This window comes from Microcoleus sp. bin38.metabat.b11b12b14.051, assembly GCF_013299165.1.
In the GTDB taxonomy this organism is placed as follows: Bacteria; Cyanobacteriota; Cyanobacteriia; order Cyanobacteriales; family Microcoleaceae; genus Microcoleus.
In genome coordinates, this window is record NZ_JAAFKD010000002.1 from 115,344 (window position 1) to 230,686 (window position 115,343).

Here is a 115,343-nt window from a genome sequence, read left to right on the forward strand (position 1 = left end):
CGGCTCCCCAGATGGTGATGAATGCCCAACACAAAAGTGCGATCGCCAAACTCGGCCACCAAGGAACTCCCAACCAAGTCATCGGGTGTATTCCCATAATCCAAGATAAGGCTAATCCGTGATAGCCAATTCCCCAAAGAGCAGGAATCAGGAATAATGAATAAGGAATAAAGAGACACTTTTTTTGTTTTCCTTCTATTTCTGACCGTTGATAACTGACAACCAAAACCCAGAGGGGAGCTAAGGCTACCCATGCTAACGGCCAAGCATTGAATGGTGCTGTTGTCAATGCCATCAAAATACCGCTGAAAAATCCGTGAAGCGGAGCTATCCCGTAGGGAATCGCCCCGCTTAATATTTGAGATTTCCCAACCGCGAGTTTTTCAAGTTTAAGTCTTTTAAATATCGCCACTTTGATGATTGCCAAATATAATAATTGTTAATCAATATATCATGTCGGGTCAATCAACTGTTTGTAGTGAGGACTTTAGTCAAGCGTCATGGATGCGGACTAAAGTCCTCACTACGAACCTGTCATGGATGCGGACTAAAGTCCTCACTACGAACCTGTCATGGATGCGGACTAAAGTCCTCACTACGAACCTGATAAAAATATATTTTCCCAAACAAAAAGCGCCCCTATTTCTAGGAGCGCTTTTTGTCAATCAAAAGCTAAATTTAGCCGTTGATGGCAGGAGCAACCATTGCTACTGGGGTGACTTCACCGGCGGCTAAGTCGAGGGGGAAGTTGTGAGCGTTGCGCTCGTGCATTACTTCCATACCTAGATTAGCGCGGTTGATGACATCTGCCCAAGTGTTGATGACGCGACCTTGTGAGTCGATAATCGATTGGTTGAAGTTGAAACCGTTGAGGTTAAACGCCATTGTGGAAATACCCAAAGCGGTAAACCAGATGCCAACTACTGGCCATGCGCCTAACAAGAAGTGCAAAGAACGACTGTTGTTAAAGCTGGCGTATTGGAAAATTAAACGACCGAAGTAGCCGTGGGCTGCAACGATGTTGTAGGTTTCTTCTTCTTGACCGAATTTATAACCGTAGTTTTGCGATTCGCTTTCGGTTGTTTCGCGTACCAAAGAAGATGTAACGAGAGAACCGTGCATGGCGGAGAACAAGCTACCACCGAAGACACCAGCAACTCCCAACATATGGAAGGGGTGCATCAGGATGTTGTGCTCGGCTTGAAACACGATCATGAAGTTGAATGTGCCGCTGATACCCAAGGGCATACCGTCAGAAAAGCTGCCTTGTCCGATCGGATAAATCAAGAATACTGCGGTAGCAGATGCCACAGGTGCGGAGTAAGCCACGCAGATCCAAGGACGCATTCCTAAGCGGTAGCTCAGTTCCCACTGACGACCCATGTAGCAAAAAATGCCGATGAGGAAGTGGAAAATGACGAGCTGGTAAGGGCCGCCGTTGTACAGCCATTCGTCTAAAGAAGCTGCTTCCCAGATTGGATAGAAGTGAAGCCCGATCGCATTCGATGAAGGAACAACAGCACCGCTGATCAGGTTGTTGCCGAACATCAAGGAACCAGCAACTGGCTCGCGGATGCCGTCAATATCCACAGGAGGAGCTGCCACAAAGGCGATGATGTAGGAGATGGTGGCGGTCAGCAGAGTTGGGATCATCAAAGTCCCAAACCAACCAACATAAATCCGGTTATCGGTGCTAGTTACCCACTCGCAGAACCGTTCCCAAACGTTGCCGCTTTCGCGACGCTGTACGGTTGTTGTCATTTGTTTTATGATTGCTTAATTGAATTTTCAATGTTCGTTGTGGGAATGCCCCACGCTTATATTAGTAACATTATTCACTAAAGTTTGCCAAGGGGTTAGTGCTGACAATTCAAACTTTTTACAAAGGTTTACACTACTTGATTCTTAGTGAATTTTTGCAGTTATTGGTAAAGTAATATTACAAATACAATTCGCTTAAATACAGCGGACGGAAGAGCTGAATCTATTGTCTGTAGCTGCGTTCAGCAGTTGAATTAAATTATTATTGTTCAGGTCGATATCTAGTCGAGTTAAATATCTCTTAATTAGGACTTGAACAGACTATTTTTAATATTTGTTTACATATCGTCGGTGGATTCGGAGCGAGTAAATTTTGATGGAGAGAATATTAGCAAGCTGGTTGATGGTGCGATCGGGCTACATTACGCTTGAACTGCACAAGTCCTTTTAATTAAATTTTGGGACGCTGCTCAGAGCAACGTCCCACAAGAAAAAAAATTGTGGGACGTTGCTCTGAGCAGCGTCCAATTTATTTTTGCCAGACGTTTATTCTCAACAATTCCCCATCAACCGGATTTATTAGACAAGATTGCATAAATCTTTGATTAATACAGTCACCGCAGATTTCAAGCAGATAAACACAGATAAACGCAGATAGTTTCAAGATAAGAGAGTGAATGAATGCAAGAGGTCTATTGACAAAAAAACCCGGTTGATAAGGCGCTTTGCAATAGCCATCAACCGGGTTTCTGAGCATGAGTCCGTAAGTTCTCCGTAAAAATAAGCCTCTAGCCTGGGGGCCAATTCATGTGTCGTCCGCCGAGAATATGAAGGTGCAGGTGATCTACTGTTTGGCCGCCGTCATTGCCGGTATTAATCACGACGCGATAGCCGTTGCTGAGTCCGAGTTGTTCTGCTACCCGTTTGACAGTCAGCAGCAGGTGTCCCATCAGGGCGTGGTCTCCCGACTCGGCATCGGCTAACTTGGGAATAGGTTTTTTGGGAATGACTAGGATGTGGATGGGCGCTTGGGGATTGATATCTCTGAAGGCGAGGGCTAAGTCGTCCTCATAAACGATGTCTGCGGGAATCTCTTTGCGGATGATTTTGCTGAAAAGCGTTTCTTGGGTTGTCATGGGTGTTAAGGAACAGTTGACAGTTGACAGTTGGCAGTTGGCAGTTGAAAGAAGATCCCGCCCGCTTTGGCTACGCGGTAGCCGAAGTTCAGTTTCCTGGGAGTCGAAGTTCAGCTACCGCGCAGTGGTTGGGTTTACAGTTGACAGAAGGAAGGAAGAGGGAAGCAGGAAGCGGGGAGTTGGGAGGGTGAAGGGGAAGAACGAAGGGGGAGAGCGAAGGCAGAAGACTCAGAAGGAGAAAAGGAAGAGGCGACGAAAAGTTTTTCTTGCCTCTTCCGATATTCATTAGTCATTGTTAATCATAATAGATGATGGATCGAAGACCGGCAAATTGAGGATCGAGAAAAATGCTTGCTAGGGTTTGGAGTGCATCGATCGTAGGAATTGACGCGGTAAAGGTGGGTGTCGAGGCTGATGTATCGGGCGGGCTGCCGAAAATTGTGGTTGTGGGGTTGCCCGATTCGGCGGTGCAAGAGGCTAAAGAAAGGGTTAAGGCTACGTTAAAAAATTCGGGATATGGTTTTCCGATGCGGAGTATTGTGATTAATTTGACTCCGGCGGATTTGCGTAAGGAAGGCCCGAGTTTTGATTTGCCGATCGCCATTGGCATTTTAGCAGCATCGGAACAGGTCAGCCCTGACCTTTTGGGAGATCATTTATTTTTGGGGGAACTCTCTTTGGACGGGAGTTTGCGGCCGGTGGCGGGGGTTTTGCCGATCGCCGCTGCTGCTCAAAAAATGGGTATTTCGGGATTGATTGTACCAGCGGCCAATGCCACGGAAGCAGCTTTAGTAAAGGGAATATCTGTTTACGGTTTTGAAAATATTTTTGCAGTTACTGATTTTTTGAACAATCCTCAAGTCTATTCGCCCGTAGAAGTAAACGGCATACAAGAATTAGGAAAAACCCGGTTTCCTGGTCTAGATTTAAAAGATGTAAAAGGGCAAATTCACGCCAGACGGGCTTTGGAAATTGCGGCAGCGGGGGGGCACAATTTAATTTTTGTGGGGCCGCCAGGGAGCGGTAAGACTATGCTGGCGAGACGTTTGCCGGGTATTTTGCCCCCGCTGACGTTTGATGAAGCTTTAGATGTGACTCAAATTCATTCGGTGGCAGGTTTGTTGAAGGATAAGGGTATGCTGGTGAGCGATCGACCTTTTCGCAGTCCTCACCATTCAGCATCCGGGCCTTCTCTGGTTGGCGGGGGCAGTTTTCCGCGTCCGGGTGAAATTTCCCTAGCACATCGTGGCGTACTTTTCTTGGATGAATTGACCGAATTTAAACGAGATGTTTTGGAGTTTTTGCGGCAGCCATTGGAAGATGGTTATGTGACGATTTCTCGAACCAGACAATCGGTAATGTTTCCGGCACAATTTACATTAGTTGCAAGTACAAATCCTTGCGCTTGCGGTTACTACGGCGATTCTATCCAACAGTGTACTTGTTCGCCGCAAAAAAGAGAGCAGTATTGGGCAAAACTTTCCGGGCCTTTGATGGATCGGATTGATTTGCAAGTGGCGGTTAATCGTTTGAAACCCGAGGAAATTACCAGACAGGCGACGGGGGAGGAGTCGGAACCGGTGCGGGTGAGGGTGCAGCGGGCGCGAGAGATGGCGACTCACCGTTTTGAGTCGGAATCTGGCTTGCGGTGTAACGCGCAGATGCTAAGTGGCCACATTAACCAATGGTGTCAGTTGGATGATGCTTCGCGGAATTTGTTGGAGATGGCGATTCGGAAATTGGGGCTTTCGGCGCGGGCGAGCGATCGAATTTTGAAGGTTGCGAGGACTATTGCTGATTTGTCGGGGGATGAAAGCCTGAAGACTAATCATGTGGGGGAGGCTGTGCAGTATCGGACGATCGATCGGATGCAGTAAGGGGGATTTGTGCGATCGTCTTTCAAGTCGTAAGTTGATATATTGCAGGTCTATATTTTGGTTCGGGAATCGGTTTTCCCGTAGCTTTTGCAGCTTCCAGCCATGCTGTTTTAGCAATCTGTACTTCCTGCAAAGCTGATTCTGGGGTTTCGCCAAAAGCGGAACAGTATTTTAAATCAGGAATATCGGCAATATAGCCTTCATCTTCGTTGCTGTAAAAAATATTGATGTGATAGTCTTTCATGGTTCATCATCCTCTATTGTGAGAGCGTATTCCTCGATTATCGCTAAGAATTGACGGACTTGATAGGGTGTCACCTCACCTTTTTTATTTTGAATGTTAACGATTTCTGGCACTTCAGGATGATTGAATATGTGATGACTCCCGCTGACTCTCGCCAGACTAAAGCCAAAGGCTTCTATCAGTGTCACCATTTCATTAAACTTGATGTTTTTTGATCCAGATAGCACCTTTTCTAAAATTTTACGCTTTTTCATTGCTTTAAAAAGTGCATTAATCCTATTCCTCGTATAAACCAGCTTCTTCAGTCATCTCGATTAGCTGATCTAACAGTTTACGGCGCTTGCTGTCGCGATGTTCTTTATAAATGATTAAATCTTTAAATCGAATCCGCCGATGGGAACCTACTTTGATATAAGGGATTGCTCCTTCATCTAGCAACTTGACAAGAAATGGTCGCGATACATTCAGAATATCAGCAGCTTGCTGCGTCGTCAGTTCGCGATTGTGAAGGACGATCGAAACAGCCCGATCTGATGCCATTGCTTGCACAGCTTGACGCAGGATATTGCAGACTGATTCTGGAATTAGAATCTCTTCTCCGTTACTTGTGACTAATTTGGACTGTGCAGATTCTCGGCTGAGTATCTGTGCTAATTGTGCTATTGATTCTTGTTCTTTTTCTTGCAGCAGAACTGACTCTGGCGATGCTTTTTGCTTCAACATAGCAAGATATATTTTTGGGTTGTTGTCTTAACGGTAACACTTTTAGTGCATAAACGCAATATTCGCAACAAACGAAATATTCAAAATTGTATAGGAATTACACAGGTCGAGGACAGAAACCGGGTTTCTTTGTAAATCTCTACTTAAGAAAGCAAGGATTTGATAAAGTTCAATCAATGTTTATAACTATTCTTGTCAGTGTTTGGCGGTTTTCTCGTAAGTATGTCCGTGAGTGTAAGGCTGCATAATATCAGTAAATTTACGCAAGCAGACAACAAAAACTCGCTCTTCTTTTGACCATTGAACGATCGGACTATAATGGCTATTCATGGGTTATAATACTTGAAATTACCAAGCACAGTTAAATTATATGAAATATAAAAATGGATTATTTAAAATGGAATAATTCAATCGCAGCTCATTTTTTCAAAAATGAAATGGCACGGCGCAGCGTTCACCTGTATGTCACAGAGAAACTAATAAGACATATTGCTCAAGAAAGCGGTACTAATTTCTCAGATTTTATTGCAGCTATCAAAACAGGGCCTCCTGGGGTGACAAGGCAGGGTTTGTGCGTGAAAGCCTTACAAAGCCGGGATAATTGGCAGCAGCGAGAATTGGACTATCCGCCTTATATCGCTTATTTAGCGCTATTTGTGTTAGCCGCCGGTATTAAAGGAACTTTTGCCGCGCATTCTTACTATCCGGGCTTGCGAACATTACTTGGTGAAGAACCTACCACAGGCCAGTATCCTTCATTTAACCGGATGTCGGAACTCTGGGAAGATTTAGAAAAGTGGTCTGATCAAGATATATCTGGCAAATGGGGTATTTTTAAGAGCCACAGCATTGGCAAGAGAAAGCACATTGGACTGCCGATCGCCCAAACTCTTTTGACTGAAAAAGAGCGCCGTGCACTCCCTGCTATTTTTGCCGCTGCTGACTTAGATCCTATTTCATATCCCGCTGAGGGGGCGATCGCACTTTTATTAGCCAAACACGGCCGCGGACAACTGCGAAAACGGACGGTGGACTTATTAAAAGAAACCAGCGACAGTGACGAACTTCGCCAAGCATTGCTCGAATGGATTATTGATGAATTGCGCGATTGGAATGGAACTGCTGAAGATTCAGGTAAAGAGCAGATTTACGGACTATTGAGATTGTGCTGCAAACTCGATACAATTGCTAAACGCGCCACCCTCAGCTTGCGTTGCAGTACCAAACACGAATTTCCTGAAGACGATTTATTGTTATTTTTAGATGGTAATTGTCAGCCTTTCTCTTGTTACGAAGATAGTGGGGGTTGGTCTTCACCTCTAATATGTGAGTCAGACGGAAAACCACTGGTTGCCTCTGAATTTGATTGGTTGAAAGGTTTGCAAGTGCGATCGGCTGACTCTAAATGGTGTTTTAAGCAGCCAGCATCGCCCATTCGAGTATTCGTTGATGGAGATACTGAGGGATTGCCGGGGTTCGTCGAAGTGCGCCAGTTGCCCACTCAAAAGCCATTTTATTTAGCTGCACACGAACAGTGTTTAGAATTGCTGACAATATGGGGAGAATTGAGCTGTCAAGGCTTTGAAAAGTTGCAAATAATAGATGGTTTGCCCAGTGGGTGGCACTTGTTCAAAGCGCAGGCTGCTTGCAGTGACGAACTCATTAAACAAGAATACCCAATCTTAGCTTTCCCGACTAATGTACGGCTAGAGTTAGTTGGGGGAATCCGTCTCGAAAGAGGCAATAAGTTCTTTAAGTTTGCCCCGCCAAAATTATTTTTACAAGGTGGTAGCGAATCAATAAAAGTATATTGCAATAATCAGCTATTAGATAGCAGAAACTCCGCAGGTAATTATGAACTGCCAGCCGATACTCCAGCGAAAACGAAGTTGCTAATTGAAGCACGCAGTGGGGAGGATATTATCAGGCGCTCTTCTCTGTTATTAGTAGAAAACTATTCTTTGCCATCCCAAAGCAACGCGCAACAGTTCGATCGCTTCGGGCATCGCCTGACTCACGCAGATAATGAAAGCGCGGGCGTTGCAGGTGCATTGGTGCAGAACGTTGTTGGTTTCCCTCCCTTTGACTTCAACACTTGTTTGCCAATACAAGGAAAGCAGCGGATCTTATTTGTAGGCAAACAAGCAGGTCAAATAGTAACTTTGCCTGGGGAATCGCTGCCGACAGATTGGGAGCCTGTTTGGGCTATTTCCAAAGGTCGCCATCGCGGTCAAGTAATGTTTTGTGGCACTAATTTATCCGACTCAGAACCTGCAATATGCAAGTGCAGCAACCGCAAAAAAATGCGGGAGTGGAAAGAAATATTGTGGTACGATCGCAAGATAATTTCCCCGCCCGATCGACAAGAGTTAAGAGTATTGTGGAAAAAATTTCAAAAGGAGGCAGAACGTGTCTGAAACTAGCGAAAAACTGCTCTACGTTATTTCAGCAAAAAAGGAACTTGCTTGGCTATCCTTTAAGGAAACCTTTGATTATTTGTATAATCTTGAGACGGGTGTGAGGGAGGAAAATATAGACAAAGACGGAATTAAGAATAAAAGATTGCAAGCAATTCGCGCCCTCGATTCACTTGGTCATTGTGATTTTAATTTTAGCGATGATAGCAGCAAGAATAAGGTTTATGCAGCACCCCCTGTATTGGTGCGATTGCCTTGTACTGGCTTTCCTCAAGCCATTTTAGCAGGAGCGCGATCGCCTGCTACGATCGCACAATTATCAAATACTTGTCAGTCTGTGGGAAATCACATCAACCTTGAAATCAAAGAACAAGCCAGTGAATCAGTGCTGATACCGAAGCGAGTGGCTGTACAAGCAGAGGATGTGAGGGAATTAGAGGCGATATGCAATTCCCTTAAAATACCATTCATAGAAACCCCTTCTGCTTGGTCAGTGCTGCATTTTTCCGCCAGTATTGACGATTACTTAGCTACCATCCAATGGTCTAAAGAACCAGAATTAAACTGGCAAAACAAAACCTTTAACCCGATTTATTTACAATTTGAATCCATCAAAGAAACCGATTACCCCATTCGCCTTACTGGATACAGTCACCCATCGCGAAATACCAAATCGTACTATCTTTGGCAAGACGAAAGGTGTACCGAAATAGACCTCGATTGGGGAAGGTATGCCGTTCTCAAAGCACTGCGGCGGAGTGTTCTTATCTACGACAAGTGCAGATTTACTATGGCAGTACCAGCCAGCGCCAATCTGCCACGAATCCTAGAAAGAGCCTTAACCCTTTGTTCCGGTTATGCAGCAAAATATGAAAAAATGCCGCGTGTTCTGCCGCCAATTCAGGGATTCAATTTATTCACCGCTGTTCCCCCTCAAATAGCAGAAATGACCGCCGCTAAATTAGGGCAGACACTATTGCAGCAATCTTTAAGTATAACATAGTGAGGTAATTTATGCACGACCCAATTAACGCCTTTAACACAATCCGCGACAACTTTCTACTTTACATAAAAACCGCTTTCGGAACTCAATTCCCCGAAATTGAACGAGAACGGGAAAGACTGCTGCGCCAACCCGGTGCATTCCATCAAGAACCCTGGATAGAACCGATGCCGAGCTATCAAAAATCAGGTAAAACCATCCATGATTTAGATATTTCAAATGTACCGGGATTGGATGAAACTGCCCTTCAAGACTTTAAACAACTTGCCTTTTGCGGACTTGTAGGCAATTACGAACTGTACAGCCACCAAATCCAAATGCTGCGACAGGCGTTAGAGGGTCAAAATGCTGTAGTAACGGCTGGTACTGGCTCAGGTAAAACCGAATCTTTCCTGTTGCCTTTGTTTGCTTATCTTGCCAAAGAATCAAGAACGTGGAATGCTCCAAATCCAGATTTACCTCATCTTAATGACTGGTGGAAAAATCAGGATTGGCAAGACGAATGTAACCCACGGCTAACAAAAAATCGCAGTTTTAAAAGGTCTTATCGCGTTCCTCAGAGGAGTCACGAAAAGCGGGATGCTGCCGTTCGCGCCCTGATTTTATATCCCATGAATGCCTTAGTTGAAGACCAGCTAACTCGACTTCGCCGGGCCCTCGATTCCGATGAAGCTAGAGAGTGGTTTCAAAATAATAGAAATGGAAATAGACTTTACTTTGGGAGATACAATGGCGTTACTCCCGTACCGGGGCATGAATACAAAGAAAATCGTAAACCTAATGGCAAAAAAATAGAAGAGCTGCTGGAAGCAATACAGCAGATGCAGTTATCAGCCGATCGCGCTAGCGAACACGCCGATCGCACTGGCGAGCGAGATGTGAGGTTCTTTTTCCCGCGTTTAGATGGGGCAGAAATGCGCTGTCGCTGGGATATGAAAGATGCCCCGCCAGATATCTTAATCACCAACTATTCTATGCTGAGTATCATGCTGATGCGCGATATCGAGCAAGATATTTTTGAAAAAACAAAGGAATGGTTAAACAAAGATGGTAGCGTCTTTCATTTAATTGTTGACGAATTGCACTTGTATCGCGGCACTTCGGGGACAGAAGTAGCTTATTTGTTGCGACTTTTGCTGCAACGTTTAGGGCTGCATCCCGGTCATCCAAAATTGCGGATTCTTGCCTCTAGTGCATCTTTGGAACCAGACGATACAAAAAGCTTAGAATTTCTGAATCAATTCTTTGGTGCCGAATGGAATTCTGAGCAAATTATACCGGGTCATTTAGAACAAATTCCACCAATCGAAGGTCAAAAATTTCTGGATAGCGAACCGTTTATCGCTTTGGCAGAAACACCAGAAATTAACAATACAGAAACTTTGAATAAAACTGCTGCATACAATGATTGCAGCCAAATTGTGGAATCTGAAACCGCGCAGGTTGGGGCTAGAATGGTCGAGGGTTGTAACGTTGATGGCAAAATTCGCGCCGTATCGATCGCGAATTTTGCTAAAAATATTTTCGGCGATGACTTACCAGATGAAAACCTCAAACTCGCAGTAAAAGGACTTCTAGCCACTCGCGGTTTATCTAACGAAAAATCTTTGCCATCTTTCCGGCTGCACTGGTTTTTCAGGAATATTGAAGGGCTTTGGGCTTGCACTAAACCGAATCACGGGTGTGAGGAAAGTGAAATTAGTAAAAATCGACCAGTTGGCAAACTATTTGTAGAAAATCCTCCCATACTTTACGACGAGTACCGAGTTTTAAAACTCCTTTATTGCGAACAGTGCAGAACTGTGTTTTTTGGGGGAAACAGGCTGACAAGGCAGAATAGTGACGGATGGGAACTTTTGCCTACAGAACCAGATATTGAGGGAATTCCTGACAGGAAATCTGGACAATTTATTGAGCAGATGACTTACAAAGAATTTGCTATATTTTGGCCGTCCAGAAAAATCGATGAATATTCAGAGGGTTGGGGACAGTCTAAGAAAGCAGAGTCAGGCCGATGGCACAAGGCATCGCTAGATACTCGCAGCGGTATAGTTCGTTTGGGAAACCCTGATTCATCTGATGACTTGACAGTAAAAGGTTATATTTTTTATCGACCGAACCTGCTACCAGAAAATGAGGAAAAAGTTAAAGCTTTGCCTTCAGTTTGTGCTTGCTGCGGTGCTGACTATAGTAAAAAACTATATCTAAAATCTTCCATTCGCGACTTCAGAACAGGTTTTTCTAAAGTAAGTCAACTTCTGTCTAAAGAACTTTTTTATCAGCTACCAGAAGACCCGGAATCCCGCAAATTAGTAGTGTTTTCTGACAGTCGCGAGGATGCCGCTTCAATATCAAATGGAATTGAAAGGACGCACTATAGTGACTTAGTGCGCGAGGCGATTTTTGATGAATTGAAACAAGAGGCGATCGCCCGTTCTCTTCTACTTCAAAATCTCCAAGATCACGACCTGCCTACCTGTAGCGAAGCTATTGAATTTGCCCAGCATCACCCAAACGCTGTTGACCAGATACAAAAAGCAATTAAAGATGCTAATAGGCTATTGCCACAAGGTCTCGATCCTGAAGATTTAGAACCGTTACAAAATCGAATAAATACTGCCCAGAAGCTACTCAGTGAAATTCAAAAAATAGGCAATACCCGCACAGTTCCTCTCAGAGCGCTATTTGAAGGCATTGAGAATTCCGAAGACCCCGGACTCCTGATCGAGCGATTGATAAAGTTAGGCGTTAACCCTGCCGGTAATGATGTTATTTACCAAGACTTTTCTTATGAGGGAAAGTACCACCATTGGACAAAATTATTTGACTTTGCAACCGCCGGGTGGAAACTAGACTTGTGCGCTGAAGCACGAACAAGGCGAGACACGACACTTCGAGAAAAAGTAAAATCTGAGGTCTGCGACACGCTGTTTAGTCGTCTATATTTTGGGATTGAAGCATCTGGACTGGGCTATATTCGTCTAAATTCACCCCCGAATCAATTAGAACAACTAGCTATTCAATGCGGGCTTTCAACCTCAGTATTTGAGAGCATTGGCGATGGCTGCTTGCGAATTTTAGGTGAATTGTATAGATATCCAAGACAACCTCAAGAGTATCCGCTAAATGACTGGAAAGACTGGGGTGATGCGCGAGCAAACTTGCGAAATTATATTAAAAAGTGTGCCGAAAATTGCGGGATTTCAGAACAGGAATTGAAGCCCGCATTGAAATCTGCCATTTGCAAATACGGTCAGCATCACCACTTTAAACTTAATCCTCGACATTTATCTGTACGAGTTGCTGTGTCCGATGACCCCGTGTGGCAATGTGAATCTTGTCAGCGCCATCACCTGCACCGCGCCGGAGGTATTTGTACTAATTGTTTGGCACCTTTACCGGCTGAACCTAATAGAATTTGTGCGGATTTGTACGATCGCAATTATTTCGCCACCCAAGCTGTAAATAAGCGTCAACCGTTGCGGTTACACTGCGAAGAGTTGACCGGGCAAACCGACGATCAGGCCGAAAGACAGCGACATTTCCGCAACATCATCGTGAATTTTGGCGAACAAGACAGAGATTTTATCCCAGAGGTAGATACGATCGATATTTTGAGCGTCACAACCACAATGGAGGTGGGAATTGATATTGGCAGTTTAATGGCTGTTGTGATGGCAAATATGCCTCCCATGCGCTTTAATTACCAGCAGCGTGCGGGTCGCGGGGGGCGTCGCGGCCAACCTTTCGCTATTGTACTTACTCTCTGTCGCGGTCGATCGCACGATGAGTTTTATTACCGACATCCTGAAAAAATTACGGGCGATCCGCCGCCGGTACCTTTTCTTGCTATGTCACAGGTTGAGATAACCCAGCGCCTCCTAACCAAAGAATGTTTGAGACGAGCATTTATTGCTGCTGGTGTCAACTGCTGGGATGTGGAAAAAAAGCCTGACAGTCATGGTGAATTTGGCACAGTTAAAAATTGGCAGAATACTGAACAACGGCGCGATCAAATTTGTAATTGGTTGAAAAATTCTGCCGAAGTAACTGAGGTAATAAATTCTCTGCTAGTCGGCGTTGCAGGTATCGATCGCGATAACTTAGAAATCTATGCACGTCAGCACTTGTTTGATAAAATTAATGAGTGCGCCAATAACTTAGAATTGACTGGAGATGGATTAGCAGAACGCCTAGCGGAGGGCGGGATTATGCCGATGTACGGGATGCCTTCAAGAGTGCGCGACTTGTACCATCACGAACCGTCTAGAAAACAGAAAGTTTCTACTATCAATCGAGATTTAGATTTAGCTGTCTCTGAATTTGCCCCCGGTTCCGAAAAAACTAAAGACAAGCGAATTTATACTGCGATCGGGTTTACAGCACCGTTAATTTCAGACGGTAAACATGGGTTAGTTCCTGCTGGCAAACCTCTGAGCGATCGCAAGTGGATGTTGAGGTGTCAGCGCTGCCAACATACGGCAACCTCTAAGACAAAGTTTGAAGATACAATCTGTCCGAAATGTGATGCCACTGAGGAACAGGGATTTCGAGTTTTTCAGTGGGCTGTTCCTTTAGCTTTCCGTACCAGCATAAATCCTGGATCTGACGCGAAAGATGAATACGATTTGTTAATTACAGGTGCAGGTAGCGTCGCTGAGGCACAACCTCAAGATTTTAACTTAGTAGATAACACGAATACTCAGATAGCTTTCTCTAAGTCGGGCCGCGTTTTCCGCGTCAATGACAATCGAGGACAGCTATTTAAGGGAGCAATCGGAAATGCCACATTTGGACGCGGTGACAAACTCTTATCCGATCAGTGGATTGATGAGCGATTTCATAAGAAAGATGATAAGTGGAAGTTCCAAAAGCAGGGAGAATTAGAGGCGATCGCCATAATTGCCCCAAAAACCACTGGCGTACTGCGAATTAAGCCCGTTTCTGTACCAGATGGATGGTGCCTCGATCCTATTGCATCCGGTTCCGCTGTCAAAGCTGCTTTCTACTCAGCCGCTTTCATGGTTCGTGCTGTAGCGGCACAGGAATTAGATATCGATCCAGAAGAATTAGACATCAGCGGTTTGCGACAGGTTGAATTAGAGGATAAAAAAGTAGGGGAAATTGTAATTAGCGATCGGCTTGCCAATGGCTCTGGATTCACTTATTGGCTAGCTCAGCACTGGGAAGACATTCTGACAAACAAAATTCTGAATTCTCAAAATAGCTTTGCTGAGGCAATTATGTCTCCTGAACACCGCAGCAAATGCGACTCTTCTTGTTACGATTGTTTGCAACAGTATCGCAATATGAACTATCACGGTTTGCTGGATTGGCGTTTGGGGCTTTCCTTGCTGAGGGGATTGGCTAGCAGTGATTTTCAATGCGGATTAGATGGGAATTTTTCTACTCCAGACTTAGAAAATTGGGTACAGACAGCAACTAAACTGCGCGATACATTTTGTGCTTCGTTTAGTTGTTCTGGGGAACAGTTCGGCGCTTTACCTGGTTTTGTTGTGGACGATAAAAGGGTGATTATTGTTCATCCTTTGTGGAACAAAGAGAACTCTCAAGGCTTATTGAATGAAGCGATTGCTACAGTAGAGCAGTCCGCTCAAGTTCGATACCTGGATACATTCAATCTCCTGCGCCGTCCAAGTTGGTGCTATCAAACGCTAGATGATTAGATGGAGGCTTCAAACATTTATAAGTTCTGAAATGTCATTATCTAACGATTGGTGCGATCGCTCAGTTAAAATGAAATAGTAGGCGATCCGATGACCGATCGCTTGGGTAGTTTTTTAAGGAGGAAATAATGCTAGATGAAGCAATTCTCGAACGTCGCTTAGCAATCATCGAGCAAGAAATTGCTAACCTTAAACGCAAATCAGAAAGCAACTCCCTCTCTGGCAACTGGCTAGATCAACTTATTGGCTCAATCTCCGATCGATCGGCTTTTCTGGAAGCTCTAGAATATGGACGTGCGTTTCGTCAGGCTGACAAACCTAATGATGAAGGTTACGAACAAGCATGAAATATCTGCTTGACACTGACCACATCAGTTTTCTACAGCGTGGTTCCGGTTCAGAGTTTAGCCGATTAACTTTTCGGATGGCTCAACATCCAGTTGCAGATTTTGCTTTGTGGATCGATCGTTCTTGGTATTAATAACTTTACGCAATCTGCAATCGTTTTCCCAAAGTCTGAGGTTCTGGTAGAGGTTTGCCATCTTCTTGATATAGCTCAATCAAGGTTTCTAGCAATTCTTGTCCGTGTTTTGCTGCTTCCTCGTAAGTGTGTCCGTGAGTGCAAGGCTGCATGACATCGGTAAACTCAGGCAAGCTGACAACAAAAAGTCGATCTTCTTCTGACCACTCGATGATGAGACTGTAATGGCTATTCATTCTTCTATCTCCTTCAGCTTCTGCAAATCGGATATTACTCTTTTTTCATGATAATTTGGTGCATCATCGCCATCATTACCTGACAGTGTAATTTTTTCAGGTAATAAAGGGTGTTCCCATACAGTGTGACTGCCCTTTCCCTGTCGGTAAGTAAACCCTGCTTTTAGTAATAGGCTTTTTAATTCTCTGATCTTTTTAGGCATGAGTGAATTGTAGCGTAGATTGAAATAATCGTTCTAGTTTCTTAGTTGCTGGTAATGGTTTACCTTCAGCTTGACAACTCTCGATTAGTAACTCTATTACCTCTCGCGCATTGTAGATAGCTTCTTCATAAGAATCTCCGTGAGTTACTGGCTGCATTACCTCCTCAAATTCTGGCAAAAATACGACAAAGCATTTATCTTCTTCTGACCATTGGATAACAACTGTATATTTCATGGTTCTGAAGTTTTGAGTGGAAATTATAGTCTTGGATACACTCGCCGACAAAGAAACCGGGTTTTTAACAAAGATTGAGGATTTTCAGCAAATATTGTGGTTAAAAACCCGGTTTCTGGCCACCCGTGCGATCGCGAACTTAATTATTGTATCCGATCGCCCTTACCAACCAGACCTATCCCCAGTGCCACATAGCAGTACAATGGTGAGATCGCATTCCCCAACTCCAAACCGTGATAGAGCGCTACACCTTGCCCGAAATGGGCAACATCTGGACTGAAACCGCCAAACTCAAAAGCTGGCTGCAAGTAGAAATCGCTGTCTGCGAAGCTCAAGCCGAACTCGGCTACATCCCCGCCGCCGCAGTCGAAGAAATCAAAGCTAAGGCTAATTTTGACCCGAAACGAGTCCTCGAAATAGAAGCCGAAGTCCGCCATGACATGATCGCTTTCTTGACAAATGTCAACGAATATGTAGGCGATGCCGGACGCTATATCCACCTCGGTTTAACAAGTTCCGATGTGCTCGATACCGCTTTGGCGCTGCAATTAGTCGCTAGTGTCGATATCTTGTTACAACGTGTCGAAGATTTGAGTCAAGCTATTCGCTATCAGGCTCAACAGCATCGCAATACTGTGATGGTTGGTCGATCGCACGGAATTCACGCCGAACCGATCACCTTTGGCTTTAAACTAGCTGGATGGTTGGCGGAAGTCTTTCGCAGCCGTGAAAGATTGGTGAATTTGCGATCGTCCATTGCAGTCGGCAAAATCTCCGGTGCAGTCGGAACCTATGCTAATATCGATCCGCGAATAGAGGCGATCGCCTGCCAAAATCTCGGACTCGAACCCGATTGTGCGTCCACTCAAGTCATTTCGCGCGATCGACACGCCGAATACGTCCAAACCCTAGCACTGTTAGCCGCATCGATCGAGCGTTTCGCCGTAGAAATCCGCAACCTCCAACGCACCGACGTGCTCGAAGTCGAAGAATTCTTCTCCAAAGGGCAAAAAGGCTCATCCGCCATGCCCCACAAACGCAACCCGATTCGCTCCGAAAGACTCACAGGAATGGCGAGAATTGTCCGCGCCAACGCCGTCGCAGCCCTAGAAAACGTTGCGCTTTGGCACGAAAGAGACATCTCTCACAGTTCGGTAGAACGGATGATTTTGCCCGACAGTTCTACTGTTACCCACTTCATGTTAGTAGAAACCACAGACTTAGTAAAACACCTGCTAGTCTATCCCGAAAACATGAAACGAAACATGAACCTTTACGGCGGAGTTATCTTCAGCCAGCGGGTGATGCTAGCCTTAGTAGAAAAAGGCATGAACCGCGAAGAAGCCTACAAAGTTGTTCAATCTTGCGCTCACCAAGCTTGGAACAAAACGGGTGGCAATTTCTACGATTTAATTTCCAAAGATGTGAGCGTTACTGCTCGCATGACAACCAAAGAAATTGATGATTGTTTCGATCCGCAATACCAATTAAGGCATTTAGATTTAATCTATCAGCGCTTGGGAATTTAAGGATAATTAACAGCAATTAAAAATCAGTTCGATAAGTGATTTTTTGATAAGTAATTTATCGTTCTTGCGTTCTTCAGTTCTCGCAGTTGTCCCAGAGTCCGCCGGGGGTTTAAACCCCCGTCTCATAGCTAAAGTCGGTTGAAACCGACTGAAAGATTCATAAGATTAATCGAAATCTCAGATCAATCTAGAGAAATATTTTAGTCCTCTTTTAGAGGACTTTCGCTATGAGACAGGGGTTTAAACCCCTGTCGGACTGTCGGAAAAACGCGAAAATCTCCCAAAAAAAACATGAAATACCAAAAAACTTATAAAATCTTAAATTAAAACAACCATGAAAATAAGTAAATTTGCAAAATATTTTATTTTGTTTATATTGGTATTAGTATCTGCAACCAGCCTATATTATCCAACATCTGTTAGCGCAAAGGAGCCGCCGAAAGTGCAAATCTTCCAAGCAGAAACAGAGCCATTAGTACCTGAAATTGTGAGCCTGAGTCAACTTCCCAGTTGGGCGCGACTTGTTGACATTCGCACGGTAAATCCCAACATTCGCCTCGATATCCGCTACGCTACTGCTAACAATTTCTTGAAACGAAAGCTTTACAAAGTCGCAAAATGTGCTTTGAGAGCTTCTGTTGCTCAAAAGTTAGCGCTAGTTCAAACAGATTTGGAAAAAATCGGCTTGGGTTTGAAAGTTTACGATTGCTACAGGCCTTTTTCGGTGACTAAGCAAATGTGGGAATTTTTGCCAGATCCGAACTACGTTGCTAATCCTGCTAGGGGTTCGCGGCACAATCGCGGTGCGGCTGTAGATTTAACTTTAGTCGATCGCACTGGCAAAGAATTAGAGATGCCAACGCCTTATGACGATTTTACCAAAAAAGCTCACAGAGATTACAGCGGTGGCAGTGCCCAATCTCGGAAAAATCGTCAAACCCTTGAGGATGCGATGAAAAAACAGGGATTTATTGGGATAAGTACAGAATGGTGGCACTTTGATTCGGAAGATTGGCAGAAGTTTGCGATTTTAGATGTGTCGCTTTCGGAAATTCCTTGATTAGCTAAGTGCAAACAGGTTCGTAGTGAGGACTTTAGTCCGCCAAAAATCAAGGTTCGTAATGAGGACTTTAGTCCGCCAAAAATCAAGGTTCGTAATGAGGACTTTAGTCCGCCAAAAATCAAGGTTCGTAATGAGGACTTTAGTCCGCCAAAAATCAAGGTTCGTAGTGAGGACTTTAGTCCGCCAAAAATCAAGGTTCGTAGTGAGGACTTTAGTCCGCCAAAAATCAAGGTTCGTAGTGAGGACTTTAGTCCGCCAAAAATCAAGGTTCGTAGTGAGAACTTTAGTCCGCCAAAAATCAAGGTTCGTAGTGAGAACTTTAGTCCGCCAAAATTGTTAAATCAGGACTGAAGTCCTTACTACAAACCAGAAGAAGGACTGAAGTCCTCACTACGAACTTTTAAGAAGGACTGAAGTCCTCACTACGAACTTTTAAGAAGGACTGAAGTCCTTACTACGAACTTTTAAGAAGGACTGAAGTCCTCACTACGAACTTTACTACGAACTTTTAAGAAGGACTGAAGTCCTCACTACGAACTTTACTACGAACTTTTAAGAAGGACTGAAGTCCTCACTACAAACTTTTAAGAAGGACTGAAGTCCTCACTACAAACCTCAGTATTTATCGGACTCGCACATAAAATTCGTATTCATAGCCGCGGAAATTTGAGTCGAGTTGAAATGTGTAATTTCCAGTTACTGGTATTTTCCCAGTCCACTCAGTTTCATTTCCTTGATAAGAATTTCCTAAAAGTTTGCCACTAGGAGTCAGCATGAGTGGGAAAACATCTTTTCGATTCTTAACAGTCATTGTTTGATTTTTAGCAGCATGAATCTTATAAGAGTGGCTACCACCGCCGATAATTCGACCTTTGACTATTGCTTCATTTCCGCCCGGTAAAAAATCAATCTTCTGGTTGACTTTAGAACAACTGCTTTCAGTGCGATTTTTGGCAATCCAACCGGGCGGTTCGGTAATTCGCAGCCAACCGTTTTGCTCTTCAATGACGGAAACAAAGCGATTATTTGGGAGTTTTCCTACTATTTTGCTGTCGGTGACGATCGGCTGCGATCGCACATTCAGCGGTGGATTCGGATCGCTAACTACAGCCATATTGATTTTACAGCCAGAATTGGGCGGTGTGACCACCACTGGATCAACTTTTTGCGGGGTGACTCCGGCGATTAGCGCAGGTAGAAGTGTGGCGCTTTTGACTGGCTGAGGTTGAGATTTCGGAGATTCCACAGCCTCGGGTTCTACTTGCAGGGGTTCTGCTGGTTCAGATTCGGGGTTGTTCGCCGGAAGGGGTGAAATCTCGTTGCTGGCTGCTGCTGGGGACTCTACAACCGGGGGATCGGATTGTTTCATCGCACCCGACTGTATCGTTGCAGTAGCAACTCCCACGGCTGTTGCTAGACCTGCTAAGGTGACTATGAGGATTTGAGTTGAAGTAAATGACATAAAAACCCCCTCTGTATTTATACTGATATTTTTGTTTTCCAGTTGGCGCGATGCCAGTCAAGTTAAAGGAAAAATACGTAATTAGGCGGATTTATCAAGATTTTACTCGAAAACTCCGGGCGATCGCCCTTCCCTCTCTAGTGAAAATACTTAATCAGGGTTGAGGTTTCCGCATGAGTTCCTAAAATTTAACCTGGATAATTGTCACAATCATTTCACTCCATCTATACTTGACAACTGTATAGATCGTAATCTTCTCGCTCGCCAGTTGCGCGGGGCATCTGGCAAGATAAGCGTCCAGCGCGAGGTGCAGTTTAGTAGCTAAAATGTCAAGATTCATTTCTCTGAGATCACAACCGCCTCGCGATCGACTGCTTTCGGAGGTGAAGCAGGAAGCCCAAGCAGCCCGATCGCAATCCTTGCACGCTGCTGTACTGGCTAACCTCAGCCAAGACTCCCAGCCTGTCGGTGTTAGCCGCTGTTGGGATGTAGAAGTGAAAGCAGGAAACCGTCCGAGTTTTCGGCTTCCTGCCAAAGCTAGCATTTCTCAAGTGTTCGATCGCACCAACGGCAAATTAGTCATTTTGGGAGCAACGGGTGCAGGCAAAACCACGACGCTGCTAGAATTAGCTCTGGTGTTAGTTTCCCGCGCCGAACAAGATCCTAATTTACCAATACCAGTGCTGTTTGAACTCGGATCGTGGAAAGCAGAATCTGGGGCGATCGCAGATTGGTTAATTGCTCAACTTCAGTTCAAATACGGCATCTCGACTGCTGTCGGCAAAAAAATGCTCGCCGCACAAAAATTGCTGCCTCTCCTCGACGGTTTGGACGAAGTAGAAACCCACCGCCAAGATAGCTGCATTCAAGCAATCAATCAGTTTTTTCAAAGCGAATTTCAACCAAAACATTTAGTAGCTTGCAGTAGTTTTGAAGCTTACAAAAACTGCCAAACGAGATTTAAACTGCAAGCAGCAGTTTTACTAAAACCTCTGACAGAAACTCAGATTCAAAATTATTTGCTAGAAGCCAGAAGCCGCGAACTTTGGTACAGCATAGAGAAGGAGCCGGACTTGCTAAAATTGGCAAAAACTCCATTGTTATTGAGCATGATGGCTTTGGCTTACGATGACATTTTAATCGAATCTTGGAAGCGCATAACTTCCCCAGAAGAACAGCGCAAATATCTATTAACTGCCTACATTCGCCATCAAATGACTGGGGAAGTCAAGCAGTATCCCAGAAATAAGGAACTGCGCCCCGAACAAATTCGCCACTGGCTGGGATGGTTGGCGAGAAGGATGGAACAGCAAGGAATTCAAGAGTTTTATCTCGATCGCATTCCGTCTAGCTGGCTGCAAACAGGCGAGCAGCAGCGGAAATATCAGTTTGGAGTTAAGCTAGTTGGCGGGCTGATTTGGGTGATTTTGGGAGGAATTGTCACCTTAGTCTCCGGGTCGGTTTTGGGGTTGATTGCGGGTGCTATAGCGGCGGTAATTAGTGCTGTGTTACCTCCAATTCCGGCGATTGACAGTTTGATATTGCGCCTCGTGCTGTGGTCTAGCGGCTATATTCCTTGGGATTACAAGCGTTTTCTGGATGCTGCGGGCGATCGGCTGTTGCTGCAACAAACGGGCGATCGGCGTTATCGATTTATCCACGATTTGTTGCAAAAACATTTTGCTGAAATCTAAATGCAGAAGCTTGACAAAATTTACTATTCATGATAAATAGCCGGGCGGTTGAAACCGCGGCTACACAAACAAAACCCGCCTCCGCGGGTTGAAGAGTACCTCATAAAAATGCGTTACTTTCTTCATTCGGCGTCCGGCGGAATTCGTTTGTGTAGACGCGGTTTCAACCGCCGTCCGATCTTCATTCGGCGTCCGGCGGAATTCGTTTGTGTAGACGCGGTTTCAACCGCCGTCTTTGGTGGTATTTTTGCCATGAGAAAGACCTGTTCCGCACTGAATTATAATCCAGGAAAAAGTGGATCTTTTAATAAAGTATCTCCCAGATAAGTCTGCGGTGCTGCATCGGGATAAAAAACTGTAATACTTCTAGCCTTGCTATCTACTATCCAAACCCGCAATACCTTAGCATCTAAATAATTTCTCGCTTTGGCCGCTAACTGACCGAAAGTCGCCATTATTAATCTCTAAATTCTATCGACAATCTCATGGCGACGCACCTGATACTGATAAGTAGAAGGAAGTAATCGAGCGGGTGCGTCGCCATTATTGATCTCTAAATTCTATCGACAATCTCATGGCGACGCACCTGATACCAATTTGAAAAAGTCTTGCAACAATTATTGATTCTATAGAACCCATTTGACATCTTTGAGTTTTTGGGTTGGGTGACGAGAAATACCGAGATTAACCCGGTTTCTGAGATTTACGCCCGGGGCAAGAAACCGGGTTTCTACGAGTTTTTGGGTTGGATGACGAGAAATACTCCTAGAAACCCGGTTTCTGAGATTTACGCAGAATATATCTCAAATGGGTTCTATATAGGTTTGTTTCCACGAGTGTTGTAAGCACAGGTGCGTCGCTGTTAAATTGTCGATTTTTCTTGAGGGATTGTCGATCGCGACGCACCCTACAGCTAAGGTTGCATAACTTAAATATTGATTGACATAATACAAATATTATGATATGTGTTGGCAAAATCTCCAGTCTTAAGTGTCAAATGTTCGATCGCATCCTCACCGACACCCCCAAAAGGTTAAGATTCTAATCTGACCTCCTGCAATCATTGCTTCACCTCCTATGGCAGAAACCCTATTGTTCAACGCCCTTCGCGAGGCGTTAGATGAAGAAATGGCCCGCGACTCAGCCGTATTCGTACTCGGCGAAGACGTAGGTCAATACGGTGGTTCCTATAAAGTCACCAAAGACCTCTACGAAAAATATGGCGAGCTCCGAGTGCTCGATACCCCGATCGCCGAAAATAGCTTTACAGGTATGGCAGTCGGCGCAGCAATGACGGGATTGCGGCCGATCATCGAAGGCATGAACATGGGCTTTTTGCTGTTGGCCTTCAACCAAATCTCCAACAACGCCGGAATGCTGCGCTACACCTCCGGTGGCAACTTCAAAATGCCGATGGTAATTCGCGGCCCCGGCGGCGTGGGCCGGCAACTCGGCGCCGAACACTCTCAGCGGTTAGAAGCATATTTCCAAGCAGTACCGGGCTTGAAAATAGTCGCCTGTTCGACTCCCTACAACGCCAAAGGACTCTTAAAATCAGCCATCCGTGACGATAACCCGGTACTGTTTTTCGAGCACGTTCTGCTGTACAACCTTAAGGAAAATTTGCCAGAAACAGAATATTTAGTGCCGTTAGATAAAGCGGAAATTGTGCGATCGGGCAAAGATGTCACCATCTTGACATATTCGCGGATGCGGCACCACGTCCTGCAAGCCGTGCCCGCACTGGTAAAAGAAGGTTTCGATCCCGAAGTAATCGACCTGATTTCTCTCAAACCCCTCGACATGGACACCATCGGCGAATCAATTCGCAAAACTCACAAAGTAATTATTGTCGAGGAGTGCATGAAAACCGGAGGCATCGGTGCCGAATTAATTGCCTCAATCTGCGATCGATTTTTTGACGAGCTCGACGCACCAGTTTTGCGCCTGTCTTCACAAGATATTCCCACACCATACAACGGCAATTTGGAAAGACTGACAATTGTCCAGCCCAATCAAATAGTCGAAGCTGTCCAAAAAATGGTAGCTTTGCGAGTATAAAGAGTCAGTTGTTAGTGGTTAGTGGTTAGTTGTTAGTGGTTAGTTGTTAGTGGTTAGTTGTTAGTTGTTAGAAAGCCGAAAAAAAGATCGGGACGAACTAATAACTGGGTGCATCTCAGTTTTGCTGTATACAGTGCGAGCGTCCCCGCTCGCTTGCTGTATATAGCACGCGAGCGGGGACGCTCGCACTGTAAAGAAACATCCTTTTGCAAAACTGAGATGCACCCTAATAACTAATAATTAATCACCAATTACCAATCACCAATCACCAATCACAAATTACCAATTACCAATTACCAATTACCAATTACCAATAATTAAGTATGCAAAAACAACGTTCAATATTAGCCCTAATTTTTGTTTTAGTCATCGCCGCGATTACTGTGATAGTAACAATTCCGACGCGGCTGGGATTAGACTTGCAAGGAGGGTCACAACTCACGATTCAGGTCAAAACTACCAAAGATATCCCGAAAATTGAAGAGCGGGATCTAGAAGCAGTGCGGCGAATTATCGAAAACCGAGTTAATGGTTTGGGAGTCTCTGAAGCACTTGTACAAACGGTAGGGAACGATCAAATTTTGGTTCAGTTGCCAGGGGTAAGCGATCCGCAACAAGCGGAACGGGTGCTCGGCGGTACCGCACAGCTAGATTTTCGGCGCGAAATACCGCAAGAAAGAGCTTTTTTGAACGTCAGACAGGAGGAACTTGCTGGACTACTACGCAAGCAGCAAGACTTGCAGGTAAAAGCAGATGCTAAAGCCATCGCCGAGAACCAAACTGCGATCGACAAAAAGAATCAGGAAATTAAACAACTCACCGCTAACCTTTACCAACGTACCGAAATTACCGGCAAAAACCTCAAAGATGCTTTTGCCACATCCAATTCCTTAGGAAACACCTATGCTGTAGCCCTACGCTTCGATACCGAGGGCGCCCAAAAATTTGCCGATCTGACTAAAACCATTGCTGGTACGCAGCTCACTCTAGGTATTTTTGTAGATAACGAATTGATCAGCGCTGCGACTGTGAGCGATCAGTACAAAGCCACTGGTATCACAGGCGGTAATGTCGAAATTTCGGGCAACTTTACAGCACAAAAAGCTAATGACTTGGCTGTACAATTGCGCGGTGGTGCTTTACCAGTGCCGGTAGAAATTGTTGAAAACCGCACTGTCGGCGCTAGTTTGGGTAGAGACAGCATTCAAAGCAGTATCTATGCAGGTATCGGCGGCTTGGTTTTAGTCTTGATTTTCATGGTGGCGTACTATCGACTCCCCGGCGTAATTGCCAATATTGCTCTGTTAATTTATGCTCTGTTAACTTGGGCCGCTTTCGTGCTGTTGGGAGTAACTTTAACCCTGCCGGGAATTGCTGGTTTTGTCCTCAGCATCGGTATGGCTGTGGATGCTAACGTGCTGATTTTTGAGCGCACGCGGGAAGAGTTGCGGGCAGGGAAGACGCTTTATCGATCGGTCGAATCGGGTTTTTACCGCGCTTTTTCCAGCATTTTAGACGGCAACGTAACTACGCTAATTGCTTGTGCAGCTTTGTTCTGGTTGGGTGCTGGTTTAGTCAAAGGCTTCGCTGTAACCCTAGCCTTGGGCGTCGCAGTCAGTATGTTTACGGCGATTACTTGCAGCCGCACTCTTCTTTTGGTAGTGTTGGGCTTTCCCGGATTGCGTAAACCCGCGTGGTTTTGTCCCGGTTTGTCGAAAACTGCCAATAGCTAATAGGTAATTGGTAATTGGTAATAGGTAATTGGTAATTGGTAATTGGTAATTGGTAATTGGTAATGGTTGTAAAGTACCAATAGCTAAAAATTATTTGTAAATTAATGCCCAATTTTCAATGCCCAATGCCCAATGCCCAATTCTCAATGCCCAATTCCCAATTCCCAATGCCCAATGCCCAATGCCCAATTCTCAATTCCCAATTCCCAATTCCCAATTCCCAATTCCCGCGAAATTATGCAATTCAGTGTTATCAAACAGCGATCGATCTGGTGGAGTATTTCCGCCGCTATCATCCTTGCAGGTATAGTGTCGATGGCGATTTCTTGGACTCGTCCCGACATCCGCGCACCGCTGCGCCCCAGTTTGGACTTTATCGGCGGCACTCGCTTGCAATTTGAACTCGACTGCACGAAACCGGAAAATTGTAAACCCATCGATATTTCCACTGTCCGCCAAATTCTCGATACCCAAGGTTTGGCTGGTAGCAGCATTCAAGTTATCGGCAAAGAACAGCGCGGTTTGTCGCTCCGCACGAAAACTTTGGATGTGGAACAGCGGACTAAGTTGCAAACAGCTTTGAGCGAAAAAATAGGTGCTTTTGCTCCTCAATCTATTCAAATTGATACGGTTGGGCCGACCCTCGGCAAACAGTTGTTTACTTCTGGTTTGCTGGCTTTGTTCCTGTCTTTTGCTGGTATTACTATTTATCTGACCTTCCGGTTTCAGTTAGATTATGCCTTTTTTGCTTTTGTTGCTCTGTTTCACGATGTCTTAATTACGCTGGGCATTTTCTCAATGTTGGGTTTAGTTATAGGAGTGGAAGTTGACAGTTTATTTGTGGTGGCGCTCTTGACAATTATCGGTTTTTCTGTTAACGATACAGTGGTAATTTACGATCGCGTGCGAGAAGTAATCAAGCTAAATCCCGGACAGTCGATCGATCAAATTGTCGATGATGCTGTCATGCAGACGCTGGGAAGGTCAATTAACACAACTTTTACCACGTTGCTGACCTTGTTTTCCATCTTTTTGTTTGGCGGCGAAACCCTCAAGTATTTTGCTTTAGCATTGATTGTCGGCTTTATTGCCGGTGCGTATTCAAGTATTTTTATTGCTAGCACTCTGCTAGCTTGGTGGCGCAGTCGCACGGGCAACTCCATCGCCATCCCCACAGAAGGAATCAACCCATCAGAAGAAGTTTAATTGTCATTGTCATCAGTCATTAGTTGTCAAGCTGCTGACTGGTGTTAATTGTTAACTGACTCAGGACTCAGGCAAAAAAATGGTTTGACGTGCTACTGATAGCGGCAAGGTGCGCCATAAGCACCCTACATACCAATGACTAATGACTCATGACTAATGAAAGCGACCGAAATTTTCAAATTGAAGTCCAAAGGCTTCACAAACTAACAGTTTACGGCCGCTGGTTAACTGTGATATTGCTGTGGATTAGCGTCGGTTCTTTGAGCATTTGGAGTTTGCGTCGCGAAATCGATTTGTGGTTAGAAAATTTCACTTTGGCGGCGGTACGCTACGGTTTGTATTTTCACCGCTGGCCGAGTCTTGGTTTGGTTTTGTGCTTGGGGATGACTTTAGCCGTCCTAACTTGGCACCGTCGCAATAATATTGTCCGAGGATTGCCACAGGGGCAAAAACAGCGTTTGGAAAAACAAGTGCGCCGCATTCGCCAACAGGGGCCGAGTCATCCTTTGTGGAAGTGGGTTTGCAAAAATTCGCAGTAGCCGACGAGTTTTATTATTCAGCCTTGGATGCACTCCAACCTAAGAAACCGGGTTTTTTCGCGAATCTGCGGGATGCAATCAAATATCAGGGTGAAAAAACCCGGTTTCTGGCCACCGATGCTTAAGTCATAATTTTTTAAATCCGTTAAATCCGTTAATTAATCCGTTGCCGAACTTCCTGCGGATTCGCTCAAGCAAACCAAGGCAAAAGCTGTGCTGGGGAAGACTGTTGAAGGGGAATCTCGATCGCAAATTCTGTTCCTTGTCCCGGTGCAGAAAAGCACTTCAATTCGCCGCGGTGTTGGTTGACCACAATTTCATAGCTGATGGACAGTCCCAAACCCGTTCCTTGGCCGACAGGCTTAGTAGTAAAAAAAGGGTCAAACAAGCGCTTCCGAACATCTTCTGTCATCCCCGGGCCGTTATCAAAAATCCTAATTATTACTTTTTTTCCCTCGATTAACTCGGTGCGAATGCGAATAGCAGGAGTCAGATGGGTAGAGTTAGAAATAGAGGACTCAGTATTTGTAGGGGAATGCTTTGGCTCGCCTGATTGCGACTTTTTCAGGCTTTTTTCATCTAGATTATGATTTTTGTTCCACTCGACAAGAGCGTAAATGGCATTAACTAAAATATTCATAAACACTTGATTTAGCTGTCCGGGATAGCACTGCACCAGCGGCAAGTCGCTGTATTCTTTGTGAATTGCGATCGCCTCCTGCCCCGGTTTTCCTTTAAGCTGGCTTTGCAAAAGCATAATCGTGTTGTTGATACCGTCGTGAATGTTGACCTGCTTCATTTGGGCTTCGTCTAACCTGCAAAAGTTCCGCAGCGATAAAACGATGTCGCGCACCCTTTCTGCACCTTGCTCCATGGAATGTAACACTTTTGGCAAATCTTCCAGCAAATAATCGAGTTCGATTTTTTCTGATTCAGCTTCAATTGCTGGGATAGATGCGGGACTGTGCTGCTGGTAAAGAGAAAGCATCCGCATTAAACCTTCCGTATAGGCTTTAGCGTGGTGTAAATTGCTGTAGATAAAGCCGATCGGATTGTTTATTTCGTGAGCTACGCCTGCTACTAACTGCCCCAAAGAAGACATTTTCTCTGTTTGAATGAGTTGGGTTTGAGTGCGCTGAAGTTCCAGCAGGGCAAGTTCTAGTTCTTGGGCTTGATGCCTCAATTGTGCTTGGGATTCCCGCATCGCCACGGTTGCTAACTCGTGAATCTGCAACTGAGAAAGCAGCAGTTGGTGAACGTCTAAAAGTTGGTAATTCTCCGGCTCGATTTCTACCACAATTGGTTCGTGGATTAGTTCTGGCGATCGCTCCAGAGACTGCCGCACTGCCGTCATAATTGAGGTTTTGCGATCGAGAACTAATATATCAGTTTGAGTAAAGCGGTAGAGTACCAACAAAGGCTGTTGAGAAAATAACTCCAAGCTGTAGGGACGGCTCATGTATTCAAAAAAACGCCGCCGCGAAATCATCCCAATAAACTTTCCTTTCTCGGTAATGATGATGCCGGGAAGTAAAGGATGAGTCTGGAAAATTTTAGAAACTTCGCCACCCAGACAGTCTGACTCTAGGAGAAAGTTGTACAGGGTTAATTCCTCTAGAGTCGATCGCAAACCAAGCGGCGATGTCAGGGGACTCAACCCATCAGTTTCATACACTGCTCCCTCCTTTGGTAATTGGCAGTTGCGGTTGGTTGCTGGAGTCTTGCATACTCTTTTGCCAGCAGTTTTGACTTTTTTATAGCTTAGCTATCAACTCCGCTTTGCTCTAGCTAATGCCGTTAATTAAGCAGTTGTTTTTCCTTGAATAGTGCTGGAATCGCCCGCAATTATCTTGCAGGTTAGATTGATTTAACAGCAGACACCTCTGGGAAATCTGAGTATTTGGTAAATTTTATGTATCCAAAATTCTACTAATCTGAATATAGCAGTCATGAATACCTTTCATGTTTGATAACATTAATTTTGTTCAGATTCATAGAAATCTGGGTTCTGCGCCAGTACATTTGCTATTACCCCTTACGTAAAATTATAAGACAATCAGACAAGAGTAGCGACAAATCTGGAGCCGATCGCCCGGTTTGAGAATTCAAGCAAAATCGGTGTCGGGGACTTGGCAAAAAATGTCAATTGTCAGTGGTTTGGCACAAATGCCGATCGCTCTCAACACGCGGATTGTATTGCAGGTAGTCTCCGAGCCAGCGACAGCCGGCCGCGACCAATTTGTCAAGTTCGGCAGATTCTACTTTAGCAGGATCGAGACTCCAAAGCTTCACCGACGCATCTTTGCCGGCAGATGCTAAAGTTGTGCGATCGGGACTAAAACTCACGCTCCACACATCGGCTTGATGTCCCTTTAAAGTTTGCAGCAAAGTACCGTCAGCCCGCCACAACCTCACCTTGCCATCCGTGCTGCCCCCTGCCAGCATCTTGCTGTTGGCACTCCAACTAACACTGCCCACACCTGCTGTAGAATCGTCGAGAGTTTTGAGCAACTTGCCGCCACGGCTCCAAAGTTTCACCGTCCAATCGTGACTCGCTGAGGCAATCATCTCGCCATCTGGCGAAAAATTGCAGCCCCAGACTTCATCTCGGTGTCCCAAAAGAGTTTTCTCAAGTCGAAACTGTGCTTGGACAGTGCGTTTCCAAAGTTTCACAGTTCGATCTTGACTCGTAGAAGCCAACAGATTGCCGTCAGGACTGAACCTGACTGATGTCACTGGTCTAGTATGTCCTGTTAAAGTTTGCAGCAAAACACCGCCTGCACTCCAAATCTTAATAGTTTTATCCGAACTGCCCGTAGCAATTAATTGAGAACCAGGGCTAAAACTCGCGCTCCAAACTAAATCTCGATGTCCTTGTAATATTTTATGTAAAGTTCCGTCGCGGTGCCAAATTATGACAGTGTTGTCAAAACTTGTAGAAGCAATTAACTGACTGTCCGGACTAAAAACAACCTCTGTAACTGATTTGCTGTGTCCCGGCAAACTCAAGACTAATTTACCGTTAGGTTGAAAAACTTTAACAATAAATTTGTCGTCAGCAGTCACAATTAACTTGCCGTCCGGGCTGAAGTTAGCCGTATGCACGTTAGCGAAACGATTGCGTTCTCGTACTGAATTCAGTGTTTGGTGCAATATATTTACTGTCTGTGCTTTTAGGGCTGGGGAAATATCTATTTCTTGTAATTTTTTTGTGGCGCTGATGGCTGCGATTAACGCTCCTAGCTCGTCGTAGCTTAAGGAAATAGTGGCAGTGGAATTTAGGGCTTCAATTTGAGTAATTATTGCTTGTTTTTTTTGATTTTGAGCGCGGGTGGTAGCTCGCTCTGCGTGGATAGCGACGCTGGCAGAAATTGCAGAAATTGCAGCGAGCCCGAACAAACTCCATTGAACTGTTCGCTTGGCTTTATGCTGAGCTTTAGTCAAGACTAAATTTGCTTCGGTTAATATTTGTGAAGCTGCTTTTTCTAGTTCCAAAGCTCTTTGAACTTCCCGATTTTCTAGTTCTTGGCTGGCCCAGAGGAATTGATAATCGCGATCGCTCAAACTTTTGTCTGCCGCCCAGCTTAACGCTTCTGCGAGAGCTCTGCCTTGCAGCAAGCGGGAACTGTCGGTGTGGTTGGAGGCGAACCAAGCGCAGATCGACTCGGAGTAAGGCTGGAGCTTTGCTAACTCTTGCTGTATCCATTCTCGGTTAAAAACCGCTGCATAAATTTGGTTGTAAACTCTGAGTCGCCCTCCATCTGTGACAATTAAACCTGAGAGCAAAAGTTCCATTTTTTCGGAACTCTGTTTAGATAAATCATTGTCAATTTTCAACTCTGCTGCTGGTTGTTCGTTGTCGTTGGTTAGAGTAAACTCGGCTAAAATTTGTTGGTAGATTCCGAGCAAACGGCCTGTGCGCTGGGGATTTCTCAGGAGGCGATCGCGAATTGTCTTGAGATGTTCCGGTTCGTCTTGAAATTCCCAGTTTTCGACTGTGCTTGACTGCACTAATTCGGCAATAAATAATTGACAGTTGACCGAGCTGTTACCCTCGCTGCTGGTTTGTGCTTCTAACTTCTGAGCAGTTAATTGACAAAGCTTTTGAGTTAGAAATGGCTGTCCTCCCGTCCATGCTAAGATTTGTTTGAGCATTTCTTGGGAATTGTCTATTTTTTCTGACCATCCTCTGACTAAAGGCGTGGCTTCAGTTAGATCGAATCCTTTGAGTTCAATGGCGCGGCCGATATTAAACGGAGTTCTGGTTTTGTCAGAAATCAAATCTTGAGGAGTTGCGACGCCAAATAAGGCAAAAGTCAGGCGGTTGTACTCGGGATTTTCGACGCGTTTGTTGTAGCAGCCACGTACCCAGGCAAAAAAGTCGTCGCTGGAGAAGTTGAGCGAGAGAATGCTGTCAATTTCGTCGATAAAAATCACGATATGCCGATCGCTCCCCGGCAGCAATACTTGTTCGACAAATTCATTTAATCTGACGACTGGTGGCAAGTGTTCTCGCTCGCGCCACCAAGTCTTGAAATTTATTTTAATTTTAAAGCTGTTGGCGAGAGTCGCTGTAAAGCCCGCATACCACTGCACCGGAGTTATTTGGGCCGTACCAATTCCCGTGATGTCAACAATCCCGCAGGCAATGTTTTCTGCTTGCAAGCGGCGCGCTGTTTGCACCCGCAGACTAGATTTTCCCATTTGTCGGGATGTGAGCACGTAGCAAAATTCTCCTGCTTTTAATGAGTCGTAAAGTTGGCTGTCTGCTGCTCTGGTGACGTAGGTAGGAGCATTGGGTTCCAAACTGCCGCCGACTTGATATTCAAATTCTGTCGCTGTCAAATCGCACACTGATAATAAAGGGGCAGAAGAAAATAACTCTATTTTATCGGACTTGTTGCCAGCTTCAACTTCTCTTTGAGGAAGTTGCTTTGGATCTGATAATATTTTAATCATAATTACTTCTCCTGCCCCTTTATTTTAGGCAATTCTCATTAAAAACTCTAAGATGTTGGTGGGAGGAACCTCAGGCGGCCGGGTTTTGTTGGGCGATCGCACTGAGCTAAATTGAAATGACATTGGAGAGAAGCAAGCGACGGTTTCCATGTGCGGTTTGCCGAACTATATGTGTTAACTCTATAAACGGCAGGGCGATCGTACTTTCAGTACAATGTCAGTATTTCAACCTGTACATCTGCTGAGCCTGAATATCCAAAGCTGTGAAAGTACCTCTAATCCTGTGGCTGTATCGATCGAAGATTTTTTCGTGGGGCGGCGGCGGGAGGCTCAGAGGTAGACAGTTAGCGTATTGGCACAAGGAGAGGGGAGTATCTCTTTTTTGTCATTGGTCATTGGTCATTGGTCATTGGTCATTGGTCATTGGTCATTTGTCATCTCGCGAAGCCGAAGGGTGGTCAACTGTCAACTGTTAACTGTCAACTGTCAACTGTCAACTGTCAACTGTCAACTGTCAACTGTTAACTGTCAACTGTTAACTGTCAACTGTCAACTGTCATTGGTAATTAGTCGTGCCGTCAGGAGCATCAAGGTGAGCATCTGAACTCCCAAAAAGTATCTTTTACAACTTTTGAGCGTCCTCGAAGAGCGAGCTGCTATGTAAGACTTGCGAACTCTTGAAGTGCTCGCAAAGCGAAAAATAATGCTTTTTACAGAAAAGATATGCTCCCAGAGAGAAAATCACGACAGCAGTAGGAGCAATATCACCCAAAAGTATGATTGATAGATAAAAAATTGCGTGTTATCTTTTTAAAGAATTCTATACAAAAATACTTTTACGGAAAAGGAGAACAAAAAATGGACACACCTACAGAGCGCCTGCAAGAACCAGTCGGGACAAGAGAACTCGAATCAATACCTGTAGCTGCCAAAGTTTCTGCTCAAAAAGTTACTGAAGTTAAATTTGATGCGACTCCTTTAGAAACCCCTGTGTATACTCAGGACAAAGTTAGCGTCGAAGAGTTGAAGATTAACGGCGACGATTTAGTTGCTAAAGTTAAAGAGCTGATTCACGAAAGCAATATCCGCCGCCTGATTATCAAAAATGAAGAGGGACGGATTTTGGTAGAAGTTCCTCTGACGGTGGGAGTAGTCGGCGGAGTCATTAGTGCGGCTTTGTTTCCAGTGATTGCAGCAGTAGGAGCGATCGGTGCATTAGTCGCTCACATGACGATTATTATTGAAAGAAAAGAGTAAAATATTGGTCTTACCAGTAGTGCTGGTGTTGGGTTAATTTCCGGCACTCGACCTTGTTTGTAGTGAGGACTTTAGTCCTCTTTTTATGAATCAGGACTTACGCAAAAATAGTTTTTAAGCGGGGATTATAGCGCTAAGGTGCACAGCAGGAGCGCACCTACAAAACTAGGCTTTGCGTAACTCGTTATTTGGCAAACATATGCTAAGACACAGTTTGGTGAGCTAACTTAACTGTGCCTAAAGCCGTCTTCCTGCTGTCAAACAGTTTCATCACCCCGGAGGAAATGGTCTCAATGACATCGGGAGCGCAGTAAGACAGAAACTCTTCCGACGAAATGTGACCTGCAAAAAACTCTTGAGCTTTCTTCAAAAAGTTTTCGGTTTCCGCAAAGCCGATAGATTTGATAATAAATGTAGCGACGGGGGAGTTTTTAATATCATAGGGGGATTCTTGATTGCGTCCTATTGCCAACAAGTCTAAAACCTCTTTTTCTAACTGACTTTCTAAGGGGTAAGCGATTTGTCTGTTGGGCAAGTAATCTTCCAAAACCGATGTTTTAAATCCTGGGGTGCGTAATTCTCCCATCATGGTTGACAGCGGAATATCGCGCCCTAAACGGTAGGAAAGAGCTTCTAAAATGGCGATGGTAATTAGTTTGATACCCAAATATAGTTTAGCAACTGCGATATTTTTCCTGGTTTGGGCAATCATGTGAGCGTAGGTTTCATCGTCCGGCTCTTGCATGAATTGCTGAAAAACCAGTTCGGGTTTGAGGAAGTTTAAAAATCCTTCCATTTTTTGCAGAGATTTGCGATATCCGCCCACGGTATAGGAATTGACATTGCTCAATTCGTGGTTGGTTTCTGGCATCAAGTTCCAGGTATTGTCTAAGAAATTAGAGGAATTGGGAGAGGCAAAATTCTCTACATCCCGATTTGCTAACCTGACAGAACGCTTGACAATTTCTGCGGTTTGGGCGTCAGTCCATCCGAAATCAAAATCGCGATTTACAGCTACCAAGCGCTGGTGCAAAAGTTCGATCGCACTTAAACCGCTGGCCGAAGGGGGGCGAAAAGGAATCGTAGCTTCGATGCAAGCGGCAATTTCGGCTATTTTACTGGCTGGCAAAAAAGGCTCCAAACATTTGCCAGCAATCACGGCACTCAAAAATTCGTTTTGGCCGGCAAACGGAGAGAGAATCTTGCCGGGAACAAACCCAAAGACACAGGCCACCAGGTGATACATGGCATCGTCGGGCAGTTCGCTTTCATCTCTAATCACTAACTGCGATCGCACTTCTTTGACAAAAGGACAAAGGGCGCTACTAATATTGAAACTCACACCCTGATCGACTTGGACGTACACGAGGTCGTGAAACATCGCAGCCAGCACCTCGATCGGATCGACTGACCCGCCAACCTCAAAAATGTGTTCCGACGTGTGAAAGTAGCGCCAAGGCCCTCTCATCGTTTGAATGATTAACTCGGCTATCTGCTCCAGCTTGGGAATATCTGCTCGACCTCCCAATTGCTCGATCGACCCTACCAAACCATCCAGACACCGTTTTTGTTCTCCGAAAAGCTCCATTTACGCACCTCCAGTACATTCCCTGATTGTCTTGGGCTTGATTGAATGGTATCAAAACGCGCTGCGATCGTGCCATCGCTCCTGACTCAAAACAGGTTTTTGTCAAAAGTCCAGTAGGGGGGTAAAAGCCAGAGGGCAAGAGAGAGAGAGCGAGCCAGAGAGCGAGAGAGCGATAGAAAGAAGAGAATTAAAAATTCAAAATTTGCGGCGATTCCCAGAACTAGGAGGTTCTGTATCATCAATAACATTAGATTTGACCAAGGAGACAATTTAGGATTTTAGATTTTAGATTTTAGATTTTAGATTTTAGATTAGGGAATTGGGAATTGGGAATTGGATCGCAAGTCTAAAGTTGCATTTTTTAACTGATGTTAGTTGACAACAGCCCGATCGCTAAATCTCAAAAAAATCCGGTTTTTCTCAATCTCGATCGACAATCCACGGCAAGCAGAAACCTGGTTGTAGCCCGCACGCCCCAGCCCGGAACGATGTTCAGCTTTTAGACAGAGGTAAAAACTCGCTCGATCGCTGCAAGATGAACTAGGAACTGAGCAATTTGGGAGACTGGGTGGCGTGAAATTCGTGTCCGATCCGCGAATAATAGTGAAAATCCGCAAAATGAACGAGCGGGTGCGATGGCAAGAAAAGTCGATCGCCGATCGGGGAATCGACCAAACTCGGATGATTTTGGACGATCGAACCCCCGACACTCCGGAGTTTTCATTTTTAGTAGCAGGCGACAGCGGCACGGGCAACCACCGCGGCCACAACCCCCAGCGGCAGGTTGCCGAACAGATGCTCTCGGAACGCCAAAGTTGCCGTTTCGCGCTGCATACGGGCGATGTAGTTTATCTGGTGGGTTCCAGCGAATATTACTTGCAAAACTTTATTCGCCCCTACCGAGAATTTATCGTCGGCGGCGAGCAACCATCTCGGATTGCTTACGATCGCATGGTGTTCAACTTTCCGTTTTTACCAGTACCGGGAAACCACGACTACTACGACTTACCCGTACTCTACGGCATCCTCTCAGCGACAGCTTTGCCGCTGCGAAAGCTGTTGGGTTCCAAGTTGGATCTCGATGTGGGCTGGCACGGTTCACAAATCGGCAATGCGTATGCTAAAGCGTTTCTGGACTATCTCAAAGCTCACAAGTTACCGGGAGAACTCGATCGCCACCTAGACGCCCACTACACCGCCAGCACCAGCACAGGCCGCTGCATCCGCTACCAACCCGGACGCTTTACCCGCTTACCCAACCGCTATTACACGTTTCGCAGCGGAGGTATCGACTTCTTCGCCCTCGACTCCAATACCTTTAACGAACCGTTGCCGATCCCGAAAACCAAACAGGGCGACATTCAGCGCCAAAATTTGGAACTCGATCGGCAAAAGTTGGAACAAGAAAAATTGGAAATGCTCGAAATGTGCGATCGGCTAAACCCGGAAATTCCCGAAGAAGCCGAACAGCTAGACGACTTAACGGCAAAATTAGCCCAAGTTGACGAAATGCTAATGGATATTGACAAACAACTGTCGCCCGACAGATCTGCCTCCACAGACGTGGAACAACTCGAATGGCTCAAACAAAGATTGATTGCATCTTGGCGCGATACAGGGGTGCGAGGGCGGGTTATGTACTTCCACCATCCCCCCTACGTCACCGAGGCGACCAAGTGGAATCAAGCTCAAACTTTGGCCGTGCGGTTGCGGTTGCGGGAGGTACTCGACGCGGTGGGCGATGCAGTTGGGGAAGTGGCGCGGGGGCGATCGCTTGTAGATTTGGTGCTCACAGGCCACGCCCACTGTTTGGAATACCTACGCACAGGGGATACGGGACACGGTGACTCGGGGATTAATTGGATTGTCTGCGGGGGAAGCGGGCACAGTCTGCGGCGCCAGCGCCCGGAAGGGCCGATCTTGCAGGAACCGTCTAGCCCGGAAGCTTATCGGTTGGCGCAGGAGTCGGGTTCCTCCACAGCCAGCCGCCAGATAGCAGAATCTTTGCTATTTGTGGGGCGTAGCGGCGAAGGTTCCCACAAACGCCGCCCTTATTCGTGTTTGCGGATTGATGTTCTTGACGGGACTCCCCCGAAGTTCAAAGTCAGACCTTTGGTTGTCGAACGATTTGAGGGGAAATGGCAGGAAATCGCGATCGAACCCTTTGTGATTTAACTTCATTTCTAGGTTCGTAGTGAGGACTTCAGTCCTCTGTTTTAGAACGACTAAAGTCCTCACTACGAACCTGCTTAGTTCTAGGTTCGTAGTGAGGACTTCAGTCCTCTGTTTTAGAACGACTAAAGTCCTCACTACGAACCTGTTTAGTTCTAGGTTCGTAGTGAGGACTTCAGTCCTCTGTTTTAGAACGACTAAAGTCCTCACTACGAACCTGTTTAGTTCTAGGTTCGTAGTGAGGACTTCAGTCCTCTGTTTTAGAACGACTAAAGTCCTCACTACGAACCTGTTTAGTTCTAGGTTCGTAGTGAGGACTTCAGTCCTCTGTTTTAGAACGACTAAAGTCCTCACTACGAACCTGTTTAGTTCTAGGTTCGTAGTGAGGACTTCAGTCCTCTGTTTTAGAACGACTAAAGTCCTCACTACGAACCTGTTTAGTTCTAGGTTCGTAGTGAGGACTTCAGTCCTCTGTTTTAGAACGACTAAAGTCCTCACTACGAACCTGTTTAGTTCTAGGTTCGTAGTGAGGACTTCAGTCCTCTGTTTTAGAACGACTAAAGTCCTCACTACGAACCTGTTTCAGTTTGCCAGACATATACCCCTTACCCATTACCAATTATGAAACGTTCAGCCTGCCTAATCTTTAATCCCGTCGCCGGCAACAGCGACCCCGACCAAGACTTAGCGACAATTCAAGAACTTTTAGAGCCGTTTATTGACTTAGATATTCGGCTGACAACGCCAGAAATAGACGCCGATAGACTCGCCCACGAAGCAGTTGCTAGAGGAGTTTCGGAAATTATTGCTTCGGGGGGGGACGGCACATTATCTGCTGTTGCAGGGGCGATTGTCGGTACAAATATCCCTTTAGGAATTATTTCGCGGGGAACTGCGAATGCTTTTGCTAATGCTTTGGATATTCCCAATACAATTGAAACCGCTTGCGAAACTATTTTGGGAGGGTTGACGCGGGTGGTGGATGCGGGGATGTGCAACGGTAAAATGCCGATGGTTTTGTTGGCTGGCGTGGGTTTTGAGGCGGAAACTGTCGAATTAGCCGATCGCGAAATGAAGAATCGCTGGGGAATGCTGGCTTACATTCTCTCGGGAATCAAACAGTTAAACAATTTAGAGAGATTTGAAGCCGAAATCGAAACTGAAGATAAAATTATCACCGTTACTGCTGTGGCGGTGACAGTGGCAAATGCAGCGCCGCCTACATCCATTTTAGCGCAAGGCCCGGCGGGGATTATTTTCGATGACGGCTTGCTGGACGTGACGCTGGTGGCGCCTCAAAATAAAGCTGGGGCGATCGCAGCTTCTTATCACCTCTTGCAAACAGCTTTGAGTGGCAATGCTACCGATCGCGATGACATCGGTTATTTGCGCGCCAAAAAAGTCAAAATTACTGCCAATCCTGCTCAAAAAGTCGTGGTAGACGGGGAAATTGTCGGCATGACTCCGCTTTCTATTGAGTGCATTCCGGGAGGTTTAACTATTTTCATACCGCGAGTTGAAGAAGAAGTCCCCGTGGAAAAACTCACAGGTTTAGCGGATATTGAAGTTACCATGAAACCTTTAAGTTAAAGCTTTCTGCGAGACCAACAATCACATGATATCATGTCCGGTCAAATGACTGTACTAAAATAGGTTTGTAGTGAGGACTTTAGTCCGCTCTTTCATAAGGACTAAAGTCCTCACTACAAACCTTTTGTATTGCTGGTACCAGTTTATACAAAAAAATTGCGAACAGGAACAAGAAATCTAGGAAGAAACCGGGTTTCTGAGGTATCGGTGAGTTCTGGACAGAATTAGAAAGACCGCGCGGGCGGTCTTTTATTTTTAAGCGTCTAAGATTTGGCGAATCCGGCGCTCCAAACGTTCGAGATCAAGTCCGCCTTCATCGCGGCTAATCCGGCGGACGGTGACGTTGACATTACTCAAATCTGCCAGCAAATCTTGGAGTATTTCCTGTTGTTGGCGGGCTTGAGTAATTTCGCGCGGTTCCTGCACTAAATCGCGAATAATTGTATCTTCGGCGCGCGAAGCAACGATCGGATCTACTTCGCCGTCTACGTGCACAAAAGTGCGCCGGCCCGGGCCGCGTTCTTCTTCAATTGGGATTACTGCTGTTACTCGATCGGAACGTACATATTTACCAAATCCGAGGTGGACTAGCACTGATGATTGTATTTTCATAGATAGGAAGTTTTATTTGTTAGTTATCTATATTTTAACGTATATTTCTCGGTTTTAACAAGATAAGATGGCGGTTAAAATCGATTCTATACAAACAAATTCCGCCTCCGCGGAATGAAGATCAGATGGCGGTTGAAACCGCTTCTACATAAACAAATTCCGCCTCCGCGGAATCAAGATAATACGGCGGTTGAAACCGCTTCTACATAAACAAATTCCGCCTCCGCGGAATCAAGATAATACGGCGGTTGAAACCGCTTCTACATAAACAAATTCCGCCTCCGCGGAATCAAGATAATACGGCGGTTGAAACCGCTTCTACATAAACAAATTCCGCCTCCGCGGAATCAAGATAATACGGCGGTTGAAACCGCTTCTACATAAACAAATTCCGCCTCCGCGGAATCAAGATAATACGGCGGTTGAAACCGCTTCTACATAAACAAATTCCGCCTCCGCGGAATCAAGATAATAACGTAATTTAATTGCCAATTCTTCAACCCGCGGAGGCGCGTGAGTTTCTGTATAGAAGTGGTTTCAACCGCCCTGTCTTATCAACTCTATCAACTAAACTGTTGAGCGCAGTAGCTTGCGTAGCGAGATCCTTTTTCGAGTAATTCCTCGTGCGTCCCCGATTCGACGATTCGACCTTTTTCGAGCACTAAAATACGATCGGCTCTGCGGACAGTAGTCAACCGATGGGCTATGATAAACACGGTGCGATCGCGCATCAATCTTTCCAGCGCTTCTTGCACTAAACCTTCCGATTCCGAATCCAGCGCCGATGTCGCTTCATCCAAAATCAGAATTCTGGGAGCGAGCAGCACCGCACGGGCGATCGCAATTCTTTGTTTTTGTCCGCCAGATAAATTGACGCCCCTTTCTCCTACCCAAGTTTGATAGCCGTCGGGAAACTCAGTAATGAATTGATGGGCGTTAGCAATTTCCGCAGCTTTCTGCACATCTTTTAGTTCATAATAAGATTGACCGAAAGCGATATTTTGAGCAATTGTACCCGAAAATAAAATCGTTTCCTGCGGTACAATTCCGATTTGCTTGCGTAGAGTATTTAAGGTGACATCTTGAATATCAATACCGTCAATTAAAATTTGTCCGGCTTGCGGATCGTAGAATCTCGGTAGCAAATTTACTAGCGTAGTTTTCCCCGCACCAGATGCGCCTACAAGGGCGATCATTTCTCCGGGAAGCACCAGCAAACTCATATTTTGCAAAATCTGCACTCCCCCTTGTCCTCCTTGATCCAGGGCGGATTGAGAAGCGTAGGCAAAATTAATGTTGCGGTATTCGACTTTACCCGTAACGTGGGGAAGTTCGATCGCCCCCGGCTTTTCTACGACTGCGGGTACAATGGCTAAAAGCTCAAAAATGCGATCGCTAGAAGCTTCTCCCTGCTTAAAATCGCCGTAATTTGCAGTGGTAATCGCGATCGGATCAATTAACAGCGCTACTCCGGCAATATAACTGATAAATTGAGTACCAGTGAGATTTCCTTGAGCAATTTGCCAACCTCCCAGGAAAAACAGCAAAATCACGCTCATCGCTTCCAGAAAGCCAACTACGACGAACTGAAGTGCTTTTACTCGTTCCGACAAATACTTAGCGCGCCGGTTTTGTTCTGCTTCTTCTCCAAAGCGGGCAATTTCGTAATCTTCAGCTACAAACGCTTTGATTAAACGAATGCCGCTAAATACTTCTGTCAGCAAAGCTGATAAATCTGAAATGCGATTTTGACTTTGGCGCGAGTAACTGAGAAGTCTTTCGCCAAACCAGCCAATTAAGATAGCCATCAGCGGTGCAATAATTAATGCACCCAAGGTTAATTGCCAGTTGAGATAAATCATATATCCCATTACCGCAATTAGCTGCAAAACACAAGGGATAAACTGATGAAAAAATTTATTTACTACTTCGCCAATCCGGTCAATATCTTCTGTGAGGCGGTAGGATAAGTCTCCGGTTTTGGCAGTTTCAAAGTAGCCGATATCGAGTTTTTGGAGGTGGGAATAAACTTTTTTGCGGATTTCTAAAGCAATAGTCAAGGCTGCTTTTGCCATTAGCGTATCTTGACCGTACTGGGCTGTACCGCGAATCAAAAATATCACTGCGCTGAGTGCCGCAATTTGCCCGAATCCTTGTAAATCTCCTTTTCCTATAAATTTGGCTGTTTCGCCAACCAGCCACGCAATAATTGGCCAAAATATGGTAAAGACTACGGTACAAGCTAATGCTTTACCGATGGTTTGTTTTTGGGGACGGAGGTAGGGTAGGATTTGCCAGTATGTCGATCGAGTTTTCAAGATATTTGACTCCTGCGAGTTCTGCTTCTACAGATATCTGAGCCAAAATATGATAGCAGCGATCGGCTAAACACTCGACAATCACTCCTGAGCATCTGCATGAGTAGCCTGCACCTTAGCCCCCGCCACAACTGCGCCCCGAAAGGCGGCCGACTCTCCAGGTGCAAGAGTAGCTGGTTGAGCGTCGATAAACCCATTGTCAATTAAATTGCCTAACTCGTCCAAAACTTGATAATTGACTTTGACATTCTTGATTGTTTTACAGCCTTGATTGAACACTTTACCGCTGAAAAAATTGCCGTCATAATTTGCTTGAGCAATTGATACTTTTGCCGCCATGTTTGCACCACTAACACAAGTTTGGGAAGTTTCAGGATCTGGCGGTTTTTCGCACAGTTTGCCCAAGTCTACGGTTTTGCCGTCGGGGGTTTTCATGTAGCAAAACGGCTCGTCAACTGGTAAGTTTTGAGCCTTCGTCTTTGTAGAGTCTGCCAGCAAAGTGCTAGCGGAGATTGATGAGATTAGCAATGTTGATAAGGTTGCTGTTAAATGTAAAATTTTCATGTTGTTATTTCGCAGTTTTATGAGATTAATTATGCCTTTTGCAAGGATAGCAGGGAACAGGCAAGATGCCTGTTCCACAACAATATTTTTTTCTTGGAAAGAATAGCTTGGGATGGGCAAGATGCCTGTTCCACAATAATATTTCTTCTTGGGGAGAATAGCTTGGGATGGGCAAGATGCCTGTTCCACAATAATATTTTTTTCGGTGGAACGGGCATCTTGCCTGTTCCAGAAGTTGATTTAAAAGACTTGTGCAAGATATCTTTTGTACGACAAAATCTACGCAATATTTAAAATTTGCTAAGTTAAAGCGCATCTAATTTAAACAATTATGTTTGTCTAAACTTTTGTGGGGCGTTGTTCTGAGCAGGGCCAGAAAATTACCTTAATGTATGTTATAATAAGACATCAAACTTTAGAAAGTAAAGTCATGGTCGCGACTCAAGATAACCCAAAACAAAAAACGGTAGCAATGACCGTAACTTGGGAGAAGTTGCCAGACGACTTCCAATTAGAAGAAAAACCAGTGGAGAATACAGGTCAACCGCTAATTGCCGGAGCGCTGCGAGAAATCTTAGAACTGAAAGGATTAATCGGGCCGCTAATGCTGATTGCTAGCAATTTTGGCATTTGCGCTACTGTCAACGGCGAGTTAGTCATCAAAGCACCCGATTGGGTTTATATACCTTCGGTACTCCCCGTAGAATCGAGAAGAGACCGCAAAAGCTATACCCCAAACTTGGAAGGAGAAATCCCCAGCATTGTCATGGAGTTTTTGTCGGAAACAGACGGTGAGGAATATTCGATTAGACGTACTTTCCCTCCAGGAAAGTGGTTTTTTTACGAACAAATTCTGCAATTGCCAACTTACATAATTTTTGATCCAGAAAGTGGATTGCTGGAAGTGTATCGCTTGCAAAATGGCAATTACGAATTAGAATTTCCTGATGAGGAAGGCCGTCATTGGATGGCAGATTTTAATTTGTATTTGGGAACTTGGCGGGGGGAGAAAGAACAGCGTACAGGTTATTGGTTGCGCTGGTGGGATGAAGCAGGAAATCTGCTATTGTGGGGTGTAGAACAGATCGCAGCAGAACGCGATCGCGCCGATCGCGAACGGGAACGAGCCGATCGCCTAGCTGAATATTTGCGTGCCCAGGGAATTAACCCGGATGAGATTATCTGATAAGTTGTACCCAATACGATCGCTGGTTTAACTGGTTCCAAGGCAGAGCCTTAGAATCCATATCAGGGAGGAAGATCCTCGGCTGAAAAAGAGGAGGCAGAGCCTCCGGATCTACGTTACCGGGCGAGCGCGAAAGTAACGAGTCGCACGAGTTGCGAGTAGATAATTTCGCAGTAATTGCGAAATTATCTACATTATCTAAGACTCGGATTCCTATTCTCTAAATTCCGAGAACCCGGAACTTTGCGGCTGGGACGGCGCTGGTTTAAACTGCTCGCAGTGCGATCGTTCAAAACACTAGCAGGAGGTGTCACACCCAAATCTTTCAAAATTTCCAAAGCCGCCCTTTGTCCAGTTTCGCAACCGCCTTCCATGTAACCTTGATTTTCCAGCGAAGTGTGTTCCCCGGCAAAATAAATGTTTCTAAGTCTTTGGCCTTCGACGCCGTGCATTTGCGTCCACTGTCCGACTAAATAACAGGAATAAGAACCTTTAGAATAGCGTTCTCCCTGCCAAAAAGCTCGGACGGCTTTGCCGGTTCTCAAGTTTCTGACACCGGGAAAAACTCTTTCAAATTGTCCTAAGAATTTTTGTGCTTGATCTTCGGGAGTTCCGGCGCCGATCGCCAAACCTTGCTTTCCTCCTGTAAAATCAGTAACTAAACCGTTAGCAGTACGAAGGAAAGGCGTAGCTTCCCAGGTATTTTGGAATCCTAAATCTGTATAAACAGAAGCAGTCGATCGATAAACTTCTCGCCAAATGCGGCTGCGGTAGCCTGTAATTAACTTAGAATTAGTACCGTAGCCCAACTGCTGGATCGCCCTCAGCTTTGGTTGGGGCAAAGGTACGTTAATTTTAACATCTCGCAAAGTGCTGAACGGCAAAGTTAACAAAACTCGCTCGTAGGTGCGATCGATCGCGCTTTGTCCCGATCGCAAACTTACCCGATAGCGTCCGTCAGATAACAGAGTAATCGCTTCCAAAACCGTTCCCGTCTCGATCGAACCAGACAATCGATCAGCTAAGCGGTTGACAATTTGACTGTTACCGCCATCAATTTGATAGCGCTCGTCGCTGTTACCGAACAATTCAAAACTGCCAGCTTCAGCACCGATTAAAAACAGCAGATTTAACGCCGACTGTTCCTCAGGATCTCGGCCGTATTCCGTCGTATAAGCAATACGCAGCAACTGCCGGACAATCGTGCTAGTCTCAGCTTGGTCTAGATATTGAGCCAGCGAAAGATAGTCCAATCTTTCCGCTGCTTCTGTAAAATCTAGATAACTAATATTATCTCCAACTGCCTGCAAATCAGCATTAATTTTAGCGGCTAGCGGCGCAAAATCTGCGATTAATTGCTGCTGAGAAAATCGGCGCCCTTGAAAGAAAAAAGTATCCGGTACGAATCCGGTGTGTACGGCTGGTAAGTCGATCGCCCGCAAACCCAATTGCGTCGCCAGCGAAATCAAAGTAGTGTGGCCACTGTCAATAAATTCTGCCCCCAATTCCACCGGAATCAGCGTTCCAGCCGCGTTGGGAAGCGTGCGAATCCGCCCCCCCACGCGGTTGTTTGCCTCAATCACATCAGCGCCCACGCCCGCTTGACGCAAGCGATAAGCCGCAGTCAAACCCGCAATTCCCGCACCCACAACCAAAATGGGCGATCGTCCGCGCTGCTGAGCAAAAGCTCCTTCCCGGGTAAAAGTCGCAGCAGCCACAGCCCCCGCCGCAGCCAAACCCCCGTGCAGCAACTGGCGCCGAGATATGGGAGAATTGGGAGTGCGATCGTCGAGCATCCCGAGCAATTCATCAGCCGGAATGCCAGTTTCCCTTGACTTTTGGGCAATACTAGCAGCGCGGCGCAGCATTGCCATCAGTGCAGATTTAGCCATAATTGAGACCCTCTCACAAAAAAATTGATGTAAACTGGATTCTCGATCGAATGTGATTGTGCACTTTCCAGATTAAAGTACAAAGAGATTTTTTTTAATAATGCTAACCCTCAGAACACTGTTCGACAGCAAATTTTATCTCGAAAACAACCCAGATGTCGCCGTAGCACTTGCCAGAGGCACAGTATCCAGCGCCTTCGATCACTACCGAAAAATTGGTAAATTTGAAAATCGCAACCCCAATGCCCTGTTTGACGCCAGCTATTATTTAGACACCAACACAGATGTAGCGGTATCAGCAAAACTCAACGGTTTTTCAGGCGCCGATCACTTTATCAGATTCGGTCAATTTGAACGGCGGAACCCCAACCCTTTCTTCGATGTTGGCTTCTATCTCACAAACAATCCAGACGTTCAGACAGCAGTCCAAACAAATCAATTTACCGCATTTGAACACTACTTTAAAGTTGGTCAATTTGAAAACCGCAAACCCAGCCTTTTCTTCGATCCCAGCTTTTATATAGAAAAATATCCGCTGGTAGCAGCAGCAATCACCAGCGGCGCAGTCACAAGTGCGATCGACCACTACATTCAATTCGGCGAAGTAGAAGGACTGCTGAGCACACTCCCCGCTCCCGCTGATAATTTAAACGCAGCAAAACCCCTCGGCATTCTCACAGACAGTCTGAATGCGAGCGATTCTGTAGGGGCGGCCGGGGCCACCGATATTTACAGTTTCATCCTCAATACTCCGAGTCTTTTCAGTGCAACTGTTGACGGTTTGAGCGCAAATGTTGAAGTAGAATTAATTCAGGATCTCAACGGCAACGGCGCTGTTGGTTCCGACGATATTATTGCTTCATCTAACAATTTAGGGACAGCTTCAGAAAAACTTGTCAGCAATGGGGCTTTGCCTGCGGGGACATATTTCGTCCGCGTTTCTCAATTTCAAGGCGATACAGATTACAGCTTGACATTGCTATCCGCTCCTTCTCCCACGCCGCTTGTATGATAGGATGGTTTACAGTCGAAGGCAGCCGTAGCTGAAGGTGGAAGATATTCTGACGAATCAAATAAAATTTTTGAATTCAATAATTCTTCTGGTTGGTCTAGTAACAGTTAAAGGATAGGGCATAACGCAATACGGTTCACTTAAGACTCTTATACTCGGAGATCCCCCTCGCATCCCCCGAATCGTTGCGGGGAGTTTAAGAGCATTGTTCCCCCCTTTTTAAGGGGGGTTAGGGGGGATCGGTCTTATCTGAACTGTATTGGGGCATAACGACGTGGATGCGATCGCCCTTAAGAGCGATCGCCCATTTAACCAGTAGACAAAAACCAGGGAGTAATTAATTCGGCACAGACCACGATCGCACTTTACCCAAAGTAACCGGCATCACATCTGCCACGTCAATTGTATAGCGGTAAACTTTCTTTGCCCGACTGCTATTTTCAGAATCAAAAAACTTCAATTTCACATCCCAACAGTCGCTATTCAGCCGGCAGAACGGGCTTTTTTCCACTTCGATGCTATCGAGTTCCATGCCTCTAGCAACGGCCTCGGCAAAGGTAGAAGCAGCTTGGAAAGCATTTGTCGCAGCGAAATTGAGAGCGCGATCGCGCGCCGTTTTCCCTAAGTTCCGCAAGTCGAAATAAATGCGGTGCAGGAAACTAACCAAAGAACGCCGTACCGCTTCCTCGCTCACATCACCCATTCCATCCCGCAGAGTATCCAAAGCAGCACTTACCAGGCTATTAACGCACCAGCCATACATTCCCCGCGTCACTCGCGGTTCAATCACCGGCACCGATTGCCCAGAAAACAGTTCAACCGTGCGATCGCTCAGCCTTCCGGGGAGGCTCATCCGCTCGATGTAATCTTCGCTTTCTTGTGCAATCAACTGTGCTGCTAGCAATTGTATGAGACCTTCGTACACATCCGCCCCAAACGACCCTTTCGGTTCAATGGCGTAAACCGGCGTTAATTCCTGATTCAGCGTCCAAATTAAAGCTTTTGCTTCCGATGGGTTTTGTTCCAGATAGTCCGCCATCTGGCGCGCATCGTAGGGGTTAGCGGGAACCGTCACGCCCTCAATTTCCACAGCCGGCATCAACTGTTTGAAGGTATCGCGCCTCGCCTCGGTGCCGAAGTCGTAGCCGAGAGTTCCCAAGGCATAAACCAGCTTTGACGGAATGCTCGCGGTGACGGCAGTTGTAGGTGTGTTGGGCGTGATTGCAAATTCTGAGGAAGAGATTTCGCCGCCCGTATGCGAAGCTGCGATTGAACGTAATTCCCCATTACCAGGGAAGGCGGAAGTCACTGCACCCAAGAGCACGGGAGTTAGCGCACTCTCCTCTACGATTGCTTCCCTCTCATCGGAATACAGCACTTGGGGGAAAGGTTCTGCACTACCGGCAAGTTGAATTGGACTGAATGTCGAAGGCGCAACAGCCGCCAGCAGTTCCCCTGTCAGCAAGCGAACCGCACCGGGAATATTCAGTATCCCCCGCAAGCAGCGCTCCGGTTCTTCCACTTCTTGGGGATCGCAGGGAATGGCGCTATTTAAAATAGCCGCGCGAACCGCTTCAGCATTTGGCTTTTCGCCCCGCTGCAACTGCAAGCTCATTAACAAAGCAGAAACGCCGGTAATAATCGGAGCCGCGCAACTGGTGCCTTTTTTCCGCGCAGGCTCGTCAGTTCCCGGTTGCGCCCCCAAAATATTTTCCCCAAATGTCATGATGCCTTGCTCCTGGTACTTCCCGCCCCAGTTGCTAAATTTGAACGGGATGCCGTCATCCCGCAGTGCGCCTACTGTGAGGACGTTTGGCAACACGGCGGGGACGCACCAGCACTCGCCTTTGTTGTTACCTCCCGGCGCGACAACCAAGATGCCGTTATCTTGACATTGCTTGACGGCGCGGCCAATTAGTTCGTGGGCGAGGCCGCTTTGGGTGGGGTGACAAGCAGCGCAGTGGATGATATTTGCTCCTTGTTCCATTGCCCAATTGAAGGCGCGGGCGAGGTTGAGGGGGGAGATGAATTCGGTGCCTTCGCCGTTGATGTCGATCGGAATGTTGATAGCGGTGCAGCCAGGAGCCATGCCTGGGGCGGGGGAACCGTGCTGGCCGATAATGGTGCTGGCAATGTGGGTGGCGTGGAAGTCACAGCCGAGGCGGTTGAGGATGGGTTTGGGGATGGTTTCTTTTAGGGCTTCAATTTTTGCTTTTAAGGCTTCTTCTTCGGCGTTCGTTTCTTCTTCAGTTTTTTTTAGCTCTGCCTTTTCTTTTTCTAGGGCTTCGATTTTCCACCATTGCTCTAGATAGGCGGGTTCGATGGGTTCCGGTTCTTCCTGCCAGTAGGGGCGTAGTTGGCTGAAGTTGGCTCCTTGGAAGCAGGCGCGGGTCATGTCGGCGGAACCGTCGAGGACGGCGATTTTGATGCGGGGGTCGCCTAGAGTGTGCGACCAAAGTTCAGGTATTCCAGTTATAGTGATTAAGTCAGGCATTGTGCGATTTTGTTGTTAAATCTTTATTGATTGAGTGTAAAACAAATTAGTTGGTTATTTTTCAATACCGTTCAGTTAAGGTTTGTCATTGCGAGGAACGAAGCAATCGCAGTGTCTGTTTTTCGGATCGTTTTACCCCCAGGACTGTCTTAACTGAACCGTATTCGGTTAGATTTTTTTAGCCAGCCAGAGTTAGGTTTTCTCGTTAACAAAGGATTGATTGTAATACAGATTAATATTTTGAATAATTCCTGCCGACAATTCCCGTTCTGCTAAACCTATCCACATACTCTTTAACACAGGTTGTTGCTGGTAAAAGGCATGAACTTTGCGGGTTAGATCGTTGGCAGAAAAGTAATTTAAAAAGTTATTCTTATCTTCAAGGCTGTAATAAACAATCTTATTATCAGGATTAGCTTTGGAAAAACCCACCATCATCACATTACTAGCTTCTAAAGGTTGCAAAGCAGGTAAGGACAAAACCTGTAATAATCGCTGCTGCACGTCAATTCGCTGAAAATCTGCTCTTTGAATTTCAGGATAAAGTTCTATTTCACTGCGACCATCTAGGAAAAAATCAAAGCCTATAACTAGGACACTGTAAATCAACAGCGCCCGAAATTCTTCGGTATCGCAGTCGCGATTTAAGGCTATTGCTGTTTCTAATCTTTCTGGATAATCTTTAATTCTGAAAATAAGTTTTAAGCGAGAATTGGGGATTTCTGGGCGCAAATCTACGCCGGTTTGTAAACCTTCTACTTTACTCCAGTCAAAATTGTGTCCTAGAAATTCTTGTAACAAATCATAATTAATTGTGACTCCGACCCGTCCTGCGACCTGATGAAAGAAGCTTAAAATCTGTTGGAATGAATCTGCAAATTTTCTGTCTTGTCCAAAACTCAGGTTGAAACGAGCAGGATAAAGTCGCTCTCGTTCAATTTTGCAAGAAAACTCAAGACCGCATTCTCCCGTTTTTGCCACCAGTTGCTCAAAGATGTCTAGGGGATAGAGAGATTCTATTTCAAAGGCATTTTTGTGGGCACCAATCGCGTGTAGTTTTGCCTCACTATTTAATATATTATTGTAGGTAAGCATGGGTTTATAAATTTATTGATTTCAGTGAAATGCCAAGAAAACGCCGTGATTTTCAAGTAGGATACTCTTACCATATCACCACCCGTTGCAATAACCGCGAGTTTAAACTTCAAAAGCGCGAATGTCGGGAGGTGTTTCTCTACGCCATTAAGAAAGCGTTGGATAAATACAAGTTTAAGCTCTACGCTCTTTGTATTATGTCCAACCACGTTCATTATCTGATTGAACCTGCTCAACCGGATGAGTTACCCAAAATTATGCACTTTCTTAATTGGTATACAGCGATGTGTTTCAACCGGATGTTAAGGCGGACAGGGCATTTTTGGGAGAAGCGGTATTTCTGTGATGGATTTCCCGCATCAGATAGAGAACGGGCATTAAATACCTTGCGCTACATTCATGGCAACCCCAAAGCTGCAAAAATGCGTTACGGCTTTTTCTACGACTTCAGTAACTACGGCAGCTATGAACGCTTAACTCATGACGGGTTAACTCAATGGCATCCCGCTTTTTTGCGACTGGGGAACAGCTTAGAAGAATGTGCCAAAAAATACAAAGGTTTTTGCCAGAAGTACAAACCCAAGGAGAAGAACCCAACCAAGTGCCACTGGGGTAGCAAGCTACTCGGCGGGGTTCACCTTGAGAATAAGGCCTCAACGACTAACTCACCCAAAAAATCTACCTTCCGTTCCACCCCGTGCCAGGTATCGTCCGACGAAGAACTGACAAGGATTGTAGGTCAATTCATCGCTGCCAATAGAGCGCAATCATGAGGTAGAAACTGAGTTTTGACATTTTTTGAGGTGAGTGATACTGTTGAAGTGATTACTCCGCGTCGTCGCCCGCAAAAGGATTACCAATAGGATTCCAAATAAGCCCACCAAAGGATGCCGTCATGGTGCCGCCGCAAGAAGCAGAAGTGGTGGCAGTGGTGTCCCTGGCAACAGGGGCAGTTTGAATGGGGCGCAAAGATTTCTTCTTCATGAGAATACACGTCTCCTTGAATTTTGGGCAGATTTTCCGACGGACGGGTGAGCGTCACCTTTCGCTTGACTTTTTCCTGTTTGTTTGGGTCTAGTTTTCGCGTGGCAACTTTCACCGACTTTTCTATTAATTAGAATAACACTTCGTCGCAAGTTGTCAAGCTTTTTTTAGATTTTTTTTTCAGTATTTTTTATTGAATTTTTCGCAGTAGATAGCGCCCGGTTTCAAGAGCAAACCTGCCTCAAAAGCCTTAATATTGATAAATTGCTACTAGAAAATGTGGCCAGATCCGCCCCATTTAGACTCAGAAGCGATGCCTCCTTCCAGAACCAATTTAAGACCAAATTCGACCCGATCCAAAGGCACCTTTCGCCGCTCTGCTTGTGTCTCAGACAACTTCTTCTATCAGTAACCGTAATCTTCCAATCCCGTCGGATTTAACAAACGGTCTTTCGGGTCAGGAGCATCAATAATTGGCATTAATGACTGACTCGCCTACTGCCTCCCCAAAAATCTTGCCACTAGAAAATACAAAGGTTTTTGCCAGAAGTACAAACCCAAGGAGAAGAACCCAACCAAGTGCCACTGGGGTAGCAAGCTACTCGGCGGGGTTAACCTTGAGAATAAGGCCTCAACCACTAACTCACCCAAAAAATCTACCTTCCGTTCCACCCCGTGCCAGGTATCGTCCGACGTAGAACTGACAAGGATTGTAGGTCAATTCATCGCCGCCAAGAGAGCGCAATCATGAGGTAGAAACTGAGTTTTGACCTGTGTTGAGGTGAGTGATACTGTTGAAGTGATTACTCCGCGTCGTCGCCCGCAAAAGGATACGCAAATGGCAGCATCGATGCCGTCATGGTGCCGCCGCAAGAAGCAGAAGTGGTGGCAGTGGTGTCCCTGGCAACAGGGGCAGTTTGAATGGGGCGCAAAGATTTCTTCTTCATAATACAAGTCTCCTTGAATTTTGGGTAGATTTTCCGACAGACGGGTGAGCGTCACCTTTCGCTTTGACTTTTCCCTATTACGGGGAGAGTTTTTGCGTTGTTGCAACTCACCGACTTTTCTATTAATTAGATTAACATTTCACCCACACTTGTCAAGCTTTTTGGGGAACTTTTTTTGGTGATCAACTAGGGGAAAAAAGGGAGCCATCAATAGAGAGAGCCTGTTGAATAGATTGATAAGCAGTTAAACCTTGACGCTTCCCCGCCCATTGACAACTGAACGAACGGCTGCAAATAAATCTCGCCCCCATTCTGAACTCCAGCCATTGGTGATGAGCGTGATATTTCACGCTCATCCGAAACGCCTCAACCACTAACTCACCCAAAAATCTAAATCCCCTTCCGTTCCCTAACCGTGCCTATCGTTCGACGAAGAACTAACGTCATTAATACGTCAATTCATCGCTGCCAATAGAGCGCAATCATGAGGTAGAAACTGAGTTTTGACATTTTTCGAGGTGAGTGATACTGTTGAAGTGATTACTCCGCGTCGTCGCCCGCAAAAGGATATATCCCTATCTCCATCATCGTCGATGCCGTCATGGTGCCGCCGCCAGAAGCCGAAGTGGTGGCAGTGGTGTCCCTGGCAACAGGGGCAGTTTGAATGGGGCGCAAAGATTTCTTCTTCATAATACAAGTCTCCTTGAATTTTGGGTTGATTTTCCGACAGACGGGTGAGCGTCACCTTTCGCTTGACTTTGGCCTGTTTGGGTCTAGTTTTCGCGTGGCAACTTTCACCGACTTTTCTATTAATTAGAATAACACTTCGTCGCAAGTTGTCAAGCTTTTTTCAGAAACTTTTTTCAGTATTTCTTATTGAATTTTTCGCAGTAAATAGCACCAGGTTTCAAGAGCAAACCTGCCTCAAAAGCCGAAATAATGTTGATAAATTGCTGCTAGAAAATGTAGCGAGCGATCGCCATTATTTATACCATTTTGACAAAAGATTGCTACACAATAAATTTTGCTCCCTTAATGCCATTGTGGTCAGGGGTGCGTCGCTGTTAAACTGTCGATAGGTAGCTAGGGCTTGTTCGTGGCGACACACCCTACCACTAATGTTGCATTATTTTTTCTAATTGGTATTAGACTCAGAAGCGATGCCTTCCAGAACCAATTTAAGACCAAATCCGACCCCGACGGAAAGGTACTTTTGGCCTATCAGCTTGTGCCTCAGACAACTTCTTCCACCAGTAACCGTAATCTTCCAAACCCGTCGAATTTAACAATCGGTCTTTCGCGTCGGGTGCGTCAATAATTGGCATTAACGACTGACTCCAAACTGCATCTCCGTAAATCTTGCCATTTTGAGGTTTTTTCGCCTTCTCTCGCGCCAAAGTCCCCGACCCTTCCGATAGCGACCAGTAGCCTACTAACCCTGGTTCATCTCCCTTTAAACGGTGAACTAACTTCGATTGAATTTCCTTAGCCGTCCGCACTTTATTCCACACACGAACCTCAGAGATTTTACCATTAAATAAATAATCTCCGTAACCCGGTTGTTCTGTGTTCCCCGCACCAATGCGGAGGGGACGTTTAGTATTTGCTTTAAACTTGACATTCTCTTGCTTGCTCGCTTCTTGCCCGTTGACATAGAAATGAGCAGTTTGAGATTTTTGATCGTAAACCCCCGCCAAATGTACCCAAACATTAATCTCAATACTCGGCCCACCCAACACAGTCCAACTCGCTCCCACTTCACCGCTACCCAGCCAAAACTCCCATTTCATATCGGGAGTTGCGTAGAACAAATAGCCCTTGCAACCATTCACATCAGAGCCATCCCGCGAAGTCAATACCGATCGGTATCCGTCGCCTCCAATGAACATCACCCACATTTCAGCGGTGAACGTAGTGGGATTGATTTCCTTGGCATAATCAACATCAATCTTGTCATCAATGCCGTCAAAATTAAGCACTGTTTGCAAACGTTCTTGCACAGCATTCGTATTCGTCATAGTAACTATCTCCTGTGTTGCAATTACTTCTGATATCGCAGGAATTTCTGAAAACTCCCAAGTCGCCCCGTGAATTGTCCCGTGATTAGCATTTTGAGTCTTGTCGCAAACTGTATTGGCCGTACCTTCATTGAAAGGCCAATAGCCAGCTAGTCCCGGTTCATTTCCTGCCAAACAGCGAGACATATCCGCTTGAATTTCTGCCTGACTGCGGCATTTATTCCAAATTTGGATTTCCGAAAGTTGACCCTTCCAGCATTCTGCACCTTGAGGATTTTTCGTGCCAATCAACCAACTAATGCTGCTAGATTTTTTCCGGCGTTTGCCATCCAAAGTCTGCACGAGTTCACTATTTACATAAAAATGTAGCTTGCTGTTAGCTTCAAATACTAGCGCTAGATGAAACCAAGTGCCTGCTACAAGCTTAGCTGAGGTAGTGTTGTAATTTTTCCTCTTATAAACCGTGAACCGAAGCTGGTTGTTAAATAAACCAAAACCCCAAGCTGGATGCTCCGAAAATACTCTTTGCACCCCCTTATTTGTTTTAGTTTTCACCCAAGCTTCTACGGTAAAGTTGTTGCCTAGTTCGCAGGAAATATGGGGGATGGCAACATAACTCTTTACCCCGTCAAAGGTCAGAACTGGTCGGTTGTTCTTTAGGAGATTCGTCATCACTTTGATTCCTGCTAGCTTAAGAGTTTAGATATGAATTGGAGAAGGAGGCTAAGTTTCCCATTTCATATCTAAACTTTTTAGTTGAAAAATTAGCCGTTATTTTGGGCAGAAAAAATGACAAAAGTGGTTTTTACCGCCTGCCGCCCCAGCAGCCACAACCAGAAGTTTTAAGCTGCTGATAACTGCGGTAAGCAAAAGCTGCTGGGTCATTGTAATTTGCCCCGTGCATCAAATCGATGCGAATGTCAACCAAATCTTCTGACCGGCCGTTCACAACATCCACAGAATGGTAGGGGTGAATGAGTTCCGGTCTTTTCACAGGTGCTGATAATTTCGGCAGCTTCATAATATGTCCAAATTAGTAAGGAGTAGACCAAGAACGCACTTCGCCCAACGTCACTGGGATAATGTCGCTCACATCAATTGTAAAGCGGTAAACTTTCTTAGCTCGGCGGCTGTTTTCTGGGTCAAAGAACTTCAATTTCACATCCCAGCAATCGCTATCAAGTCGGCAGAACGGGCTTTTTTCTACTGTGATGCTGTCGAGTTCCATGCCTGTCGCGACTGCTTCAGCGAAGGTAGAAGCGGCTTGGAAAGCGTTAGTAGCTGCAAAGTTGAGCGCCCGGTCTTGCGAAGTGGTTCCCAAGTTCCGCAAATCGTAGTAAATGCGGTTGAGGAAGCTGCCGAGGGTGCGCCGCATCGTTTCTTCAGTTGCTTCTGTTGCGGTAGTCCGTACCGTTTCTAAAGCAGCCGTGACGAGGGTATTTACTTTCCAACTGTACATTCCTCGCGTGTTGTGCGGCTCAATCACCGGCACCACTTGTCCTGAGAAAAGTTTCACAGTTCTGCCGCTGAGTACCCCTGGAATGGTGACTCGTTCTACATAATTTTCGCTCTCTTCCGCCTCTACCTGACCCGCCAAAAATTCTTGCAAAATCCCGTAGACATCGCGGCCAAAAGCTCCGACCGGCTCAATGGCGTAAACCGGCGTTAATTCCAGGTTAAGCGTCCAAATTAAAGCTTTTGCTTCCGATGGGTTTTGTTCCAGATAGTCCGCCATTTGACGGGCGTCGTAGGGGTTGGACGGCACTGCGGTATTCTCAATTTCATAGGCAGGCATGAGTTGCTTAAACGAGTCGCGCCTTGCTTCGCTGCCGAAGTCGTAGCCTAGGGTTCCCAAGGCGTAGACGAGTTGGGAATCTTCCAAATCGCTGGGTGCTTGGCTGGCTGCGATGCCGGTGGGTCTGTTGTTGGACATAAAAGAGTTTCCTGCACTAGATGAATTGATTGGGCGGGGCAAAGAAGTTTCTGCTGCTGTAGCTGCTGGTATAGAGGGGCTTACTTCTGCTGAAGCCGCTGAAGTAAAGAGTTCTAAGTTTGAAAGTTCGGGCGCTTGGTTGAGAGATTCCGGCACTTGCTCAGAAACCCCCGAGCCCAGATCAATAGTTCCGTCGCAGCCGCAGCCTGCTGCTTCAACTCCTTCTAATTCCTCGGACATCTTTCCTCCTTGAAGTAAATAATAAGTTGCGCCCAGAATGTTGAGCTTTCCAGCCAAACAGCGGCGATCGCTCTCTGGTAGATCTGCATCGCAAGGTAAGGCACTCTTTAAAATGGCATCTCGTACTTTTCCAGGATCGGGCGTTTCTCCCGCCTGAATTTGCAAGCTGAGCAGCAAAGCCACAACTCCAGATACAATCGGTGTTGCAAAACTGGTACCGCTCAACCTGACTGTGCCTCCTCCTGGTTTGGCCCCCAAGATATTTTCTCCTGGTGCCAGAATGCCTTGATTTTGGTAGGTTTCACCCCAGTTGCTAAAGTCGATCGGCAAGCCCAGATCGTCCATTGCCCCTACTGCCAAGACAGCCGGAAGTGAGGCCGGAACGTGCAAGCATTCGCAGCCGTCGTTGCCCGCTGCGGCCACAATTAAAACATTGCGTTCTTGGCACAGTTGCACCGCCTTTGCCAGCAAGCCTTCGGCTTCACCTATTTCCGTCAGTTGACCGCCACTGATGTTGATGACGTGAGCTCCTGCATTGACGGCTTGCTCGATCGCCCGAGATAGATCGAGTTGAGCCAGTTTCAGGCGATCGTCCGCAAAAATCGGAACAACTAAGCCCCGACATTGCGGCGCTATGCCACGTACCTCAGATCTTCTGTGCTGACCAAAAATGATGCTGGCAACGTGCGTGCCATGCAGCGACATGGCACCTGAGACTTGTGCTTCCCCCTTGACCAAGGTTGGCAGCCGCGTCAGATTTGCTCCCTCAAAACAGGGGTGAACCCGGTCAACTAACCCATCAAGGACTGCTACGCAAATCTGCGAATCTCCTTGAGTTTTTGTCCACAGCTCTCGGATACCTGGTAGCTCTGTTAAGTCGGGCATGAACTCTGAAAAATACTTTGACCAAGCTTTTCTAAAGCTTGGAAAATATATTACAGCAGGCTGTACTGCTAAATTTCTCTCTATGACAAATTTAATGTAAATTTTTGTAGCTTTCGATCCGGGTAGAAGCATGAGGGGGTCAGACCGCCTACAACCCGCAGATTTCGATCGAGGATCGAGGTAAGTAAGACTTACCCATTGACAAAATGATTGTATTGTGCATACCTCTGAAGAGAGGCGATCGCTATTCACTCATGAGACAGAATTCGGTTGCCGAACTTCCTTCTTTCCGAGGTTTCAATTATTAGTTGTTGGGCCGCCAGGAGAAGGTACAGATTGAATCGGTGTCGGAGGCCAATTAGAGCGACTTTTGCTGAGAGTAGCCGACACCAAAGCATAGCCCAAAACAGCAGGTAGCACGATCGCGCTCAGAAACACGATCGCCGCCGCCCAAGTCATCGCATTCGACATCGGGCCGTAATGACTGCGGTAAGGGTCAAACGTTGGTAAATTCGGTCTCGGGGCGTCCCGCAGCGCGATCGGACGTTTGAACCGTACCCGCCTGTCATCGAGCTTTTCGAGCAAAATCCAGCCCACCTCCGCCTCTTCCCGACACAGCTTGTGAAAAATCGCCGGATTGCGAAACAAATCGCTGCTAGCCCGCACAATCTTGTACTCCCAAACTGTCAAATCATCTTTCTGAGCGCGATCGGATTTGGGATTGCCGTTGGCGATCGCATTTTCAGGCGCCGTAAAATTATCTTCTTGAGATTCGTGCCGAGTCAAAACTTCCTCCTCCTCATCGCATTTTTGCCCTGCCGACAATTGCTCGCGGATCACCAAAATACCCGCAATTGCAGCCTCCAAGCCGAGACTGCCAACCATCAAACTCCAGATCGTAATTTCAGTCATAAAAGGAGTTAAAAGTTAAAAATTAAAAACAAAAAAGACTCGCTTTTAACTTTCAATCTTTAATTTTAAAATAGCCTTCCACCACACAATCTGCACCCACCGCGCGCCAAGAAACCCGCTCTAAAGTCAAAGCATCAGTCATTGCCGAAAAACCCAAATCTCCCACAGGAGTAGGAGCTTCTCGCCCGCCCACAATTTTAGGAGCAATAAAAGCCATAATTTTTTGGACTGCACCCTCAGCAATTGCCTTGGCCGCCAAAGTGCCGCCGCACTCCCACAGTACAGAAAGAAAACCTCGATCGTACAAATAAGCCATCACATTAGTCGGCGTCAGCGGCGACAACTCCACAACTTCCACCCCTTTAGCCATCAAAAACTCCTGAAATTCCGGGTTAGCCCCAGGCTCAGTCAGCACCAAAGTAGCAGCCGAGGAGGTTTCCCACAACCAAGCCGACTTCGGCAAATCCAGAGTGCGGCTCATCACCACCCGCAGAGGATTATTTCTGTCAGGCTGGTGGCTAGTCAATAGGGGATTGTCCATACGCACCGTATTTCCGCCAACAATCACCGCATCGCAGCCGACGCGCACCACGTGTACCTCGCTGCGAGCCTCCTGGCCCGTCACCCAAGCGCTGTGACCGCTACTGGTAGCAATTTTACCGTCCAAAGTCATCGCATATTTCAAAATTCCAAAAGGTCGCCGGTACAAAATGCGGTGTACGAAAGCCTCGTTGAGTTTTTGACAAGCTTCTCCTTCCACTCCCGCCACCACTTCTATCCCCGCTTCCCGCAACCGGGCCAGCCCAGTTCCCGCTACCAACGGATTCGGATCGACCATCCCAGCCACTACTTTTGCCACCTTGGCATTAACTAAAGCTTCGGAACAGGGAGGAGTCCGCCCGTAGTGGTTGCAGGGTTCCAGATTGACATAAACTGTCGCTCCGGCGGCGAGTTCCCCGGCTTCACGGAGCGCAAACACTTCGGCGTGAGGTTGACCGGCACCGGGGTGAAACCCTTCGCCGACAATCTTGCCGTCTCTGACAACTACGGCACCTACGAGGGGGTTGGGTGCGGTTTTGCCGAGGGCGCGGCGGGCCAATTCTATGCAGCGGCGCATCATGGCTCGATCGAACTCTTGAATTTCGCTGTTGTCCAGTTGTTTTGTACCTTGCTGCTGTGGCTTTGCTAAGCTGGCGATCGCCTTAGCGTCCGCCGGATAAGTTTCCATGAGATTTTGCTCTGATATCTAACCTCAGTTTAGTTAGTTTGATGCTAATTTAGGCGAGCAGCCCGACGATCGATTGTATCTGCGCGCGTGTTGACTCAAGGTCGATCAGATCGCGCGTCGGGCGATCGATCCCCACACCAGCCAACAAATAGCTTTAACATAAAGAAATCAGAACAGGCGCTTGAGAAAAAACGATGAGTCAGGATATGCAGCGGGAATTTGCCAGTCGCGAGGAATTAATAGCCTACGTGCGCCAACAGTTCCCCGAAGCCGCCGCCCGAGATAGCAACGTACCCGCAACCGCAGGCGGGCGCAAAGCAGCCGAGACAGTGCTGCAACAAATTGACCCCAGCCAATACGCCTCCACCCGCAATTTCCTCAACGGTGCCGTAACCCGCTTGTCGCCCTATTTACGTTACGGCGTTTTGAGTCTTGCAGAAGTACGCGATGCCGTGCTAGCCAAGGTGCGGCATCCAGAAGATGCTGTCAAACTCGTCAACGAGTTGGGTTGGCGGGATTACTGGCAACGACTGTACGCCGAATTTGGCAATGGAATTTGGAGCGATCGCGAACCCTACAAAACTGGTTACACTGCTAAAGATTACAGCGAAACTCTGCCGCAGGATGTAGTCGAAGGCACTACTGGTTTAGTTTGCATCGACAGTTTCAGCCGCCAGTTGCAGGAAACAGGTTATTTGCACAACCACCAGCGGATGTGGATGGCTGCTTATCTGGTACACTGGCGGCGCGTGCGGTGGCAAGCCGGAGCTCGCTGGTTTTTGCAACACTTGCTAGACGGAGATCCAGCCAGCAACAATCTTTCTTGGCAGTGGGTAGCCAGCACTTTTAGTCACAAACCTTATTTTTTCAATCGGGAAAATCTGGAGCGTTATACTAAGCGGGTGTATTGTCGCGATTGTCCTTTTTACGGACAATGCGATTTTGAGGGAAGTTACGAATATTTGGAGAGCAAGTTGTTTCCGAATGGGGAAAAGGTCGATCGTACCGGCGGTTCTAAAAGTTGGCAACGCCCTCAAAAGGGAAGGAAAAATTAAGCAAGTTCGCCAACATACTCTACATGATGTTTGATAAAGGTTTGTAGTGAGGACTTCAGTCCGCATCAAATTCAGAGGACTGAAGTCCTCACTACAAACCAAATTACCAATTACCAAGTTATGAACAATCCAATTATTTGGCTGCACGGCGACTGTTTGAGTCCACAAGGCCCCGCATTTCAAGCACACCCAGACGCACCAGCAATCTGGGTTTGGGACGACGCGCTCATCGGTGAATGGCAGTTGAGTCTCAAACGAATGGTGTTTATTTACGAATGTTTGCTAGAGTTGCCGGTAGTTATTCGGCGCGGCGATGTGGTGGCGGAAGTTATCACTTTTGCACGAGAATCCGGTGCAAATCAAGTGGTGACTGCTGAAAGTCCCAGTCCTAGGTTTGACGATATTTGCCGGGAAATTAGGCGCTCTATGCCTGTAGAAGTTTTGCCCCCCGAAGCCTTTGTCCGCTACGATGGCTACATTGATTTAAAGCGTTTTTCCCGCTACTGGCGCGTCGCCGAAAAATATGTTTTTTAATTGGGAATTGGTAATTGGGAATTGGGAATTGGGAATTGGGAATTGGGAATTGGGAATTGGTCGAAAAATAAGGAACGAAAATTTAATAACTTAAGCACCTCCTACAATCCTTTAGTGTATAAGCTGTGGGGTAAAAGGAGGCAGAGCCTCCAGATATGCGTTACCAGGCAGAGCCTGGTAACAAGCAAAAAAGCAAAACAGGCAAAAGTTATTTAATTTTCATTCCTAAGCAACAGCCAAAACCGACTATCTTATTTTTTTCCTGTTCCCTCTGACCAATGACTGATGACAACTGACTAATGACAACTGACAACTGACAACTGACAACTGACAACTGACAACTGACAACTGACTCAACTGCCCTTCAAACGCTGCAACAGCCATTGAAACCTAGATTGAGCTAAATCTGGACTTTCCATATTATTTAGCCCGATCGCCCGCTCGTCGTCAGGGTCTTGGTATATTAAATAATCAGTATCTTCGCCGAAACGCCTGACAGTACCCCGCAGCCTCGATGACAGAAATTTAGTAATCGCGCGGTAAAACCGCAGGGAAAACAGCACGTCTTGCTCGAGTTTTTCCGTCAGCAGCCGCCTGGGAATTGACAGAATCAGCGACTCTTCGATCACCGTAACGCTAGCAGAAGGAAGCCTCCCGTCTACAAAAGACATTTCGCCCAACACTTCCCCGCAGATAATTTTGCCAATTTCTTTGTTGCCCAAAGATGATACAGAAACGCTCAAAGTTCCATCCAGAACTATGTAAAGGGCGTCTAAGGGTTGACCTTCGACGATCAAGGTGGTGCCGGGGGGAACTTTGGTGCGGGTGCCGTTGGCGAGCATCCAATCGATGTCGCGATCGCTCAATTCGCCTAAGATTACTAGAACTTTGCTCATAAAGTCAGGTTGAGATAAGATAGTTTGTATTTTTTTACTTGCTTAGTTGCGTGCTGTTGTCAGAGGGTCAGATTCTGAGCGAAAACGAAGCCTAAACTTTACCAATAAAATACTAAGTTTTACACGATTCCAATTATATTCAGTAATTTTGACACGATCGATCTACAATTCATCGCGAGCATGAGTGCTATTCTACATTACTTGTCGCCAGCAAGTGCAGCAGCCGATCGCCCGCCCGATACCACTACCCTTGTTTCGGACGCCTCGATTGCCAAAAGCAACATTTATTGCAGTTTGCTGTATGTGTGTGGCGAGCGGGTACGCCACCAACAGCCGGGTTTTTGGGCTGTTGTCGAGAGTGCAGCGCCCCCGAGTACATCATTGTAGAATGCTGTTGGCGGCGCGCGATCGACCCTTAACAGTTGACAGTTGACAGTTGACAGAAGAGCCCCGAGCGAAGTCGAGGGGTTGACTTCGGAGTGCGAAGTTTTTAGGCAGGGGATTTAAGCCCCTGCCTAAAAACAATCCACCTAAAGGTGGGGGCTTGAATCCCCTGTGATGACGGTCAATACTATTTTAGATTTGAGATTTTAGATGGGAATCAGCGATCGAGCTGTTGGTTTCGAGGTAGTCTGGGGTGGCATTTTTTTGGGGAAAGCGGCACGAGCAGTGATGGTGAAATCCTCCCAAGGATTGATTTTTAGCAGCTCGATGTGTAAATTAAAATTAGCCGATAAACCGGCTGTCTGTTGTTGAATCTAATCAGCAGAGAGAGTTGACTGTTAAACGGTTGAATGCCAATCTAGGAACAACACAACTCTTTTTTGTGTCATTTTTTAGCAAAGCTCTCAACTTTAGCTCTCAAACACTTACACTTTTAACACACCATTCATTGAGGAGTGTCTATGAATAGTCTATTTTCCAAGTCTGCTTTTGCGTTAATAAATCTTGCAGCTTTAGCTGTTTGTTGCGGCACCCTGCCAGCGAAAGCTGAAACAGGCAACTTGCCCGAACTCGGTACAACCGCAAATGCGGCAGCTCAAAATATTGACCAAATTTCTGAGCCTGCGGCAACTCCAGCAGTTACACCAGATGCCGAAACAACGGCTAGTAATACAAAAATTGATTCTATCAGTTCGATCGACCTCACAGCAGCGGTAGAGCCAGCAGCCCCCACGCCAGCAGCCAACTCGATCGCCTCTGTTGCAGCACCGCCCGCATCCGCAGCCACAACATCGGATATTGCTGGGACTGAAACTGTGCAAAATACATCCGTTGCTGCTGAAGCAGAAAAGTCGGAACAAACACCTAAAATTGCTGATAATAGCGTTAGAGTGCAGCCCGCGGTGGAAACTGCCGAAAAGAGCGATCGACCTACCTCAATTGTTGCCGATCGCCCTAATTCGGAACTGACAGCAGCCAAGGAAGAAAAAGAAGTCAAAACAGCACGAGAAGTGTTAAGCAATCCTGTCAGCACTTCGGCTTCATCTCTGACAAACCAACCAAAAATTGCCCAAAAACCCGCAACAGTCTCTGACAAATCTCAGATATTGGCTCAACCAGGCACCACCATCAGACCCGGCCGAGCTACGCGTTCTGGCCCCAGCTACGTCGGGATTGGCGGTAATATAGGTTTTGGCGGAGATTCAGCCCTAGGCGACACTTCCTTTGCGATTATTAGCAAAATTGGTTTGACAAGCAATTTCTCGGTGAGACCTAGTGTTTTGTTCCGCGACAACTTAACTGTTCTACTTCCCGTTACCTACGATTTTGTATCTCAAGATGCTGTCGAAGTTAGCGATGACTTTGTGATTACCGCTGCTCCTTATGCAGGTGCCGGCGTGGTACTTTCGACCGGCGATAACGGTCATTTTGGGTTCCTGATTACAGGGGGTATCGATGTACCGCTGTCCAGAAATTTTACAGCCACAGCAGGGCTGAATGTGGGTTTTCTCGACGGAGCTGAAGTGGGATTGTTAGTCGGTGTCGGCTATACTTTCCCAAATATTGTCAGATAGTTTTAGCTGTTTGAGCAAGCGCACGACAACTAAATAGACACTGGGTTGGCTGTAGCAATACAGTCAACCCTTTTTGATGGTGGCAAATTCCCAGCAATCAAGGACAGTTTCTCAGTTGACAGTTGACAGTTGGCAGTTGACAGTTGACAGTTGACAGAAGAGCCCCGAGCGGAGTCGAGGGGTTGACGGTTGACAGTTGACAGAAGAGCCCCGAGCGGAGTCGAGGGGTTGACAGTTGGTAGTTGGCTTCGGAGGGGGACTTCTCTCTGGAAGGTAGAGGCTTTCAACCTATTAGATATCTTGCCTAAGTCCTTTCGAGCGAATATTGGAACGGGCCCCAGAGCCGCTTCGACACAAAAAAATATTGGTGTGGAACAGGCCGGAGAGCCTGTTCCTGGCTATTTTTGCAATCTTGTATATTCTGTGTGGCGATCGCATAATGGTGTCGATCGCACTTGCCCGATCGCCCTAGCACCGGCTACAACCAGCAGAATGTCAGGGGCAATCTGGTATCGGATCGCATCGAGGTCGATCGACGGTTTTAAGCTTAATTTGACGCTACGAAAGGTAATGTCGTTTCCCTCGTATCGCACGCATATGCGCCTGTTGGGAGGACGCGACAATGCTGTTTTCCTACTCAGGCTTGGGGGAGGATTTGCAAAATTAACAGGATCGGACAATCGAATTGCTACCTAGCGGTACCTGATTAATCATTCTTGGGAAACTGCACTGCGGTATCCTGACTCCGAGGAGCGGGTAAAAAAATATCTGGATTGAATAACTAGGCAACAGCACACAAATAGTGTTATTTATAAATAGATTGTATGGCGCGATGGCTTTAAATGATTCCTATACAACTGACACTCAAAAATTTTCTGAGCTATCGGGAAGCTGCTTTAGACTTTCGCGGACTTCACACAGCTTGCATTTGCGGGCCTAACGGTGCTGGTAAATCCTCTCTCTTAGAAGCGATCGCCTGGTCACTTTGGGGCTGTTGTCGCAGCGATACAGAAGACGATATTATCCATATCGGCGAAACTGATGTGCGCGTTGATTTCACTTTTTCCACGGGTGGCCAAATCTACCGCGTGATTCGCAACCGCCGCCGCGGACAATCGGGAAGTTTGGAATTTCAAGTCAGCTTGAATTCGGCCCCAACTCAGGATCAACTGAGTTTTCGGACGCTCACGGACAAGGGGCTGAGAAATACTCAGCAGAAAATCCTCGAACATATCAAACTAGATTACGATACTTTTATTAACTCCGCCTATTTGCGGCAGGGGCGGGCTGATGAGTTTATGCTCAAAAAGCCGATCGAACGCAAGCAAGTTTTAGCCAACCTGCTCAAACTCGATCGATACGATACTTTATCCGAACAAGCCAAGGAAAAGTCGAGAGAATTTAAAACCAAAGTCGAAGTCCTCAAACACGGCTTGCAGACAACCCAAGAGCAACTGCAACAAACCGAAGCAATCGCCTCGGAACAAACTCAATTGCAGCAAGCCACCGATTTGCTCTCTTCACAGCAGCAAGCCGACAGCACCGAGTTGCAGCAACTGCAACTCCAACACCACAACCGCCAAACTTGGCAAAAACTCCTCTCCGGCCACCAACAACACCACTACAATATCTCTCAAGAATGCCGCCGCTTGCAGCAAGAACTCGGCGCCGCCAAGCAGCAGCAAAACGAACTGCAAGCCCTGCTCGCCCAAGAAAATGAAATAACAGCAGGAATTGCTTATTTCCACAACTTGCAAGGTACAGAAGAGAGTCTGGGCGAGAAATTTAAATCTGACCAACAAGCCCAAAATCAGCGCCAAAAATTACAAGAACAGCAACGGCAAGAATTGAGCATTTTGCAAAACAAAATTCAGCAGTTGCAAGCTCAATTAGATGTCTTAGAACAAGATGAAAAAGATGTTCTAGAGATTCTCAAACAGCAGCCGGAGGTTGACAAAGGACTCGCGCAGTTGCAATCTGCCCGATCGCGCCTCAACGAGTTAGAGCAACTGCAACTGCAAGTTTCGCCGCTGATCCAACAGCAGCAGCAGATCCAAACAAAGCTCGATCGCGCCCAAGCCGGTTTAACCGCCCGCTTAGCTGAGATCGAGCGACAGTTGCAAGGCCAACAACAGCAGCGCCAACCCCAATTGCAGCAGGAAATCTCGGTCATCGCCAATCAAATTTTGCAGTTAGAAAACAAGCGAGTTTACCAGGAACGAGTTCGCGAAAAAGGCCAAGAAAGGCACAGCTTTCTGGAAAACCTGCAAGCCAAAAGCCGCGACTATCAAACCCGACTCGCTGAAATCGACCAAAAATTGCAACTGTTGCGTAAAAACGAAGGAGAAACTAGCGCCAGTGAAGGTAAATCTGCCAATTTTGCGGAAACTCACCAAGCACATTCGCCTTTAATGGTGCGGGATGCAAATTTTGGGAATTGTCCTTTGTGCGATCGACCTTTAGACGAACATTACTGGAATTTGGTAGTCGCCAAACACCACTCCCAACAGCAGGAAATTTGGAACCAACTGTGGGTAGTGCGGGAACAATTGGCCGTCTCCGAGCGCGAAATTCAAGTGCTCAGACATGAATACCGCGAACTAGAACAGGAATTAGCACCCTATCAAGAATTGCGGGAACGCCGCAGCCATTTACAAGCACAATTGGATGGCCTGGGCCAAGACGAAAACCGCTTGCAAAGTATGCGTCAAGATGCGGGGGAAATCGAGCGGTTGCTAAGCGCCGGCGAGTATGCAGCCGATGAGTGGCGCGAACTCCAGCAAATCCAGCAGCAACTGCAACTGCTCGATTACAGCGATCGCAGTCACTCGCTCGCCCGCAGCGATGAAAAGCGCTTGCGGTGGGCGGAAATTAAACAAGCTCAAATCAAAGACGCTCAACAAAGACTGCTGAAAATTAACAGCCGCCGCCCGGATTTGCAAGCTCAATTGAGCGCCGTACAACAACAGTTTGAACAGCAAAAAAATAGCTCCCCAATCCAGCAGCAAATTCTGTCTTTAGATAGATACATTGCGGAAGTTGGCTATAACTTGGAACAGCACGAACACGTCCGCAGCGAAATGCGTAAAACGCAATTTTGGATCGCCCGCGCCGAAAAACTGATCTCGGCAACTCAGCAGTACCCGCAAGTGCAGCAGCGGGTTGATGAAATCGCAAATTCGATCGCCGTGCGCGATCGCGATTTGCAAGCTGTTACCGCTCAAATCAGTGCGATGAACCACCAGTTACAAGAACATCCCGATCCCGCCGCTCGCATCAGCGCTGTAGAACAAGAAATGGGCCGCCGCCGCCAGCAACTAGACCAGCATTTGGGAAGTCTGGGAAGGCTCCAGCAACAGCAGCAAAATCTGGAAGCTTTGCAGGTTCAGCTCGGAGTTCAAAAAGAGCAAATGCAGGTTGCTAAACGCCAATACAAAGTTTATCAAGAGTTGGGTCAAGCCTTTGGCAAAAACGGCATTCAAGCTTTGATGATTGAAAATGTTTTGCCTCAACTAGAAGCTGAAACTAATCAGGTATTGTCGAGATTGAGCGCCAATCAGTTGCACGTGCAATTTATTACTCAGCGGGCGGCTGCTTCAAAAAAAGCCACTAAATTGATTGACACTTTAGACATTTTAATTGCTGATGCTCGCGGTACTCGCCCCTACGAAACTTACTCTGGCGGCGAAGCTTTTCGGATTAATTTTGCGATTCGGCTGGCGCTGGCGAGATTGCTGTCTCAGCGGGCGGGTACGGCTTTGCAAATGTTGATTATTGATGAGGGATTCGGTACTCAGGATGCTGAAGGGTGCGATCGCCTGATTGCTGCAATTAATGCGATCGCCTCCGACTTCGCCTGCATTCTCACTGTCACCCATATGCCGCACCTCAAAGAAGCTTTTCAAGCCAGAATTGAAGTCACCAAAACTGCTCGGGGTTCGGGGCTGAGCTTGTCAATTTAAAATGGTTGACTGCCGCTATAAAATCAGGAGAAGATCGAAGTAGAAAGCCTCAGTATTTTCACCCTTGGTCTTGTACTTTACTGATACAGTGCGAGCCTCTCCTCGCACGGATCGGAAAACGATCGTTCTGAGTGCCGCGCAGCCAGGATATTATTCTGCTCCCGCCGCCGCCTTTTGGCTGCTGGCTTGGTGAATGGCCCTGAATTAAAATAAGATAATAAAATAACCAGACTGCAAGCTATTTAAAAAAATATTATTGTTCTGTCCGCTCCTGGGGAGCATGGATACTGCGACTGATGACAACAGAATCTTTTCACCTGTCTCTCCTAGAGCGGGCGATCGCCGCGTCGAGCAACAGCATTGTGATTGCAGATGCTACGGGGCCTGACGTACCTATTATCTACTGCAATCCTGCTTTTGAGAAACTGACCGGCTACGCCCCGGAAGAAATACTGGGGCGCAACTGCCGATTTTTGCAAGGCTCTGATACCGATGGCGCCGAATTAAACAGACTCCGTAGCAGTTTGCGATCGGGCACCGAAATTAAGGTAGTTCTCAAAAATTACCGCAAGGACAAAACTGCTTTTTGGAACGAATTAACCGTTTCCCCGGTTCTCGATGGCGGCGGAAAGCTCACTCATTTTATCGGAGTTCAAAATGACGTTACCGCCAGAGTAGCAGCCGAAACAGCCCTGCAAGAAAGCGAAGAAAGGTTGCGGGCGATCGCCACTGCGACTCCTGTTCCCATGCTGATTACCCGCCTGGAAGACAGCACGATTTTGTACGCAAATCCCGCTTTGTGCGAAACTTTCGGTTTGAATTCCCAAAAGCTGATCGGTAGCAAGAAAAGCAACTTTTATGCCGAGGTGAGCGATCGCCATAAATTAATAGAATTAGTCAAACAACACGGCTTTAGCGACAGCGAGCAAATCTGCCTCAAAAAAGCAAACGGCAGTTTTTTTTGGGTAAAAATGTCGATGCGATCGATTAATTTTAACGGCGAAGTAGCAATTTTATCGGCATTTTATGATATTACCGATCGCGTCCAAGCTGAAACAGCACTGCGCCAAAGCGAAGCGAGGTTTCATAAATTAGCCGCCAACGTTCCCGGGATGATTTATCAATTTCAGCTAGCAGCAGACGGTAGTGTGTCATTCCCCTACGTCAGTTCCGGCTGTCGCGAACTCTACGAATTAGAACCAGAGGTGTTTCAAAAATCTGCTATTCGCGTCATCGAAATGGTTCACCCAGAGGACGCGCAAAACTTCCAGGAATCAGTTGCTATCTCAGCTAAAACATTAGAACCTTGGCGGTGGGAAGGTAGAATAGTTTTACCGGGCGATCGCGTCAAGTGGATTAGCGGGGCTTCGCGCCCAGAAATGAACGAAGCAGGTGATATTATTTGGGACGGTTTGTTGATCGACATTAGCGATCGCAAACAAGCTGAATCAGCACTGCGCCACAGCAAAGCCAGATTTCAAAAAATGGCAGCCAACATCCCGGGAATGATTTATCAATACTTGCTGCATCCCGACGGTTCCAATGAATTCATTTATGTCAGTCCCGGCTGTTGGGAACTCTACGAATTAGACCCAGCAAAACTGCAAAAAAACTCAGCTTTTATGTGGTCAGCCGTGCATCCAGACGACATACAATCATTGTCAGAATCTCTAGAAATCTCCGCACAAACTTTACAACCTTGGAAACATGAAGGACGGATCGTCACCAAGTCAGGAAAATTGAAATGGATTCGCGCCACTGCCCGCCCCGAACTGCAACCGGGCGGCGATATACTTTGGGAAGGAGTGACAATCGACATCAGCGATCTCAAGCTAGCAGAAATCGCTCTGGGCGAGTCAAAAATTGCCCTAGAACAAGCCAATCAAGAACTAGAAAAGCGCGTCCTAGAACGCACGGAAGCCTTGCAAAGCTCCCAAAAAATGCTGTGGTTAGTAATCAACAACATCCCTCAGTTTATCGCCTGGAAAGATCGAGATTCAGTTTACCTGGGCGGCAACAAAAATTTTGCCGATGTAGCAGGTTTGAATCACCCGAGTCAAATCGTCGGTCTCACCGACTTCGATCTGCCCTGGAAGCCCGAAGAAACAGAATTTTTTCGAGCCTGCGATCGCCGCATCATGGCAACAAACACCCCAGAATATCACATTATTGAGCCCCAACTGCAAGCCAACGGCACCCAGCGCTGGCTGGATACAAGTAAAATACCTTTGCACGACAGTAACGGCAATGTCGTCGGCATTTTGTGTACTTTTGAAGACCTCACCGATCGCCTTTCCCTCGAAGCCAAAGTCCGGGCCAGCGAAGAACTATTTCGCAAAATATTTCAAGATGCACCCATCGGTATCTACTTAGCTCATTTAAATGATAACAAGTTACTCGAAGTCAATAAAAGTTACTGCGAAATGTTGGGATATACGGCAACAGAATTGCTGGAAAAAACCTATGTAGAGATTGGGCATCCTGAAGACAATCAAAAAAAAATGCAGGTGGCTGCTGCTCTCGCTCGCGGAGAAATTAGCAGCTATCAAATCGAAATCCGCCAGATTGCTGCCACAGGTAAAATTGTTTGGGTAAACGTGACAGCTACTGTGATTCGAGACGGCGAAGGCAAGCCTATTTACAACTTAGGGATGATTGAAAATATTACCAACCGTAAAATTTCCGCAGCCGCACTCCAAGCTTCCGAATCTCAATTGAGAAAACAAGCAGCCCAATTGCAAGAAGCTTACCAGCAGCTCCAACACGCTCAAATCCAATTAGTGCAATCAGAAAAAATGTCGAGCCTCGGTCAGATGGTGGCTGGCATTGCTCACGAAATCAACAATCCCGCAACTTTTATTAACGGCAATATTTCTCATACATCCCACTATTTTAACGATTTAATAGAACTCTTGAATGTCTACCAAAACTGCTACCCGTCCCCCGTACCTCAGATTGCAGAAAAAATTGAACAAATCGAGTTAGATTTCCTCAAGGACGATTTGCCAAAAATGCTAAAGTCTATGACAGCAGGTGTAGAAAGAATCAGCAAAATTGTGCTGTCGCTGCGGAACTTTGCGCGGTTGGACGAATCAGAAATGAAGTGGGCAGACATTCACGAAGGAATTGACAGCACTTTGTTGATTTTGCAGCACAAGTTGAGCAAAAGCTGTGAAAACAAACGGATAGAAATTATTAAAGAATACGGAAAAATCACGAAAATTTACTGTTGTGCGGGGCAGTTAAATCAGGTATTTCTCAATATTATCAGCAATGCGATCGATGCTCTGCAAAATCAAAATGAACCCCGGACGATCGTGATTCGCACGCTGATGAAAAAAGCGGGGTTAAAAAACAACAGTAAAAGCAAAGTCGGTGAGGGCGATCGCCTGGTCATTTGCATCGCCGACAGTGGCCCGGGAATGACCGAAGACGTTCGCAAACGGCTGTTTGACCCTTTCTTCACCACCAAACCGGTCGGGTCTGGCACAGGCTTGGGATTGTCCATCAGCCATCAGATTGTGGTAGAAAAACATAGGGGAAGTTTGCGGTGCATCTGCGCGCCCGGACAGGGAGCAGAATTTTGGATTGAAATTCCCTGCTGAGCGACGGGAAGCGAAGAAGTTTATGTAAAAGTTTCAATATTTAACTTTTAATTTCCCATGACCATCGGTGCTTGTAGTTATCAGGGTTGTGAATTAACGGCACTCAGACGCCGAAATTAATCTCGCTGGCGCAGTGCGCTGATCTGCTGCCCTTATTCGCTAGGCAATTATGCTGAAAAAACTACCTTTATCCTGGTCTCGCTACATTCCAGCCGGGTTGACGCTCGTTTTGGGTGTGGGCCTGTCGGCCCTATCATTTGCTTTGGTTTGGAGTTGGGAGGACAGGCGCCGCGACTACGAAATGCACCGCCGCATTGATGATATTTCGATCGGCATCGAACGCCAGCTCAACTCCGACTTAGATGCAGTTCTCGCCCTCAGCGACTACATGAAAGCCTTTAGCGCCGTCGAACGTTCCTCTTTTACCAGGTTTGTCGGGCGTCCCCTATCCATCCACCCCAGCCTGCAACTGCTGGCTTGGGCCCCGCGCATCCCCAATTCGCAGCGGCGCAGCTACGAAGCCAAAGCCAGAACCGAAACCGACCCCAGCTTCGAGATTACAGAACGCGGCCCCCGAGGAGAACTCCGCAAAGCGGGCGATCGTTCGGAATACTTGCCGGTTTTCTACATGGAACCTACACCCGGAAACGAGACTGTATTCGGCTTTGATTTGGCTTCTCACCCAGAAATTCGCGCCGCGGTCGATCGCTCGCGCGATACTGGAGAAATGATTGTCACCAGCTACCCCGGCATAGCTGAGGTAACTCCTGGAGAACCGGGTCTTTTGGCAATAGTTCCGATTTACGTAAACAGCACTAAACCCACTACCCTCGAATCCCGCCGCCAACTGCTGCAAGGATTTGTACTGGGCGTATTTCGAGGCAAAGATATTTTCCAAACGTCTTTAAAAGGACGCAATACCGACTACCTGAACATTTATCTCGCCAGCGAGGCTCCAGACAAGCAACAAGCCCTGCCGCTGTTACCGCACGGGGGCGATCGCGTTCTCCCAAATCAGGCTGCCCAGAGCCAAATTCAGCAATTTGCGTTGCTGTTCCAATCCGACACCCAACAAGTGCTGACTGCATCGCCCGGTGCGGAAGCAGCCCTCAAGTCAAACTGTCCGATTCTGGACAATCCAGGCCCGGATTATACAGCTTGTCAAAGGCTGCCAAAAATTAGCGGCCGCCAGTGGTATCTGTACGTGTCCGCAACGCCGGAAATTCGCAGCACTCGCAAGCACTGGCGCTCTTGGGGAACCCTGACAATGGGGATGCTGTGGACTCTGCTACCGGTGACATATATGCTGACAGCTTTGAGCCGCACCGCCCAAATTGAAAAGCTAGCCAGAGAAAGAATTCATCAAGCCGAGCAGTTGCAGGCTGCTTACCTACAGTTGGAACTCGAACAAGCTAAATCCGAGCAACTGTTGCTCAACGTTTTGCCGGCAGCGATCGCCCTGCGTTTGAAGGACAATGAACACAATATCGCCGAAAGTTTTGGGGAAGTAACTGTGATGTTTGCCGACATTGTAGGCTTTACAGAGCTGTCGTCGAGAATTTCAGCGACTGCGGTGGTGAAAGTGCTCAACGATATTTTTTCAGCATTCGACCATTTAGCCGATCGCCACGGATTAGAGAAAATTAAGACTATTGGTGATGCTTACATGGTTGTCGGCGGTTTACCTACGCCACGAGAGGATCATGCGGAGGCGGTGGCGAATATGGCGATCGATATGCTACACGAAATCCGGCTTCTGAGCTTAGATCATTCCGAACCATTCAGCATTCGGATCGGAATTAGCAGCGGCCCAGTAGTTGCCGGCGTCATCGGCTTAAAAAAGTTTATTTACGATTTGTGGGGCGACACAGTAAATATTGCTTCGCGCATGGAATCCCACGGGATAACAGGCTGCATTCAAGTCACTGCCGAAACCTATGAAATATTAAAAGATAAATATACTTTTCAGAAGCGGGGCGCCATTCAAGTTAAGGGCAAGGGATACATGGTGACATATTTGTTGACTGGAAAGAAATAATTCCAGGACGCAGGGTTAGTCAGTCCGATCGATTGACCGCAATCAGATTCGTTCGTTCGTAGTGCGGACTTAAGTCCGCAAAATGCTGCGGACTTAAGTCCGCACTACAAACCGTTTTTGTTACGGTAATCGACTGGACATGATATTATGCGTAAATCCTAGATCCGTTATTTTTTAGCTCGAATTACTAAATCAATTAACTGTTCTCGTCCCCAGAGTTGTACCCCATTCGCTTGAGCCAGTTTATGAGCATTGGATGTAAACTCGCTGTTCGTAATTGCGATCGCATCCTGCGCCCCATAATACTTAACGGCACTCACCACTTCTTGCACGGCGGAATTTCCCACTTTGCCTTGATAGCGTTTTGCCTGAACAACGGTTTTCTTGCGGGCTTTAGAGAGAATCAAGTCCGCACCAAAATCCCCCGTTTTGGGTGTCATTTCGACCGCATAGCCGAGATTGCGGAAACAGCAGGCCAAAAATTCCTCAAATTCTTCTCCCGTCATGCGATCGACCTGATCGATTAAATACCCAATCTCTGGCACTTCTAACCGCGTAGAACCTGCTAAAATCTGCTTAAATTTTTTCAGCAGAATTGCACTCAATTTAGCAGAAGCAGAATGAGAAGAGCGAGAGGAAGTTTGTGATTCAGCATCGATTAACTCAGCAATTTTGGGCAAGTCTAATATCGTAGCAACTTTTAAGATTTTTTTGAAGTTTTGCAGCATACTTGAACTCAATTTATTAGTAGAAGAATCAGAAGATAAAGAGGGAGTTTGTGATGCAGCTTGGACTTCAGTTTGTGCTTCAGTGGGGGTCGATACAGCATCCTGGATCAAAGTTGGCTGGGCTTGTTTTTTCGCTTGCTTTCTTTTGCTCAAAACAGCCCGTTGAATTGTCAGCAAAATTTTTCCCTCTTGTTCATTAATTTCACCGTCAGCCTCGATAATCTCAGTGCATCGCTTTAAAAGTGGTTCGGCAAAGTCAAGTTCGAGTTGTTCGAGTAAAATATCCAACTTGGGAAGCAATTTAGACTTGTTTGTCACAGCTTCAATCTCAGCTAAAGTCCTGGGATTTAAATTCGCCGCTTGTAATTCCGGCAATAACTCATCCCATCGGGTAAATTTTTTGCTCGCATAGACGACATACACCAAAATCCAATCCATCACCGTTTCTTGTGCGATCGCTTTTTCTAAATATTGCTCACTTTCCGCTTGCAATACCTCTCGTAAATCTTCGAGCTTAGTTTCGATTTTCGAGGAATCGAGATGCGCTTCATAAAACCGACAAGCACCGTATCCCATCGCGTAAATCATGGCGGCACTGGCGCTAGCATTAATCACCGCACCCGCTAAGGGAATATTGCTGACAAGGGTAACTCCAGCTTCGATCGCTAAATTGCTACCCAAGGATAAACCGAAAATAGCGACAACTTCTTTTTTGCGATCGCTCGATCGCAAATCCATGCCATAGGCGGCAGCAATTTGATAAACCAACTCAGCAGATAACGCAGTCATTGCCGCTAAATCCATGCCAGCCAACGCCAAAGCCACGCCGGGGACTAAACTGCTAGCCAAGCCAGTTCCTGCCGCTAGCAAGGCTTTTTCCACCATCAAGTGATGTGCGATTTCTTGGGGTTTCTCGTGAGGATATTGGCGCTGTAACTCTCGAACTTGCGCCTCGGCATTCACGACATCAACAGCATCTATAGCATTAACTAACCAGTCGATTTTGAACTTTTCAGTCAGTTTTTTCAGGATAGGACTTTGGGAAATCAAACCGATGGATGAACCCAAAAAATTGGGAACTTGCATTGCTGCACTTCCGGCACTCGCGGCCGCATTCCCCATCGCACTCGCCGTATCAACAATGGCACTTCCGGCACTCGCCGCCGCATTCCCCACCGCACTCGCCGTATCAACGATCGCACTTCCAGCACTCGCCGCCGCATTTCCCACCGCACTCGCCGCCGCATTCCCTACCGCACTCGCCGTATCAACGATCGCACTTCCGGCACTCGCGGCCACATTTCCCACCGCACTCGCCGTATCAACAACGGCACTTCCAGCACTCGCCGCCGCATTTCCCACCGCACTCGCGCTTGCAGAGACGGCTCCGAAAACGGAACCGAACCAATTGGATGTATCCTCTGGTTTAGCCTGCACATCCGATTTGCATTGATCGTTAGTTTCTGCTACTTCGATTACTGATGGAACTTGTTCTGAGTGGGTGCTATCTGTTTTGGTTTCGTTGTTATTTGGCATGGGTTTATACCATTTATAAAAAAGCTGGCTACAAGAAAAATATTAGGTTTGTTTCCTGGGTTATTAAAAATAACAGGTGCGTCGCTATTAGATTCTCGCTCTTTTTTGAGGATTGTCGATGTATCCGCATCCTACGAATTTTGCTAAGATAGAGTAAGATTAAGGTATTCTGTCCTATCAATTCCGGTTGCATCGGAATTAATATTATCCGAAATGAGGACACTGCACGTGCCGTCTCTCTACGGTGATTAATGTAGGGACACTGCACGTGCCGTCTCCTCGCTTATCATGTCTGAGTGCAACAGTCTCTTGATGTCACGCCTGCACCAAATGAGGAAAAACCATGACGACGCTGCTAATTCAAACCGAAAGCATCCCACTGATCGTCAATCTCCCTGCGATCGAATTGATGACTGTTGAACAGTTCTCTGAATTCTGTCTAGTTAATCGCGATTTGAGAATTGAGCGTACAGCCAGTGGAGAAGTTATCATTATGCCACCAGCCTTTTCAGATACAGGGAACCGCAACTTCAAGATTACCATACAATTGGGGAACTGGGCAGAAGAAGATGGCACAGGTGAAACGTTTGACTCCAGTGCAGGCTTTACCTTGCCGAATGGAGCAACCCGCTCCCCCGATGCCTCATGGATTAAACTAGAGCGCTGGAATGCCTTAACTGAAGCACAAAAAGCCTCATTCGCCCCGATTTGTCCAGACTTTGTGATTGAATTGCGGTCTTCTAGTGACACTCTCAAGGGATTGCAAAAAAAGATGCAAGAATATATTGACAACGGTGTATCGCTCGGCTTGTTGATCGATCGCAAAAACAGAAAAGTCTACATCTACCGTCCCGATCGCGAACCTCAAATTTTGGATAATCCTGAAACAGTGAGCGCAGATCCAGAGTTACCGGGATTTGTCTTGCGAATGGCAAAAATCTGGTAATGCGAGATAGTTACATCGGGTGCATCTCATTTTTGCAAATATATTCGTAGGGGCGAAGCATTCCGGCAGTAAATTTCTGGTTATCACTAAGGAGCGCGAATTAAATAACTTACAATAACTTACAATTTTAATTTTTATTGTGGGATGTCCCGCCCGTCCCACAAACTTGTGGAAGTTATTTAATTCTCATTCCTAATAAGTTGTCTGCCAGAATGCTTCGCCCTTGCACTCGTTGAGATGCACCCATTATACCATAATCGCAGACATCAATTCATCCGTCATTTCAAAATTAGCCGTTACGCTTTGCACGTCGTCCAAATCTTCCAAGGCGTCCATCAATTTAAGCAGCGATCGAGCTTTTTCAGGAGTCTCAATTTCCACCGTATTACTCGGAATCCAGCGAGTTTCTGACTGTAAAACTGCAAAACCTGTTTGTTTCAAAACATCAGCCAATTTTTCCAAATTCGGCACGCTTGTAAAAACCTCTGCACCTTCGGTATCCTCATCAATTGATATCAAATCATAGGATTCCGCTTCTGCTTCTAGCGACGCATCAAACAATTGTTCCTCATCAATCGGGCCGCGTACCGTGCAAACTCCTTTGTGGTCAAACATCCAGCCCACACAACCATTTTCGCCCAGATTGCCGCCATTTTTATTAAAAGCTTCTCGCAAGTCAGCCGCCGTGCGATTGCGGTTGTCTGTCAGCGCTTCAATCAGAATCGCTACGCCACCAACGCCGTAACCTTCGTAGCGAATGGCTTCTAATTCGGAACTCCCTCCGGCTAAACCGGCACCTTTGGCGATCGCCCTTTCGATATTTTCACTAGGAATATCTGCCGCCTTGGCTTTTTCAATAGCTGTCCGCAGTTGAAAATTGCCAGCAGGATCGGGAACTCCGCTGCGGGCGGCGACAATTATTTCGCGAGATATTCTAGCAAAAACTTTGCCTTTAGCGGAATCAACTCTCGCTTTTTGGCGTTTAATAGTCGCCCACTTACTGTGTCCAGACATACCGATTTGAGATTTAAGATTTACAACGTGCGATCGACATTAAATGATAGCACTCTGATTTTTACAGACCAGATTAGCGTAGGGTGTGCACTGCACACCTTACCCGTACACATAGCATAGAATGCGATTTTTCGCACGAATGTCAACTTTAATTAAAGCGGACAACGGTTTCAGAGTCCGTGAGGTGAGAAGTATCGCCATGAAGTGCGATCGACCATTCGCTGCGATCGCGCACCACTTTCACCAAACAGCACAAAGCAGCATTAATTTTCGTATTAGCAGGGCCCGCTAGCCCGATCGCACTTCCGACAACCGACGAACCATGACCTACCAATAACATATCCTCAGAAAACTCAGCAGCGAGGCGTTTTGCAGTGTCTCCCGCCCTTTTGAGACAAGCTTCGCCCGTTTCGGGATAACTAACAATACCGCCTTTATAAGAAGCATCAATCCTCGGAAAACGCCTGCACAAATCCTCGACAGATTCAGTTTCCGGCATTTCCGTCATCCAGTCAGAATTCAGCCATTCGCAGAGTCCCCACTCTAGTTTAATGGACAAATCGAGAGCTTCCGCCGCGTAGTTTGCCGTTTGGACAGTACGCAAAAAAGGCGAAGCGAAAATATGAGAAATTCCTTCACCTTTGAGGCGATTGGCGAGTTGTTTAGCTTGGACGTGACCATCTTCGGAAAGGTGGGGGTCATAGCGGTGTTCAGCGCTGAGAAACCAGTCGGGGTTAACGAAGTCGATGCGGTTTCCGTGGCGTGCGATCCAAACTGTTTGCGGCATAAGTTGGTTTTAGTTTTGCTTCTAGATGTAATATTATCGGGACTTACGCACCACGATCAAAGAAACCGGGTTTTTTACTTAATCTGTGGACGACAGCGCAGGATTTTCGGCAAAAACCCGGTTTCTGGCTACCAATGCGTAAGTCATAATTATATCAAAATTAGGTAATTTGATTTGTTGTCAAGTTATTGGTTTGATTTTGTTAACCACAGATGCACGCAGATAGATACAGATAGATGGTGGATTTTGGCAAGGGGTGAAAAGTGCGATCGCTTTAGCTTTTATTGAATTTTTGATAGCCACTTATCCAAGGATAAATTTATCAATGAGTCTATAGAGTGATATGACAAAGTAAGTTCTTTAAATGAATAATAAAAATCATATACTCCAGGAACTACTGTGTTTACCTCTATATCTGCTATATATTCTTCTATACATCTCAATTCTTCATATGTTACCAACTGGGAATTAAGAATTGTTTTATAGGCTTGCCAAGCAGTATCAATATTACTTCGCTTAATTTTTTCATAAATATTCTGCCTTTCGTATTCATTATATTTTTTATAGTTATCTGGATTTAAAATAGCAATCATTTTCCAGCCGCGATATATGATAGTTTTTTTTGTCGCTGATATTTTTCTACCCACTCCACTTTTAACATAACCTTCGATCAATGCCTTGTTATTCCAATTTGTCCAAATTCTTGCTCTGCCAATAGTTTTACTTGTCAGGTTTTTTAATGGCAGCCATAGAAATAAGATTATAGTTCCTTTGCTATCCGAACATAACTCAGCACAGAATTTACTATTTTTACTGTTTCCATTTCCATACTTGATACTCCCAGCCGACACAACTTCTTCCATCCGCTTATCAAAGCTGAGAAGTTTATGCCTAATTTTTAAGATTTCTTGCTGTTGAATAAGCTCGCACTTACTCAAAAGTTTCAAAAGTGCTTTGGGTGGACTCGGTATATTCTCTGTGCTTTCTCTTTCTTGATATGTAATCTTTACTTGTGAAGTATGCCCAGTATCTACATCTTTCAAATGGAGATATAAATTATCCCTATCAGGAACTATCGCAAATTCTAAAAACTCTAAAAGTAGATGATTGTACTTCCTATCAGTAAAACTATCCCTGTGAAAACTAGGCGCAATCGCGACTAAACGAACAGGGCGATCGTAGTTTACTTGGTCGGCAAAAGGTTTGCTCTCTAGCAAAGCATGATAATAACGAGTTAACTGCTGGACGATATATCGATCTTCACCGTTTTTCAACTCCAGCACTGCTAAACTTTTATTGTCATCAACTGCGATGATATCGCATCTTTGTTCGTTAACAGTATATTGCCGCTTGATAAGTGTCAAGCCGAGCAAACTCTCCAAATGAGCTTCGACAAAATCCTCTAAAGCCTCTTCGCTGACAAATTCCCACCCTGTCCCTGTTTTCCTTAAGGCTGCGCTGCTGAGCATTTTGACACTGGTAGATAAAATAGTAATTATTGTCTTCCAGTCCGCGGAGGCGGACATCGTTTGTATAGCCGCGAATTCCATTCGCCGGGTAACTAATTACATTTTTCCCCTAACTCGCAACATCTTATTTCCACCTTTCTGAAACTCATAAGGAGCCTCTTGAACTTCTACACGAAAACTTCTATTTTTCAATTCAGCAATCACCGGATTTAAATGCTCGGATTCCTCCCCGCTAAAACTCTGCAACAGCGGAAACACCCGCACTTCCTTCGCCACCCGACACATTTCTGTAATTGCTTGTAGGTGAAATTCTTCCGAAAGCAAATGAGAATAAGCAAATAAGAAATGGCTGCACAAAGCTAAATCAAATTTACCCTCCTCAAAGGGCAAAACTGGCAACTCAGCAGTCATGTAGCGGCCTTCTTCCAAACCAGAGGGAAAATCTGCTAAAAATTCCTGCATCGCCTTCATCCGCACTTCGCCTAGCTGGTACGGCGACTCAAAATTGTTCCACAGGTAGCCGTCTACATTGGCTTTAACAGCGTCAATTACAGTTTGATATGTTTCTTGGATGCGATCGCCAATTTCCACCGCCGTAAACTGATACACTGGATCGCAAGAAATCACCTTGTTACCTTGGCGAGTCATTTCGGCATTGAAACTCGCCGGCCCGCCGGCACAATCTAGAATTGGTCGCTTGAGGTCACTTGATGTCAAGCTAAACATTCCTATGTATTCATCCAAGCAGCGCCCCCAGGGAATTACTTTATCTAATTTTAGTGACACTTGTCTTTGTCCTGCTGATATAATTATTTAATATAATACCTCAAATAGAGCAGTTCTAAAAAATATCTGGTATTGACCGGCTCGATCTATCAATCGCCCAATTCTTCAATCCCCCAATTCTTCAATCCCCCAATTCTTCAAATCTCAAATCTCAAATCTCAAATCTCAAATCTCAACCTTTACCTGACATTTTTGAGAAAGCTATAAGGCTCATTTTTTGTATCCCATTTCTTTTGCAGGTTGATTTGTATGCCGAGTTGTGTATAAAAAACAATGGTCAAACGAAATCATCATCCAGAGCACCGCGAGCAAGGTTTACAGTTTCTTTACAAACAAGGTGCAAAATTGCCACACAATTTTTATCGTTCCACCTGTGGATTTTGCAGCACAGCGAGGCTACACTGGACAGAACGGAAAATAAACTAAAATCAATTAGCTAAATTGGTCTCGTTCATTGGCAGGCTGCAACCAGGAAAGAAAGATGAAATATACCGTTAAAACCGCTACAAGTCTCAGTTTGTCAGCACTCCTGGTGCTCGGCAGTTCGCTGCCCGGTACAGCTCAGTTGCCGGCCGTCAGAACTCCTGCACGCGCTCCGAATCCAACCCCAAACAGGCCCAGAGTACCGCCACCGCCTCCTGCGGGTTCGAGTTTGCCGATCGGCAATTCTGGTTCGCTGGTACAAGAAGCGGCTTATACTATAGGCCCGGGCGATCGCATTGCTTTAGATATCTTCGGCGTCCCGGAATTCAGCAAAGAATATCAAGTCTTAGTTGACGGAACGCTCAATTTGCCCATTATTCGCAGCGTCTCAATTCAAGGATTGACACTACAACAAGCCGCTAATATAATTACCAAACGATACGAACCCTTCATCAATGTTCCCGTTGTTACCGTGACTTTGGTCGTCGCTCGCCCCCTAAATATAGGTATTGCCGGTGAAGTTACTCGCCCTGGTTCCTACAAAATTAATCCTGTCAGAGAAGGCACCGGAGGAGGTGTAAAATTCCCAACTTTGATGGAAATGTTGCAACTAGCAAAAGGGGTGACATCCGCCGGAGATATGCGAAACGTTCAAATTCGCCGTCCCCGCCGAGGCGGCCCAGAGCAAGTTACTACTGTTAATTTGCAGGACTTTTTAGACACGGGAAATTTGCGTCAAGATGTGACGATTAGAGATGGAGATACCATTTTTGTACCCACAGCCAGCGCTCTCAATACTCAAGAAGTCCGTCAAAGAGCCAGTGCTAGTTTTTCCGCTGATATTACTAAACCAATTGGGGTGGTAATTGTTGGGGAAGTGAACCGCCCCGGGCCTTATACTGTATTTGCTTCGGATGTGCGATCGACCAACCAACAAACAGAATTGAGTTTTGTCTCAATTGACCAACAGCAAGGAGCCGTTGTCGGGCTACCAACGATCACTAGAGCACTCAAAATTGCGGGCGGTATCACTACAGAAGCTGATATTCGTCGCGTGCAAATCCGCCGCCGAGTTAAAGGCGGGAACGAACAAACTATCTTCGTAAATCTTTGGGATTTGCTGCAAAAAGGCGACTCTACTCAAGATATTTTGCTGCAAGAAGGAGATAGCGTGGTTATCCCGACAGCATCTAATGTAGACTTAGCTGAAGTTTCCCAACTCGGAAGTACGAGTTTCTCTCCAAATGCGATTAGCATCAATATTGTGGGGGAAGTGGTCAGACCCGGAGCTCTGGTAGTTAAACCGAGTACATCCCTGCACCAAGCTTTGCTGACTGCGGGCAGTTTCAATCAATTGCGGGCTAAAAAAGACAAGGTAGAACTGCTGCGTTTGAACCCCAACGGTACTGTTACCCGCCGCACTATCGATGTGGATTTTGCTCAAGGGTTGAATCCTGACAATAACCCAACTCTCCGCAACAACGATGTGATTCTTGTGGCGCGATCGGGCTACACTAGGGTCGCAGACAATATCAGCACTTTCTTGCAGCCGATAACCGGAGTTACGAATGTGGTTACTGCTATTACCGGAACTTTTAGTGGGTTTCAAACAACTATAAACACTTTTCAGAACTTATTTTTAGGAGGAGATTTCGAGCGCCGCAATCAAATCCGACAAATTAAATTGCAAGCCGAACAAAGACAGATACAACGTGATGAAAGACAGCGGCAGATTGATCTTCAAAATCAGCAAAATAGAATTCAACAGCAACAACTCGAACTCCAAAGACAGCAGCAAATTCAGCAGTATCAAATTCAGCTCCAGCAACTTGAACTCCAAAGGAAGCAGCAAGAAGATCAGCTTCAACTTCAGCGCCAGCAACTCCAGCAGCAACAGCAGCAACAGCAGGAGCAATTGCAACTCCAGCAGCAGCAATTGCAGCAACAACAGCAGCAGCAGCAATTGCAGCCACAGCAAATTCAGCCGCAAACTACAACTCCTTGATTTGATATGGGGTACAATAACCGCGCTCGGTTTGTAAGCTGTTGAGTATTTTTAAGCTCCGTCAGGGTGGGAGATTCTCGATCGCCACCTCCACACCTCAAAACTGAGGTACCATTAATTTCGCCGTGCTTCTGTCTGTAGAACCAGTTGGATTGCGGTGGGAAATCTCAAATTCCGCACCGGGAATTTGCAGTATCTGTAGGGTGTGGATTCACAGACAATCTCTAAAGAAAAGCGAAAATCTAATAGATCCGCACCTTATACCATTTTTCTAAAGTAGTGTTATACAATCACCCCCCCAACCCCCCCGATGCTTTGGGGGGGCTAAGAGTTCATCTCTAGCAAATCTTTATAAAATTGGTATTACACATTGAAGGAACGAAACAGACCCAACAATTGAAAGCTCAAATTCCCCGCCGGGACTTTTCAGCCGTAATTTAAGCAGATTTGCGATCGAAAAATTTGCGCGTCGTTAACGGAGGATTCAGGATATTTAATAAAACTTTTCTGTATATATCTAAACCTTTGGCATTCAAATGAACGCCATCTATTGTTAAAGCTCCATTCAGTGCTTTTTCCTGATACAATGCTTGTATGCCGCGAGCTTCCACAGGAATATTTTCTTCGGCGGCTACTCGATTGATGAGAACATTAATTTCGTCAACTCGGGCAATTGTTCCTGCAAATTTAGGATTGTAGCTGGCGGCAAGAGTTGAGTAAAAAGCAGGAATCAGAATAATCTGTTTGGTGTCGATCGATCGCATCACGGCGATCGCCTGTTTCAAATTGCTGACAAACGCCTCGTCGCCGATCCCGTACATAGCATCATTGGTGCCGATCGCCACAATCGATTTGTCGCAGCTAAACCCCTGCGGAACTACCTGTTTAAGCTGTTCTAGCAGCGAAACAGAACTCATCCCGCCGATCGCAAAATTAAAGTTTTTTTCTCCCAAAGAATCACCCAAAGCCGAAGAAATAGAATCGCCCCAGACGCAACCTTCATATTGCCGATCTTTAATTTGCTGCACCTGATTGTACACAGAAACTTGCCACCACAGGGCGGAACTCACAGTATCCCCCGCAGGTGGCCCGCTAGCTAACACCCGAAACGGGATGTAAGCGGCAAACAACAAAGCCAAGACTGCCGATATCAATCTAAATTTAACTTTCATGAAACTTGCTGCTACTCTTGCTGCTACTTTAGTTTATGCTATTGCTTTAACCAGCAGTCAGGATTTAGGCAAATTGATCGAAATTGCGATCGCCACAATTCCAGTATTCGATCCGGGCGATTGCAGTCGCGACGATACAAACAAGATAGGGGCGAGTTTGGCCAAAAATCATCAACCCGGTTTCTGCGATAAATCTTGGTTTGGTAGCGAAGTATCTAGTCAGAAACCGGGTTGAGCACCCGCGTGCAGATTATGTAGGTGCGCCATCAGCACCTTACAGTTATCATTGACAAGTCCCCAGCCCTTTCATAGACGGGGATTCATGTATACCACAATTTAAGTCTTACAGGTGCTGACAAATCACCCCTACTAACTCCACGCTTGATCGAGTCCAAGTATTGTTGCTACTTTACGGCCAATATTTGCACACGCATTGCAGTCTGCATTAATTAGCCACCCATTCGCTGTCCGATATAATCCACGTTTAATTCTTGTTCCATTCGCTTTCCACCCTTCGGGTTTCGCACCGAATTTAGGCAGTTCATCGCCATCTATAAAAGAAGTTTTTGATCTGTAGGATTCTTCGGTTTCGACGAATTTTATTCCGTACTATTTGCACAGTTGAGCAATTCTCTCTTTTAACCTACCCGTGGGAATCTGGACAAATTTTTGATTAGTCTTTGTACCCAGATTTATCGAGTCTTTCTGATTTTTGTTCCAGCCAAAAACAACTGTGCCAATTTTGTTGGTTAGACAGTGGTTAACAACTTTACGAGCAGCTTTATTAACTGCATCCCGCATTGTTCTATTTCTGCTTTCCGTCAGCCGTTCCAGTCTTTTTGACCAGAATCCGTTGTCTTTTTCAGACATCAAGGTTGCAACTCGTTTGTTATAGCCTTGATTGATAGACTTTAGATGCCTTCCGTCTACGATGAATGAAGTTCCAATATTGCTGACACAAGTTATCCAGTTGTCCATCCCATGATCAATCATCAACACAGAATCAGCGTTCACATCGGATTGGACAGCTTCTTTTTGGTAAACCAATTCCAGATAGAAACATCCGTTTCTGGGTAAAATTCTGTATTCTCGAATACAAGAATGTTCTAAATTAGATGGCATGGGCAGATAGAACGCATCTATGCCAAACCAAGCTTTAACTTGCTTCCCTAAAGGAAATCGCAACATTCCATCTTTTAATTTGACCGATCTACCTGTAAATGTAACCAGTGCTAATCCGCCTTGCCTGTATCCAGGAAGTCTTGGGTGTTGAGTTACCGTCCCTTCTTTGATTCCTGTTAGCAAGCCTAAATAGGATTTGAAAGATTCAGCAACGCTGGTCAATATTTGCTGTGCCGTATCTGAATAGAAAGCTTTGTAATGAATATTCTGATTGTCCGTTCCTAGAACTTTATGCAGCTTGGCTTTACTCGGTATCGTTCCTGTTTTGAAGAATAGTTGTCGGGCATAGTAAATCCCACAATTCATTAACTTTGAGGCTTCGCTAGATAATAATTCTAGGACTGATTTCAATTCTTTGTCGGGACTAATTACATTTTGCTGGCATCCATACATTTTGTTTTCCTCCTTGGTTTATGGTAGCATATTCTGCTTGATTTAAGATTAAAATATGCTGACCCAAAACCAATCCAAGAAATATTGAAGGCGGTTGAAACCGCAGCCGCGTTCCTCCCCATGTCGTTAGCCCGGGGCTTCCCGCTCGTTTTTCAGTGAGGATTAATTAACCTTTCGCCCCCAACAATTCAGGTTGCAAAACCTGATTTAATTTGCCGCTGCGAAACCCCTCCAAATCCAAAGTCGCGTACACAAAACCAAACTGCTGAAATACCGCCACCAATGCAGGCAAATCCGCAGTTAATACAAAGTCTTGAATCTCCTGGGCCGGCAATTCAATTCGCGCCGTATCTCCATCCGATCGCACGCGCAGATTTTTCAGTCCCAACTCTCGCAAATAGCGTTCAGCGCGCCCCACTCTTTGCAACTTAGCAACGGTGATTTCTTCGCCGTAGGGAAAGCGCGAGCTCAAACAAGGTTGAGCTGGTTTATCCCACCAAGGCAAACCCAATTCTCTTGCTAACTGCCGCACTTCAAATTTAGTCAGCCCGACTTCTGCTAAAGGCGATCGCGCGCCCCGTTCCTTCGCCGCCTGAATCCCCGGGCGGTAATCCTTTAAATCATCAGCATTCACCCCATCCACCACATAAGGATAGCCCTTGGCGAGCGCTAGCGGTTTCAAAGTATCGTGCAGTTCGCTTTTGCAGAAATAGCAGCGATTAACCGGGTTAGAAGTGTAATTAGGATTTGCCATTTCCTGAGTTTGTACTTCCTCATGGGCGATACCAATTTCTGCTGCTTGAATCCGCGCATCTTCTAAATCTTCTGGCAGTAGAGACGGGGAAACAGCAGTCACAGCCAAAGCGCGATCGCCCAACACGTCAAAAGCAATTTTTGCCACCAAAGTGCTGTCAATTCCGCCAGAGTACGCAATCAGCGCCCGTTCCATCTGTGCGAAAATACCTTTTAATTGTTCGAGTTTTTCCATTAACATAATTTCAAGTTTTTGTGACAAACAGATGATCGAGAAAGAAGACTAAAGAAAAAAGACGCAATAAACCATATCTCTATCTCGTTCCATTCTTCCCTCTTCCTACAGTCTGGGGCCTTGCAAATAGTGCGATCGTCAATGGCAGCGCACAAAGCAAGATTAGTAACTGCGAGTGCATCCTGCATTAGTTCTGAATCAGCAGGTACAGACTGGCGCAAAGCACTAGCAATTAAAGGATGTTCTATATTATCCACGGGGTCATCTGGTAGAATAAAATCATCTGGAAGTAGGGGCCAGGTAATTTTTAGTTGCGATATCGGTTTGTGAATTACAGCAGTCATAAGGCACCTCATTTTACAATAAAATTTTGAGTTTTAGTCGAGCTTGCCGATCGATAACCTTGTCTCTATTTTAGCGCGCTAATTCGATAATAAAATTGGTTTGTAGTGAGGACTTTAGTCCTATTCATGGATGCGGACTAAAGTCCTCACTACGAACCATTTAAAATTCTCGCCGCGAAAATATGGCGATCGCCATTGATAGCAGCAGCACCACATACAACAAACCGTAGGCCGCATCTGTAATCAAACCCGCCAAGTAAGGAACTTGCCCGTAAACAGCATCGTTTCTCAAATTAAACCTGGCTAAATCCGGCAAAACCAGATAAAGTCCCATCATCAATTGTTCCATGCCAGGATTTTTAGCTAACTTACCCAACGCGACTAAATCCCGCGTCGAGTGTCCCACTAAATAAATACCAAATGTCAGTAAAGTTGCCAGCAGCGAACTGCTAAAAACTCCAAATAAAATGCCGACACCGGCCATCAGGCACAACTCAAACCATAGAAAAAGCGACGCGACTAAAATGCTTGTCCAAGGGTAAGGAATGCGACTCAAGCTGAGAATAGCCAGATATATAACAGTCATTGCCGCTACCAGCACCGCCAGCACTGCCGACAAGCCTAAATGCTTGCCCACAATTAACTCAGCCCTACTAATCGGTTTGGCAACTAACAGATATACAGTCCGCTTTTCAATTTCTTTGTTTACCAGTCCGGTAGCCACAAAGACTGTGGCAATTAGACCGAGCAAGCTCATAGACGCCAAACCGATATCTAAAATAATTTTATTTTCGGTTGTCGCCGCCAATTGCGGTATCAACCGCACCGAGGCTCCCATTAACAGAGCAAAAATAATAATTAAGTACAAAATGCGATCGCGAATTACTTCCCAAAATACATTAGTCGCGACTGTCAAGATTCTTCGGAAATTCATCTAGTTATTAACCTGCTGGAAACTTTCGCAATACTAAGAGTCTAAGCAAGAAGCAAGTTCGGCCAACGAACAATGTACGGCATTTAACCGAGGTAAGTTGAGGGTATAATTTCAGCGTCAAGATTTTTCTCGCTCTCCCTCACTCTCCCCATCTCCTAGCTGCGGGAGACAGGCTCAGGGAGCAGCTACCCCTTGGCAAAAAGCATTTTTGCCGAGAGTGTTAGCACTTCAAGAGCTCGCGAGTATATCGTAATCGCGAACTCTCGACTGCACCACAACAGCAAAACTGAGATGCTCCCCAGGCTCAGACTTGACTGTCTCCCGCAGTTCCATTTTTTTTCTGTCCGGGTTGAGAGCGTTTGATGGCGTCGCAGGTTACAGTCGCCCGATTGCCTATATCGGTCAAATCGCAAGATTTGGTAAACGAATATATTTGCGGTCTAAAAACCAGCCCCAGCCATGTTGCCTGCATCTCTAACTGATAGCGAGACTGTCCCTGGACGACCGAAGTTTTGACATCCCAGCTCGCATCTTCTGGGACTATGCTAATTGTTTTTAACGCTTGATTCTTCAGAAAAAATCGCTCATTGTCAATATCTATTAACATTTGCTCAATCTGCGGCCACGGTTTGGTGCGGGCTTCATTTTGTAGGTATCGCTCCATAGCATTGAGAATGACAACTCCTCGGGAACGATTAATCGTTGGCTGTTGAAACGTCACCACATAATCGCTTTTCCTCAAATCCTGGGATAAAACGCTCGGATACTGTTCTACCCAACCTTGAATTAAAAAGTGAAATCCAAACCAACAGGAAAATAGCACGTGAATTAGGGTAATCATCAAAAACTGAGGCTGCACCAACGACCTCATACCTTCCCGTTTTGACTCGCTATTCCAAATCTTGATTACAGCCAAAACTATTACTGCTATAATTGGGCCGCATATCCATGCTATTTCCTTTCTGTCTGACGGCAATCTGATCAGCAACCACAAGCCAATTAAGAAGCTTGTCACCCACGGACTCAAACTTACTTTGTTAATCACAAAAGGTTGCTGGCTGGTCAGCAAACCCATTGACAGTATAAAAAATAACCAGCTCATATCAAACATCAGAGTTCTCGTCGCCCAGTCTGTGACTGCCGCCACCGAGAGTAAAGCTAAAAAGATGCTGAGCAGTAAAGGCGTCTTCCAGTGGACAACTTTAGGCGGCATTATCGCCTTTTGGAATTTTTTATTGGTTTCCCAAAGGTTGTTCGTCAGCTTTGTGAGTTGCTGAGTCACATCCAAAAATTGCTTCATCATAGATTTCAATTAACGCTTTGCAAAAACAACACGGTTAAAATAACGAAATTGCTAACAGTGTGGGCGATCAAAACTGCCCCAAACTGCGTAGTTACTCGAAAAGTCTTTTTGGGTGGGCGGCGGCTGAGGGTGGGCGGCCCTAAAAACTGAGGTACTGAGGCTTTTTTGTTGCCTGTTACCATGTTTTCTATAAATTCTAATCCCTGCCATTTGGCGAGAAAAGTAATTGCCAATACAGTCAGTGCGATCGTAGTTATTGCCGGGTAAGTATCCGGGCCTCCGCCTAATAAAATATAACCGATCAGTTGTTCTCGCAAATCTTTGGAAATAACGCTTTCGATGCCGAAAAAAACTAACCAACCTACGCAGGTGCAAGCGAGATTGAGGATGGCTGTATATTCAACGCTGGTTTTGGGGCCGAGTTTCAGTAGTTTTTGGAGAAACCACGATTCGATCGCGATCGCCAAAAACATCATTAAAATTTGCACCAAAACAGTCCGAAATGGGAAAACACTCGCAATCATAAGCATTCAGGTATATCAGCCCGTGTTAGATTTTAATTGTACATCACAGGGGAATAATCAAGAGCCGCAGGTTTTAGCCCCTAATCGCCTTCGATCGCCCTTCTCAACATCAGGTCGTTGAGGTTGTATCCTATAATCTTTTGAGATCGCCCAACAGAATGCAAATATTAAACATTCAAGGGGCGCGATCGAATACCCACCCCGAGACAGACTCAAATAACTGCTGATTATGGTAAGGAATGGCATTGGTATTCGGACAGCCTCATCCCGCTCGGAACGCGCCGCAGGTCAGGTTCACGTCTATGACGGCGCAGGTAAAGGCAAGTCTCAGGCAGCTTTGGGAGTAGTGTTGCGCTCGATCGGGCTGGGTATCAATTCAGACTCCCCCACACGAGTCTTGTTGCTGCGCTTTCTCAAAGGCCCGGGCCGCTCCTACGACGAAGACGGGGCAATCGAAGCCCTGCAACGGGCATTTCCGCACTTGATCGACCAAGTACGCACCGGCAGAGCCGAATATTTTGGGGCCGAAGCAATCACCCGCTTCGATCGCGCGGAAGCTCAGCGGGGCTGGGATATCGCCAAAGGAGCGATCGCCAGCGAACTCTATTCCGTCGTGGTACTAGACGAACTAAACCCCGTATTGGACTTGGGTTTGCTATCAGTAGACGAAGTAGTCAAAACCCTCAAACACAAGCCCGAATATTTAGAAGTAATCGCCACAGGCCGAGCGGCCCCCCAAGCTTTGCTGGAAATTGCCGACTTGCACTCAGAAATGAAGCCCCACTACCACCCCGCAGCCTCAGAACACAATATTTCCGGTATTGAAATATACACCGGAGCCGGCAAAGGCAAATCGACTAGCGCCTTGGGCAAAGCTTTGCAGGCAATAGGTAGGGGAATTAGCCAAGACCAATCTCACCGCGTGTTAATTGTGCAATGGCTCAAAGGCGGTACTGGTTATACAGAAGATGCGGCGATCTCCGCTTTGCGACAAAGCTACCCGCAGCTAGTAGACCACCAGCGGTGCGGTCGAGATGCTATAGTTTGGCGGGGGCAACAGCAAGAGTTAGACTGCATCGAGGCAGAACGCGGCTGGGAAATCGCTAAAATGGCGATCGCCAGCGGCTGGTATAAAACGATTATTCTCGACGAACTCAATCCCACAGTAGACTTAGAACTGCTGCCGGTAGAGCCGATCGTCGAAGCGCTACTACGCAAGCCCCGCGATACAGAAATAATTATCACCGGGCGCTGCCACAAACCCCATGCTTACTTTGACTTGGCAAGCGTACACTCAGAGGTATACTGTCACAAACACTATGGCGATCGGGGCGTAGAACTAAAGCGGGGTGTAGACTTTTAGACCTCCCAGCGGTGCCTCGTGCGGGCTGTGCACCAGAATTATATAAAAACGGCCCTGCCTGGAAAACCGGAAATTACCACAAAGCCTTGTAACCAAGTAACCAATCTCCCGATTTTTCTTGTCTTCCCATCGCCCGATCGGCCTTTTTAAATCTTTAATTTCCGACAAGAAGACGCGATCCCCGACCGCCAATCTAGAATGGAACATTCAGAATATCAGCCGCGTCTTAAGAGAGCGTGAGCACCTGAGACTGTGCAAAAAGATTATTAAAGGGTGAAGACATTGAAAATAAAAGCTTACAAGCAAAAAGTCGGTGCGGGAGAAAGTCTAGACAGGGTTAACGCCAGTAGGCTAGACTTGCGGCTGGCAAACCGGTTAAACTACAGCGGCATCCAAACATTCGGTGTTCTAGGCAGTGTCTGTAGTCGCACAAGCGATGACCAACAAGAAGTAGAGGAGTGAAGCTGTATGACAACGTTAACTGACAATGCTGATCAAATTAGTTTAAATACTCCGGGACTGGGCCCGGATACCATCTTCGCCTTAGGAGGCGGAGATTTAATTACAACTTCCACCCTCGGCGGTAGTTTAATATTTGGCCAAGGCGATAACGATACTTTGATTTCAGTCGGCCCCAACGATACTTTGGTAGGCGGCCCGGACGAAGATTCATTAGTAGGCCAGCGCGAGCGGGTTTTGATGTTTGGCGACGCGGGCAATGACACTCTAGTCGCTCAAAGCCGCAACGCCACGCTGTTCGGCGGTTTGGGAGATGACTTGCTCCAAGGTACGGTAGATGCGAACCTCGAGTTTGGTAATGAGGGCAGCGATACGATGCTCGGTGGCGGGCTCGGAAGAGACTCGCTCTACGGCGGCAAGGGCAATGACTCCATCGGCTTCTTCATCGCAGGCGGACGCAACAACCTCGGTCTTGGCATCGGCGCCAGCGCTGGTGGCAATGCAGGTAGCAACTACTTGCGGGGCGATTTGGGCGACGACTACATTGTAGGTATCAATCAGAAAGATACTCTGTTCGGCGGTAAAGGCAACGACACACTGTATGGTGTCGCCAGCAACAGCTATCTGTCCGGCGATGATGGCAACGATACCTTAGTCATTAGCAACAGTACCCAAAGCAGCCCGTTTTCTGCCAGCATCATCACGATCGGCATTGAGAAAACCACCTTGCTAGGCGGTCTCGGCAACGATTCTCTCGTCGGCGCCATCGGCGACTTTGGTGGCGGCAAAAACTTCTTGGACGGCGGCGACGGCAACGACACGATCACGGTTTTTGCTACGCAGGACACCGCCTTCGGAGGTGCAGGCGACGACTTCATCCGGTCGTCTACGGTGACGAATGTAATTTCCAGCCAAGGTGGCTTGAGTTCGTTTCCTGGCTTCGCGGGTCGCAACTTGCTCGACGGCGGCGAGGGCAACGACACGATCGTAGCAGCTTATTCCACAGATACAATGATCGGCGGCGGCGGCAACGACAGCTTGAGCGGCGTCTTTACTCAAGCCTCCGGTGGAGATGGCAACGACACGATCAATGCCTCTTTTGCGGGTACTAATACTCTGCTGGTTACTCTCGACGGCGGTCTGGGCAGCGATTTCTTAATTGGCAACAGCACCCCCGGCGCCATTAACTTCATGAATGGCGGTGAAGGAGATGACAACATCCTGTTTGGCGGTGTGCGCGATCGATTAATTGGCACGCTTAGCGGTAACGACACCATCTCCTATGCTACGGGTGTCAACTTTACCGGCCAAACATCACCAAACGTGATTACGGATAACTTGGGCGCCAACTTCATCACTGGCGGCAACGGCACTGATGTCATCACTACCGGTGCTGGCGACGACATACTGTTCGGCGGCCCCAGCAATCTTGCTGTCGCAGGAGTTGATGGGAACGATACCTTAAATGCTGGTGGCGGAAACGACACCCTGTTAGGCGGCTTTAACGAGGACTTTTTGATCGGAGGAGACGGCAACGACTCTCTCGGCGGCGGGCCCGGTGCAGACACGCTGATTGGCGGCGCGGGCAATGACAGCTTCTACTACGACAACTTCGGCGAGGGCTTCCAGATCGGTCCCAATGGCGTGGCGGTGGGAAGCAACCCAGACCAAATCGGTGATTTTGTAGTGGGTCAAGACAAGATAATCTTGAATCAAGCTAGCTTCCAATTAGGTCAATTGACCGCTGGGTCATCTCAACTTGCTTCTAGCGCCTTCTTAGTGGTTGACAATGGTTCTTACGCCGATCAGGGGCAGCCTGGAGCGGCGGCTGGAGCGCTGCTTGTTTATGAAAATCGACTGAATGTAAACGATAACACGGGTCGCTTGCTGTACGACCCTGACGGTTCTGGGCCGCTGAAAGCCGTTGTACTGGCAAACCTGAATGGCAAACCAGGCTTGGGTAGATCAGATATTATCCTGATTTAATTTAGGTGGGTGCGAGTGGTTTTGGAAAAAGCGATCGCCCGCGCTAACTCTAAAAACTAATTGTGCGATGTTTCGAGCTAGGGAATCAATTCCCTAGCTTTTTTATTGGCAGCGATTTTTAGGGACTCGGCGGTTGAAACCGCGACTATACAAACGAAGTCCACCTCCGTGGACTGAAGAATTAAGAGGTATTAAAGCCAGATTTTGTATGACGCATTACAAGTTTGGGCGATCAAAAAAAATCCAGCAAACCATATCGTTTGCTGGATTCAGTAGGCAGGAAACTTTTAGCGAATACTGTGACGAAGCAAAGTGACTAAGCTCGATCTACAATCTCTTTTGCTTTATCTTTGAGGTCTTCTTTCATGTGGATTGCTGAGGCTTCGTCCTGCTTGGCTTGACCTTCTAATTTATCTTTCTGGTTGCCTGTAACTTCGCTCACAGCTTCTTGAATTTTGCCTTCAATATTCTTAGCTGTTGCTTCGACTCTATTTTCAATGCTCATTATTTTTTATTTTAACTCTACAACTACTAAGATAGGATTTTGTAGTTGAGTCTGACTCCCTCTTGAGATAGATTTGCCACCATGTTCAAAATTAGATGCTCGCTCTAAGTTAGGGGCGAGCATCTGTAGGGAAACGGCATTGCTGTTTCCGGCGCAGGCTTCGGCGCCGTTTCCCTAGGTTTCAGAATTGGTATAAGTTGCAGGTGCGATCGCAATTTCTATAAGTTTAAGTTTGGAAGAAGAACCGGATTTAATGGCGATCGCACATTTCGGCACTTTAAACTTTTTCGCCAACAGCACAATAAACAATAAACAGTTGACAGTTGACTGTTGACTGTTGACTGTTGACTGCTTGCGCTGAGCGAAGTCGAAGAGTTGACTGTTGACTGTTTATTGTTTATTGTTTATTGTTTATTGTTGACTGTTTATTGTTGACTGTTGACTAATGACTAATGACTAATGACTAATGACTAATGACTAATGACTAATGACTAATGACTAATGACTAATAACTTTCAAGAAACGGCGACTTTTTCGGAATGTTCGATTTTTGTTCCCAAAACTTTGAGAAATTCAGCCAACCAGTTAGGATGGGCTGGCCACGCGGGGGCTGTGACTAAGTTGCCATCGACTACGGCTTCGGTAACGGGAACTTCGGTATATTTGCCGCCGGCCCGGAGTACGTCGGGGCTGCAAGCTGGGTATGCGGTGCAGCGTTTGCCTTCGAGTACGCCGGCGGCGGTGAGGACTTGCAATCCGTGACAAATAGATGCGATCGGCTTTTTGCTGTTGGCAAAGTAGCGGGTAATTTGCAGCACTTTTTGGTTGAGGCGGATGTATTCTGCGGCCCTTCCTCCGGGGATAATCAAAGCGTCGTAATCTGCGGCGTTGATTTCGTCAAAAGTTGCGTTTAAAGTAAAGTTGTGACCGGGTTTTTCGCTGTAGGTTTGGTCGCCTTCAAAGTCGTGAATTGCGGTGCGAATTGTTTGGCCGGCAGCTTTTTCTGGGCAGACTGCATGGACGGTGTGACCTACCATTTGTAATGCTTGGAATGGTACCATTACTTCGTAGTCTTCAGCAAAGTCGCCGACTAGCATTAATATTTTTTTGGCTGTCATATTAGTAACTCCTGTTATATTGATTTGGTTAAATAGGATTAAAAAAAAATGCGGGGCAGTTAAAAAGCCTGCCCCGGCATCTATTCTGGAATCTAGAAACCGTTGCGGCCCCAAATTACCATTGAAATTGAGAAGGAGAACAAAACTAGCACTGAAACCCAACCGAGTGACAAAATATCCATAGCTATTTATTGAACAAACTGTACAAAGTGACTCCAAACCTTATGATAAGTCAATTTGAGCCATTTTTGAAGTGAGGACGCTGTGAAGGACTCGTCAAATTTTAGTTTCGCTGAACGGGTAGAATCTTTGAAGGCAGGAAGTGTTGCTGGTTTGTCTTGTTTGCTGGCTTTTGGGTCGATCGCCCTGGTTAACACTTTAATCTTAGCCCAGAGGTGGGATGCTCTGGCGAGTTTGCGGGTAAGGGCAATTGACCTAAATTTTGGATTGAGAGGATTGATGGCACTTTTGGGCGGTTTTTTGTTCGGTGTGACTTACCGCTACGCTATCCGGGGCGATACTAACCCGCAGCTTAAATCTGGTGTGGTGTTGGCTTTTGGGTTGGTGCGGGCTTTTGGACAGTTGGATGCTGGATTTAATTTTGAGGCGGGGAAGATGCCTGTTTTGCAGGAGTTGGTGCCGTTTGCGGTGGTTGGTGTCGAGAGTGTGGTATTATTTGCGATCGCGGGTTTGATGTTGGATTGGGCAATTAGGCGATCGTGGATTCAGCCTTTCGGGCGATCGTAGATAATATCATATCCGGTCGATCGATCGCAAAAACAGTTCGTTCGTAGTGCGGACTTTAGTCCGCTTCATCCAATTTGCGGACTAAAGTCCGTACTACGAACTAATAGCCTTTTTATTCCCAGCCTAATACTTCATATTCTAAATTGCCGTAAACCATTTGCTTGTCAACCGCCGACAAAACTTTATGATTAGCAGCATCGGAAACTAAACACTGACAAACTAACTGCGCGACATCCGCCCGATGAATTGTTCCCGCAATTCGACAATCTTCTGTTAAAACACCATTACCCGTTGCAGGTTCCGATTTCAATCCGCCCGGACGAATCACAGTATAAATCATGCCGCTTGCTATCAAATGATTTTCGGCTTTTTCCTTTTCAATTAACACCGGGCGCAATGTTTCTAAAGCTTGCGGCGGTAAAGCGGCGGCAGTGTTACCGCTACCGATGGATGAGACTAAAATAAATTTTTGCACGCCTGCTTTGACAGCAGCATCAATCAAGTTTTTGTTGCCCAAATAATCGGCTCTTTCTCCATCTTGTGGTAGGCCGCCAATGGTGCTGATTGCAGCATGGATTGGTTCGCTTCCAGCCATCGCAGCTTCGATAGCCGCAGCGTCTAAAGCGTCGCCTGTCATGACTTTGATGCCCATTGCTTCTAATTCGGTACGGTTCGCGGGCGATCGCAAAAGTGCAGTTACTTGCATCTTTTGTGCTACCAGACATTTCGCGATTTCTAAGCCAACGCCTCGGCTAGCACCCGCTAAAAAGATGTGGGATTTATCTGTCATCAGAAAAATGGGTAGAAACCCCGTCCTTATAGGACGGCTTGATATTCCCTTTTGGGAAAGAGGGGTATGGTTGCCCCTCCGTGGAGATATGGTTGTCTCCAAAACTCCCTTGCGGGGTAAAGTTAGCTTCGCCAATGTTTTGAGAGCTTGTTAGACTTGCAGCACTGTTTCAGTGACCTTAAAACTGTTTAACTGCAAATGACAGGGCAGGGGACTAGCTACGCATCCCAGGGTGTCGTGACTCAAAAAACGTAGACTAAGGGAAGTCTGAGGCTGGTCAGGATGGCTGGCAAGAATTTCTTACAAGCCTCATGCCTGATAGCTGAGGTTCCTGACATTAATTTTGTTTTAATTTGTGCAGAAGTTGGTTTTTTTGACTATGGAACAGTATACAACAATCGTCTGTAATTTTTTGAATTGGTTTTTTTTACCGCAGAGGGCGCAGAGGGCGCAGAGGAAGAGAGGGGAAAGATTCGCAATTTCCAATTTACGTTAGATTTTTTTTGCCGACGATTACTACCCAAGATTGGGCTTCGTGAGGCAAGCCGGGAGGGCGATAGTAGTGGCTGACAATGGTAAATCCTGCTTGTTCTAAACAGGGTGTTAAGGTTTCGTATTCCCATCCCGCAGTATACCGTTTTCCTGTCGGCCGTTCGTCGTATCCTTCCCAATTTCCTCGACACATTGACATGACAATTGCACCGCCAATTACTAATGTTTTGTGCAAGTCTTGGAGGACTTTTACCATTTTGTCGCTGGGAACGTGAATTAGGGAAGCATTGGCGAAAATACCGTCAAATTCTGCCTTTGGTAAGTCTAGTTCTAGAAATGATTGTTGCCAAACTTCGCAGCCGGATAACTTCTTGGCTATTTCTACAAAAGCTGGAGTTGCATCTAAGCCTACAACTGTATGTTTTTGGCTCTTGAAGGCTACTAAGTCTCGTCCTGGCCCGCATCCTATGTCGAGGATTTTACCGGGGTTGCGCGGCATGGCAGCGGTCAGTGCATCGCGATTTTGGGATACGTCGTGATGCCATGTTCCTTCTCGGAAAGATTCGGCGGTTGTCTGGTATTCTGCGATCGTAATTTCTTCGCGTTTGTCCACAATTTCCCCTATTGTATTATTTGAGATTGATTGATTGATTGATTGATTAAAGAATACCGGGCGAATAGAATTCGCGTCTACACAGACAAAACCCGCCTCCGCGGGTTGAAGAATGGGCGGTGAAAATTATGTTATTTTCTTGAGTCCGCGGAGGCGGACATCGTTTATCTAGACGCGGTTTCAACCGCCGTCTGATCTTCGGGGGATTCGATCGCAAATCCCTGATCTTCGGGGGATTCGATCGCAAATCCCGCATCTCGAATCATATCCCAATCTTGATTGGCCGCTTGTCCGGGAGTTGTGAGATAATCGCCTACAAAGATCGAATTAGCAGGGTAGAGTCCCAAAGGTTGTAGCGATCGCAAATGCACCTCCCGTCCCCCAGCAATCCGAATTTCTTGGCTGGGAAGCAAAAATCGGAACAAACAGAGAATTCGCAGACATTGGCGCGGATTTAAGCGATTAACCTCCGCAAAGGGTGTTCCGGGAATTGGAATGAAAAAGTTGACTGGTACGCTGGTAACGCCCAAATTCCGCAACGACAGCGCTAAATCGATCGCATCATCATCGGATTCGCCCATCCCCAAAATGCCGCCGGAACAAGTGGTGATTCCGGCTGCTTTGACGTTTTCGACGGTTTCTGTGCGATCGGCAAAAGTGTGAGTTGTGCAGATGTCTTTGTGGTATGATTCGGAGGTGTTGAGATTGTGATTTACGCGATCGACTCCAGCCTTAGCCAAACGGTGAGTTTGCTCCTCGCTCAACAATCCCAAACAAGCGCAAATTTTCAGGTTATGATTGGCTTTGACGGTTTCTACAGCATCCAAAACGCGATCGAAAGTAGATGCGCTAGGTTGGCGTCCAGAAATCACCAAACAAAACGTACCAGCTTTTAAATCAGCCGCACGTTGGGCTGCATCCAGAATTTTTTCCTTAGCTAACAGCGGATACTTTTCAATTTCCGCAGTTGAAATTTTCGACTGAGAACAATAATGGCAATCTTCAGGACAAAGGCCACTTTGAGCATTTAGCAAATAGTGCAACCTGACGCGGTTTCCCCAGTAATGGCGGCGCACCCGATAAGCAGCGTTCAATTGTTCCAGCAAAACCTGATCCGGCGCGCGCAATACGGCTAAAGATTGCTCGCGAGAGAGACATTTTCCCGCCAGCGAGTCATCAGCCAAATCCTTCCAATTGGGTAAATTCATTACTAAAAATTAAGAGTTTACAAAGTATCCAAAACCTGACGAATTACTCGATAAATCGATTCTAATTCATCAGGAGAAATGCAGTAGGGAGGCATCAAGTAAAGCGTGTTTCCCAAGGGGCGTAGCAGAAAACCCGCTTCGAGAAATCTGGCTTTCAATACAGGGGCGATGTCATTAAAATAACCGGAAACGCTTGCCGTTTTCACATCCATTGCTGCGATAGTACCGCAAGTCCGAATCCGTTCGAGTTTAGGATGATCGATCAGCCATTGATTCAGGTATTTATGGTGTAGACTTTCCATTCCTCGATAAGCATTTGGGTTTTGCTCCAAAAGCTCCATAGATGCTACACTCACCGCACAAGCTAAGGGATTTCCGGTGTAAGAATGACCGTGATAAAAAGCTTTGTCCGATTCATCTCGCCAGAAAGCTTGATAAATATCCTCCGATGCCATTGTGACAGCAATTGGCAAGCAGCCGCCAGACAATCCTTTAGACAAACACAGGATATCAGGTGCAGTTGCAGATTTAACAGAGGCAAACAGTTCGCCCGTGCGCCCAAAACCCGTCATCACTTCATCGTAAATCAACAATACATTAAACTGGCGGGCCATTTGTGCGATCGCCCGCAAAAACTCAGGGCGGCACATTCGCATTCCCCCAGCACCTTGCACCAAAGGTTCAATAAAAATCCCCGCATAGCCATTCCCCCCCTTCAACAAAGACTCCAGTTTCTCCAAACACCGCATCTCCTTGCTTTCCACCTCCTCATCGCCGTCAAAAGTTGCAGGAAAAGGCACAACATCCCCAGCAAACATTAAAGGCGCAAAAGGTTCCCACCACAGCGAACTTCTGCCCGCAGACATCGCCCCCACAGTATCGCCATGATAACCTCCCTCAAAACTAATAAACCTAGTGCGGTTAGTTTCTCCCAGATTTCGCCAATATTGGAACGCCATTTTCAAAGCCACTTCAACCGCAGTCGAACCATTATCAGAAAAGAAAATCCGCGTTAAAGAATCAGGCGTATGAGTTATCAATTTTTCAGCAAGTTTCTCGGCAGGTTCGTGAGTAAATCCAGCAAAGATGACGTGTTCTAAATTTTTTGCTTGTTCGTAAAGAGCCTCAGCGAGAACCGGATGACTGTGCCCGTGAATTGTCACCCACCAACTAGAAATGCAGTCAAGAATTTGCCGCCCATCTTCTAATTCCAGCAGCGATCCTTTGCCGCGAATCACCTTCAGCGGTGTAGGAGCAGTTTTCATTTGGGTGAAGGGCTGCCAAATCGGTGAACCAGAAGAATCATGTTCTAAATCTATCGTCATCATTGCCCCTAAAACTAATATCAACTAGCATTCTCACACAGCGCTTTCAACTCAAATATAAATTTTTTCTATCTTTTTATTCTTCTTTATTCTGCTCTTTTCTTCCTTCGTGTCCTTAGCGTCTTCGCGGTTCCTTCAAAAACAAGCTTAGTTAAACTGGTTCCTAGGCTCTGCCTGGGAAGCGACATCTAGAGGCTCTGCCTCGGCTGCAACAAAATTACCAATTACCAATTACCAATCACCAATGACTAATGACTAATGACTAATGACTAATGACTAATGACCAATGACTAATGACCAATGACTAATGACCAGTTAAAGCAGCTACAATTTCCGACAAATCAGCAAATAAGTCGTCATTACTCCTTTGCCTTTAACATTAATTTTACCCCGTTTTTCCAACACATACTTATCTCGCAGCAACTCATAAGTTGAGTTACTCACTTGAATTTTTCCAGGAAGTCCCTGCGATTCCATACGGCTTGCAGTATTCACAGCATCTCCCCACAAGTCATAAATAAACTTTTTAGTGCCGATGACACCTGCGACAACAGGCCCACTATTAATTCCAATGCGGATATTGAGAGGCGCACCGCATTCGTCGCGAAATTTCATGATTTCTTCCTGCATTTCCATCGCCATTTCGGCAATAGATTCTGCATGATTTGTGGAGGGAAGCGGCAAACCGCCTGCTACCATATAATTGTCACCGATCGTCTTAATTTTTTCTAAGCCGTATTTTTCGCTTAAGCGATCGAAAGCTGAAAATATTTTGTTGAGCAATTTGACTAATTCTTCCGGAGACGTGCGGGAAGATATCTCCGTAAAGCCGACAATATCCGCAAACAGCACCGTCACCTCGCCAAATCCGTCGGCAATATTGATTTGCCCTTGTTTTAGGCGATCGGCAATCATTTCGGGTAAGATATTTAGCAATAAGCGTTCCGATTTTTCTTGTTCGGCGCGCAATATTTCCTCAGCTTGTTTCCGCTGGGCGATTTCCTTATATACTCGCTGAAACATTTGATTAAAAGCCACCATGACTTCTCCCAATTCGTCATCGCGCTTGACAGATAGAGAGTAAAAATCAGGTTTTTCTCGATCTTTGCTCAAAGCAACTCCCGCAGCGATTAAGTCATCGCGAAGTCTCAAGATAGGTGCAATTACTGTCGCCCCTAAAAAAAGCATAGTCACAGAAGTGACGAAAGCTGATATAATGATAACTAGAGCAGCAATGCGTCCGATAAATGCGTAGAGTTCCGGTTGAACAGTAGAAGCATCATGTCGAACAATTAACGTATAATCTCCTCCTAAATGTCGCTCTGTCCAAGCAATATCATAGCGCTGGCCATTGGCACTTTTTTTGCGAACTATACGATTATTATTTCGTTCATCTATATTAATTTCTGGTGGTTCACCAAGTGTATATATTAGCTGATGGTTAGCTTGGTAAATAGATAGTCCTAATACTACTTGAGAATCCTTAGTAATATTTTTAACTTGTTCTTCCAACACAGTGCGATCGTAAATATCTTCTTTGAGCAAAACCTCTAGGGACTCAACAGTCACCCGAGACACCTGTTCTAGTTGATTTAAAAGCTCATTTTCTCGCCGAAAATAAGAGGGAACTAAAATAATCCCCTCTATAACCAAAATGCTAGCAAATACCCACAAAGCTATTTGCCTAGACAATCGAGATTTGAAAAAACCCAAGAATGATAAAATACGCACTGACATAAAATTTACTATTGTACAAATGGCTCATTTAGGATATCGGAAAAGAAACCGGGTTGATCCCAATAAATTTTGGGTTTGTCAACGAAGATCGGGCGTATGCTTGAAACCGCGCCTAGATAAACAAAGTCCGCCGACGCTGACTGAAGAAAGAAAACAGCGTAATTTTAACCGCCCAGTCTTCAACCCGCACCAGGCGCGTGAAAGTTTGACAAGAAGCGGTTTCAACCGCCCAGTCTTCTCCTTAATAATATGATAAACAAATTAAGCCGAAACTGCCCTAACTAATCTGCCTCTAAGCAAATAAGTATTCATATCGCCCTTACCTTTGACGTGGATAATTCCTCTATCTTCAAACAAATACTTATTTTGCAAGATATCGTAAGTTGATTTTGTGACTTGAATTGCGCCGGAAATCCCGTGAGATTCCATGCGGGCTGCTACCAGAATTTGCTTGTAAATTAATTGGCTGATGGCAGCCAGACTGCGAGAAATCCACTTTTTCATCCTATCCTCAAGCGTGAGGTTTAATCTTGATTTAATTTGATTTGATGCACTACTAACATAACACTGCTTTTTCAGAGTATTTTGCTGTGGGGCAAGATATGAGAGTGGAAGAAATGTTAATTCTTGTTTACCGCGAGTGTTTCACTTGTCCGTAAAAGTACGCATAACTTTATAACTGCTCTCAGTTGAGTGAAGTACAGGTACTCGGGTAAGCAGACGGCAGTGCGGTGTCCTTACTTAGTTTTTGCTTGATATCGGTTAGGATAGGGGTTGTAGTCTATAATTGGCGATCGTGAATTCTGACTCTACTGTCTCACCTGCGCGCGAAATTTTTCCGGGAGAAGTTTTCGTCAATACGGCGGATTTTGATACTGGTATTCGGCGACTTTTACCTAAATATGACGAAATGCTGGATGTATTAGTAGGCTGCATTGCTAGCGCTAACCACCGCATTTTAGAACTAGGCTGTGGTACGGGGGAACTGAGTTTAAAAGTTCTGCAACGCTACCCGTCTGCGTCAATAGTTGCTGTGGATTATTCGCGGCGAATGCTTGATTTTGCCCGCGCCAAAATAGAGTCGGCAGGATACGCTTCTAGGTGGACTGGTATAGAATTGGATTTTGGAGAATGGGCGAACAATCCAAATTTTTCTGGATTGGGGGATAAATTCAATTCAGGCATTTCATCTCTGGCAATTCATCATCTTGACGACGAAATGAAGCTGAAATTGTTTCAACGGATTCGCGAAAGTTTAGCTGCTGGTGGCTGTTTTTGGAATGCTGATCCGGTTTTGGCAGAATCCGCAGCAATGAAGGATATTTATCAAGCGGCGCGAGAAGATTGGGCGCTAAGTCAGGGGGAAACTTTAGCTGCAATTCGGGCAAAGGTGGGTACGAGTGTGTCCTATGGGTACTCTAATCCCGATCGCCTAGCGACACTTGCGGTACAGTTGGAAATGCTGGCAAATGCTGGATTTGACACTGTAGCAGTTCCTTGGAAATACTACGGTATGGCGGTGTTTGGGGGATTTGTTAGTTAAAGTATTTAGTGATTTAAATTGGGCGATTGAAATCACGTTTAGACAAACAAAGTCCGCCGACGCGGACTATAGAAATAAACAAACAGTAGTTGTAAGTTTAAGGGACGGTAATTTCTGCTGGTGCGATCGCCCCTGGTGCAGGTGCTGCTTGTTTTTCCAGGAGTTGGCGCTGTTTGTTGCGAAATTCTGCGGCCGCATCGTTCAAATTTTGGCGCTGTTCGGTATTGAATTCTTCGATGCTGCGGCCGTTTCCAAATCTGGATCTGTGAATTAAATCAAATATTCCGCCTCCGCTGCTGCGGCCGGAAAAAGGGTCGGTGTTGTCTTTGGTTTGAAAGTCTTGCAGCGGTTGGACGCTATTATTATTTAAACCGCTGGCTTGGGCGAAGGTTGTTTGAGGTGAGAATATTGCACAGGTGGCGATCGCGCTCGCAGCAATCCGAACCATCAATTTACTCGATTTAGCAGTTTTGGTGTTCATAATTTATTAGTCTTACTTTCAAAAAAACAATTGTATCTCAACAATATTCTGACTGGTGGCTAAATATTATATTACTTCGATCGCGATCGGGCTTGCAGGACATAGAAGACCGGGCGGTTGAAACCGCGTCTACACAGACAAAACCCGCCTCCGCGGGTTGAAGAAGACCGGACAGTTGAAATTAGGTTGTTTTTTTCAGAAGACCGGGCGGTTGAAACCGCGTCTACACAGACAAAACCCGCCTCCGCGGGTTGAAGAAGACCAGGCCGTTGAAATTACGTTTTTTTCAGTCGGCGTCCGGCGGACTTGGTTTTTGTAGACGCGGTTTCAACCGCCGTTTTATTTAAGCAAACCGTCGCCGTAGCAGTGGTTGAATGCTGAGGAGCGCCACCAAATCAAACGCCAGCAGCACTAATAAGGCTCCTCCAAAGGTAACTGTACCCCAAGGAGCTTGCATCACGACGCTAGCTAGCGACCAATCGCTGTGGAGGTACAAATAGCGGATGGGTTCGATCGCGTAACTCAGCGGATTGAGAGTGACGACAACTTGCAGCCAGTCTGGCATAAATGACAGCGGCGCGAGGGCTGTGCTGGCAAATAACAGCGGCAAGTTGGTAACAAAAATCACTGCGATTAATTCTACGTGGCCGGGGAGAGCGAAGGCTAAACCGAGACTTAAACCGGTGACTCCCAAAACTAATAGTAGGACAATCAGGGCGATCGCCCCTAGTCCGGCAATTCCAGGTAATCCCGAACCCAGAAAGGCTCCCGCTGTAACGATTGTGCCTGTTTGGATAAAGCTGAGGGTGACGATGAAAATCGCCGAAGCGAGGACGATGGAAAATCTCGAAGCCAGCGGCGCGACTAATAGGCGGTTGAGAAATCCGAATTCGCGATCGAACATAATCGGTAAACCGGCATTCAGCGCCCCTGCAAATGCAGTAAAAACGATCACGCCAGCGCCGAGAAATTGTCCGTAATTCTGGCTTTCGCCGAATAAGCCGGCGGGTGCATTTTTAAACAGAGCTCCGAACAAAACCAACCACATCAGCGGCTGAATAATTCCTGCAACTAAGGTGGAGGGGCGGCGCTGTAGTTGAATAAACAGGCGCTTGGTTAAGGCGAGTGTTTCTTGTATAAAGTCGGCCAACACGGAACTGTTGGGGGGTGTAATGGCCGCTGAGGGCGATCGTTGCTGCTTGAGGTTGTTGGGGGATGTGACAGTACCGCTCATAATTGCTTGTTGTTGATTTTGACTATTGTGATTATTTTTACAGGAAATATGCTGAATGGGATTTTTGCAGGCTGCTTTGATTATAGGCTATTTCGAGTTGAGAGGGCGGGGGTAGTGCGTTCATCGAGTAACTGGCATGACAGGATAAGTTTGTGGTAAAATTAGTGAACGCTACATATTCAGGACTTAACCATCAATAACGTGTTTCTGTCATTGCGAGCTCTTAGCGAAGCAATCGCAGCATCTGTTTTTCACTGGTTATACGTAAGTCCTGATATTAATAATTTAGTTTCAGAACTATTAACAAGATTGGAGGATAAGTTGATGTCATCAAGCGCGATCGCCACTTTGGTCAAAATCATGGAATCTCTGCCAGAAACTGTGCAAGATATAGTTGTTGAACATTTGCGAGAATATATTCGGAAATATAAGATTACTGTTGCTGTGAATTCTGAAGGTAAGCTGGAAATCCCGCCTGAGATTGAAAGTCAACTCAAATCGGGCGATCGATATACAGTGACAATTACAGAAGATAGCATGGTTTTTCAGAAGGTCAAAGCAGGTTTCGACTGGGAAGAGTTGCGGCGACGTATAGATTCATTACCACCCGATCCAAATCCGATGACAATCGAGGAGATTTGTGAAATTGTCCGAGAAGTGCGTCGCGAAAAACAGTCTGAAAGAGAGTCATAGCTATTAGAAGCACTGTATCAGTGTCAGACACAAATACAGTCTAATGCTCAAGTTTTAGAAATACATTCAGTTGCTCAATATCCCAGCCGTCGCGAGTTTATGAAATTGCCCATTGAAGAGAGACGGCGCATTTTAGCAGAACAGGCTGAGGTGATGTTAAGTCATTACCAGGAAGATAAAGAATGGCAATAATTACAGACAGGATACTTAATTGACTACTAACTCTCTGTCTCCCAGGAATACGGCTTGTTTTAATTTGGCAAAGTTTTACTTACTTTCTTTTTCGCTGTTGTCCTCTTTTTTTGCGATCGCTGGTTTTGATTTGGTCACTGTCTTAGTTTTTTTGCTTTCAGTTGATGTTTTTTTATTTGGAGTTTTTTTCTTTGCATCTGATTTGGTCTTCTGATCTTCTTGTTGTGTTTTTTCTTTCCGTAGCGCCATATCTAATAACTTTCCTCTCGGGCTAGAAAGATAAGAAATAAACCATTCTTTGAAAATCTCAAATTTTTGTCTGTCGCCAAATTGAACAAGAGGAATAGTCAACAATTCTCCGTGTCTCGCAAAATATATTCCGATGTTTTCAATTGGTTTGTCATCTGGATTACTATTTACACCACCAATAAGTGATAAAATATAATACCCTAAAATTTGGTCAAGATAATTTCTGTCTAGTTTAAGATTTTTAGTTACTTTTATGTCAATTAGAGTATTGTCAATAATCAGATCGGCATCTGCACCACGAACTAAGCTTGAGCCTGCACCAAACGTTGGATTCAAATAGCATTTGTCTTTTGCTTGGAAGTTTTTATCGTCAAGAAGTGAAATGAGTGATTTTATATCTTTGATATCTTCATACTTGTAATTGTCGAAATTTTCATCGATAAGACCTGCTCTATAAAATCCATCAAGTTTCGCAAGAAAAATTGTATTGCCAATTAATTCATCAGTTATCTGTCCATTGTCAACATAATTATTATAATTAATCTTTGTCTGTTCATATTGATCGGTAATGATTCCTAAAAGGTCTGATTTTTCAAATAGTTTGTCACCACGAAAGCCTGTCACTACTTCTCCTGTTGTTGACTTTAAATGTAAAGATAGCTTTTTAAATGAATCATCTGCAACCCAAGAATTTCTTTGAATACAAGTGTCTTTATTGTGGTACTGTAAATAAAAGCGAAGTAAATAGTCAAAAGCTGTTCCAACAATTCCATAATTAGTTGTCAATGGCGGTGCTTTAAGTTCCGCCTTTAACTTAAAAGATGGTGTTAAAAATTCTGTCTTGAATTTGTCTCGAAGTTCTTGATTATTTCGATCTGACAAGATTGATGTTAAACTCATAAATTGTCTCTGTTAAGTTTTGATTATTGAAGATGCTTGACTAGCTGTGAGAGGCTTGATCATTCAAATAATAACACAATCTGACGCAGGTTAGTAAATTTTATAATCCCAAACCCCAAGAGCGCTCGCCACGGTCTGATTATTTTAGAAACAGGCGATCGATCGCTCAAATAAGCAACGAAATCGAACCTGTCTCGCTTACCGAATTGATGGCAAAATGTCAAGGTTCGCAAGCCGACTTTTTCACAGCAATACAATCCTTAGAAAGACGGGGAATGATAGCAAGATCGACCTGTGAAGCTGAAACCGTTTTCACGATGCAGCCTGTGTTAAAACAGTATGTTAAAATAGTTGCAGGATAGTCTTAAAAATATAGATAAATGAGAATCAACCATGACCACAACTCCTACCCAACTTAAGAAAAACCTCAGTTTTGAGCAATTTGTCAAGCAACTTCCCGACGAAGAAGGCCGCTATGAACTTGTTAATGGAGAGATTGTGAGAATATTACCCATAAGATTGCACGAGACTCTGGCTGAATTTCTTTCAGATACTTTCAAAGACGAAGTGAGAAGACTCAAGCTCAACTACTGGGTATCTGGCAGAATTATGGTGAGGACTTTAACCTCAAATGGTAGAGAACAAGGCCGCCATCCTGATGTTAGTGTAATAGATAAAACTCTATGGGAATCGAAGCCTTTCGCCCACTCAGCCATAACTGAACCGCTGCAATTAGTTGTAGAAGTTGTATCGACAAATTGGGAAGATGATTATATTGACAAGCTGGATGAATATCAGCGCCTGGGAATTCCTGAATACTGGATTGTAGATTATTTAGCTTTGGGGAGTCGCGATTATTTGGGTAATCCGAAAGTACCTACAGTTTTTGTTTACTTGCTTGATGAAAATGGCGTTTATAAAATGACTGCTTTCCGAGGAAATGAGCGAATTATTTCCCGGACTTTTCCAGAATTAGCCCTGACAGCAGAACAAGTATTGGATGTGTAAAAAAGCGATCGCTCTTTATTGTCATCAAAAAGTCCGTGAAGGGTAGCTATAGCTGTTCGCGAATTTCCCGCCTTAATTACTTAAGTTGACTCTTCTAAAAAGCATCGCCTTGTTTGAGGCCACAGCTAATTTTTCCACAACAGGCATTAGTCTAAACCTAAATGCTCCCGCAAGGCTTGGCGCATCACATCGACGGGGACTGATTCTGTGTCGAGCCAAATTTTTAAGGCGGCTGCTCCTTGTTGAACTAGCATTTCGAGTCCGTCAATGGCTCGCGCCCCCCGAAGCTGTGCATCTTTGAGAAATTGAGTAGGATTCGGGGTGTAAATTAAATCGTAGACGATCGCACCTGCGGAAATTCGATCGAGCGCAACAGCAGAAACCGGCGACTTTTCCCCGTGCGGGTACATCCCTACAGGCGTAGTGTTCACCAGCAAATCCGCCTGCGACATTAACATTGACAAATTATCCCAAGTATGCACCTGCAAATTCTGCACCGGCATCGGAGAAGTTACCCAACTGTCATGAAATTCTGCTAAATTTTGGGCGTTGCGGCCGACAACGTGAATTTCTGCACATCCCAATTGAGCGCATCCAGCCACAACAGCCCTCGCCGCCCCGCCATTCCCCAAAATTACCGCTACTTTCTGACTCCAATCGGAACCCCCCCTAGCGGTAGCTTGGTAAAGGGGGGAATCAGAGCTTTCTAAGGCTGGTCGATCGTCTTCAGCCCCCCCTGAGCAAGGGGGAGTTGGGGAAGTTTGCAGCGGCGCGAGAAAGCCTTCTACGTCGGTATTTGTGCCGCACCAACCTTTGTCAGTTCGATAGACTGTATTGACTGCGCCGATCGCCCGGGCGATCGGAGAAACATCCGCCAGCAGCGGTAAAATGGCTTGTTTGTGAGGAATCGTGATGCTAAATCCCCGAAGGTCGATCGCCCCAAACCCTACAAGAGCAGCTTTTAAGTCCTGTGGTTTGACCGGCAATGGGAGGTAAACAAAATCGACTCCCAAATGGGCAATAGCAGCATTGTGCATCGCCGGCGACAGAGAATGTGCGATCGGATGACCAATTACTCCGAGCAGTTTAGTAGTGCCTTTAATCATAGTTGACAGTTGACAGTTGACAGTTGACAGTTGACAGTTGACCGCAGGAATAAGGAAGTATCTAACTAATTTTTGTTTATTTATTGTACTGCTTTTTCTACCATTTTTTGAAAAAATACTCAATAAACTTCAATCAAATTATTGATTTTGTTGCAACTAACATCATAATCTAGTAAATATTGTTCTCAATGAATGCAGTGCCAAGGATTTAGGGTAACTTGCAGCAGACAATCGTCCGCTGCGACGGTTCCAGAAAATAATAATCTTGGTTTCTAGTGAGGAAGGCGAGTTATCAGAAATTGATGCGGACTAAAGTCCTCACTACAAACCTAGTTAATTTGGCGTCTTGGTTTCTAGTGCGGAGGGCGAGTTATTAGAAATTGATGCGGACTAAAGTCCTCACTACAAACCTAGTTAATTTGGCGTCTTGGTTTCTAGTGCGGAGGGCGAGTTATTAGAAATTGATGCGGACTAAAGTCCTCACTACAAACCTAGTTAATTTGGCGTCTTGGTTTCTAGTGCGGAGGGCGAGTTATTAGAAATTGATGCGGACTAAAGTCCTCACTACAAACCTAGTTAATTTGGCGTCTTGGTTTCTAGTGCGGAGGGCGAGTTATTAGAAATTGATGCGGACTAAAGTCCTCACTACAAACCTAGTTAATTTGGCGTCTTGGTTTCTAGTGCGGAGGGCGAGTTATTAGAAATTGATGCGGACTAAAGTCCTCACTACAAACCTAGTTGTTTTGGCGTCTTGGTTTCTAGTGAGGAAGGCGAGTTATCAGAAATTGATGCGGACTAAAGTCCTCACTACAAACCTAGTTGTTTTGGGGTGTTGAATTTTTGACAATTTAAAGCTGTTGCGCCGCATCTTCTGTTTCCTGAAACTCCTTTGCATCAGCTAAAATCGGATTAACATCAAACCAGTAATCTTCGCCGTAACGGTACTCAAAAACCCAAAGACTGCGTAACAAAATTTGATACTTAGTTTCCCCGCTGACAGTTTTGGTAGCAAATACTTGGCGCAGCAATTTCCACTCATCGGGTTCGATCGCTAAACTAAGCTGGTGGCGCCGTTGGACAATCACGTTTTCCAAAGTTTCCCGCGACAGAGGAGGGTCTTGTTTTTGCAGACAGCTATAGAGTAGTTGTAGCAAATTGCGGACATGACCACCGCTAACTCGACAAAGGCGATCGAGAGTTTCCCCGGAATCGAAAATTTTGCCAACCAAAGCGTAACGCCCAGAAGGCTGCACCGTCGGAAAAGCCCGCGCTAGAACCATCTGGCGCAGCAATTCGATACCCTCTGCACACTCAGAAGCGTCGCTCAACTGCACGGGAACCATCGGTAAAACCTTCGGATCGACCCCGAAACGGTTGGTAAGCTGGCCCAAATCGTTAGAGAAAATCAGCACCAAAGGAATTGTATACACGACATGGCAATTTAGTCTTGCCAACTGCTCCCCGCGATCGACAAACAGATATTCCGGCTGCATCCGCCCCGTTGGTTTGGTGCACAGGTGGATGCGATCGAGATTGTCGATAATTACCACAAGTCCCTGTTTCCCTTGGCGCTTTAATTCTTGATTTGCCGGTTCGAGCAACTCCTTATTGAGCGCATCTAAAATTACATTAGTCCGCGGCTCCAAATATTGCCGCAACTCCGATCGCAAATTCGGAGCATCTTTCGCCTTAGCAGTAATTTTGCCAATTCCCAAAGACAAAGAAAACTCTCCCTCAGTGCTAGCATTGAATTCACCCAAACCGGGGACATTAGCTTCAGCCTTCAAATCTATTTGAGTTTGAAAAACATCAGCAACCCCCTTGAGCAAAGCTTTAAAACCCGTCGGTTGCAGCTTGATTTTCATTTTCTCAATACTTTCGCTCACCTGACGAGCCACGCTCAACAAAATGTCAGTGATATCGACATCAGCCATGTCTAAGTCTTTACTCGACTCAAAATAAACCACATGAAATCCTTGCTCCTGCAATTGAGCTTGCAGGCGCAGCAATTCTGTGGATTTACCCGAGCCGATGTGACCGGTGAATAATTGACAGGTAGGTGAGTCGGGCGACAAACGGCTGATGGTGCGCTCCAATTGTTCTACGATTGTCCCGCCCCGCACAGAGGAAAAATCGATATAATATTGTCTGTCTTCTGCATTGGCTACAGCCAGGGTGTAGCTGGGATTGCAAGCTTTATAAAATTTCTGTAAATTTAGTTCCATACCCTGTTCTCTCTTTCAAAAAAATATGCCCTAATAGCTTCTTCATTTAGCTATTGTATGAATCCGAACAAATTGCCCGTTGATTCTGATGTTTTATTTTGCGGTCAATATCTCGATCTAGGTCATACCATCTGAGATTTAATAATTATAAACTGGGAGCTTACAAGCGAGTTACATTTTTTCGTGAAAGTCATATCATTCTTCTTGAAATCATCTGCGTTTATCTCCGTCTATCTCCCTGACATCTACGGTTTTCTCCTAAATCCCAAGATTATGCAATTCAAGTCTCGTTTTGTTAAAAAAATTGCCTAAAAAAGGAACTATTACCTATTGACTCTGCTTGAATCTTGAGCTATATTATTAGATAATAGAAGTGGTAACTTTAAAATTATTTTTTCCACTATTCCCATTATCTAATGATACTTCACAGAAATCTCAAAGTCAAGCTTTGAACCAGAAAAAAAAGGCGTTTTTTTTTTATTCAATCAAAAAAAATATTTTTGCCATAACTAATTCTCGATTAAGTTGAATAAGTTGAAAATGAGCAGGAATATTCTGAGAGTCAAATCATTTCCCGTGTCCGAAAGGAGAGCATCTGTTTATGCCGATCGCGAATTTGGCGATTTAAAATCAAAGACGAATAGTTAGCGGTAATGTTCTCGACTAAAAGCAGCTATTTGAATACGGTTAACCGAATGTAGAAAGGGCGGACAATTGCAGCCGCCCCGATCGATTATTTAGTCAGTAGATTTTGCATCAATTCTACCATTCGTTCGCCTACACCTGCGGCGGAAGCTGGGTTTTGGCCTGTGACGAGTCTCTCGCTCGCCACCACACAAACCTCAAAATTAGGAACCTTGGTAAACTTCGCCCCGCGTTCGATTAATGTTGACTCCAGCAAAAACGGCACTATCTCAGTCAATCCCACAGCGGCTTCCTCTTCATTAGTAAAAGCACTCACAGTCTTGTTAGCAACCAGGTATTTGCCATCAGATAACTTAATATTGACTAACGCGGCCGGCCCATGACAGACAGCACCCACAATTCCGCCTGCTTCATAAATAGCAGCCGCCATCTGGGCCAGTCGATCGTTATCAGCAAAATCCCACATCGTCCCATGTCCGCCAGCATAGAAAATAGCACCGTATTGTGCCGGATCAATTTGTGCCGGATTAAGCGTATTTTCGACTCGCAAAACCTGCTCGGAATCGTCTAGGAAAGCCTTATTTAGGGGGTCTTCCAAATCAATCCCAACCATCGGGGCTTTGCCGCCTTTGGGACTAACAAAATCTACGGTTAATCCAGCCCGAGTAAAAGCATCCAACGGGTGCGTCACCTCTGGAAGATAAAAACCAGTTTCTTTGCCAGTATCGCCCAGTGTATCGTGGCTGGTTAAAACAATCAGAACTTTTTGGCTAATCATAGTTTATGGCTTTTGCTGTCAGGTGTCTTTGTCTCTGTTGTTTCACTCTAGGTCGAATTCATCTAAAATACAAATTATAAAATTTTAGAGCTGGTATAAATCTATTTATACCAAAAACCCAAGCTACAGGATGTTCTAAATTGCTGAAACCATTGCCCTAAATTGCATTTCCCTCTTCCCTCTTCCTTCTTCCTTCTTCCTTCTTCCTTCTTCCTTCGGCATATGATTAACTTTGAGTGGTATCGCAGCTTTATCGAGGTTTATCGGGTGGGAACAGTATCGGGTGCCGCCCAAGTTCTCCACCTCACCCAACCGGCTGTCAGCCAACACGTCGCAGCATTGGAGTCAGCTTTGGGGAATCCCTTATTTCAAAGGACTCCGAGGCGAATGCTTCCTACAGAAGCGGGACAACGACTGTATACTCAAGTTGCTGGTGCGATCGAGAAACTGGAATCAGTTCCCCACAAAAACTCAACAGCCGAAACTCCGCAAACCATTAGAATCGGTACGCCGCCAGAATATTTTACCGAACGAATGCTCGATCGACTCCCTAGGGACGATCATCGCACTTTTTACACAGTACAATTTGGCTTAACATCAGAATTAATCCCACAACTCAAAGCCGGAAAACTCGACATCGTAATTGCCACACAAAAAATTACTTTATCCGATATAGAATATCAATTATTGTTCGAGGAGACTTTTTGGCTTGTCGGCCCGCCCAATCTAGAAATTCCGATTGCTGAAGGCATCAGCCAAGCAGACTTAAATCCCCTCGCTCAATGGCTGCTAACCCAACAATGGATTGCTTACAGCGAAGAATTGCCGATCGCCCGCCGCTTTTGGCGCGTCGTATTTGGCAGAAGAATCGACGTTCAACCCAAACTAATAATTCCCGATTTAAGAGCAATTAGACAAGCCGTTGCATCAGGATTTGGCTTCAGCATTCTTCCCGACTACTTGTGTGAAGATTGGGTCAAAGAAAATCGATTGACACTTGTGCTTAAACCTGAACAGGCTGTTACTAATCGCATTTTTCTGGCTTTTAGGAAATCTGAAAGACAGTTGCCAAAAATCAAACGGATGCTAGAATTATACCAACTTGAATAAATTAATTCGCGATCGCCCATCCCTCACTTCCCTTTCATCCCTCACTCTGCGCCCTCTGCGGACTCTGCGGTTAAAAACATCCAAATCATACAAAAAAAGGGCTAGCAATAACGCCAGCCCTTCAACTAATTTGAGATATTAAATCACAACTAATTTAACATCTCAAACCTCAACAAAATCTAGCTTCTGTCAGTAACAGCTACTGGCTCAAAGCTCGGAACCACCAACTCACCATTCTGCTTAGTGAGCTGATTGTAAAGCCGTTCTGTATTGGGGAAATTCGCAGCAGGTAGAGTCGGGAAGCGGCGGTAAGGAACAGTATCCTCGCCAAAGGCTTCGGCATATTCAACGCTGTTCAACATCGCGTTGATAAAGCCCTTAATCCCTTTACTTGCCAAGATTTGGTTGTACGTCCGAATCTCCGCTTGATTGCGGGGAGCGCGGCCCAAGAAGTGCTTCGTTCCCAACTCAATCACCTTAGTATTGGGGTAAGGTGCGTAGAATTGTTTGACGTACAGTGGTGAGCAACCCAAAGACTCAATGAACTCCTTGAGATTGATTTCATTGTTACCCAGTTTGCTTTCCAGAGCCGTGAATTCATTCTTCACATACGCATTCATGTCACGCTCAAAAACTTGACGGTAAGCAGCTTGAATTAAAGTTTTCAAAGCTACTTTGTCGTTAGTTCCAGTCAGCTTGAACACCTTAGTTTGTTCGCGCCGCTTGCTGACACCTTGAGCGAGGCGATTTTCCAGCTCGATATCGCCGAGATTGCTCGCAACACCCAATTCGATAAACCGAGGTGTTTCTGTCGCCGGCTCAACATTGACCTTTTTCTCACCAAAGGAGCTCGATCGCATCGTCCGCATCGACAAACCAGCGGGAGTCACATAACGCTCGTAGGGAACAGTATCTTCCCCGAAAGCTTCGTTGTACTCCATGCTGTCCATGATGCCATCGACTAGCGCGTAGAAACCTTTCTTAGCGCAAATGTCGAAGTAAGCGTTCATTTCCTGAC

Annotated in this window: 98 protein-coding genes and 1 pseudogene (2 of these 99 cut by a window edge); 39 read left to right on the forward strand and 60 right to left on the reverse strand. The window is 45.9% G+C overall.

Going from position 1 to position 115,343, the window contains the following annotated elements; all coding sequences use genetic code 11:
* The 3 genes from lnt to QZW47_RS03055 all read right to left on the reverse strand — a co-directional run.
* A protein-coding gene (gene lnt / locus QZW47_RS03045; RefSeq protein ID WP_293124398.1) for an apolipoprotein N-acyltransferase crosses the window boundary here: on the reverse strand, positions 1-295 show its 5' portion. It extends 1,352 nt beyond the left edge of the window; the window shows 295 of its 1,647 coding nt (coding positions 1-295); its start codon is at positions 293-295; its stop codon lies off the left edge, out of view.
* A 383-nt stretch (positions 296-678) separates the two neighbouring features.
* Complete coding sequence (gene psbA, locus QZW47_RS03050; RefSeq protein ID WP_293123683.1) at positions 679-1,761, reverse strand: photosystem II q(b) protein; 1,083 nt, start codon at positions 1,759-1,761, stop codon at positions 679-681.
* Between the two features lie 788 nt (positions 1,762-2,549).
* On the reverse strand, positions 2,550-2,897 hold the full coding sequence (locus QZW47_RS03055) for a histidine triad nucleotide-binding protein (protein ID WP_293123686.1): 348 nt from the start codon (positions 2,895-2,897) through the stop codon (positions 2,550-2,552).
* A 23-nt stretch (positions 2,898-2,920) separates the two neighbouring features.
* On the opposite strand from QZW47_RS03055, the gene QZW47_RS03060 reads away from it, so the two are divergent.
* Together QZW47_RS03060 and QZW47_RS03065 are read left to right on the forward strand one after the other, a co-directional pair.
* Positions 2,921-3,088, forward strand: a complete 168-nt coding sequence (locus tag QZW47_RS03060; RefSeq protein WP_293123689.1) for a hypothetical protein — start codon at positions 2,921-2,923, stop codon at positions 3,086-3,088.
* A 156-nt stretch (positions 3,089-3,244) separates the two neighbouring features.
* Positions 3,245-4,774, forward strand: coding sequence for a YifB family Mg chelatase-like AAA ATPase (locus QZW47_RS03065; protein WP_293123692.1), 1,530 nt, complete (start codon positions 3,245-3,247; stop codon positions 4,772-4,774).
* Positions 4,775-4,796: 22 nt separating this feature from the next.
* On the opposite strand, the gene QZW47_RS03070 is transcribed toward QZW47_RS03065, so the two are convergent.
* The 4 genes from QZW47_RS03070 to QZW47_RS03085 all read right to left on the reverse strand — a co-directional run bounded on the left by QZW47_RS03070 (position 4,797) and on the right by QZW47_RS03085 (position 6,071).
* A complete protein-coding gene (locus QZW47_RS03070; RefSeq protein WP_293123695.1) occupies positions 4,797-5,018 on the reverse strand; it encodes a type II toxin-antitoxin system HicB family antitoxin in 222 nt (73 codons plus the stop codon).
* Complete coding sequence (locus tag QZW47_RS03075) at positions 5,015-5,209, reverse strand: type II toxin-antitoxin system HicA family toxin (RefSeq protein WP_293123698.1); 195 nt, start codon at positions 5,207-5,209, stop codon at positions 5,015-5,017. Before QZW47_RS03075 ends, QZW47_RS03070 begins: the two co-directional genes overlap by 4 nt.
* Before the next feature lie 85 nt (positions 5,210-5,294).
* Complete coding sequence (locus tag QZW47_RS03080; RefSeq protein ID WP_293123701.1) at positions 5,295-5,741, reverse strand: excisionase family DNA-binding protein; 447 nt, start codon at positions 5,739-5,741, stop codon at positions 5,295-5,297.
* A 195-nt stretch (positions 5,742-5,936) separates the two neighbouring features.
* On the reverse strand, positions 5,937-6,071 hold the full coding sequence (locus tag QZW47_RS03085; protein WP_293123704.1) for a hypothetical protein: 135 nt from the start codon (positions 6,069-6,071) through the stop codon (positions 5,937-5,939).
* A 53-nt stretch (positions 6,072-6,124) separates the two neighbouring features.
* On the opposite strand from QZW47_RS03085, the gene QZW47_RS03090 reads away from it, so the two are divergent.
* The 5 genes from QZW47_RS03090 (at position 6,125) to QZW47_RS03110 (ending at position 15,329) form a co-directional block, all read left to right on the forward strand.
* Positions 6,125-8,158 carry a hypothetical protein gene (locus tag QZW47_RS03090; protein ID WP_293123707.1) on the forward strand — a complete coding sequence of 678 codons (2,034 nt, stop codon included), beginning with the start codon at positions 6,125-6,127 and terminating at the stop codon, positions 8,156-8,158.
* Positions 8,151-9,161 carry a hypothetical protein gene (locus QZW47_RS03095; protein WP_293123710.1) on the forward strand — a complete coding sequence of 337 codons (1,011 nt, stop codon included), beginning with the start codon at positions 8,151-8,153 and terminating at the stop codon, positions 9,159-9,161. Before QZW47_RS03090 ends, QZW47_RS03095 begins: the two co-directional genes overlap by 8 nt.
* A gap of 11 nt (positions 9,162-9,172) precedes the next feature.
* A complete protein-coding gene (locus QZW47_RS03100; protein ID WP_293123713.1) occupies positions 9,173-14,848 on the forward strand; it encodes a DEAD/DEAH box helicase in 5,676 nt (1,891 codons plus the stop codon).
* Between the two features lie 128 nt (positions 14,849-14,976).
* Positions 14,977-15,195, forward strand: a complete 219-nt coding sequence (locus QZW47_RS03105; protein ID WP_293123716.1) for a transferase hexapeptide repeat containing protein — start codon at positions 14,977-14,979, stop codon at positions 15,193-15,195.
* Positions 15,192-15,329, forward strand: coding sequence for a hypothetical protein (locus QZW47_RS03110; RefSeq protein ID WP_293123719.1), 138 nt, complete (start codon positions 15,192-15,194; stop codon positions 15,327-15,329). Before QZW47_RS03105 ends, QZW47_RS03110 begins: the two co-directional genes overlap by 4 nt.
* Before the next feature lie 5 nt (positions 15,330-15,334).
* Here the strand turns inward: QZW47_RS03110 and QZW47_RS03115 are convergent, their stop codons facing one another.
* From QZW47_RS03115 to QZW47_RS03125, 3 genes are read right to left on the reverse strand one after another with little or no spacing between them, the layout of a single operon-like run.
* Complete coding sequence (locus QZW47_RS03115; RefSeq protein WP_015175593.1) at positions 15,335-15,565, reverse strand: type II toxin-antitoxin system HicB family antitoxin; 231 nt, start codon at positions 15,563-15,565, stop codon at positions 15,335-15,337.
* Positions 15,562-15,768 carry a type II toxin-antitoxin system HicA family toxin gene (locus tag QZW47_RS03120; RefSeq protein ID WP_106148795.1) on the reverse strand — a complete coding sequence of 69 codons (207 nt, stop codon included), beginning with the start codon at positions 15,766-15,768 and terminating at the stop codon, positions 15,562-15,564. The genes QZW47_RS03115 and QZW47_RS03120 overlap by 4 nt, the downstream gene beginning before the upstream one ends.
* Positions 15,761-16,003: a type II toxin-antitoxin system HicB family antitoxin gene (locus QZW47_RS03125; protein ID WP_293123731.1), complete on the reverse strand. Its 243-nt coding sequence runs from the start codon at positions 16,001-16,003 to the stop codon at positions 15,761-15,763. Before QZW47_RS03125 ends, QZW47_RS03120 begins: the two co-directional genes overlap by 8 nt.
* A 233-nt stretch (positions 16,004-16,236) precedes the next feature.
* Between QZW47_RS03125 and purB the strand changes: the two genes are divergently transcribed.
* A complete protein-coding gene (gene purB, locus QZW47_RS03130) occupies positions 16,237-17,532 on the forward strand; it encodes an adenylosuccinate lyase (RefSeq protein ID WP_293123734.1) in 1,296 nt (431 codons plus the stop codon).
* Between the two features lie 334 nt (positions 17,533-17,866).
* Positions 17,867-18,592 carry a M15 family metallopeptidase gene (locus QZW47_RS03135; protein WP_293123736.1) on the forward strand — a complete coding sequence of 242 codons (726 nt, stop codon included), beginning with the start codon at positions 17,867-17,869 and terminating at the stop codon, positions 18,590-18,592.
* 625 nt (positions 18,593-19,217) lie between these two features.
* Here the strand turns inward: QZW47_RS03135 and QZW47_RS03140 are convergent.
* On the reverse strand, positions 19,218-20,057 hold the full coding sequence (locus QZW47_RS03140; protein WP_293123739.1) for an SH3 domain-containing protein: 840 nt from the start codon (positions 20,055-20,057) through the stop codon (positions 19,218-19,220).
* A 326-nt stretch (positions 20,058-20,383) separates the two neighbouring features.
* Between QZW47_RS03140 and QZW47_RS03145 the strand changes: the two genes are divergently transcribed.
* Positions 20,384-21,751, forward strand: a complete 1,368-nt coding sequence (locus tag QZW47_RS03145) for an NACHT domain-containing protein (RefSeq protein WP_293123742.1) — start codon at positions 20,384-20,386, stop codon at positions 21,749-21,751.
* Positions 21,752-22,029: 278 nt separating this feature from the next.
* Here QZW47_RS03145 and QZW47_RS03150 read toward each other — a convergent pair whose 3' ends face one another.
* Positions 22,030-22,206 carry a Uma2 family endonuclease gene (locus tag QZW47_RS03150; protein WP_293123745.1) on the reverse strand — a complete coding sequence of 59 codons (177 nt, stop codon included), beginning with the start codon at positions 22,204-22,206 and terminating at the stop codon, positions 22,030-22,032.
* 210 nt (positions 22,207-22,416) lie between these two features.
* Here QZW47_RS03150 and QZW47_RS03155 point away from each other — a divergent pair, with 210 nt between their 5' ends.
* The 5 genes from QZW47_RS03155 (at position 22,417) to QZW47_RS03175 (ending at position 27,290) form a co-directional block, all read left to right on the forward strand.
* The gene (locus tag QZW47_RS03155; protein WP_293123748.1) at positions 22,417-22,596 is read left to right on the forward strand and encodes a hypothetical protein; all 180 of its coding nucleotides are present in this window, start codon (positions 22,417-22,419) and stop codon (positions 22,594-22,596) included.
* A gap of 232 nt (positions 22,597-22,828) precedes the next feature.
* On the forward strand, positions 22,829-23,812 hold the full coding sequence (locus QZW47_RS03160; RefSeq protein WP_293123751.1) for an alpha-ketoacid dehydrogenase subunit beta: 984 nt from the start codon (positions 22,829-22,831) through the stop codon (positions 23,810-23,812).
* A 323-nt stretch (positions 23,813-24,135) separates the two neighbouring features.
* On the forward strand, positions 24,136-25,545 hold the full coding sequence (gene secD, locus QZW47_RS03165) for a protein translocase subunit SecD (RefSeq protein ID WP_293123754.1): 1,410 nt from the start codon (positions 24,136-24,138) through the stop codon (positions 25,543-25,545).
* A gap of 237 nt (positions 25,546-25,782) precedes the next feature.
* Positions 25,783-26,751 (forward strand): protein translocase subunit SecF, encoded by a 969-nt coding sequence (gene secF / locus QZW47_RS03170; RefSeq protein WP_293123756.1) that lies wholly within the window; start codon positions 25,783-25,785, stop codon positions 26,749-26,751.
* A gap of 149 nt (positions 26,752-26,900) precedes the next feature.
* On the forward strand, positions 26,901-27,290 hold the full coding sequence (locus tag QZW47_RS03175; RefSeq protein ID WP_293123760.1) for a hypothetical protein: 390 nt from the start codon (positions 26,901-26,903) through the stop codon (positions 27,288-27,290).
* Positions 27,291-27,480: 190 nt separating this feature from the next.
* On the opposite strand, the gene QZW47_RS03180 is transcribed toward QZW47_RS03175, so the two are convergent.
* Both QZW47_RS03180 and QZW47_RS03185 read right to left on the reverse strand, forming a co-directional pair.
* Complete coding sequence (locus QZW47_RS03180) at positions 27,481-28,965, reverse strand: ATP-binding protein (RefSeq protein ID WP_293123763.1); 1,485 nt, start codon at positions 28,963-28,965, stop codon at positions 27,481-27,483.
* Between the two features lie 467 nt (positions 28,966-29,432).
* Positions 29,433-32,249, reverse strand: coding sequence for an AAA-like domain-containing protein (locus QZW47_RS03185; RefSeq protein WP_293123766.1), 2,817 nt, complete (start codon positions 32,247-32,249; stop codon positions 29,433-29,435).
* A gap of 858 nt (positions 32,250-33,107) precedes the next feature.
* On the opposite strand from QZW47_RS03185, the gene QZW47_RS03190 reads away from it, so the two are divergent.
* Positions 33,108-33,506 carry a DUF4342 domain-containing protein gene (locus QZW47_RS03190; protein WP_293123770.1) on the forward strand — a complete coding sequence of 133 codons (399 nt, stop codon included), beginning with the start codon at positions 33,108-33,110 and terminating at the stop codon, positions 33,504-33,506.
* A 202-nt stretch (positions 33,507-33,708) separates the two neighbouring features.
* Here the strand turns inward: QZW47_RS03190 and QZW47_RS03195 are convergent, their stop codons facing one another.
* Positions 33,709-35,094, reverse strand: coding sequence for a hypothetical protein (locus tag QZW47_RS03195; RefSeq protein ID WP_293123773.1), 1,386 nt, complete (start codon positions 35,092-35,094; stop codon positions 33,709-33,711).
* Positions 35,095-35,462: 368 nt separating this feature from the next.
* On the opposite strand from QZW47_RS03195, the gene QZW47_RS03200 reads away from it, so the two are divergent.
* The 3 genes from QZW47_RS03200 to QZW47_RS03210 all read left to right on the forward strand — a co-directional run bounded on the left by QZW47_RS03200 (position 35,463) and on the right by QZW47_RS03210 (position 38,856).
* Positions 35,463-35,597: a hypothetical protein gene (locus tag QZW47_RS03200; RefSeq protein ID WP_293123776.1), complete on the forward strand. Its 135-nt coding sequence runs from the start codon at positions 35,463-35,465 to the stop codon at positions 35,595-35,597.
* A 115-nt stretch (positions 35,598-35,712) separates the two neighbouring features.
* Entirely contained in the window at positions 35,713-37,269 is a 1,557-nt protein-coding gene (locus QZW47_RS03205; protein ID WP_366930798.1) for a metallophosphoesterase, read from the forward strand.
* Between the two features lie 618 nt (positions 37,270-37,887).
* Positions 37,888-38,856: a YegS/Rv2252/BmrU family lipid kinase gene (locus tag QZW47_RS03210; RefSeq protein ID WP_293123782.1), complete on the forward strand. Its 969-nt coding sequence runs from the start codon at positions 37,888-37,890 to the stop codon at positions 38,854-38,856.
* Between the two features lie 255 nt (positions 38,857-39,111).
* On the opposite strand, the gene QZW47_RS03215 is transcribed toward QZW47_RS03210, so the two are convergent.
* The 3 genes from QZW47_RS03215 to QZW47_RS03225 all read right to left on the reverse strand — a co-directional run bounded on the left by QZW47_RS03215 (position 39,112) and on the right by QZW47_RS03225 (position 42,539).
* Positions 39,112-39,468: a hypothetical protein gene (locus tag QZW47_RS03215; protein ID WP_293123785.1), complete on the reverse strand. Its 357-nt coding sequence runs from the start codon at positions 39,466-39,468 to the stop codon at positions 39,112-39,114.
* 563 nt (positions 39,469-40,031) lie between these two features.
* Positions 40,032-41,786 carry an ABC transporter ATP-binding protein gene (locus QZW47_RS03220; protein ID WP_293123788.1) on the reverse strand — a complete coding sequence of 585 codons (1,755 nt, stop codon included), beginning with the start codon at positions 41,784-41,786 and terminating at the stop codon, positions 40,032-40,034.
* 81 nt (positions 41,787-41,867) lie between these two features.
* Complete coding sequence (locus tag QZW47_RS03225) at positions 41,868-42,539, reverse strand: FxLYD domain-containing protein (RefSeq protein ID WP_293123791.1); 672 nt, start codon at positions 42,537-42,539, stop codon at positions 41,868-41,870.
* A gap of 241 nt (positions 42,540-42,780) precedes the next feature.
* Between QZW47_RS03225 and QZW47_RS03230 the strand changes: the two genes are divergently transcribed.
* Positions 42,781-43,536, forward strand: a complete 756-nt coding sequence (locus tag QZW47_RS03230) for a Uma2 family endonuclease (RefSeq protein WP_293124400.1) — start codon at positions 42,781-42,783, stop codon at positions 43,534-43,536.
* A 194-nt stretch (positions 43,537-43,730) separates the two neighbouring features.
* Here QZW47_RS03230 and QZW47_RS03235 read toward each other — a convergent pair whose 3' ends face one another.
* A complete protein-coding gene (locus tag QZW47_RS03235; RefSeq protein WP_293123794.1) occupies positions 43,731-45,428 on the reverse strand; it encodes an NAD(P)/FAD-dependent oxidoreductase in 1,698 nt (565 codons plus the stop codon).
* Between the two features lie 100 nt (positions 45,429-45,528).
* On the opposite strand from QZW47_RS03235, the gene QZW47_RS03240 reads away from it, so the two are divergent.
* Positions 45,529-46,440, forward strand: a complete 912-nt coding sequence (locus QZW47_RS03240; protein ID WP_293123797.1) for a calcium-binding protein — start codon at positions 45,529-45,531, stop codon at positions 46,438-46,440.
* A 337-nt stretch (positions 46,441-46,777) separates the two neighbouring features.
* Here the strand turns inward: QZW47_RS03240 and QZW47_RS03245 are convergent, their stop codons facing one another.
* Together QZW47_RS03245 and QZW47_RS03250 are read right to left on the reverse strand one after the other, a co-directional pair.
* Positions 46,778-48,934, reverse strand: a complete 2,157-nt coding sequence (locus QZW47_RS03245; RefSeq protein WP_293123800.1) for a PatA/PatG family cyanobactin maturation protease — start codon at positions 48,932-48,934, stop codon at positions 46,778-46,780.
* A 192-nt stretch (positions 48,935-49,126) separates the two neighbouring features.
* Positions 49,127-50,029, reverse strand: a complete 903-nt coding sequence (locus QZW47_RS03250) for a LynF/TruF/PatF family peptide O-prenyltransferase (protein WP_293123803.1) — start codon at positions 50,027-50,029, stop codon at positions 49,127-49,129.
* Between the two features lie 29 nt (positions 50,030-50,058).
* Here QZW47_RS03250 and QZW47_RS03255 point away from each other — a divergent pair, with 29 nt between their 5' ends.
* A complete protein-coding gene (locus QZW47_RS03255; RefSeq protein WP_293123806.1) occupies positions 50,059-50,802 on the forward strand; it encodes a transposase in 744 nt (247 codons plus the stop codon).
* Between the two features lie 52 nt (positions 50,803-50,854).
* Here QZW47_RS03255 and QZW47_RS03260 read toward each other — a convergent pair whose 3' ends face one another.
* The 8 genes from QZW47_RS03260 to ribD all read right to left on the reverse strand — a co-directional run bounded on the left by QZW47_RS03260 (position 50,855) and on the right by ribD (position 59,176).
* Positions 50,855-51,013: an anacyclamide/piricyclamide family prenylated cyclic peptide gene (locus tag QZW47_RS03260; RefSeq protein ID WP_293123809.1), complete on the reverse strand. Its 159-nt coding sequence runs from the start codon at positions 51,011-51,013 to the stop codon at positions 50,855-50,857.
* Positions 51,014-51,816: 803 nt separating this feature from the next.
* Positions 51,817-51,960, reverse strand: coding sequence for an anacyclamide/piricyclamide family prenylated cyclic peptide (locus QZW47_RS03265; RefSeq protein ID WP_293123812.1), 144 nt, complete (start codon positions 51,958-51,960; stop codon positions 51,817-51,819).
* Positions 51,961-52,500: 540 nt separating this feature from the next.
* Positions 52,501-52,650 (reverse strand): anacyclamide/piricyclamide family prenylated cyclic peptide, encoded by a 150-nt coding sequence (locus QZW47_RS03270; protein ID WP_293123815.1) that lies wholly within the window; start codon positions 52,648-52,650, stop codon positions 52,501-52,503.
* Between the two features lie 488 nt (positions 52,651-53,138).
* The gene (locus QZW47_RS03275; RefSeq protein ID WP_293123818.1) at positions 53,139-54,650 is read right to left on the reverse strand and encodes a LamG-like jellyroll fold domain-containing protein; all 1,512 of its coding nucleotides are present in this window, start codon (positions 54,648-54,650) and stop codon (positions 53,139-53,141) included.
* Between the two features lie 133 nt (positions 54,651-54,783).
* Positions 54,784-54,999, reverse strand: coding sequence for a cyanobactin biosynthesis system PatB/AcyB/McaB family protein (locus QZW47_RS03280; protein WP_293123821.1), 216 nt, complete (start codon positions 54,997-54,999; stop codon positions 54,784-54,786).
* Positions 55,000-55,011: 12 nt separating this feature from the next.
* On the reverse strand, positions 55,012-57,036 hold the full coding sequence (locus tag QZW47_RS03285; RefSeq protein WP_293123823.1) for a PatA/PatG family cyanobactin maturation protease: 2,025 nt from the start codon (positions 57,034-57,036) through the stop codon (positions 55,012-55,014).
* Between the two features lie 297 nt (positions 57,037-57,333).
* Positions 57,334-57,948 carry a hypothetical protein gene (locus QZW47_RS03290; protein WP_293123826.1) on the reverse strand — a complete coding sequence of 205 codons (615 nt, stop codon included), beginning with the start codon at positions 57,946-57,948 and terminating at the stop codon, positions 57,334-57,336.
* 52 nt (positions 57,949-58,000) lie between these two features.
* Positions 58,001-59,176, reverse strand: a complete 1,176-nt coding sequence (ribD, locus tag QZW47_RS03295; RefSeq protein ID WP_293123829.1) for a bifunctional diaminohydroxyphosphoribosylaminopyrimidine deaminase/5-amino-6-(5-phosphoribosylamino)uracil reductase RibD — start codon at positions 59,174-59,176, stop codon at positions 58,001-58,003.
* Positions 59,177-59,370: 194 nt separating this feature from the next.
* On the opposite strand from ribD, the gene QZW47_RS03300 reads away from it, so the two are divergent.
* The gene (locus QZW47_RS03300; protein WP_293123832.1) at positions 59,371-60,231 is read left to right on the forward strand and encodes an FAD-binding domain-containing protein; all 861 of its coding nucleotides are present in this window, start codon (positions 59,371-59,373) and stop codon (positions 60,229-60,231) included.
* Positions 60,232-60,351: 120 nt separating this feature from the next.
* Positions 60,352-60,765: a hypothetical protein gene (locus QZW47_RS03305; RefSeq protein WP_293123835.1), complete on the forward strand. Its 414-nt coding sequence runs from the start codon at positions 60,352-60,354 to the stop codon at positions 60,763-60,765.
* A gap of 353 nt (positions 60,766-61,118) precedes the next feature.
* Here the strand turns inward: QZW47_RS03305 and QZW47_RS03310 are convergent, their stop codons facing one another.
* Positions 61,119-61,661: a cyclic nucleotide-binding domain-containing protein gene (locus QZW47_RS03310; RefSeq protein ID WP_293123838.1), complete on the reverse strand. Its 543-nt coding sequence runs from the start codon at positions 61,659-61,661 to the stop codon at positions 61,119-61,121.
* Between the two features lie 184 nt (positions 61,662-61,845).
* On the opposite strand from QZW47_RS03310, the gene QZW47_RS03315 reads away from it, so the two are divergent.
* Complete coding sequence (locus tag QZW47_RS03315) at positions 61,846-62,094, forward strand: hypothetical protein (protein WP_293123841.1); 249 nt, start codon at positions 61,846-61,848, stop codon at positions 62,092-62,094.
* 472 nt (positions 62,095-62,566) lie between these two features.
* Positions 62,567-63,679, forward strand: coding sequence for a hypothetical protein (locus QZW47_RS03320; protein WP_293123844.1), 1,113 nt, complete (start codon positions 62,567-62,569; stop codon positions 63,677-63,679).
* Between the two features lie 398 nt (positions 63,680-64,077).
* Here QZW47_RS03320 and QZW47_RS03325 read toward each other — a convergent pair whose 3' ends face one another.
* On the reverse strand, positions 64,078-64,272 hold the full coding sequence (locus QZW47_RS03325; protein WP_293123847.1) for a hypothetical protein: 195 nt from the start codon (positions 64,270-64,272) through the stop codon (positions 64,078-64,080).
* 249 nt (positions 64,273-64,521) lie between these two features.
* Between QZW47_RS03325 and QZW47_RS03330 the strand changes: the two genes are divergently transcribed.
* From QZW47_RS03330 to QZW47_RS03340, 3 genes are all read left to right on the forward strand, one after another.
* On the forward strand, positions 64,522-67,641 hold the full coding sequence (locus QZW47_RS03330; protein WP_293123850.1) for an AAA family ATPase: 3,120 nt from the start codon (positions 64,522-64,524) through the stop codon (positions 67,639-67,641).
* A 296-nt stretch (positions 67,642-67,937) separates the two neighbouring features.
* On the forward strand, positions 67,938-71,246 hold the full coding sequence (locus QZW47_RS03335; protein ID WP_293123853.1) for a PAS domain S-box protein: 3,309 nt from the start codon (positions 67,938-67,940) through the stop codon (positions 71,244-71,246).
* Positions 71,247-71,415: 169 nt separating this feature from the next.
* Positions 71,416-73,284 carry an adenylate/guanylate cyclase domain-containing protein gene (locus QZW47_RS03340; RefSeq protein ID WP_293123856.1) on the forward strand — a complete coding sequence of 623 codons (1,869 nt, stop codon included), beginning with the start codon at positions 71,416-71,418 and terminating at the stop codon, positions 73,282-73,284.
* A gap of 167 nt (positions 73,285-73,451) precedes the next feature.
* On the opposite strand, the gene QZW47_RS03345 is transcribed toward QZW47_RS03340, so the two are convergent.
* The gene (locus tag QZW47_RS03345; protein WP_293123859.1) at positions 73,452-75,548 is read right to left on the reverse strand and encodes a restriction endonuclease; all 2,097 of its coding nucleotides are present in this window, start codon (positions 75,546-75,548) and stop codon (positions 73,452-73,454) included.
* A 343-nt stretch (positions 75,549-75,891) separates the two neighbouring features.
* On the opposite strand from QZW47_RS03345, the gene QZW47_RS03350 reads away from it, so the two are divergent.
* Entirely contained in the window at positions 75,892-76,494 is a 603-nt protein-coding gene (locus QZW47_RS03350) for a Uma2 family endonuclease (protein ID WP_293123862.1), read from the forward strand.
* Between the two features lie 246 nt (positions 76,495-76,740).
* On the opposite strand, the gene QZW47_RS03355 is transcribed toward QZW47_RS03350, so the two are convergent.
* The 4 genes from QZW47_RS03355 to QZW47_RS03370 form a co-directional block, all read right to left on the reverse strand.
* Positions 76,741-77,508 carry a YebC/PmpR family DNA-binding transcriptional regulator gene (locus QZW47_RS03355; protein ID WP_293123865.1) on the reverse strand — a complete coding sequence of 256 codons (768 nt, stop codon included), beginning with the start codon at positions 77,506-77,508 and terminating at the stop codon, positions 76,741-76,743.
* 148 nt (positions 77,509-77,656) lie between these two features.
* Complete coding sequence (locus tag QZW47_RS03360; protein ID WP_293123868.1) at positions 77,657-78,295, reverse strand: histidine phosphatase family protein; 639 nt, start codon at positions 78,293-78,295, stop codon at positions 77,657-77,659.
* A 281-nt stretch (positions 78,296-78,576) separates the two neighbouring features.
* Positions 78,577-79,764, reverse strand: coding sequence for an endonuclease NucS domain-containing protein (locus tag QZW47_RS03365; RefSeq protein WP_293123871.1), 1,188 nt, complete (start codon positions 79,762-79,764; stop codon positions 78,577-78,579).
* Between the two features lie 96 nt (positions 79,765-79,860).
* Positions 79,861-80,550: a class I SAM-dependent methyltransferase gene (locus QZW47_RS03370; protein WP_293123874.1), complete on the reverse strand. Its 690-nt coding sequence runs from the start codon at positions 80,548-80,550 to the stop codon at positions 79,861-79,863.
* Positions 80,551-81,031: 481 nt separating this feature from the next.
* Between QZW47_RS03370 and QZW47_RS03375 the strand changes: the two genes are divergently transcribed.
* Positions 81,032-82,978, forward strand: a complete 1,947-nt coding sequence (locus QZW47_RS03375; protein ID WP_293123877.1) for a polysaccharide biosynthesis/export family protein — start codon at positions 81,032-81,034, stop codon at positions 82,976-82,978.
* A gap of 437 nt (positions 82,979-83,415) precedes the next feature.
* Here the strand turns inward: QZW47_RS03375 and QZW47_RS03380 are convergent, their stop codons facing one another.
* Positions 83,416-84,150 (reverse strand): SGNH/GDSL hydrolase family protein, encoded by a 735-nt coding sequence (locus QZW47_RS03380; protein WP_293123880.1) that lies wholly within the window; start codon positions 84,148-84,150, stop codon positions 83,416-83,418.
* On the opposite strand from QZW47_RS03380, the gene QZW47_RS03385 reads away from it, so the two are divergent.
* Positions 84,149-84,385: a hypothetical protein gene (locus tag QZW47_RS03385; protein WP_293123883.1), complete on the forward strand. Its 237-nt coding sequence runs from the start codon at positions 84,149-84,151 to the stop codon at positions 84,383-84,385. The genes QZW47_RS03380 and QZW47_RS03385 overlap by 2 nt on opposite strands.
* Before the next feature lie 374 nt (positions 84,386-84,759).
* Here the strand turns inward: QZW47_RS03385 and QZW47_RS03390 are convergent, their stop codons facing one another.
* The 6 genes from QZW47_RS03390 to fraC form a co-directional block, all read right to left on the reverse strand.
* Positions 84,760-85,725, reverse strand: a complete 966-nt coding sequence (locus QZW47_RS03390; RefSeq protein ID WP_293123886.1) for a transposase — start codon at positions 85,723-85,725, stop codon at positions 84,760-84,762.
* A gap of 166 nt (positions 85,726-85,891) precedes the next feature.
* Positions 85,892-86,719, reverse strand: a complete 828-nt coding sequence (larE, locus tag QZW47_RS03395) for an ATP-dependent sacrificial sulfur transferase LarE (protein ID WP_293124402.1) — start codon at positions 86,717-86,719, stop codon at positions 85,892-85,894.
* Complete coding sequence (locus QZW47_RS03400) at positions 86,713-87,057, reverse strand: hypothetical protein (RefSeq protein WP_293123889.1); 345 nt, start codon at positions 87,055-87,057, stop codon at positions 86,713-86,715. The genes larE and QZW47_RS03400 overlap by 7 nt, the downstream gene beginning before the upstream one ends.
* 160 nt (positions 87,058-87,217) lie before the next feature.
* Positions 87,218-87,991 (reverse strand): ABC transporter permease, encoded by a 774-nt coding sequence (locus QZW47_RS03405; protein WP_293123892.1) that lies wholly within the window; start codon positions 87,989-87,991, stop codon positions 87,218-87,220.
* 304 nt (positions 87,992-88,295) lie between these two features.
* On the reverse strand, positions 88,296-89,294 hold the full coding sequence (locus QZW47_RS03410; RefSeq protein ID WP_293123895.1) for a DUF5357 family protein: 999 nt from the start codon (positions 89,292-89,294) through the stop codon (positions 88,296-88,298).
* 5 nt (positions 89,295-89,299) lie between these two features.
* On the reverse strand, positions 89,300-89,818 hold the full coding sequence (fraC, locus tag QZW47_RS03415; RefSeq protein WP_293123898.1) for a filament integrity protein FraC: 519 nt from the start codon (positions 89,816-89,818) through the stop codon (positions 89,300-89,302).
* A 229-nt stretch (positions 89,819-90,047) separates the two neighbouring features.
* Here fraC and QZW47_RS03420 point away from each other — a divergent pair, with 229 nt between their 5' ends.
* A complete protein-coding gene (locus tag QZW47_RS03420) occupies positions 90,048-91,181 on the forward strand; it encodes a cob(I)yrinic acid a,c-diamide adenosyltransferase (protein WP_293123901.1) in 1,134 nt (377 codons plus the stop codon).
* A gap of 468 nt (positions 91,182-91,649) precedes the next feature.
* Positions 91,650-93,626, forward strand: coding sequence for a calcium-binding protein (locus tag QZW47_RS03425; protein ID WP_293123904.1), 1,977 nt, complete (start codon positions 91,650-91,652; stop codon positions 93,624-93,626).
* A gap of 316 nt (positions 93,627-93,942) precedes the next feature.
* Here QZW47_RS03425 and QZW47_RS03430 read toward each other — a convergent pair whose 3' ends face one another.
* The 4 genes from QZW47_RS03430 to petN form a co-directional block, all read right to left on the reverse strand.
* Positions 93,943-94,131, reverse strand: a complete 189-nt coding sequence (locus QZW47_RS03430; protein ID WP_293123907.1) for a CsbD family protein — start codon at positions 94,129-94,131, stop codon at positions 93,943-93,945.
* Positions 94,132-94,305: 174 nt separating this feature from the next.
* The gene (locus QZW47_RS03435) at positions 94,306-94,440 is read right to left on the reverse strand and encodes a hypothetical protein (RefSeq protein ID WP_293123910.1); all 135 of its coding nucleotides are present in this window, start codon (positions 94,438-94,440) and stop codon (positions 94,306-94,308) included.
* A gap of 206 nt (positions 94,441-94,646) precedes the next feature.
* A complete protein-coding gene (locus tag QZW47_RS03440; protein ID WP_293123913.1) occupies positions 94,647-95,249 on the reverse strand; it encodes a DJ-1/PfpI family protein in 603 nt (200 codons plus the stop codon).
* Between the two features lie 92 nt (positions 95,250-95,341).
* Entirely contained in the window at positions 95,342-95,431 is a 90-nt protein-coding gene (gene petN, locus QZW47_RS03445) for a cytochrome b6-f complex subunit PetN (RefSeq protein ID WP_071883976.1), read from the reverse strand.
* A gap of 82 nt (positions 95,432-95,513) precedes the next feature.
* Here petN and QZW47_RS03450 point away from each other — a divergent pair, with 82 nt between their 5' ends.
* The gene (locus QZW47_RS03450) at positions 95,514-95,996 is read left to right on the forward strand and encodes a hypothetical protein (protein WP_293123944.1); all 483 of its coding nucleotides are present in this window, start codon (positions 95,514-95,516) and stop codon (positions 95,994-95,996) included.
* Positions 95,997-96,108: 112 nt separating this feature from the next.
* On the opposite strand, the gene QZW47_RS03455 is transcribed toward QZW47_RS03450, so the two are convergent.
* The 6 genes and pseudogenes from QZW47_RS03455 to QZW47_RS03480 form a co-directional block, all read right to left on the reverse strand.
* Complete coding sequence (locus QZW47_RS03455) at positions 96,109-96,786, reverse strand: SDR family oxidoreductase (RefSeq protein WP_293123946.1); 678 nt, start codon at positions 96,784-96,786, stop codon at positions 96,109-96,111.
* A 487-nt stretch (positions 96,787-97,273) separates the two neighbouring features.
* A complete protein-coding gene (locus QZW47_RS03460) occupies positions 97,274-97,891 on the reverse strand; it encodes a bifunctional 2-polyprenyl-6-hydroxyphenol methylase/3-demethylubiquinol 3-O-methyltransferase UbiG (protein WP_293123949.1) in 618 nt (205 codons plus the stop codon).
* A 164-nt stretch (positions 97,892-98,055) separates the two neighbouring features.
* A complete protein-coding gene (bioB, locus tag QZW47_RS03465) occupies positions 98,056-99,099 on the reverse strand; it encodes a biotin synthase BioB (protein ID WP_293123952.1) in 1,044 nt (347 codons plus the stop codon).
* Between the two features lie 17 nt (positions 99,100-99,116).
* Positions 99,117-100,427 carry an adenosylmethionine--8-amino-7-oxononanoate transaminase gene (bioA, locus tag QZW47_RS03470; protein ID WP_293123955.1) on the reverse strand — a complete coding sequence of 437 codons (1,311 nt, stop codon included), beginning with the start codon at positions 100,425-100,427 and terminating at the stop codon, positions 99,117-99,119.
* 321 nt (positions 100,428-100,748) lie between these two features.
* Complete coding sequence (locus QZW47_RS03475) at positions 100,749-102,161, reverse strand: adenylate/guanylate cyclase domain-containing protein (protein WP_293123959.1); 1,413 nt, start codon at positions 102,159-102,161, stop codon at positions 100,749-100,751.
* A gap of 261 nt (positions 102,162-102,422) precedes the next feature.
* A pseudogene (locus QZW47_RS03480) lies at positions 102,423-102,599 on the reverse strand (adenylate/guanylate cyclase domain-containing protein); the annotation flags it as partial.
* A gap of 358 nt (positions 102,600-102,957) precedes the next feature.
* Between QZW47_RS03480 and QZW47_RS03485 the strand changes: the two are divergent.
* The gene (locus tag QZW47_RS03485; RefSeq protein ID WP_293123962.1) at positions 102,958-103,704 is read left to right on the forward strand and encodes a trans-aconitate 2-methyltransferase; all 747 of its coding nucleotides are present in this window, start codon (positions 102,958-102,960) and stop codon (positions 103,702-103,704) included.
* Positions 103,705-103,801: 97 nt separating this feature from the next.
* On the opposite strand, the gene QZW47_RS03490 is transcribed toward QZW47_RS03485, so the two are convergent.
* Both QZW47_RS03490 and QZW47_RS03495 read right to left on the reverse strand, forming a co-directional pair.
* Positions 103,802-104,185: a hypothetical protein gene (locus QZW47_RS03490; RefSeq protein ID WP_293123966.1), complete on the reverse strand. Its 384-nt coding sequence runs from the start codon at positions 104,183-104,185 to the stop codon at positions 103,802-103,804.
* Positions 104,186-104,528: 343 nt separating this feature from the next.
* Positions 104,529-105,419: an ABC transporter permease gene (locus QZW47_RS03495; RefSeq protein ID WP_293123969.1), complete on the reverse strand. Its 891-nt coding sequence runs from the start codon at positions 105,417-105,419 to the stop codon at positions 104,529-104,531.
* Between the two features lie 324 nt (positions 105,420-105,743).
* Here QZW47_RS03495 and QZW47_RS03500 point away from each other — a divergent pair, with 324 nt between their 5' ends.
* Complete coding sequence (locus QZW47_RS03500) at positions 105,744-106,112, forward strand: hypothetical protein (protein ID WP_293123972.1); 369 nt, start codon at positions 105,744-105,746, stop codon at positions 106,110-106,112.
* Between the two features lie 267 nt (positions 106,113-106,379).
* Here the strand turns inward: QZW47_RS03500 and QZW47_RS03505 are convergent, their stop codons facing one another.
* A complete protein-coding gene (locus QZW47_RS03505) occupies positions 106,380-107,453 on the reverse strand; it encodes a hypothetical protein (protein WP_293123975.1) in 1,074 nt (357 codons plus the stop codon).
* A 393-nt stretch (positions 107,454-107,846) separates the two neighbouring features.
* Between QZW47_RS03505 and QZW47_RS03510 the strand changes: the two genes are divergently transcribed.
* Positions 107,847-108,461, forward strand: coding sequence for a Uma2 family endonuclease (locus tag QZW47_RS03510; RefSeq protein WP_293123978.1), 615 nt, complete (start codon positions 107,847-107,849; stop codon positions 108,459-108,461).
* 146 nt (positions 108,462-108,607) lie between these two features.
* On the opposite strand, the gene QZW47_RS03515 is transcribed toward QZW47_RS03510, so the two are convergent.
* From QZW47_RS03515 to QZW47_RS03525, 3 genes are all read right to left on the reverse strand, one after another.
* Positions 108,608-109,567 carry a shikimate dehydrogenase gene (locus QZW47_RS03515; protein ID WP_293123981.1) on the reverse strand — a complete coding sequence of 320 codons (960 nt, stop codon included), beginning with the start codon at positions 109,565-109,567 and terminating at the stop codon, positions 108,608-108,610.
* An 848-nt stretch (positions 109,568-110,415) separates the two neighbouring features.
* A complete protein-coding gene (locus QZW47_RS03520; protein WP_293123984.1) occupies positions 110,416-111,792 on the reverse strand; it encodes an ATP-binding protein in 1,377 nt (458 codons plus the stop codon).
* A gap of 733 nt (positions 111,793-112,525) precedes the next feature.
* Positions 112,526-113,215 carry a type 1 glutamine amidotransferase domain-containing protein gene (locus QZW47_RS03525; protein ID WP_293123988.1) on the reverse strand — a complete coding sequence of 230 codons (690 nt, stop codon included), beginning with the start codon at positions 113,213-113,215 and terminating at the stop codon, positions 112,526-112,528.
* A gap of 222 nt (positions 113,216-113,437) precedes the next feature.
* Between QZW47_RS03525 and QZW47_RS03530 the strand changes: the two genes are divergently transcribed.
* Positions 113,438-114,325 (forward strand): LysR family transcriptional regulator, encoded by an 888-nt coding sequence (locus QZW47_RS03530; protein WP_293123991.1) that lies wholly within the window; start codon positions 113,438-113,440, stop codon positions 114,323-114,325.
* Positions 114,326-114,504: 179 nt separating this feature from the next.
* Here QZW47_RS03530 and QZW47_RS03535 read toward each other — a convergent pair whose 3' ends face one another.
* A protein-coding gene (locus tag QZW47_RS03535; protein WP_293123994.1) for a phycobilisome rod-core linker polypeptide crosses the window boundary here: on the reverse strand, positions 114,505-115,343 show its end. It continues 1,960 nt past the right edge of the window; the window shows 839 of its 2,799 coding nt (coding positions 1,961-2,799); its start codon lies off the right edge, out of view — the gene reads right to left on this strand; its stop codon occupies positions 114,505-114,507.

Coding starts and splice junctions, on each gene's coding strand:
- QZW47_RS03110 (WP_293123719.1), top strand. CDS start 15,192: ATGAAATATCTGCTTGACACTGACCACATCAGTTTTCTACAGCGTGGT.
- larE (WP_293124402.1), bottom strand. CDS start 86,719: ATGTTAATGGAAAAACTCGAACAATTAAAAGGTATTTTCGCACAGATG.
- QZW47_RS03375 (WP_293123877.1), top strand. CDS start 81,032: ATGAAATATACCGTTAAAACCGCTACAAGTCTCAGTTTGTCAGCACTC.
- QZW47_RS03475 (WP_293123959.1), bottom strand. CDS start 102,161: ATGTCAGTGCGTATTTTATCATTCTTGGGTTTTTTCAAATCTCGATTG.
- QZW47_RS03215 (WP_293123785.1), bottom strand. CDS start 39,468: ATGAAAATACAATCATCAGTGCTAGTCCACCTCGGATTTGGTAAATAT.
- QZW47_RS03410 (WP_293123895.1), bottom strand. CDS start 89,294: ATGATGAAGCAATTTTTGGATGTGACTCAGCAACTCACAAAGCTGACG.
- QZW47_RS03520 (WP_293123984.1), bottom strand. CDS start 111,792: ATGGAACTAAATTTACAGAAATTTTATAAAGCTTGCAATCCCAGCTAC.
- QZW47_RS03200 (WP_293123776.1), top strand. CDS start 35,463: ATGTTAGTTGACAACAGCCCGATCGCTAAATCTCAAAAAAATCCGGTT.
- QZW47_RS03105 (WP_293123716.1), top strand. CDS start 14,977: ATGCTAGATGAAGCAATTCTCGAACGTCGCTTAGCAATCATCGAGCAA.
- QZW47_RS03230 (WP_293124400.1), top strand. CDS start 42,781: ATGGTCGCGACTCAAGATAACCCAAAACAAAAAACGGTAGCAATGACC.
- QZW47_RS03365 (WP_293123871.1), bottom strand. CDS start 79,764: ATGCTCAGCAGCGCAGCCTTAAGGAAAACAGGGACAGGGTGGGAATTT.
- QZW47_RS03265 (WP_293123812.1), bottom strand. CDS start 51,960: ATGAAGAAGAAATCTTTGCGCCCCATTCAAACTGCCCCTGTTGCCAGG.
- QZW47_RS03390 (WP_293123886.1), bottom strand. CDS start 85,725: ATGTATGGATGCCAGCAAAATGTAATTAGTCCCGACAAAGAATTGAAA.
- QZW47_RS03290 (WP_293123826.1), bottom strand. CDS start 57,948: ATGACTGAAATTACGATCTGGAGTTTGATGGTTGGCAGTCTCGGCTTG.
- QZW47_RS03160 (WP_293123751.1), top strand. CDS start 22,829: ATGGCAGAAACCCTATTGTTCAACGCCCTTCGCGAGGCGTTAGATGAA.
- QZW47_RS03145 (WP_293123742.1), top strand. CDS start 20,384: ATGTCAAGATTCATTTCTCTGAGATCACAACCGCCTCGCGATCGACTG.
- QZW47_RS03260 (WP_293123809.1), bottom strand. CDS start 51,013: ATGAAGAAGAAATCTTTGCGCCCCATTCAAACTGCCCCTGTTGCCAGG.
- QZW47_RS03100 (WP_293123713.1), top strand. CDS start 9,173: ATGCACGACCCAATTAACGCCTTTAACACAATCCGCGACAACTTTCTA.
- QZW47_RS03280 (WP_293123821.1), bottom strand. CDS start 54,999: ATGAAGCTGCCGAAATTATCAGCACCTGTGAAAAGACCGGAACTCATT.
- QZW47_RS03085 (WP_293123704.1), bottom strand. CDS start 6,071: ATGAATAGCCATTATAGTCCGATCGTTCAATGGTCAAAAGAAGAGCGA.
- QZW47_RS03235 (WP_293123794.1), bottom strand. CDS start 45,428: ATGGCTAAATCTGCACTGATGGCAATGCTGCGCCGCGCTGCTAGTATT.
- QZW47_RS03300 (WP_293123832.1), top strand. CDS start 59,371: ATGAGTCAGGATATGCAGCGGGAATTTGCCAGTCGCGAGGAATTAATA.
- QZW47_RS03205 (WP_366930798.1), top strand. CDS start 35,713: ATGAACGAGCGGGTGCGATGGCAAGAAAAGTCGATCGCCGATCGGGGA.
- QZW47_RS03150 (WP_293123745.1), bottom strand. CDS start 22,206: ATGGCGACTTTCGGTCAGTTAGCGGCCAAAGCGAGAAATTATTTAGAT.
- QZW47_RS03380 (WP_293123880.1), bottom strand. CDS start 84,150: ATGAAAGTTAAATTTAGATTGATATCGGCAGTCTTGGCTTTGTTGTTT.
- QZW47_RS03505 (WP_293123975.1), bottom strand. CDS start 107,453: ATGAGTTTAACATCAATCTTGTCAGATCGAAATAATCAAGAACTTCGA.
- QZW47_RS03510 (WP_293123978.1), top strand. CDS start 107,847: ATGACCACAACTCCTACCCAACTTAAGAAAAACCTCAGTTTTGAGCAA.
- QZW47_RS03530 (WP_293123991.1), top strand. CDS start 113,438: ATGATTAACTTTGAGTGGTATCGCAGCTTTATCGAGGTTTATCGGGTG.
- secD (WP_293123754.1), top strand. CDS start 24,136: ATGCAAAAACAACGTTCAATATTAGCCCTAATTTTTGTTTTAGTCATC.
- QZW47_RS03275 (WP_293123818.1), bottom strand. CDS start 54,650: ATGACGAATCTCCTAAAGAACAACCGACCAGTTCTGACCTTTGACGGG.
- QZW47_RS03400 (WP_293123889.1), bottom strand. CDS start 87,057: ATGACTGCTGTAATTCACAAACCGATATCGCAACTAAAAATTACCTGG.
- QZW47_RS03330 (WP_293123850.1), top strand. CDS start 64,522: ATGATTCCTATACAACTGACACTCAAAAATTTTCTGAGCTATCGGGAA.
- QZW47_RS03335 (WP_293123853.1), top strand. CDS start 67,938: ATGACAACAGAATCTTTTCACCTGTCTCTCCTAGAGCGGGCGATCGCC.
- QZW47_RS03500 (WP_293123972.1), top strand. CDS start 105,744: ATGTCATCAAGCGCGATCGCCACTTTGGTCAAAATCATGGAATCTCTG.
- QZW47_RS03430 (WP_293123907.1), bottom strand. CDS start 94,131: ATGAGCATTGAAAATAGAGTCGAAGCAACAGCTAAGAATATTGAAGGC.
- QZW47_RS03250 (WP_293123803.1), bottom strand. CDS start 50,029: ATGCTTACCTACAATAATATATTAAATAGTGAGGCAAAACTACACGCG.
- QZW47_RS03175 (WP_293123760.1), top strand. CDS start 26,901: ATGACTAATGAAAGCGACCGAAATTTTCAAATTGAAGTCCAAAGGCTT.
- QZW47_RS03490 (WP_293123966.1), bottom strand. CDS start 104,185: ATGAACACCAAAACTGCTAAATCGAGTAAATTGATGGTTCGGATTGCT.
- QZW47_RS03090 (WP_293123707.1), top strand. CDS start 6,125: ATGGATTATTTAAAATGGAATAATTCAATCGCAGCTCATTTTTTCAAA.
- QZW47_RS03115 (WP_015175593.1), bottom strand. CDS start 15,565: ATGAATAGCCATTACAGTCTCATCATCGAGTGGTCAGAAGAAGATCGA.
- QZW47_RS03210 (WP_293123782.1), top strand. CDS start 37,888: ATGAAACGTTCAGCCTGCCTAATCTTTAATCCCGTCGCCGGCAACAGC.
- petN (WP_071883976.1), bottom strand. CDS start 95,431: ATGGATATTTTGTCACTCGGTTGGGTTTCAGTGCTAGTTTTGTTCTCC.
- QZW47_RS03070 (WP_293123695.1), bottom strand. CDS start 5,018: ATGAAAGACTATCACATCAATATTTTTTACAGCAACGAAGATGAAGGC.
- QZW47_RS03135 (WP_293123736.1), top strand. CDS start 17,867: ATGAAAATAAGTAAATTTGCAAAATATTTTATTTTGTTTATATTGGTA.
- QZW47_RS03055 (WP_293123686.1), bottom strand. CDS start 2,897: ATGACAACCCAAGAAACGCTTTTCAGCAAAATCATCCGCAAAGAGATT.
- QZW47_RS03285 (WP_293123823.1), bottom strand. CDS start 57,036: ATGCCCGACTTAACAGAGCTACCAGGTATCCGAGAGCTGTGGACAAAA.
- ribD (WP_293123829.1), bottom strand. CDS start 59,176: ATGGAAACTTATCCGGCGGACGCTAAGGCGATCGCCAGCTTAGCAAAG.
- QZW47_RS03455 (WP_293123946.1), bottom strand. CDS start 96,786: ATGACAGATAAATCCCACATCTTTTTAGCGGGTGCTAGCCGAGGCGTT.
- QZW47_RS03255 (WP_293123806.1), top strand. CDS start 50,059: ATGCCAAGAAAACGCCGTGATTTTCAAGTAGGATACTCTTACCATATC.
- QZW47_RS03495 (WP_293123969.1), bottom strand. CDS start 105,419: ATGAGCGGTACTGTCACATCCCCCAACAACCTCAAGCAGCAACGATCG.
- QZW47_RS03385 (WP_293123883.1), top strand. CDS start 84,149: ATGAAACTTGCTGCTACTCTTGCTGCTACTTTAGTTTATGCTATTGCT.
- QZW47_RS03525 (WP_293123988.1), bottom strand. CDS start 113,215: ATGATTAGCCAAAAAGTTCTGATTGTTTTAACCAGCCACGATACACTG.
- QZW47_RS03355 (WP_293123865.1), bottom strand. CDS start 77,508: ATGTCTGGACACAGTAAGTGGGCGACTATTAAACGCCAAAAAGCGAGA.
- QZW47_RS03420 (WP_293123901.1), top strand. CDS start 90,048: ATGGTAAGGAATGGCATTGGTATTCGGACAGCCTCATCCCGCTCGGAA.
- QZW47_RS03185 (WP_293123766.1), bottom strand. CDS start 32,249: ATGATTAAAATATTATCAGATCCAAAGCAACTTCCTCAAAGAGAAGTT.
- QZW47_RS03320 (WP_293123844.1), top strand. CDS start 62,567: ATGAATAGTCTATTTTCCAAGTCTGCTTTTGCGTTAATAAATCTTGCA.
- QZW47_RS03270 (WP_293123815.1), bottom strand. CDS start 52,650: ATGAAGAAGAAATCTTTGCGCCCCATTCAAACTGCCCCTGTTGCCAGG.
- QZW47_RS03305 (WP_293123835.1), top strand. CDS start 60,352: ATGAACAATCCAATTATTTGGCTGCACGGCGACTGTTTGAGTCCACAA.
- QZW47_RS03140 (WP_293123739.1), bottom strand. CDS start 20,057: ATGTCATTTACTTCAACTCAAATCCTCATAGTCACCTTAGCAGGTCTA.
- QZW47_RS03120 (WP_106148795.1), bottom strand. CDS start 15,768: ATGCCTAAAAAGATCAGAGAATTAAAAAGCCTATTACTAAAAGCAGGG.
- QZW47_RS03195 (WP_293123773.1), bottom strand. CDS start 35,094: ATGGAGCTTTTCGGAGAACAAAAACGGTGTCTGGATGGTTTGGTAGGG.
- QZW47_RS03360 (WP_293123868.1), bottom strand. CDS start 78,295: ATGCCGCAAACAGTTTGGATCGCACGCCACGGAAACCGCATCGACTTC.
- QZW47_RS03310 (WP_293123838.1), bottom strand. CDS start 61,661: ATGAGCAAAGTTCTAGTAATCTTAGGCGAATTGAGCGATCGCGACATC.
- QZW47_RS03190 (WP_293123770.1), top strand. CDS start 33,108: ATGGACACACCTACAGAGCGCCTGCAAGAACCAGTCGGGACAAGAGAA.
- QZW47_RS03515 (WP_293123981.1), bottom strand. CDS start 109,567: ATGATTAAAGGCACTACTAAACTGCTCGGAGTAATTGGTCATCCGATC.
- QZW47_RS03125 (WP_293123731.1), bottom strand. CDS start 16,003: ATGAAATATACAGTTGTTATCCAATGGTCAGAAGAAGATAAATGCTTT.
- QZW47_RS03425 (WP_293123904.1), top strand. CDS start 91,650: ATGACAACGTTAACTGACAATGCTGATCAAATTAGTTTAAATACTCCG.
- bioA (WP_293123955.1), bottom strand. CDS start 100,427: ATGATGACGATAGATTTAGAACATGATTCTTCTGGTTCACCGATTTGG.
- QZW47_RS03440 (WP_293123913.1), bottom strand. CDS start 95,249: ATGACAGCCAAAAAAATATTAATGCTAGTCGGCGACTTTGCTGAAGAC.
- QZW47_RS03080 (WP_293123701.1), bottom strand. CDS start 5,741: ATGTTGAAGCAAAAAGCATCGCCAGAGTCAGTTCTGCTGCAAGAAAAA.
- QZW47_RS03350 (WP_293123862.1), top strand. CDS start 75,892: ATGACGACGCTGCTAATTCAAACCGAAAGCATCCCACTGATCGTCAAT.
- psbA (WP_293123683.1), bottom strand. CDS start 1,761: ATGACAACAACCGTACAGCGTCGCGAAAGCGGCAACGTTTGGGAACGG.
- QZW47_RS03340 (WP_293123856.1), top strand. CDS start 71,416: ATGCTGAAAAAACTACCTTTATCCTGGTCTCGCTACATTCCAGCCGGG.
- QZW47_RS03245 (WP_293123800.1), bottom strand. CDS start 48,934: ATGCCTGACTTAATCACTATAACTGGAATACCTGAACTTTGGTCGCAC.
- QZW47_RS03345 (WP_293123859.1), bottom strand. CDS start 75,548: ATGCCAAATAACAACGAAACCAAAACAGATAGCACCCACTCAGAACAA.
- secF (WP_293123756.1), top strand. CDS start 25,783: ATGCAATTCAGTGTTATCAAACAGCGATCGATCTGGTGGAGTATTTCC.
- QZW47_RS03065 (WP_293123692.1), top strand. CDS start 3,245: ATGCTTGCTAGGGTTTGGAGTGCATCGATCGTAGGAATTGACGCGGTA.
- QZW47_RS03405 (WP_293123892.1), bottom strand. CDS start 87,991: ATGAATTTCCGAAGAATCTTGACAGTCGCGACTAATGTATTTTGGGAA.
- fraC (WP_293123898.1), bottom strand. CDS start 89,818: ATGATTGCGAGTGTTTTCCCATTTCGGACTGTTTTGGTGCAAATTTTA.
- bioB (WP_293123952.1), bottom strand. CDS start 99,099: ATGAATTTACCCAATTGGAAGGATTTGGCTGATGACTCGCTGGCGGGA.
- QZW47_RS03075 (WP_293123698.1), bottom strand. CDS start 5,209: ATGGTGACACTGATAGAAGCCTTTGGCTTTAGTCTGGCGAGAGTCAGC.
- QZW47_RS03240 (WP_293123797.1), top strand. CDS start 45,529: ATGCTAACCCTCAGAACACTGTTCGACAGCAAATTTTATCTCGAAAAC.